This window comes from Roseibium sediminicola, assembly GCF_023156505.1.
GTDB lineage: Bacteria > Pseudomonadota > Alphaproteobacteria > Rhizobiales > Stappiaceae > Roseibium > Roseibium sediminicola.
Map to the genome: position 1 here is coordinate 172,250 of NZ_JALNMJ010000007.1, position 94,377 is coordinate 266,626.

Genomic DNA, 94,377 nt, shown 5'->3' on the forward strand with positions numbered 1-94,377 from the left:
ATCCAGGATGGCTATCCCGAGTTCACCATGCAGATGCTGATGGATCTGGGCTGGGACGGCGACCTGACCGCGGAAGAAAGGCAGTCGATCGAGGCCGTTGCCGGATCGGCGGACAAGGTGCCGACCGTCAACTGGAAGACCGACCTGTCGGGCGGCATCCAGCGCGTGGCGATTGCCCATGGCTGCGCCCCGTTCGGCAACGCCAAGGCCCGAGCCGTGGTCTGGACCTTCCCGGATCCGGTGCCGCTCCACCGCGAGCCGCTCTACACCAACCGGCGGGATCTCGTGGCGGATTATCCGACCTATGCGGACAAGTCGTTCTGGCGCGTTCCGACGCTCTACGAGTCGATCCAGAAGAACGACTTCTCCAAGGACTTCCCGATCATCCTCACCTCCGGCCGTCTGGTCGAATACGAGGGCGGCGGGGACGAAACCCGGTCGAACCCCTGGCTGGCCGAACTCCAGCAGAACATGTTCGTCGAAATCAATCCTCGGGATGCCAACAATCTCGGGGTGCGGGACGGCGCTCAGGTCTGGGTGGAAGGTCCGGAGGGCGGCAAGGTCAAGGTCATGGCGATGGTGACCGAACGGGTCGGCGAGGGCGTTGCCTTCATGCCGTTCCACTTCGGCGGCCATTACCAGGGCGAGGACCAGCGGTCCAAATACCCGAAAGGGGCCGACCCCTATGTGCTCGGGGAGAGCTCAAACACAGCGCAGACTTATGGCTATGACTCCGTCACGCAGATGCAGGAGACGAAAGCCACACTCTGCAAGATCTCGGCAGCGTAGGGAGGACGCGAAATGGCACTTGGACAAGCGAGGGCTAAGTTCCTTTGTGACGCTGAGCGTTGCATCGAGTGCAATGCCTGTGTCACGGCTTGCAAAAACGAGAATGAGGTGCCCTGGGGCATCAACCGCCGCCGGGTGGTGACCATCAATGATGGCAAACCCGGCGAACGGTCGATCTCGGTCGCCTGCATGCATTGCTCGGACGCCCCCTGTATGGCGGTGTGCCCGGTCGATTGTTTCTACCAGTCCGAAGAAGGCGTGGTGCTTCATTCGAAGGACCTTTGCATTGGCTGCGGCTACTGCTTCTACGCCTGTCCGTTCGGCGCACCGCAATTCCCGCAGGCGGGTAACTTCGGATCGCGCGGCAAGATGGACAAATGCACCTTCTGTGCAGGCGGACCGGAAGAGAACAACTCGACCGCGGAATTTGCCAAATACGGCCGCAACCGTATTGCCGAAGGCAAACTGCCGCTCTGCGCGGAAATGTGTTCCACAAAGGCCCTGCTGGCGGGCGATGGCGACGTCGTGTCGGCCATCTACCGCGAGCGCGTGGTCGCCCGCGGCTTCGGCTCGGGCGCCTGGGGCTGGGGCACCGCTTACGGCCAGAAAGGCGGTTGACGCTCGTCTTCTGTGATCGGCGGACGAGAGGAGGCCGGTCGAGGAGCAGGTCAACCTGAATATGTGCGTAGGCGGGGCGGCAGCAATGCCGCCCCGTGCGTCTCCGGTGACACAACAACATGAGGTTCCGGCCATGAAACGGGTGGCATTGGCTTTGGTGGTTCTGCTGGCATTCCTGACCCAGTCTCTGGCACAGGACCAGACGCCTGATAGATCCGCGACCGGCGGCGCCCAGACGCTGGAAGACATCATGAAGCGTCAGCGCGGCGAGGCGGTCGATTACGATTTCCGCCGGAACGCAACCGGTGATCCGGACTCGGCAGCGGCGATTTCATCCCAGCTCGGCACCCTTGGCGGTGTCTCCGATCCGGAACTCTGGAGGGCGTTGAGATACGGTTCCGCCGACATAACCGTCTCGTCCGGCGGAGAAGAAGCTACCGTGCTGATGCAGGATGGCGGTATGCGCTGGCTCGCCTGGCGCAAGGGTCCGCTCGCCACCTATGGCGCCTGGTTGCTCGGCGCCACGATCCTGTTGCTGGCCCTGTTTTACCTGCTGCGCGGGCGTATCCGCATCGACGGGGAAAAGACCGGCCGTACCATCACCCGTTTCAAGGCGATCGAACGCTTTGGTCACTGGTTGCTGGCCGGATCCTTCGTGCTGCTCGCACTGACAGGGCTGCTGACATTGTTCGGTCGGCTGGCAATTATTCCGCTGATCGGCAAGGACGCCTTCGCGCCGCTGGCGCTCGCCTCCAAGTGGATTCACAACAACGTCGCCTGGGCGTTCATGCTCGGTCTCGTCATGGTGTTTGTCATGTGGGTGGCGCACAACATCCCCAACAAGACCGATCTGAAATGGATCGCCGTTGGCGGTGGTCTTCTCAAGAAGGGCGTGCATCCGCCGGCGAAGAAGTTCAACTTCGGCCAGAAGATGATCTTCTGGGGTGTGATCGTGCTTGGGGTCTCCGTGTCGGCTTCCGGCCTGTCGCTGCTGTTCCCGTTCGAGATGCCGATGTTCGCGGCGACGTTCGAGAAACTGAACGCGCTCGGCATCCCGCAGCTTATCGGCCTTGGTACGCTGCCGACCGCGCTGGCGCCCCATGAGGAGATGCAATACGCCCAGCTGTGGCATGCCATTGTCGCCTTCGTGATGATGGCGATGATCCTGGCGCATATCTATATCGGCTCGATCGGCATGGAAGGCGCCTATGACGCCATGGGCTCCGGCGAGGTCGAACTGCAATGGGCCCGCGAACACCATGGCCTCTGGGTCAAGGAGGTCGAGGAAGCCGAGCGGCAGGCCGGGACAGATGCCAAAAATGCCTTGCCGGCGGAATAGGCCAGTCTCGGGATGAACGGTTTGCGTTGGTTGAAGAAACCGCTGGCGTTTCGCACGCGCAGTCTGTCATCCCCGCAAAAGTGGGGGTTCAGGAACCTTCATCGCCTGCCGAACGTGAAAACGCCTGCCCGGGAGTCCTTGGTCCCGGCTCGCGCTTCGCTTGGCCGGGATGACAGACGGTACGGTTTTCTGGCTGCCCTACTTGTCACCGCCACCCTGTCAACCTTCGCCAACGCCGCCGATTTTCAAACCCTGAAAGGCCACGGTGGCCCGGTGATGGACATCGATGTGTCTGCGGAGACCGGCCAGGTGGCGACCGCAAGTTTCGACAATTCGGTCGGACTTTGGACAGGCCGGACCCCGCAATGGCTTGAAGGCCATGCGGCCGCGGTCAAGGTGGTCGCATTTGTCGACGGCGGCCGGCTGGTCTCCGCGGGAGACGACAATGACCTGATCCTGTGGAACCGTGCGGACGCCTCGTCTACCCTGCTGGAAGGTCACACCGCCAAGGTGATGGGACTGGCCGTCTCGCCCGACAAGAGCCTGATTGCCAGCGCCAGCTGGGATACGCGGATCGGTCTCTGGCCGGTTGAGGGCGGCGCTCCGGACTATCTTCAAGGCCACACTGCGGGCGTCAACGCGGTCGCCTTCTCAAGCGACGGAAAGCGGCTCTATTCGGCCTCCGTCGACGGCTCGATCAAGCTCTGGGATCTGGAGACCCGCACGGAAAAACGCGTCATCGACCGCAACGGCTTCGGCATCAATGTGATTGCGCTTGGCGGCTCGGGGGAAGTGGAAAGCTGGATCGCCTACGGCACCCAGGACGGTACGACCCGTATCGTCGATATCGAGACCGGCGAGCGCCTGCGCGATTTTGCCTTCGAGCGCCGGCCGATCCTGGCGCTGACCCTCAACCCGGACGGCAGCAAGCTGGCGACCGGCGACGGCCATGGTTATATCACGGTCCTCAACACGGAGACCTGGGCGATCGAAACGGACTTCCGGGCCGCCCTAAAAGGGCCGATCTGGGCGCTGGCATTTTCCAGGGACGGCGAGGTTCTGCACGCCGGCGGCATCGAGAACATCGTCTATTCCTGGCCGCTCGCCGATCTGGCCAGTTATGACCCGATGGCGACCGAAACACCGCAGTTTCTGAAAAAGCCGGAAGAGATGAGCAATGGCGAGCGTCAGTTTTCGCGCAAATGTTCCATCTGCCATGCGGTGACCGCCGATGGCGGCCGCAAGGCCGGGCCGACGCTGTTTAAGATCTTCGGTCGCCGGGCCGGCACTCTGCCGGGTTATCCCTATTCGCAGACCTTGAGCGGGTCTGATATCATCTGGTCGGCGGAGACGATCGACCAGTTGTTCCTGGACGGCCCGGACCACTTCATTCCGGGGTCCAAAATGCCGATGCAGCGCATAGTGGACCTGCAGGACCGGGACGATTTGATCGACTATCTGAAAGCGGCAACGACCGGTGAAACGAGCGAAGGAGACACACAATGAAAGCGATGCTTCTGGCCTTTGCGGCCATCATCGTGATTTCGGTCGGCGCCAACCAGGCCCTGACCCATATGGGCTTCTCCAGCGCCGACCAGACGACCAGTCCCTCGGTGCGGCTGGGAGAGTGATGTCCGGAGACATAGCGGGACGTTTTGATCTTCCGAGAACGGCTTCACACGTCCATTTATCTCCGATTTCCTGGCTGGACCATCAAATGGAGTTTGTGGGAGAGTTGCACCGGACCAACCTTGGAGATTGCCGGATACATGTTTTCCCGATTGTTCTGTTCATTCGTTTTTGCATTCTTTTCTCTCGTACCTTCCGCCCATGCCGATGAACAAAAGGCCTGCATTATTGTTGAATCGACGAAGGGGTGGCAGAGCCTCACCGTTCCGGCCGGTTACCTTAATGACTATATCGACGTCGCGGGATACTGGACCATCGACGCGCAAGCCCTGCCGCTGACCAACGCTGACGGACATCTGGCAGCTGAAGACCTGCTGAAACCTCATGCCCACAACAAATACCATCAGAAATTCATCTTCGGTGCCCTTCTGGTGAATATCGGCAAGAGGATCGGCAATTTCCGGTTTTTAAGCTATGAAGTCGGCAAATGGAGCGAGGGCGATCGGAAGTTTCCAGGTGAAACGATCAGATTTCGCATCAATGACAGCGATAAGACCCTGTCGAACAACGATGGTCGCATAAGGGTTTGTCTTTTTGTCGACTAGGCTCTGCTCTTCAAACTTCTACTTTCCAGGTCTTTGTGTGGGTGGTCCTGATCGGCGCATCGCTTGTTCAGGCAGGTATCCTGCCGTGGCAGCGCAGTTTTAAATCAACAGTCTAGACAACAAAAAGTCCCTCTCCCGTGTGGCAGGAGAGGGACAGATTGAGCGGATATGGCGACACAGATGCCCTTGTTTCCGCTCGCTTGGAACGCTCAGGCCGATCAGCTGTTGCCCTTGTTGGCGTTCGGGAAGAACAGCTGCTGGCCGTCGACCTTGTAATCGGCGATCGCCTTCTGGCCGTCTTTCGACAGCAGCCAGTCGATGAACTCCTGGCCCATCTCCGCCTTCACATGCGGGTGTGCCTCCGGATTCACCAGGATGACGCCGTACTGGTTGAACATCTTGTCGTCGCCCTGAACGGCGATCTGATAGTCGCCCTTGTTGCCGAAGGCGATCCAGGTGGCGCGGTCGGTCATGATATAGGCGCCCATTCCGGTGCCGGTGTTCAGCGTCGCGCCCATGCCGGAACCGGTCTCGCGGTACCAGTCGCCGGACGCCCCCGACGGATCGACACCGGCGGCTTTCCAGAGACGCAGCTCGGCCTTGTGGGTGCCGCTGTCATCGCCGCGCGAGGCGAAAGGCGCCTTGGTCTCGGCAATTTTCTGCAGGGCTTCGACAGCATTGCCGGAGCCGGCAACGCCCGCAGGGTCGTCCGCGGGGCCGACGATGACGAAGTCGTTATACATCACGTCCGAGCGGGAGACGCCAAGGCCGTCGGCGACGAATTTTTCTTCCGACGGCTTGGAATGCACGAAAAGCACGTCGCCGTCGCCATTGGCGGCGTTCTTGATGGCCTGGCCGGTGCCGACAGCAACAACGCGGACCTCGATGCCGGTCTTGTCCTTGAAGATCGGCAGCAGAGAGTCAAACAGGCCGGAATTCTGTGTCGACGTGGTCGACTGGACGACGATGAACTTGTCCTCGGCGAAAGAAGACTGAGTGGCAAAAACGCCGGCAAAGACGATGGCGGCGAGCGCCAGAAATGCTCTTCTGATCAATGGGACCTCCCGGTAAAATCTTTAAGGGATCTGGTGTTGGGGCCGAGATAGATCCGGCCGTCCCGCCAGGCTCTGACGGGCTCACTCTTGGGTGAATTCAAGACGGTTTCGACAGACCCGATCTCGGCGACCGTGCCGTCCTGCAGGAAGACGAGATCCTGTCCCAGCCGTTTGGCCTGACCGGCGTCGTGGGTCACCAGGACGATGGTAACGCCACGCTCGTTTGCCTCCAGGACAAGCTGTTCGATCGCGGCCGTGGACGCCGGGTCCAGACTTGCGGTCGGCTCGTCGAGAAAGAGGAGCTCCGGTTCCAGGGCGAGCGCACGCACCAGGGAAAGGCGCTGCTGCTCGCCGCCTGACAGCACCCGTGCTGGACGTTTGGCCAGATGCTCAAGCCCGGCATCGGCGAGCGCCGCGCGGATTTTTTCCGCTCGCTCGCGGCCGCGCAGGCCACGCACGGACAAGGCGAATTTCAGATTGGCCATGACGGAACGCCGCAAGAGCACAGGCCGTTGGAACACCATCGCCTGCGCCCGGCAGGCTTCCGGGGTGAGCCGGCCGCCCTGCCACAGGACCGCGCCTGTCTCCGGCTGCAATAGTCCGTGCATCAGCCTGAGCAGAAGGCTCTTGCCGGCGCCGTTCGGACCCATGATCAGCGTGCGCGATCCACGCCTGATGTCGATATCGACATTGGCCAGAAGCCGATTTCCGCCCGCGGAAAAACTGACGTCGCGCACCAGAAGCATCGGTGTTTCGGAGTTTGCCGTCGCGGGGGTAGATGCCCCCGGTGCAGGGTTGAAAGCCATCTCACGCATAGGCGGACCTCACGGCGGAGGCGCGCAGGGCCATGACGGCGGCATTCACGGCCAGCGCGATCAACAGAAGGATGACGCCGAGTGCCAGGGCCAGCTGCAGATTGCCCTTGGAGGTTTCCAGCGCGATCGTGGTGGTCATCACCCGCGTGACGTGATTGATGTTGCCGCCGACAATAATGACCGCTCCGACCTCGGCCACCGCGCGGCCGAAGCCGGCAAGCGCCACGGTCAGGAGACTGTAGCGGGCATCCCAGAGCATCGCGGTAAGGCGGTCGATTGGGCCGACGCCCATGGATGCGAATTGCTCGGCATATTCCCGGTTGAGGTCCTCGATCACCTGGCGGGTGAGGGCGGCAACGATCGGTGTCACCAGCACCATCTGGGCGATGATCATGGCGGTCGGGGTGTAGAGCAGGCGCAGGACCCCGAGCGGGCCGGATGCCGACAGCATCAGATAGACCAGCAGGCCGACCACCACCGGCGGAAGGCCCATCAGGGCGTTGAGGATGACGGCGACAAGAGAGCGTCCGGGGAAATGGAACGTGGCGACGGCGGCACCGAGCGGCAGGCCGATCAGGCAGGCGAAGAGGACAGCGGTCAGCGTGACCTGCATGGACAGGCCAATGATTTCCAAAAGATCCGGATCCAGCGTCACCAGCAGGCCGAAAGCCCCGCCAAGAGCGCTCCAGAAACTGTCCATTTCCGTTGTTTCTCCCGCTTGCCCGGAAAAAATAACAAAAAACGCATAAGAATCCAAATGATGAACGACGTCCGCTGGTGCAAAAACGCCTCGCATCATTGGAAGCCGGCAATCTCTGGTTTAAAAGCGCGGCGGGGAGAGCCGCATATGACCATGATCACCGACGCTGAAGACTTCTTTTCAAAGGGATGCGGGCGCTGCGCGCGTTTCGCGACGCCGGACTGCTCCACCCGGCAATGGATCGAGGGGCTTGTCGCGCTGCGCGGCCTTTGCCGCGAAGCCGGACTGGCGGAGACGGTCAAGTGGGCCCATCCCTGCTACATGCAGGGCGACCGAAACATTGCACTGATCGCCGCCTTTCGCGGCGATTTCCGCCTCAGTTTCTTCAATGCGGCGCCGATGAAGGATCCGGAGGGCATTCTGGTCAAGCAGGGACCGAACACACGGCATCCAGGCGTGATCAAGTTCACGGAGAATGCCCAGGTCTTGGCCATGAAACCCGTCATCGCGGCTTATCTGGCGGAAGCCAAGGGTTATGCGTCGGCAGGCGTGCTGCCACCCAAGGAGGCGGTCGAACTGGACCTGCCGAAAGAACTGGTGGACGCGATGGATTCAGATCCGGAACTGGCGGAGGGGTTCCTTGCGCTGACGCCCGGGCGCCAGCGCAGCTACGTCCTCAATCTGAATTCAGCGAAAACGCCCACAACCCGGATCGCGCGCATCGGCAAGTTCCGGAACAAGATCCTTAGCGGCAAGGGCGCGAACGAACGCTGATCGATTTGAAAGTGCCAGAGCATCGTGCGTTTATGGGAAAGCACGATGCTCCGCGCCCCTCAAGCCGGCGCGCCGTGACCGTCGATCACTTTCTTCGCCACCCGGAAACATTCCAGCGCTTGCGGCACGCCGCAGTAAATACCGACCACATGGATGATGGCGCGGATTTCGTCCTTCGTGACACCGTTGTTGATCGCACCTTTGCAATGGATCTCCCACTCGGTCATCTTGCCGAGCGCACCGATCATGGCGAGGTTCATCATGGAGCGGGTCTTGGCGTCGATCACCTCGTCGCCCCAGCCGAAGCCCCAGCACCAGGCGGTCATGGCCTCTTGAAAAGGTTTGGTGAAGTCATCGGCGGCGGCGAGGTTTTTCTCGACATAGTCTGCGCCGAGCGTTGCCTTGCGCTGCGCGAGGCCCTTTTCGAATAGGTCCTGATCCATAGGCAATTCTCTCCTGGTCTGATTGCTGGTCACCGCGCCTTGCGGGCTCGCTTCGACCCTAGCCTGTTTTGGCGCTACGTCCGAAGATTGTTTTGATGAAAGCTTGACCAGGGATGACCGGACGGAAAAGACAACGGGTCCTAGGGTCTGTGGACAATTAGGATTTGGTCTTGGTTTGGATGCAAATGGCTCAATTTCCAGAAGCAAGGGCGCGGGAAGGGCCGGCCCTTTCAAGCCTTTGCGACGCCGAAATGAGCCATTTGAGCCAAATCCCCATTGCCAATATCTGGGGGGACGCTGTGGATTTCGGTTTCGCGTGCGTCGGAAAGACCTTGTGGTGGGCAACACCACTGCGGACTTTCCTCCTGCTCGAAGACCGAAATCCGACAAGCGCCAAGACCGAAACCTAATTGTCCACAGACCCTAGTCACCCGAATCTGAAGTTCGTCTTATTTCCCGGCACACACGGAACGAGCTTCAGATTCAAAAGGGTGACTAGCAAGCATATGTTTCTAGTGTGGTTTTCGAATTTGAAATTCGCTTCGATGGTCGCTGCAACAATGAGGCGAATTTCAAATTCACAACACTAGCGCGCAAATGCCATATATTAAGCTGGTGTCCTATGCCCGACAGTTCGGAGATCGACATGCGGTTCTCGAGCCGGCTTAGCGTAGGAGTTCTGGTTGCCTTGCTGACCCTGTCAGCCGGACGTGGGCCCGCGCTTGCAGACAGGCCGGATCTGCCTGCCGAGGTCGCCGCTGAAGACAAGATCGGGCTGGAGACCAAAATCGGTCAGATGATCCTGGTCGGTTTTCTGGGCAATGCGCCCGGCAGCGCAGGCTTCAAACGGGTCCGCGAACAGCTGCGGTCCGGTGAGGTCGGTGGTGTGCTCTATCTCGGGCGGAACCTGAAAAACCGGACCACGGTCTGCCGGATGAATGCCGCGTTGTCGTCGGTTGCCCCTACCGGTCTGCCGCCATTGATCGCGATCGATCAGGAAGGCGGAACTGTGCAGCGGCTGAAACGGCATCATGGGTTTCCGCAGACCGCTTCGGCGAAACACATGGCGCGGCGCAAGTCTCCCGCCGAAGCGGCCTTGGTTTACGGTGTGCTTGCAAGGGGGCTCGCCGATTGGGGCTTCACGCTCAATCTCGGTCCCGTTGCAGATGTCGATATCAATCCCCGCAATCCGATCATTGGCCGGCTCAACCGCTCCTTCTCGGGCGATCCGGGACGCGTGGCGGACTACGCCGCCGCCTTTGTCGATGCCCATCGGGATCAGGGGGTGCTAACGGCTCTGAAACATTTCCCGGGACACGGCTCCAGCCGCCGGGACAGTCACCGTGGTGCGGTCGACATCTCCAGAACCTGGTCCGAGAAAGAGCTGAAGCCGTTTCAGCGTTTGATCGACGAAGACCGGGCCGATCTGATCATGACGGCACATGTCATCAACCGCGCGCTTCAGGAAGATCGCACACGTGTGCCGGTGTCGCTGTCTCAACGGGCGCTGCGAGATGTGCTCAGGGGTGATCTCGGCTATTCCGGTGTCATCATCAGCGACGATCTGCAGATGAATGCCATCCGGCGCAGCTTCTCCCTTGAGCAGGCCGTTCTGCGCGCGGTCGCTGCCAGCACGGACATTCTTCTCTTCGCCAATGACAAGCGGCCGGATCCGGAGATCCCGGCGAAGGTCGCGAATATCCTCCTGAAGGCGGTGATGGAAAATCCGGCCCTTCGGGAGCAGATCGATGCGGCCTATGGCCGGATAAGGACACTCAAAGCCCGGCTGGCTGTGCAGGACCCGGAGCGCTGTTCCCTCTCGGCCGGTCAATAAAGCCAGCGTGGCAGGAAGGTGGCGATGATCGGGAACAGCCACAGGATCGCGACGGCCACAATCTGCAGGGCAATGAAGGGCACCACGCCGCGATAGATCTGGCCCGTTGTGATTTCCTTCGGGGCGGCGCCGCGCAGGTAGAACAGCGAGAAGCCGAAGGGCGGGGTCAGGAACGAGGTCTGCAGGTTGATGGCGATCAGCACCGTCAACCAGATCGGATCGATGCCCATCAGGATCAGCGGCGGGATCAGGACGGGCAGAAGGATCACCGAGATCTCGACGAAATCCAGGAAGAAGCCGAGCACGAAGACGAACAGCATCGCAAAGATCAGCGCGCCGGTCGGTCCGCCGGGCATTTCGTTCAGGATCGCGTGCACCCGGTCCTCACCGCCCAGGCCGACAAAGACCAGCGAAAAGAAACTCGCCATCAGGATGGTGGCGAAGATCATCGAGGTGACGGTCAGCGTCGACATCAGCGAGGCTTTCAAAAGCCCGTCTGAGAAGGCGGCTTTCAGGATGCGCAGCACGACGCCGAGCGCGAAGAGGGCTAGCCCGGCATAGATCGCGGCGAGCACATAGCCGCCCGCGGAAATGTCGGAGCGCTGCAGGCGCACCGGCAGCACGGAGGCCGCGACCGCCAGGATCAGAAGCGCTGCCGTGGCCAGCACGATCAGCCTTGTGGAGATGCCGAGACGGCGGCCGGCGAGCAGGATCGCGCCGACGGCGCCGACGGAGGCGGCTTCGTTGGGCGAAGCGATGCCACCGAGAATCGAGCCAAGCACGGCGATGATCAGGAGGATCGGCGGCACGATGGCGCCCGCGATTTCCGAACCGGAGGGTTGGTCGACATGTTCCTTCATCGCCGGGGCGTCATCCGGGAACAGACGGGCACGGACGAGGATATAGACGCAGTAGACCACGACCAGCAGCAGGCCCGGAACCATGGCGGCGGCAAAGGTCTGGCCGACGGAGATGGTCTCGATGGTGAACTTGCCCTGCGCATATTGCGCCTGCTGGAAGGCGTTGGACATGACGTCAGCAAGAATGATCAAAAGCGTCGAGGGCGGGATGATCTGGCCGAGCGTGCCGGCGGTGCAGACTATGCCGGAGGCAAGTTTCGGATCGTAGCCGTTGCGCAGCATGGTCGGCAGGGCAATCAGCCCCATGGCGACGACGGTCGCGCCGACAATGCCGGTCGAGGCGGCCAGCAGCGCGCCGACCAGGACGACGGAGACGCCAAGGCCGCCGTTCATCTTTCCGAAAAGACGTCCCATGGTTTCCAGGAGATCCTCGGCGATCCGGCTCTTTTCCAGAATGACGCCCATCAGCACGAACAGCGGGATCGCGGTCAGAACCGGGTTGGTCAGGACGCCGAAGAAACGCTGGCCCATGGCCCCCATGAGCTGGATGTTGAAGTCGCCGATCCACCAGCCGATGAGGGCGAAGGCGGTGGCGACACCGGCAATGGTGAAGGCGACGGGGTAACCGAGCAGGATGAAGGCGATCAGCGCGCCGAACATGATGAGGTCGAGCGGCAGGCTCATGCGTCAGCGCCTTTCAGTTTCTGAAGATCACGAATGAAGGCCGCCACGCCCTGGATCAGGAGCAGCACGCAATACGCGGGAATGAGACTTTTCAGGAGGAATGAGGCAGGAATGCCGCCGACGGAAATCGGCCCTTCCAGAATGGCCCAGCTGCCGCGCACCGCCGGCCAGGAGAACCAGATCAGCACGAGCAGCGCCGGGGTCAGCAGGAACAGGTGGCCGAACAGGTCGATCCAGGCCTGACTGCGCGCCGTTGCCTTGGCATAGAAGATGTCGACGCGGACATGGGCATTGACCAGGAACGTGTAGCCGGCGCCGAGCATGAAGATCGCCGCATGGAAATAGAGAACGCCCTCATCCAGGAAAATGAAGCTGTAGCCGAAGACATAGCGCAAGAGCACAATCACGAACTGCAACAGCAGCATGAGAAGCGCTGCCCAGCACAATGTGTTGCCTATTACCGAATTCACACGCTCCAGCGCGCCCGCCACTCTGTCCATTCGTGGATCCTGTTAGTTGCCCGGCGACTGCCGGGAGTGCCATCGTGGATTAAGACCGAAACACCTGCCACTTGTCATCCCGGACGGAGCGCAGCGCAGATCCGGGACCCAGTACGCCGCAGCATCTCGTGTCTTGCCGCCCAGTCCTTCCGTTCTTCGTCATTGCAGGGCTTGACCCTGCAATCCATGCCGTTCCCTCGAGACGTTCACCGGAGACGAGAGGAAACGGAATGGATCCCATGGTCAAGCCATGGGATGACGGAAAGCGGGGTGAGGAAATATGTCCCTTTGCCAAAACCCCGAGGAAGCTGCCAACACCCACAGCGTCATCCTGAGGAAGCGCGGAGCGCTGTCTCGAAGGATTGGCCGCTTGCTTAATCACAAGGTGCCGATCCTTCGAGACGGGCCTTGAGGCCCTCCTCAGGATGACGCCGTGGGTGGGCTGGCCCACCTTGTTCGGAGGAGAGAAGCCCTCCTCCGAAATTGAACACCTTAGTCGTAGGCGTAGTCCATGACGCGGGCGTTCATTTGGCCGTTGTCGGCATAGGGCATGTAGTCGCGCATCAGCTTGCGGTAGGCGAGGAAGCTTTCCGTGATGCGGACCACCAGTTCGTCGTCGCTGGCCCGAAGGTCCGCGATGACTTCGCCGGCGGCGTTGCCCATGGCGACGATGACGTCGTCCGGGAGTTTGCGCACCATCACGCCATGGTCGTTGACCAGCTGGGTCAGGGCCTGGGCGTGCTTGGTGTTGTACTCGGTGAGGACGTCGTTATAGAGGCTGGCGCAGGCACGCTGCACGGCTTCCTTCAGGTCGTCCGGCAGGTCGTTGTAAGCCTCGAGGTTGACGGCGCATTCTTCCGCGGAAGACGGCTCGCCGACACCCGGCCAGTAGTAGTTCTTGGCAATCTGGTAGTAGCCGAGCGCGCTGTCGGTCCACGGGCCGATGAACTCGCCGGCATCGAGTGCGCCGGACTGCAAGGCCTGGAACATGGCCGGGCCGCTCATGGCCTGGACGGCCATGCCGAGCTTGGAGCACATTTCAGAGGCAAGACCGGTCGAGCGGAACTTCAGGCCCTTCAGGTCGTCGACGCTGTTGATCTCGGTGCGGAACCAGCCGGCCCATTGCGGACCGGAGTTGCCGCACAGGAACGGCTTCAGGTTGAAGCGGGCATAGATCTCGTCATAAAGCGCCTGGCCACCGCCATGGATCAGCCAGCCGGCCTGTTCCGGCGCCGTCAGACCGAAGGGTTGGGAGCCGAACAAGAGGATGCCCTTGGACTTGGAACCCCAATAGGCAGGAACGGCGTGGTAGAGCTCGGCCGTGCCCTGGCCGACGGCATCGAAGACACCATTGCCCGGCACGATTTCACCGGCGGCGAAGAGCTTGACCTCGATGCGGCCGCCGGAGAGCGCGGTGATGCGGTCTGCCAGCATCTGGGCGGCAACGCCCGGGCCCGGCAGGTTCTTCGGCCAGGCGGTGACCATGCGCCACTGGCGCACGTCCTGGGCGATGGCAGGAGCTGCCAGCGTGGAGGCCGCGACGGCGGCGGTGCCGGTCGCGCCGGCTTTCAGGAAATCACGTCTTTTCATGGTATTACCCCTCAGTCACAGGTTATCGATCGGAACGTCCCGCCGTGCTTGATTATTTCCCCAAAATAGCCGGCAGGTTGAGCCCCTGTTCTTTCGCGCAGTCGAGCGCGATCTCGTAACCGGCATCGGCGTGACGCATCACGCCGGTGGCCGGATCGTTCCACAGCACGCGGCCGATACGCCGGTCGGCATCTTCGGTGCCATCGCAGCAGATGACCATACCCGAATGCTGCGAGAAGCCCATGCCGACACCGCCGCCATGGTGCAGCGACACCCAGGTCGCGCCGGAGGCGGTGTTGAGCAGGGCATTCAGAAGCGGCCAGTCGGAGACGGCGTCGGAGCCGTCCTGCATGGCCTCGGTCTCGCGGTTCGGCGAAGCGACGGAGCCTGAATCCAGGTGGTCGCGGCCGATTACGATCGGTGCTTTCAATTCGCCGTTGCGGACCATTTCGTTGAAGGCAAGGCCGAGGCGATGACGCTGACCGAGACCAACCCAGCAGATGCGCGCCGGCAGGCCCTGGAACGAAATGCGCTCGCGCGCCATGTCGAGCCAGTTGTGCAAGTGCTCGTCGTCCGGGATCAGTTCCTTCACCTTGGCGTCGGTCTTGTAGATGTCCTCCGGGTCGCCGGAGAGCGCGCACCAGCGGAACGGGCCGATGCCCCGGCAGAACAGCGGCCGGATATAGGCCGGCACGAAGCCCGGGAAGGCAAAGGCGTTTTCCAGGCCTTCTTCCATCGCCACCTGGCGGATGTTGTTGCCGTAGTCGAGGGTCGGCACACCCATGTTCCAGAAGTCGACCATGGCCGCGACATGCACTTTCATCGAGGCGCGGGCGGCTTTCTCGACCGCCTTCGGATCGGTTTCGGCCTTGGCGCGCCATTCGGCGACGGTCCAGCCCTGGGGCAAGTAGCCGTTGACCGGGTCATGGGCGGAGGTCTGGTCGGTGACGATGTCCGGCTTGACGCCGCGCTTGACCAGTTCGGAGAAGACGTCGGCGGCGTTGGCGATCAGCGCGACGGACTTGGCTTCGCCCGCATTGGTCCACTTTTCGATCAGCGCAAGGGCTTCATCGAGGGAGTGGGTCTTTTCGTCGACATAGCGCGTGCGCAGGCGGAAGTCGGCGCTCTTCTCGTCGCACTCGACGGCAAGGCAGCAGGCACCGGCCATGACGGCGGCAAGCGGCTGGGCGCCGCCCATGCCGCCGAGACCGCCGGTCAGGATCCAGCGTCCCTTGAGGTTGCCTTCGTAATGCTGGCGGCCGGCTTCCATGAAGGTCTCATAGGTGCCCTGCACGATGCCCTGCGTGCCGATATAGATCCATGAACCGGCAGTCATCTGGCCGTACATGGCCAGGCCCTTTTTATCGAGCTCGTGGAAATGGTCCCAGTTGGCCCAGTTCGGCACCAGGTTGGAATTGGCGATCAGAACCCGCGGTGCGTCCTTGTGGGTCTTGAAGACACCGACCGGCTTGCCGGACTGCACCAGAAGGGTCTCGTCTTCTTCCAGGCTCTTGAGGCTGGAGACGATGCGGTCGAAATCGTCCCAGGTGCGGGCCGCGCGGCCGATGCCGCCGTAGACCACCAGCTCATGCGGGTTCTCGGCGACATCCGGATGCAGGTTGTTCATCAGCATGCGCAGCGGCGCTTCGGTCAGCCAGGACTTGGTGTTGAGCTCTGTGCCGGTGGGCGGGAAGATGTCGCGGGCGTTGTGGCGCGGATTGGTCATGTGGGGCTCTCCCGGGTGTCTTGTTCGATTAGATAAGCTTGGGCGCCAGGGCTTCCAGCGCGCTCAGGATGTCTTGCAGATGCACACGCAGGCGCTCCGCCTTGGCCTCGTCATAGGCAAAGGGCGTGTCCTCGGTGGCCAGATGCGTCTTCTGGGCCAGCTCCATCTGGATGGCATGGAAGCCTTCCGATGGGCGGCCGTAGTGCCGGGTGGTCCAGCCGCCCTTGAAACGGCCATTCAGCACCGAGCTGTAGCCTTCGGCGGCGTTTGTGCGGCTGACGACGGCGGCCTCGATTTCGGGCGCGCAGGTGGTGCCGTTGTTGGTTCCGGTGTTGAAGTCGGGCAGGGGCCCTTCAAACAGGTATGGCACGACCGAGCGGATCGAGTGGCAGTCATAGAGGATGGCAACGCCATGCCTGGCCCGCACCCGGTCCAGCTCCGCTGCAAGCGCGGTGTGGTACGGGGCGTGCCAGGCAAGGCGCCGCGCTTCGATTTCGTCCGTCTCCGGTTCTTCGCCGGTGTGGTAGATGGGGCGTCCGTCGAAATCGGTGACCGGGCAAAGGGTTGTTGTGTTCTGGCCCGGGTAGAGCGAGACCCCTTCCGGGTCCCGGTTGGCGTCGATGACATAGCGGTGAAAGTTGGCTTTCACCATGCTCGCGCCGGGCAGGAGACCGGTATAGAGCCGGTCCACATGCCAGTCGGTGTCGGCCAGTTTCAGGCCGGTGTCGTTGAGCCTTGTGCGGATCGCCTCGGGCACGAAAGTGCCGGCATGGGGCACGCCGAGAACGACAGGGCCGTCACCCTTGAAAACCTCAACCGGCTGCATGGGTCTCTCCCAGCTCGATCATGTGCGCTGGCGATACGACCGAGGCGAGGGCGCGGGTGCGCACCAGCTCGGCGGCCTTGTCGAGATCCGGTGCCATGTAGCGGTCGGCGTCCAGGCTCGGCACGGTGTCCCGCAGCCGCGCCAGCACGGATTGCAGCGACGGGCTGGTGGTGAGCGGTGCCCGGTGCTCGATGCCCTCGGCGGCGCAGAGCAGTTCCACGCCGAGGATCTGGGAAAGGTTCGCGTTCATGCGGACAAGGCGCCGCGCGCCATGGGCGGCCATGGAGACATGGTCTTCCTGGTTGGCGCTGGTCGGGGTTGAGTCCGTCGAACACGGATTGGCGAGATGCTTGTTCTCGCTCATCAGGGCCGCCGTGGTGACTTCCGCGATCATCATGCCGGAATTCAGCCCCGGATCCTTGGCCAGGAACGGCGGCAGGTCGAAGGACAGGGTCGGGTCGACCATCAGCGCGACGCGGCGCTGGGCAATCGCGCCGAGTTCGGCAATCGCCAGCGCGATCTGGTCGGCGGCGAAGGCGACCGGCTCGGCGTGGAAATTGCCGCCGGACACGATCCGGCCGGCATCGATCAGCACCAAGGGATTGTCGGTCGCCGCATTGGCCTCGATCTCGAGCGTGCGGGCGGCCATGCGCAGAAGATCGACACAGGCACCGGCCACCTGCGGCTGGCAGCGTATGCAATAGGGGTCCTGGACGCGGGTGTCGCCCTCGCGGTGGCTTTCGCGGATTTCCGAGCCGTCCATGATCTGGCGCATGGCGCGGGCGACCTCGATCTGGCCGCGATGGCCGCGCAGCTCGTGGATCTCCGGCAGGAGCGGCGCGGTCGAGCCCATGATGGCGTCGGTGGACAGGCTTGCCGTGACCAGGGTCGCCTCCGCCAGGCGCCAGGCGTCGAAGAGGCCGGTCAGGGCACAGGCGGTCGAGAACTGGGTGCCGTTGATGAGGCCGAGGCCTTCCTTGGGCCCCAGCACCACCGGCTTGAGACCGGCCTTTGCCAGCGCTTCACCGCCGGGCATGCGCTCACCGCCGAATTCGGCTTCGCCTTCGCCGATCAGGACGGCGGTCATGTGGGCCAGCGGGGCAAGGTCGCCGGAGGCGCCGACGGAGCCCTGGGACGGGACCACCGGGGTGACGTTGTGCTGAAGACAATCCTCGATCAGCTTCAGCACGACCATACGCACGCCGGAAGCGCCGCGGCCGAGGGACAGAAGCTTCAGCACCATCATCAGCCGGGTGGTGGTGCGGTCGAGGGCCTCGCCGACCCCGCAGCAATGGGACAGGATCAGGTTGCGCTGGAGCGTCGCGGTGTCTTCCGCAGCGATCTTGACGCTGGCGAGCTTACCGAAACCGGTGTTGACGCCATAAACGGCTTCGCTTCCCCGTGCCGCCTCCGCGACCCGCTCGGAGGCCAGGTTGATGGCGGCTTCCGCGGTCCGGTCGATGGTGACGGGCAGTTCCGCCCGGTAGATGCGTTCCAGATCGGCCAGGGTGACAGAGCCCGGCGTCAGGGTCAGGGCGCTCATTCAGAGCCTCCAAAGATGCGTTTTTCGAGAGCGTTGAAACCGATCCGGTACGAAAGCTCCGCCGGATGGGAAATGTTCCAGATGGCGAGGTCCGCGCGTTTGCCGGCTTCCAGCGTGCCACGGTCCTCAAGACCGAGCGCCCTGGCGGCGAACCGTGTGACACCGGCAAGCGCTTCTTCCGGCGTCATCCGGAAGAGGGTGCAGCCCATGTTCATGGTGAGGAGCAGGGAGGCGAGCGGCGAGGAGCCCGGATTGCAGTCGGTCGCGAGCGCGATCGGCACCTTGTGTTGGCGCAGCAGCTCCATCGGCGGCATCTGGGTCTCGCGCAAGGTGTAGAACGCACCGGGCAGCAGCACGGCGACGGAACCGCTCTGGGCCATGGCGGCCACACCGGCTTCGTCGAGATATTCCAGGTGATCGGCCGACAGCGCGCCATAGGACGCGGCAAGGGCGGTGCCGCCGAGATTGGAGAGCTGCTCGGCATGCAGCTTTACCGGCAGGCCGAGTGCCTTCGCCTCGTCGAAAACCCGTTTGATCTGCTCCGGCAAAAAGGCAATGCCTTCGCAGAAACCGTCGACCGCATCGACCAGGCCTTCGCCATGGGCGGCCTCCAGCGTCGGCAGGCAGACCTCGTCGAGATAGGCGTCGGCCCGGTCCTTGTACTCGGCCGGAATGGCATGGGCGCCGAGGAAACTGGTCCTGACGGTGACCGGGCGTTCTTTGGCAATCCTTCGCGCCGTGCGCAGCATCCGGAGTTCAGCATCGGTGTCCAGGCCGTAGCCGGACTTGATCTCGAGAGCCGTGACACCTTCGGCGATCAGCGCGTCGACCCGGGTGAGGGCGGCGGTGAGCAGCTCTTCCTCGCTGGCAGCGCGGGTCGCCTTGACAGTGGAAACGATGCCGCCGCCGGCGCGGGCGACTTCCTCGTAGGTGGCGCCTTGAAGGCGCATCTCGAATTCACGGGCCCGGTCGCCGCCAAAAACCACATGGGTGTGGCAGTCGATGAGGCCGGGGGTGACAAGGCGACCGCCAAGGTCCTCGCGCGGCAGGTCCGCGGTGTCGGCAGGAAGATCAACTGCCTTGCCGACAAAGGAGATGTGTTCCTTGTCGATCACCAGTGCGCCGTCGTCGATCATGCCATAGGGCGCATCGCTCTCGGCAAGCGTCACCAGTCTGGCATTGGTGAGAAGGCGTTTGGTCACGGTCAACTCCGGCTTGATTAGATTGCGTTATAAGATAATATGCATGCACATATTAACGTGTCAACGGAGGAATAGCGGGCATGTCGACAGTTTCTGGCGCGACGGTTTTTGCGGAAAAGGCACTGCTGCCGGGTGGCTGGGCGGAAAATGTCGCGGTGGTCTTTGATGCCGACGGCCGGATCCTATCCGTTGAGCGTGATACGGCCGCGACAGGGCAGTCTGTCGGTATCCTGCTGCCGGCGCCGAGCAACCTGCACAGCCACGCCTTCCAGCGCGCCATGGCCGGCATGAGCGAGCGGCGCGGCAACGAGCCGCGCGACAGTTTCTGGACCTGGCGCCAGATCATGTTCCGGTTTCTGGATGCGCTGACGCCGGAAGATGTCGAGGCGATCGCCGCCTTCGTGCAGATGGAAATGCTGGAGGCGGGCTATGCCGCCGTCGGTGAATTCCATTATCTGCACCACCAGCCGGGCGGAGCGCCCTACGACAATCTGGCGGAGCTCTCCGAACGCATCATCGCAGCGGCGGCAGGCACCGGCATCGGCCTGACCCATCTGCCCGTTCATTACCAGTATGGCGGCTGCGACAAGCGCCCGCTGGCTGCGGGCCAGATCCGCTTCGGCAATGACACCGAGCGGTTCAGCAAGCTGCATGAACTGGCCGCAAAGGCGCTGAAGACCCTGCCGGAAGACGCCGTCATCGGTGTCGCGCCGCATTCCCTGCGCGCGGTCGATCACGACGGCCTCAAGAGCGCCGTCGCGCTTGCCGGCTCCAACCCGCTGCACATGCATCTCGCCGAGCAGATCCCGGAAGTGGACGAAGTTCTGGCGGCCTGGGGCCAGCGCCCGGTCGAGTGGCTTCTGTCCCATCACGACGTCGGCCGGAACTGGTGTCTGATCCACTGCACCCAGATGACCCCGGCCGAAACAGAGGGCCTGGCGAAAGCCAGCGCGGTTGCCGGTCTTTGCCCGATCACCGAATCCAGCCTTGGCGACGGCATTTTCGACGGCGTGAATTACCTGTCTCATGGCGGTCGCTTCGGCGTCGGCTCGGATTCCAACATCCGGATCGCGCTCTCCGAAGAACTCCGGACCCTGGAATATTCCCAGCGCCTGCGCGACACCTGCCGGGCCTCGGTGGCCACCAGAGAAAAGTCCACCGGCCGGGTGCTGTTTGACGGCACTGTAGCCGGCGGCGCCCAGGCCATCGGGCGCCGGTCCGGTGCCATCGAGGCAGGGTGCTACGCTGATCTGCTGGCACTCGACAGCAAGGCCATCGATCTGGAAGGCCGCGAAGGCGACGAAATTCTCGATGCCTGGATCTTCGCCGGCGACGACCGCATGGTCAAAGAGGTCTGGTCCGCCGGCCGCCATGTTGTTTCGGACGGAAACCATGTAAAAGGCGAGGCCATCCGCGCCAGATACAGAGCCACCATGGCCTCTTTGCGCGGCCGGCTTTGAATGATGACTTTGACGGGACCTACTGAGACTTGACGCTGACCGACACAAATTCCTGGACCGGCATTCGCGAGGAGCTGCTGCGGCGGATCCACGAGCGGGTCTGGCAGCCGGGCGAGCAGATCCCGCATGAAGCGGATCTCGCCGAGGAATTCGGCTGCGCCCGCACCACGGTCAACCGGGCCCTCAGGGATCTTGCGGAAAGCGGCCTGGTGGTGCGCAAGCGCCGGGCGGGCACGCGGGTCGCGCTCAACCCGCCGCAGCGGGCGACGCTCACCATCCCGATCATCCGCGAGGAAGTCGAGGCGCTCGGCCGCTCCTATTCCCACAGCCTGCTGGAGCGCGACCTGCGCCCGCTGCCGCCAATGCTGCACGGCGCCTTTCAGGTGAGCCTCGGTGAGGACGTGCTCTTTTTAAAGACGCTGCATTTCGCCGATGACCGTCCTTACGCTTTCGAGGAGCGCTACATCAATCTCGCCGCGGCGCCCACGGCCCGCGACATGACGTTCAACGACGTCACCGCCAACGAATGGCTGGTCCACAACGCGCCCTACAGCCACGGTGACATTTCCTTCTTCGCAGTCAATGCCGACAAGACGCTGTCGAAAAAACTCGATGCGGCCAAGGGCAGTGCCCTCTTCGCCATGGAACGCATCACCTGGGCCGGCGAGCTGCCGATCACCCATGTGCGCATGATCTTTGCGCCGGGCTACCGGATGCGGACGGAAATCTAGAGGGCGCGCGTTCGCGCGCCCTCCACCCCGTTTAAGACCAGGTCACGGCTTTGTTCAGCGAAAGGCCCGTTCCGCCGATTGGGGCCGCGCCGTATGGACCGCTTCGATCATGATGATTTCACGGTGCCAACAGAGGCTTGCCCGATCTGATGACTTTTGGGTCGTGGTTTCACCGCGAACAGGTGTTTCCGTCACATTGCTTCAAAATCAAAGGAGTGTGTGTTCGGGATAATCTTCCAATCCGTGCCGTCGGCCGCGTGCAGTATCGGGACATTGTCTCCTATTCGGCCAATTCCCAAGCTGCCGAGCCACCAGTTGTTGCTTCCCAGAGTATGTCCTTGACCAAGGAAGATGTCCTGTGTTGCGCCATTGGGATAGGAAAGCCGAAGCTGGAAGCAAAAATTCAACTCATCGGGCAGGTAAGCGTTGTGGGTGACTGCTATGGCGTGTTGCCAATCATTGTTGCACCAGCCTTTGAAGGTTTCAGCGACTTGTCCGCTGCCTTCGCGATCACAGATCAGGTTGACGTCGACTGTCTCATTTACATAATGGACATCTGGTTTGTCGCATGGCTGACCGGGTGTGCAATCTAGAGTTTTGTCGATGTATTCAACTTTTGTGAAAACATCCGGTCGATTGAAAATCAGTGTGCAATTGTTTTTGTCTGACATGTTTCACTCCCCCCATTTTTTAGTTGCCGAAACACGCTGCGCGCGAATCTAGTTGCAGTCAATCAATTTTCGCGGGAAGAGTTTTTTGATGATGTATCTCTATGTATTCTTGTTTCCATGATGGCGGTGAAGGCAGGGGAGGCTGTGTTAAAAATACATTTTTATTGAATGAAATTCTTGAAACTAAGGGATTTTCCAGGGTGGCGTCACCGTTTGATTGATGGCGTCTTTTGTGTGTCGCCAAAACCGCTTATTTGCTGGCGGCCGTTCCGCGGCAAGACTTTTGAAGTCGTTTTCCAATTCTGGAAAGATGGACTGGAGGGGGTAAAGTCACCGCATTTGAATGGCTGATTCCGTATGCCCCCAGCAGCCACGGCGACAGCTCCTTCTTCGCCGTCCATGCCGACAAGACCCCATCGGAAAACCGGATGCGGCCAAGGGCAACCCGCTCTCGGCCATTCAAGCTCGAGCTCGCGTCGATTCACGGAAGGTTACCCTCCAATCCCTGAAACGGGGAAGAGCTCTATTGTTGGATCAGTCCTGCCGCGTAAGCAATTGCACGCTGGTAGTTGCCGCTGTCGTTCCACGCCGACAGGACACGGAAATTGGCCGTGCCTTCGCCGAAGGGCCGTCCGGACTGCCAGCCGTTCCGGCGCAGCATGTTCGCGGCCGTTGCAAGCGCGTCGGCAGCATTGTTGGGGTCGGTGCGGCCGTCGCGATTGCCGTCCACGGCGTAGCGGCTCCAGTTGCCGGCCAGGAACTGCATGTGCCCCAGTTCACCCGATGGGCCGCCACGGCTGTTGCCTGTCAGAAGCCCCTGGTCGACCATTTGCAGGGCCGCGATCGCATCGTCTTCAAATCGCGGAGACCGGCGGCAATAGGACGCCAGGGTCACGGCGCCGCTGACGACAGGCGTTTTCCCCGTGTATCCGCCCCAGCCGGTCTCATAGCCCCAGATCGCCACCAGGACGGATCCCGGCACGCCGTAGCGCTTTTCGATAGACCGGAACAGCCTTGCGTTTTGGTTGAGCCGTTGCCTGGCTCCCGAGACAAACGAATTCACGCTTGAAAACCGGCTTTTCAGGAATTGTTCCGGACTGCGATAGCGCATGCTGGATTGCGAGGACGGGCTGGATTCAAACTTCCACGTGATTCCGGAGAGCTTGGCCTGCTGCAGCGCCTGCAGACCGCGCCGCCCGACACCGGCGTTTGCCGCCTGTTGCGCCAGTTGCTGCTTGTAGGCTTGAAACTGTCCCTTGCTGGTGATGCAGGAGGCTGCCAGGGCCGGTGTTGCCAGCAGCATCGCGGAGGCGATCACCATGGATCGCAAAATGGTCTGTCCTGGTGTCAAATCAATCTCCATCAATCCGGATGAGCCAAGGTCAAGCTGACAGGCTTTTGTACTTGATGTTCATATTTCCACTTATGGCAATTAGGATCTAGAGCGACGAAGGCCAGGTGCCCTGATATCCCCGAAGATCACTTTTTGCGGTCTGGCCTGAGGCTCAATAGTCTTCCGTTTGAGCGCGGTATCTGCCGGTTGATGGCGCTGAGACCGAAGCCTGGAGGGGCGATGGCTGGAGTTTTTCGGCTGCTGCGCCGCTGTCACAGCGCATCGGTGCCCGTGTCCATCAGAATGTAGACGCCCGCCGCAATCATCACAAAGGGCGTCAGTCGCTGTAGCTTACGCATCGCCTCCTCGCTGAAGCCGAGGCTGCGGGATAACAGGGAACCGGATGCCAACAGGATACAAACGGCCAGCAAGGCGCCGATCAGGACCAGGTGGTCGAAGGTCTCTCTGCTGTCGGCAAAGAACGCAGCAAGCAGAACCAGGGTGTCGGTGCTGAGAGCGACAAACACCACCGCCGCACCGAGCGGGTTTTCATTCGTTCCAGGCGAGCTGCCAGAGGTCTCGGAGAATTCGCGGCGTAGCTGATAAAGCCCGAGGACTATCGGTGCCAGTCCGAGCCATCCGACAAGATGCACAGGCAGTCCGGAGGCAAACGCACCGGTCGCAAAGGCGGCCACGATGACAGTCGCCTGGGCGATCAGAAAGCTTAGGCTTGTCTGTTTCCACTTGCCGGAGGCCGACAGGGCGACAAACACCATGAGGCCGTCAATGTTGGTCAGCACATACGCGAGTGTAACAGAGCCAGAGAGAGCGAGTTCAGCCACGATACCTGCGTTTTCCAGTCTTTCCAAGCGGTGAGGAACCGTCCGGGGTCTTCAGAAGGGCGCACGGTATTCGGATTCCGCTCCGCGTGAAAGAGGGGTGGATCGGCTGTTCCCGGGAGCGCGTTGACGAATGTCTGTCACCGCGCACAAAACCAAGCAACAATCAGCATTCATCAATCAGGACATGCCTTTGGCGCGAATTATGCGCTGGGGTCCGGATCTGGACATGCAGCTGCACTGCAGCCCGCCCGGATTGACGACCGAGAAGCTTTCCCAAACAAAAACGCCCTCTCCATCCGGAAAGGGCGTTTTGCGTTTCACGAGACCAGCGAGCCGATCAGTCGATGGTCGATCCCTCTTCGTCCCGCTTCATGTGTTTCATCCGCGCCTTCAGCACGCGGCCGAAGATGATCGGCAGGACGAAACCGATGATGGCGAGGGCCCAGAGGGTGAGGGAGAGCGGGCTGTCGACCAGGGTCCACCAGTTGCCGTTGTCGATGGTGATCGCCCGGCGCAGGTTGTTCTCCATGGAATTGCCGAGCAGTGTGCCGAGGATGATCGGCACCAGGGGAATGTCGAGCTTGCGCAGGATCCAGCCCATGACGCCGAAGCCGATCATGACAAGCAGGTCGAAGGACGAGCCTGAGATGCCATAGATGCCGACAAAGCTGACCATGGCGACAATCGGCATCAGGATGCGCGGCGGGATCAGCAGTACCCGGGTGAACAGGCCAATCATCGGGATGTTCATGGCCAGCAGCATGAAGTTGGCGATGAACAGCGCCGCGATCAGGCCCCAGACCACATCCGGCTGCTGGGTGAAGAGCAGCGGGCCCGGGGTGATGTTGAGGGCGAGCAGGACGGCGAGCAGCACGGCGGTGGTGCCGGAGCCGGGAACGCCGAGCGCCAGCATCGGCACCAGCGCGCCGCCGGCGGCGGCGTTGTTGCCGGCTTCCGGGGCGGCGACACCGCGCGGGTCGCCCGTGCCGAAGGTGCCATCCTTGTCGACCAGCTTCTTTTCCATCGTGTAGGAAATGAACGAGCCGAGCGAGGCGCCGGCGCCGGGCAGCACGCCCGCGATGAAGCCGAGGAAGCTGGTGCGCAGCATGGTCGGGGTGCAGTATTTGATCAGCGACCAGCTCGGCATCATCCTGCCGACGGAGACCTTGTGGCCGGCGGCGTCGGCATCGCCGTGGCGGTGCTCCAGGAACAGGAACACTTCCGACAGGGCGAACAGGCCGACAATGGCGACCAGGAAGTCGATGCCGTCATAAAGATGGACTTCGCCGAAGGTGAAGCGCGGCACACCGGTCTGGGTGTCGACGCCGACGGTGGCAAGGCCGATGCCGAGCGCGGCGGCAATTGCGGTCTTGGCCTGGTTGGTCGAGGCAACGCCGCCAAGGGTGGCGAAGGCGAGGGTGAAGAGAGCGAAATATTCGGCCGGGCCGAACAGCAGTGCGATCTTGACCAGCTGCGGCGCCAGCAGGATCAGGCCCCAGGTCGCCAGGAACGCGCCGACGAAGGAGGCGATGCCGGAGAGTGCGAGCGCTTCACCGGCCCGCCCGGCCTTGGCCATCGGATAGCCGTCGAGACAGGTCATCATCGCCGGTTCATCGCCGGGAATGTTCAAGAGGATCGACGATATGCGGCCGCCATACATGGCGCCGTAATAGACCGAGGTCAGAAGGATCAGCGCGGGCGTCGCGCCGAGGCCGAGCGTGAAGGCGAGCGGGATCAGGATGGCGACGCCGTTGGACGGGCCAAGGCCGGGCAGGGCGCCCATCATGGTGCCGAGGAAGCAGCCGAGCAGGGCCAGCAGCAGGTTCTGCCAGGTCAGCGCGATGACGAAGCCGTCAGCCAGGGAGCCGAGAGTTTCCATGGGATCTGCTCCTTAGAAGCCGAGGGGGCCCTTGGCCAGCGACAGGCCAAGAACGAGATGGAAGACGGCGTAGATGCCGGCGGAGGTCAGGCAGCCGGAAACGACCGAGGAGATCGGCCGCGTGCCGAGGCGCCAGGTGAGATAGGTGGCGGCGAGCGCGGTGGCGATCACGAAGCCGAGTTCGGGCAGGAAGATCGCGTAGAGGATCATCACCACGATGGCCGCGCCGACTTCCAGGAAGCGCATCAGGGAGGGCCATTCCGGCGCAGCGTCCGGCTTGGCGATGACGGCGATCGAAGCTAAGCCCAGAACGGCCGCGATGATCAGGGGAAAGGCTTTCGGTCCGACGGCGTCGGACAGGAAGCTTTCTTCGATGGTAAGAGCGGCCCAGGCATATCCGAGTGCAAGGAGTAGCCCGACCACGCCGAAGATGCGGTCGCTCATGGTTTCCTTCCCTTGGCGGCTCTTCCCCAACCGGTGGCCGCTATTGTTTGATTGTTGAACGGCGGCTTCACTGTGCCACCGGGGGCGCCGACAATCCAGACCGGAAACCCGGCCGGTGATCCCGGAGCGCGCAGGTAAAAGCGCTGATAAGGCATTTCGAGATTTCGAAACCCTCTCGTTCGTCATCCCGGACGGAGCATCGCGAAGATCCTGGATCTGTGAGCCGTGGTCTCGATGAAATTCGAAGACCTTGGGGCTCTCCGGTCCCGGCTCGCGCGATGCTTGGCCGGGATGACGCTATGGAGAGGGGACTGGTTCTCAATGTTCGGGGCGCGGTTGCCCGCGCCCCGTGGTCGAGGTCGTTCGGATCGGTTTTACTTGATGATGCCGATTTCCTTGGAGATGCCCTGGATCTGGTTGACCGAGTTGGCAACGAATTCCTGGAAGGCATCGCCCTGCAGATCGAGCGGCGCCAGGCCGTTGGCGGCCATGATGCCTTTCCACTCGTCGCTGGCATATAGCTCTGCGATCTTGGAGACCCAGGCGTTGTAGGCTTCGTCGGACATGCCGCCCGGAGCGTAGAATCCGCGCCAGTTGGCACCGATGGCGTCGACGCCCTGTTCCTTGGCGGTCGGGAAGTCGGCGAATTCACCCGGCAGGCGCTCCGGTGCCAGCACCGCGATCACCTTGATGTCGCCGCTGTCGACAAAACCCTTGGCTTCGGAAATGTCGCCGGTGAAGGCCTGAACGCTGTCGGCCAAGAGCTGGGTGACAGCTTCGCCGCCGCCGTCAAAGGCGATGTACTTGACCGAGCGCACATCGTCGATGCCATAGGCATTGGCCGCGATCAGAACCTTCAGGTGGTCCCAGCCACCCACGGCGGAACCGCCGGCAACGGACACCGACTTCGGATCGGTCTTGATCTTCTCAAGCAGCTCGGGGAGCGTGTTGATCGGGCTGTTGGCGGCAACGGCAATCACGCCGTAGTCGGCGCCGATGGAGGCGAGCCAGCGGACCTGGTCCATGGTGTTGCCCGGATAGGCGCCCTGGGCGAGACGGGTCGCGGTGGCCGAGGAAGCTGCCACGATCAGGTCGTTGGAATCGCCGCGCTTGTTGACCACTTCGGCAAAGGCCACGCCGCCGCCGCCGCCGGCGAGGTTGACGACCTGCATGGTTTTGTCGAGCAGCTTCAGGTCCTGCAGGGACTTGCCGACCTGGCGGCAGGTGAAGTCCCAGCCACCGCCCGGGTTGGCCGGTGCGATGCACTCGGGATTTTCCGGAGAGAAATCCTGGGCGGCAACGCCGAAGGCGGATGCGCCGAGAAAAGCGGCCGCCAGCAGAAGGCGGGTCGGTTTGAATGCCATGATGTGTTTCCTCCACATGAAGTCAGGCTTTGACTGAGCCCTTTTGATCCGTTGTTCCGCTCGTTTGCGGGTCCTCCCAACGGACGTGAGAAAAGCCTAGCGCCGTTCCCTGTCATTAACCTGTCACCATGCGGCAGCTGCGCTTGCCAGCAGCGGAACGCCGGTGCAATGCTCAGGCAAGGGAGGACAGAATCGGTGCGCTTGCTGCTGGTGGAAGACACGTTCGACGTGGCCGAGGCGATCATGATCCGGCTGGAACGCTCAGGGTTTGCCTGCGACCTGGCCAAGACCCTTGAAGAGGCCAGGGGCTGTGTCGACGTCCAGCGTTATGACGTCATCGTGCTCGACATCAACCTGCCGGACGGGCTCGGCACGGAGCTCCTGAAGGAAATGCGCGCGCGCGGCGACCGCACCCCGGTGCTTATGCTGACCGCGGAATTTTCCGTCGACGACCGGGTGTCGTCGCTGAATTCCGGCGCCGACGATTATCTGGTCAAGCCGTTCGACCACCGCGAGCTGGAAGCCCGGATCCGGGCGCTTTACCGGCGCGATCTCGGCGACAAGGCCGAGGAACTGAAGATCGGCAACCTGACCTTCAACGCTTCCGCCCGCTCGGTTCACCGGGAGGACAGCCCGATCAGCCTGACCCGCCGGGAATTCTCGCTGCTGCAGATCCTGATCCACAATCGCGGCAAGACGGTCAGCAAGGAGCGGCTGTTCGAGGGTGTGTTCAGTTTCCAGGACACCGATGTCGGCATGAACGCGCTGGAACTCTATATCGCCCGGCTGCGCAAGAAGCTGGCGGACTGTTCGGTCAAGATCGAGACCCAGAGGGGGCTTGGCTACAAGCTGACCGCCGATGACTGAGCTGATGCGCCGGTTGGCGACGCTGTCCTTAAGCGCGCGTGTTGCCGTCGGCATTGCCTTCCTCCTGATCTTCGGCGGCCTGATCGTCTCGATCGCGGCCTTCGCCTATGGCCGCGAGGCGGCGCGCAGCGCCTATGACCGGCTCTTGCTCGGGGCGGCAACCGACATTGCCTCGGCGATTTCCGTGCGGGACGGTCAGCCGGAAATCGAATTGCCTGTTTCGGCCTTCGAGCTGTTGGCACTCGCCCCGGACGACCGGATCGGCTACCGCATCATTGGCCCGGACGGCAGCACCCTGACCGGTTATGACGAGCTGGTTCTGCCGACAGGCCGCAACGCGCTGCGCGACGGCTTTTTCGACGGCAGCTTTTTCGGGGCGCCGGCCCGGTTCGCGGTTGTCTCGCGGCGCTTCGCGGAACGCACGCTCAACGGAACCATCCAGGTGGTGGTCGGCCAGACGATCGAAGCGCGCAATGCCATGGCCTATGACATCACCCGCAAGGCGCTTTACGTGCTGGCCGCCTCCGGACTGGCCATGGTGCTGCTGTCTGCTGTCGTCGTCCGTTCCGTGCTGAAGCCGCTGGAAACCATGGCGGGCGGCCTGTCGGCGCGCGATCCGCATGATTTGACACCGATGGATACGGCGGTGCCGCGCGAGACGGCGGTGATGGTCAATGCGCTCAACGGCTTCATGGCAAGGCTCGACCGGCAGATGAATTCCATGCGCCACCTGATTTCCGACACGGCGCATCAGCTGCGCACACCGGTGGCGGCGCTGCGCGCCCAGGCGGATCTCTTCACCGACGAGGCGGACATGGCCCGCAAGGAAAAGATCGTCGAGCGGCTGCAGACCCGCACCGCCAGTCTCGGCCGGCTGCTTGACCAGATGCTGGCCCAGGCGCTGGTGATCCATCGCGGCGACAGCGCCCGGCGCGAGGCGGTGGACCTGCGCGACATTGCGCTCGATGTCTTCGAGGAGGGCGACCATCAGGTGCTCAATCCGGAGTTCGATATCCAGCTGGAGATCGGCGATGCGCCCGTGATCGTGATGGCGGACGAACCGTCGCTCAAGGAGGCGCTGAAAAACCTGCTCAACAATGCCGTCAAATACGGCGCTTCGCCGGTGCGGATCGGGGCGTCGCGCGAGGGCAATCGTGCGGGGATCTGGGTCGAGGATGCCGGAACCGGCCCGGCGGACGCCGTCCTTGCCGAGCTCGGCGGGCGGTTCAACAAGGGTACCTTGTCGCGCCAGGCCAGTTCCGGCCTCGGTCTTGCCATTGCACATTCCGTTGCCGTTTCCTTCGGCGGCGAACTGGCGCTCGAAAAGACTGGAGACAACACCTTCCGGGCGTCGCTGATGTTTGCCGCCGCGCCGGAGTGGACGTCATGAGGGCACGCTTGCTGATCGCAGCCATTGCCGTCTTTGCCTGTCTCGGCCAGGTGCCGCCGGCGCATGCCCAGGAAATGGTGCGTGTGTTCGGCGCCGCGGCGCCCGCACAGGTGTTCGTGCTCAGGTCGACAACCGATATTTCGGTGTTCGGCCCGGTGGTCGAGGAATTCCTGTCGACCCGCCCGGGCCTGCAGGTGCGTTACGAGCAATGGGGCTCGAACGAGCTTTACCGGCTTAGCCGTCAGGATTGCCGGGAAGACCGCCAGGGCGCCGATGTGGTGATCAGCTCCGGCGTGCATCAGATGGTGAAGCTGGTCAACGAGGCCTGTGCCTGGTCCTATTCCTCGCGCCTGACCGCGCAATTGCCGGCGGCGCTCAGATGGCGGGACGAATTATGGGGGATCACCCGCGAACCGGCGGTGATGGTCTACAATCGCGACCTGGTGCCGGCGGAGGACATTCCACAGACCCGCTTCGACCTGCTCGACCTCTTGCGCCCCTCGGAGACGCCTTACGCGGGCCGGGTGGCGACCTATGACATCGAGCAGTCGGGTCTCGGTTATCTCTTCGCCTTCGCCGATGCCCAGGAAGCCTCGACCTTCGGCGCGCTGCAGGAATCGCTTGGCCGCTCCGGCGCGGTCTCGACCTGCTGTTCGGCCGACATCATTCAAAGTGTTGCCGAAGGCGACTACCTGATCGCCTACAACGTCCTCGGGTCCTATGCCCAGGGCTACCAACAGCGCGACGACCGCATCGGCATCGTTCTGCCCTCGGACTATACGCTGGTGTTGTCGCGGGCGTTGATGATCCCGAAGACGGCCGCCAACAAGGCCGCGGCGGAGCAGTTCCTGGACTATCTGCTGTCGCCTGAGGGCACGCTGGCGCTTCGGACCGCGCTTCTCATCAGCCCGCTCCTGGAAACCGACGAAGGCAATGAGGGCGAAGTTCTGAGCCCAACGGCGCTGCGTCCCATCAGTCTGTCGCCGGCGCTTATGGTTGCTCTCGACGCCCTGACCCGAGAAACCTTCCTCCGCCGCTGGCGCGCGACGTTTCCGGGGCCGTAGGGGCGGATCTTCTGAGACGCGCCACAAACAGAGGCGGCACCCCGGGCAAGCGAAGCGCCGACCCGGGCCCTACTGTTTCCAGAAAGCCGGAAGGGGGCAACGCTTTGCTTGCTCTTGAGCTGCGATGTTCCAGAACGCGTTTGATTTCCTGAACAACCCCCACCCCTAACCCCTCCCCACAAGGGGGAGGGGGATTCAGCCTGAGTACGTGGCGAGTTCAGTTTCCCGGTACCTTGATCTGGTCGCTTGAGGTAGCCGCGGATCGAAGCGCGTTTCCCTCCCCCTTGTGGGGAGGGATTAAGGGTGGGGGTGAACTGCGGAGCGGTAAACCTTTGTCACGGCTCCCCCTTTTCCGCCGCCCGTCGAAACGGGTGGCGGCTTTGATCAGAATTTTCTGGCGAAGCTCAGCTTGAAGCTGCGGCCGGCGCCTTCGTCGTTGCTGAGGTGGTGGCGGTAGGATTTGTCGAAGACGTTGTCGATGTTGAACCGCACCTCGCTGCCGGCAAGGTGGCCTTCCATCGGCGTCCACGCGGCATAGAGGTTGTGCAGCACATAGCCGGCGGTCCTGTTCTCGTCCGTGCCGACCCGGTCCTGGGCGGCGTAGAAGTCGCCCTTCCAGCCGAAATCAAGGTTCCAGGGGCGGTGGACATAACCGACCTTGAGGAAGGCGTTGTCGGCCGGGACAGCGTTCATGTAGCCGCCGGTATTGGCGTTCTCGCCGCGGATCAGCGAGGCGCCGAGCGAGCCGTAGACGCTGTCGGTCCAGTAGGAGGCCTCCAGCTCCAGACCTTCATAGCGGGCCTTCGGAATGATCTCGGTGACCACCGTGGTGCCGTTCCAGTAGCTGGCGTAATAATTGGTGATGTTGTTGCGGAAGGCCGTGCCTTTCAGGCGGAAGCTGTCTCCGCCGACAACAAGATCGTCGAAGGAAAAGGTGAGGCCAGCCTCGAAATTGTTCGACTGTTCCTTCTCGATCGCGTTGACCGTGTAGTTGGAAAAGACCTCGTCGAGCGAGGGCAGCCGTTCGGTATGGGCTACCGAGCCGAAGACGCCGAGCCAGTCGGTCATCTTGACCATGGCGGCGAATTTCGGCGAATAGCCGAACTTGGTCTTGTCCTCGTTGAGGTTGACCGTCGCGCCGGTGCCGTCGACATAGCTGCCCACATGCACATTGCTGTAGTCGATTCGCATGCCCGGGATCAGGGTGACCCGGTCGTTCCAGATCAGTTCTGCCTGGGTGTAGACGCCGGCGGTTTTGGTCTTGCCTTCCGGATGGGAGCCGGAACCGCTGCGCACGTAAGTCCCAAAGTCACGCGGGTTCTTGCGTTCCTGATACTGGCCGTCGAGACCGGTGGTGAGATAGGCCATCCAGCTGTCGCTAAACTGGAAGGTCGCCACGTTGTCGATCTTGCCCTGCCAGGTCTCGTAGGAATATTCCGAGCTGAGGCCGAAGGGATAGTAGCAGAAGGTGGGGCTGAAACAGATCTGGTCCTGGTTCTTCTGCTTCACGCGCGTGTCCGACCAGCTCACCTGGGCTTTGACATCTAAGAGATCATTGCCGGTAAAGGCGTTCTCATAGCCGAGAATGGCCGTCTGGTCGGTCACCGTCCGGTCGACATCACCGAAGCCGGTGCCCCAGGCGATCTGATCGTATGTCTGGTTGTCCTCGTCGCTTGACCAGTTCTGGTAGCTGGCGAAGACCGACTGGTCGTCATTCTCGCCGAAGGTGTAGCGCGCCTTGATCAGGCCGTTGATGGAGTTGAAATCCGTGTCGTCGATCTTGTCGCCGTGGCCATCTGTGAGATCCTGCGACTGGCGGTAGTTGAGCGCGCCGAGCAGTTCCAGGTTCTCGACCGGTTCGGCGGCAACAATAGCGCTGCCAAGCCAGCCATTACCGTTGGAATCCCAGGAGGTCTTCACCCGGCCGCCTAGTCTGTCTCCGGGATCGAGAAAGTCACTGGCGTCCTTGGTGGTGAAAGTCACGACACCGCCCATGGCGCCGGAGCCGAAGAGCGTGGAGGAGGCCGGACCGCGCAGCACCTCGACCTGCTTGTAGAGCTCCGGATCTGAGAAGAACGAGCCCATCCGGTATTGCTCGTAGAATTTGTTGACGCCGTCGACCTGGATGATGATCCGGGTCTCGTCGCCGGACAGTGCCTCGCCGATGCCGCGGATGTTGATGCTTTCGCCGAGGACCGAGTTCGAGCCGATCGGCGTGACGCCCGGCACCTCGCTGAAAATGTCGCCGATGGTGCGCGGCTGCTGCGCGTCGATGGCGTCCTGGCCGAGCACTGTGACCGCCTGCGGCGTGTCGATGGCGACCTTCGGAACGCCTGCACTGACCACGATCTGCTGCAGCATCGATGTCGCACCGTCCACCGGCAATGTCACGGCCGTTTCCGGCACCAGGTCCTGTGCGGCTGCCCCGCCGGTATGAACCAAACCCCAAAGAGCAACGCCGCCGAGCAGGCGGCTGTGAAAGGTCTTATTGAGCCCCATAAAATTCTCCAAGAGTGCGCGTTGCTCGCGTCCTTTTCGCTGCCTCTCAAACAGCGTTTTTAAACATGAGTCAATGACTCAGGTATTGCGGTCATAATGAAATATGAGTATATGAGTCAAGTATTGCTTCGCAGCCGCAGCGAAAAAGGAACACTTTAGAAGCGTTCCAAATTTCGCAAACCAATCAGTGAGTTACCGAGAAGGTTCCATGCGGACTTGCGAAAGACCAGACCATAGCCACCGAGGGCAAGAGCCATGAAACCCGATCAGATTGCCGCTGAAACCAGACCCGGCGCCGCCGATATTAGGACCGCGCGGGCGCAGAATCCGAAGATGCGCGAGCGGGATCTCGCCCGCGTTCTCGGCATCACCGAAGCCGAGCTGGTCGCCAGTTTCGTCGGGCACGGCGTCAAACGGATCGACCCGCGTTTCGACGATCTGTTTCCCGGCCTCAAGCAGGTCGGTGAGGTGATGGCGCTGACCCGCAACGAGAGTGCCGTTCACGAAAAGATCGGTCCGTTCGAGACATTCGTGAACGGCAAGCGGGCCGCCCTGATGCTGGGGGACCAGATCGACACGCGCATGTTCCCGGCCAACTGGGTGCATGGCTTCGCGGTTGAAAAGGTGGACGGCAAGGAAGTGCGCCGGTCGCTGCAGTTCTTCGATGCCCATGGCGATGCCGTGCAAAAGATCCACGCCCGCCCAGATACGAATCTGGTCGCCTGGGATCGGCTGGTGGAGACGCTGCTTCTGGACGACCAGACGCCAGAGCAGCTGCCGGAGGTGACAGCGGCCGAGCCGTTTTCCCGCAAGCTGCCCGCCGACGGCGTCGAGGCGCAACTGCGCGCGCGCTGGCAGGCGATGACCGACCCGCATCAGTTCCATGGACTTCTGAGAGATCTCGACCTTGACCGCGTGAGCGCCTTCGAGCTGGCGGGAGAGACCTGGGCCTGGCCGCTCGACCGGGGCTCGGTGCCGGCGCTCCTGCGGCTGGCCGCGTCCGAAGGCATTCCGATCATGTGTTTTGTCGGCAATCGCGGCTGCATCCAGATCCATTCCGGTGCCATCGCAACGGTCATGGACAAGGGGCCGTGGATCAATGTGATGGATCCGACCTTCCATCTGCATTTGCGCACCGATCACATCTACGAGGTCTGGGCGGTGCGCAAACCGGCGGATGTCGGTCATGTCACTTCCATCGAGGCCTATGACAGCGACGGCCAGCAGTTCATCCAGTTCTTCGGCGTGCGCGGCGAAGGCAACCTGGAGCGGGCCGACTGGCGCGGCCTTGCCGAGAACCTGCCGAAACTCGATCGGGCCGTTCAACTGGGAGCAGCGGAATGACGTTAGCTCTTCGCAACCGGCTCTGCAGCCTTGCCGCCGCGCTCACCCTGACCGCAGCGGCGCTGGTCACCCCGGCCAGGTCGATCCTCGCGGATCAGGCGGGCGGTCAGGACGCAAACCGGGTCGTGGCGATTGGCGGTTCGGTCACCGAAGTCGTCTTCGCGCTCGGTGAGCAGGGCCGGCTGATCGCGCGCGACACCACCAGTGTCTATCCGGCCGAGGCAAATGAATTGCCGGATGTCGGTTACATCCGTGCGCTCTCGCCGGAGGGCGTCCTGTCGGTCAATCCTGATCTGGTACTGATGCTGGAGGGCAGCGGACCACAGGAGACCGTGGAGGTTCTCAAGAAGTCCGGTGTCGCCATTGCCGATATTCCGCAAACCTTCACGGCGGAGGGCATTCTCGGCAAGGTACGCGCCGTCGGTGCGGCGCTCGGTGTCGAGGACAAGGCGGAGGACCTTGCCGGCAAGCTGGAAGCGGATCTGGCCGCCGCGCGGCAGGATGCCAGCGGCAAGGCTGCCGGTGTCCGGGTGCTGTTCATCCTGTCGACCAAGGGCGGGCGCATTCTGGCCTCCGGCCGGGAGACGGCGGCCGACGGCATCCTGAAACTCGCCGGTGCGGACAATGCCGTTGCCGACTTTGCCGGCTACAAGCAGCTGAGCGACGAGGCAATCCTGAGCGCGGCGCCGGATGTGGTGCTGATGATGGACCGCACCGGCGATCATGATGCCGGCGCAGGGGACCTGTTTTCCCATCCGGCCCTTGCCGAAACGCCGGCCGGCAAGCACCAGAGGCTGGTAAAGATGGGCGGCCAGTATCTGCTCGGTTTCGGTCCGCGCACGGCCGAAGCCATCCGGGAGCTCTCGGTGCAGCTTGCCGAGATCCGGAGCTGACGGGCGATGAGCGATACATCGCTTCCGGGCCGCCTTGCCTGGTCCGGTCTCAAGGACGCCGGCAACGGCAACCGGGAACCGCTTGCCCGGGCAGTGATCGCGGGTCTCATGGTGGTCACGCTGACCGTCATGCTGGCGAGCCTGGCGACCGGTCCGATTGCGGTTCCCGTCCTGGACCTTCTGCCGCATATGGCGGCCTATTTTCTGGGCGACCTCGACGGCGCGCCGGAGGGGATCTCCTTGCGCGACTGGATCGTCGTCATGGATATCCGGTTGCCACGGGTCGTGCTCGGGGCGCTGGTGGGCGCGGCGCTGGCTGTCTCGGGTGCGGTGATGCAGGGCCTGTTCCGAAACCCGCTTGCGGATCCTGGAATCGTCGGGGTCTCGGCGGGCGCCGGTCTCGGAGCGGCACTCTTCATCGTGCTCGGCAATGCCGTGCTTGCGCCGGTGATGGCTCTTCTTGGCATCTACGCGGTGCCGCTCGCCGCCTTTGGTGGCGGGCTGATCACCACGCTGCTGCTTTACCGGATCGGTACGCGCGGCGGCATCACCTCCGTTGCCACGCTGCTTCTGGCCGGCATTGCGCTGGGTGCTCTGACCGGTGCCATGACCGGTCTTCTGGTCTATGTCGCCGATGACCATCAGCTGCGCGATCTGCAGTTCTGGGGGCTGGGGTCGCTCGCAGGTTCCAACTGGGACAAGGTGCTTTCCGCTGCGCCGATCATCCTGGCGATGCTTGTCTGCGTGCCGTTCCTGGCGCGCGGGTTGAACGCGCTCACCCTTGGCGAGGCGGCGGCTTCCCATCTCGGCATAAGGGTGCAGCGGCTCAAGAACCTCAGCATCGTTCTGGTCGCCGGTGCCACGGGAGCTTCCGTTGCTGTCAGCGGCGGCATCGGTTTTGTCGGCATCGTGGTGCCGCATCTTCTGCGCCTCACCATGGGGCCGGATCACCGCTTTCTGCTTCCGGCCGCGGCCCTGTTGGGCGCCTCGATGCTGATTGCCGCCGATACCCTTGCCCGTACCATCGTTGCGCCCGCCGAAATGCCGATCGGCATCATCACCGCCTTCGCCGGAGCGCCGTTTTTCCTCTGGATCCTGCTGCGCAAGCGCGGCCTGACCGGCCTTTGAGAGGGTTGCCGTGTTTCATCAGAAAATGCCGGATGCCGTGCCGCTGACCCCGGATCTCGTCGTCGACGGCGTCAGCGTTTCCGCCGACAAGGTGCCGATTGTTCGCGACCTGTCTTTCAAGGCGACAGCCGGCGAGGTGCTCGCCATCATCGGGCCAAGCGGCTCGGGAAAAACCACCTTGATGCGGGCCATGACCGGCGAGATGGCCTATCGCGGCACCATCTCCCTTGGTGGTCCGGAAGTTCGCGGTCTGGCTCCGGAGGTTCTGGCTTGCGTGCGCGGGGTGTTGCCTCAGGCGAGCCAGATCTCCTTCCCGCTGAATGTTTCCGAAGTGGTCGGCCTCGGCCTGATCGACGGGCAGCGGGATCGGCAGGCACGGAAAAGGCGCATTGCCGAGGCGCTTGGCCGGGTGGGGCTCTCCGGTTTTGAGGGCCGGACCTATCAGGATCTCTCCGGCGGCGAGCAGCAAAGGGTGCAGCTCGCCAGGGTGCTGTGCCAGGTCTGGGAGCCGCTGGACCCGGTCGGCGCGCCGCGCTGGCTGTTCCTGGACGAACCGGTTTCCAGCCTCGACATCAAGCATCAATATCAGATCATGCGGCTGGCCCGGGACTACGCAATAAACGGCGGCGGTGTTGTCGCTGTCCTGCACGATCTCAACCTGACCGCCGCCTTCGCCGACCGGGTGCTGGTCATGCGCGACGGCGAAGGGCTCGCCTTCGGCCTGCGGGACGAAGTGATGCGGCCTGAACTGCTCTCGGTGACCTATGACTTTCCGCTGGAATGTCTTGCGGTGGCGGGGGCACGGCCGGTGATCGTACCGGCGGAGGACAAGGCCTGATAACGCCCGCGGCTATCATCTCCGCGAAAGCGGAGATCCGGGACTCTTCATCGTCACACCGTGCCACAAACCTTTGCCCGGGAGTCTTGGGTCCCGGCTCGCGCTGCGCTTGGCCGGAATGTCAACGGAGAGAGAAAGCGGTCCTTTGCGCCATCTTAAGGCGCGTGCCGCCGCCATCCCTTCCCAGGCTTCTTCTAAACATGACTGTCGGCTCATTTTTGCCATCTTTGCAACCAATTGTTTCACGATTCGGGTTGTGCACTTTTGGCGGTGGGCTGAAGGCGTGCTGTCCCGCTGCGGAATTGCTGTCTGTTTGATCCGTCCGCTCGTTGGGCGACGGGAACTTTTTTTGCAAAAACTCTTGGATATTTCCCATGACAAATCCGGAAATCGAAGGCTCTGCCCGGCATTGGATCAGCTTCCTGCTCGCGGTCTGCAACCGGCTGGACTTTCGTTTCAAGGGCGTTGAACCGGATCCGATCGGCGTCCTGGAAGGGGTGGTCAGCGGGGCGACGAGTTTCGAGGACCTCGAACGCCAGCGCGACGACTGGGCGCGAACGCTGAAACAGTCTCCTGACTATTTCAATCCGCTCGTCGTCGAGATCCTGCCGCTCAGGCTTGCGGCCCTGATGGCGGATATAAGGGCAAAACACATCAGGAACCGGCAGACCATCGCCACGGAAATGAAACATGTCGGCGAATGGATCGACTTTTCGTTCCTGACGCTGGGCTACGATCCGGCGCAATACAAGGATCTTTGGGCTACCTATTGGAGCGATTGGGAAATCGCAGGGCAGACTGAAGAGCGGGCGTAAGCACGGTATTTCAGCATTCTCTGTTGTCATCTCCGCGAAAGCGGAGACCCAGGAGCCTTCATTCTAACAGTGTGCCACAATCATTTGCCCGGGAGTCCTGGGTCCCGGATCTTCGCTGCGCTGCGTCCGGGATGACAAGTCGGAGAGCAGGTTTTCGGGCTCACCCCACCGTCCGGATCGCCGCGACCATCTCGTCTGAATCCCAGACCCGATCACCAACTGCCGCCAGCGCAACCGCGCCGTCGCGGTTCAGGATGTAAGTGACCGGCAGGCCGCGCAGGTACCAGGTCGAGGGCATGGACTTGTTGCTGTCCAGCAGGACGGTGAAGCCGTCGCTGTCGATCTCGTCTAGAAACCCCCTGACCTTGTCTTCCTGGTCGCCGACATTGACGGCGAGGACGGCATAGCCGTCCGGGCCGAGCACTCGGGCGAGCCGGGCAAGGCTCGGCATTTCCTTGCGGCAGGGCGGACACCAGGTCGCCCAGAAGGAGACGATCAGCACCTTGCCGGCATAGTCGCCGATCCGGTGTGTGGTGCCGGCGAGATCGGCAATGTCGAGTTTCGGATCGATCTCGAAGGCGGGTTCGAGCAGGCCGAGTTGGCGATAGTCGGTGTTCGCCGCAACGGCGGCCGACGACGCCAGCGCCAGCGCCGCGCCACCGGCCAGGAGATGTCGTCTGGAGAGGTCCGTCATGTCTTTGCTGCCACCAGGTTGGTCCTGTTCACCGCTGTCGGAAAACATCTGTTGCGGCAAAGGTAAGCCGTGCGCGGCGACCTGCAACAAACAAGTGTTTCACAATCGCGAGACAGGAGCTGACGGGTTGGCAAAAGCGCGGCAGTATGACGATGGCCCAAAAAGAGCCCCAAGCACTGGTGTCACCCCGGGCGAACACCGTGAGACCCGGGGCCTACTCGTTTGCAGAGCTTTTTGGGACGCTACTCCTCGCAAAGATGCATGTGCTTTGACAAGCGGCTCTGCGAGTGGGTCCCGGCTCGCGCTGCGCTTGGCCGGGATGACACGGAGTGTTCTACTTGCCCCTCCCTCCGCCTTGCGGGGAGGGAACAGGGTGAGCGGCGCAGCCGCTAATTTTACGCCTAATAAAACTGCCGTGCTTCCTGTCCGTGCAAGGAGAGAGCTCGACTCTTCCTCGGGGTCGCACCGCGCTTCAGGCAGAGGCGTGGTGGGTGGTCGCCGTGTCGTCGAAGGTGCCGTCGATGTAGCTTTTCAGCGTTTCGGCGACGCCGTCGGCGGAGATCCTGGCCACCGCGTGGCAGAACGCTTTCAGGAAGGTCTGGTTCGTGCCGAGGGCACCGAACAGATCCGGCATGACAAACGCGTCGGAAGCGCCTTCATAGACATCCCGCGCCCAGGCCTGCAGCAGGGCGGCGCTGCCGTCCTCGATGACATGGGTTTCGCCGGCCTCGTTGTGGCCGAGGCAGTACCGGCACCAGAGCGCGGTTTCCAGCGCCAGGCCCGTGATGGGAAGGCCCTGATCGAGCCGTTCCTGGATCGCGGGCAGGATGAATTTCGGCTGCCGGTTGGAGCCGTCCAGGCAGAGCCGCGGAATGGTGTCGCCGACGGCCGGGTTGGAGAAACGCTCGATCACAGTGTCGAGGTAGTCGGTGAAGCTGACGCCCGGGATCTCGGGAACGGTCGGCAGGATTTCCTGCGTCTCCAGCTTCTTGAGGAATGCCCGGATCAGCGGGTCGGCCATGGCGTCATGGACGAAATAATGGCCGAGCAAAGCGCCGGGATAGGCAATCGCTGCGTGGCCGCCATTCAGAATCCGAAGTTTCATCAGCTCGTAAGGCGCGACGTCCTTGACGAACTCGACCCCGACCTTTTCCAAAGCCGGGCGTCCCGTCGGAAAGTGGTCTTCCAGGACCCATTGGCGGAAGGGTTCGCAGACAACGGGAGCCGCGTCTTCCAGGCCAAATTTATCCTTGACCAGCTGGCGCTCGCGGTCGCCTGTCGCCGGTGTGATGCAATCGACCATCCCGTTCGGAAAGGCGACAGTCTCCGCGATCCAGGTGCCGGTTTCCGGCGACAGGGCGGCCGCGTAACCGGCCACAGCCTGTTTCGCCATGTGGCCGTTTTCCGGAAGATTGTCGCAGGACATCACGGTAAAAGGCGGCAAGCCCTTGTCGCGGCGGCGGAGCAGAGCGGCAACCAGGATCCCGAAAACGGTTTCGGGAGCCTCCGGATGGGCAAGGTCGGCCTGGATTTCCGGATGGGCGGCGTCGAAACCGCCGGTGTTCGGATCGACGAAATAGCCGCCCTCGGTAATCGTCAGGGAGACGATGCGAATGTCCGGTTCGCTCAGCCGGTCGATCAGGTCCGCGGTGTCGACATCGACGAAGTCGATCATCGCGCCGCAGACCTGCGCGCTGAGGCCATCGGGATCGAGTTCGACCACGGTGGTCAGCCAGTCCTGGGGCGCGAGCCGGTCGCGCATCGCCTTGTCGTAGGGTTTGAGGCCCGCGCCGACAATGGCCCAGTCGCGGCCCTCGCCGAGATCGAACAACTTGCTGAGATAGATTGCCTGATGGGCACGGTGAAAATTGCCGACACCGATATGCAGGATGCCGGCGGAGAGATCGGCGCGGGTATAGGCCGGCGCCTTGACGGTATCGGGAAGAGTAGCGAGCACAGTGTTGTTCAGTCTTTTTGTCATTGGTCAGCTCATCCAGTTGCCGCCATCGACGTTGTAGGTTTGCGCGACGATATAGTCGGCATCGGAACTTGCCAGGAAGACCGCCATGCCGGTGAGGTCGTCGGCGGTGCCCATGCGCCCGAAGGGCACGGCAGCACCGACAGCGGCCTTTTTCTCTCCCGGCTTCAGGCCTTCGTGCTTGGCAAAGAGCGCGTCGACCCCGTCCCAGTGTTCGCCGTCGACGACGCCGGGCGCGATGGCATTGACGTTGATGCCGTGTTTGATGAGATCGAGGCCAGCCGACTGGGTCAGGCTGATCACGGCCGCCTTGGTGGCGCAGTAGACGCCGACAAGGGCCTCGCCCCGACGGCCAGCCTGGCTGGCCATGTTGATGATCTTGCCGCCCTGGCCACGGCTGATCATGGATTTCGCGGCGGCCTGCATCACGAACAAGGTGCCGCCGACATTGATCTGGAACAGACGTTCGTAACTGGCGCGGGTGATCTCGACGATGGGGGCGAGATCGAACAGGGCGGCGTTGTTGATCAGGATGTCGAGGCCGCCTGCCTCCTGTTCGACGGCAGCGATCGCCGCGTCGATGGAGGCCTGGTCGGTGACGTCAAGCTGAACCGCATAGGCATTCGGGCCGATGTCGGCCGCGGCCGCCTCTGCGCCGGCCAGGTTGATGTCGCCGATGGCAACCCTGGCCCCTTCCGCCGCATAACGCGCGGCAAAGGCCTTGCCGATGCCCCGGGCAGCCCCGGTGATCAGCGCGGATTTTCCGGAAAGTCGCGTCATGCCATCCGCAGTCCCTGATTGTCGAACCGGTGGATCTTGTCCGGATCCGGGGTCAAGTGGACAGTGTCGCCGTGGCGGAAGCCGACCTCTCCGGAAGAGCGCACCGTGATCGGCTCGTCTACGCCGTCCATGTCGACATAGAGGAAGGTGTCGGAGCCCAGATGCTCGGAGACGCCAACCTTGCCGGCCCATTTGCCACCGTCCTGAGAGACCGTGAGATGTTCCGGACGGACGCCGATGGTGGCGGCGCCAAATTCGGCAGCGAAAGAGCCCATGAAGAAATTCATCTTGGGCGAGCCGATGAAGCCGGCAACAAACTTGTTGCGCGGCGTGTGGTACAGCTCGAGGGGCGAACCTACCTGCTCGATGACACCGGCCTGAAGCACAACGATCTTGTCGGCCATGGTCATGGCCTCGACCTGGTCGTGGGTGACATAGATCATGGTGGTCTTGAGCGTCTGGTGAAGTTCGGAGATTTCCAGGCGCATGTTGACACGCAGAGCGGCATCCAGGTTCGACAGCGGTTCGTCGAAGAGGAAAGCGGCCGGTTCGCGCACGATGGCGCGGCCGATGGCAACGCGCTGGCGCTGGCCGCCGGAAAGCTGTCCCGGGCGCCGGTCAAGATAATCCGTCAGGTTCAAGACCTTGGCGGCGGCTTCGACCTTTTCCTTCTGGGCGGCCTTGTCGAGACCGGCCATGCGCAGCGGGAAGGCGATGTTCTTGCGCACCGACATATGCGGGTAAAGCGCGTAGGACTGGAACACCATCGCCAGGCCACGTTTTGCCGGCGGCACTTCGGTGGCTTCCTTGCCGTCGATGGTGATCTTGCCGCTGGAGACATCCTCCAGGCCGGCGATCAGGCGCAGCAGCGTGGACTTGCCGCAACCGGACGGACCGACAAAGACAACGAACTCACCGTCCTCGATGCGCAGGTCCAGCGGCGGGATCACCTGAACGTCGCCGAAGCTTTTGGTGATCTGGTTGAGCGTAATCTGACCCATAATCAGTCTCCTATTTAACCGCGCCGAAGGTCAGGCCGCGCACAAGTTGTTTTTGGCTGAACCATCCGAGAATGAGGATGGGAGCAATCGCCATGGTCGAGGCAGCGCTCAGCTTTGCGAAGAAGAGCCCTTCAGGACTGGAATAGCTGGCAATAAATGCCGTTAGCGGTGCGGCTTTCGCTGCCGTCAGGTTCAGGGTCCAGAAGGCTTCGTTCCACGCGAGAATGAAGTTCAGCAACACTGTTGAGGCAATGCCGGGGATCGCCATGGGCGTCAGGATGTAGAGGATTTCCTCTTTGAGCGTCGCCCCGTCCATTCGTGCAGCCTCAAGGATTTCCCCCGGAATTTCCTTGAAATAGGTGTAGAGCATCCAGACGATGATCGGCAGATTGATCAGCATCAGCACAACGATCAATCCAATATGAGTGTCCAGCAGATTGAACTGCACGAAGAGCAGGGAAATCGGATAGAGCACACCGACGGCCGGCAGCATCTTGGTCGACAGCATCCAAAGCAAGATATCCTTGGTTCGTTTCGACGGGACGAACGCCATCGACCATGCTGCCGGGATCGCAACCAGGATGCCAAGCAGGGTCGAGCCACCGGCAAGGATGACCGAGTTCCAGAGGAAGCGCATGTAATCCGAGCGCTCCTGAACCACCGCGTAGTTCTCCAGCGTCCAGTCGAAGAAGAAGAACAGCGGTGGATCGTTGATTGCCTGGGCCTCGGTCTTGAAACTGGTGAGGATCGTCCAGAGGATCGGGAAGAAGATCAGCAATCCGATCGACCAGGCAGCAACAGTTGTGATGATCTTGCGACGGGTGGTTGTTGCGCGCGCCATGACAGTCTCCTATCGATCCAGGTTCTTGCCGACGATGCGCATCAGGAAGATCGCAACGATATTGGCGAGGATGATGGCGTAAACGCCACCGGCAGACCCGAGGCCAATGTTCTGGCTGTCGATGACGCGCTGGAAGATCAGGTAGGTCAGGGTCCGTGTTCCGAAAGCGCCTCCTGTCGTTACGAAGATTTCGGCGAAAATCGACAGAAGAAAGATGGTCTGAATGAGAATGACGATGGTGATTGCCCGGCTGAGATGCGGCAGGACGATAAATCCAAAACGCGCGACCGGGCTGGCGCCATCCATCTCGGCTGCTTCCAGCTGCTCACTGTCGAGCGACTGAACAGCGGTCAACAGGATGAGCGTAGCGAATGGTAACCACTGCCATGACACGATCAGAATGAGGGATTGGAGCGAGGCGTCGGACAACCACGATATCGGTTCGGCCCCAAAAAAACGCCACAGGTGTGCAAGGATCCCGTTGATTGGGTCCATGAACATGTTTTTCCAGACAAGCGCTGAGACCGTCGGCATGACGAAGAAGGGCGCGATCACAAGGATCCGGACAACGCCCTGACCCCAGAAGGGCTGATCGAGAAGCAGCGCCAGAAAAATGCCCAAGACAACGGTGATAAGCAGGACCCCGCCCACGATGATCAATGTCGTCTGGACGCTGGGCCAAAAAGAACTGGAACTGATAAATCGAACGTAGTTCTCGAAACCGACCCAATCGAGGCCGCGTTCCAAAGAGTCTCCACGCAAGGGCAGATACTTCTTGAAGGAGAAGTACAGCGTCAAGATCAGCGGGACGAGCATCCAACCCAGGAGCAACACCACAGCAGGTGTCATCATCAAGCGGGCTGCCGACCGCGAGTGTTGGGTAGCCATGGCACTTCTCCTCCCAGAGCGGGCTGAGCCCGCGTCAAATAAGTGCAAGGACGTGATTTGTTGTTGTTGAAAGGAGGCGGCCGTCAGCCGCCTCCAGTAGTGCGGTCTGGAAAGTCTTACCGGTAACCGGCAGCTTCCATAGCGTCGTTTGTCAAGGCCTGGGCCTTTTCGAGCGCCTCATCGATGCTCTGCTGACCGGCATAGACGGCCGAGAATTCCTGACTGACCTCCGTCGCAATGCCTGCGAACTCAGGAATAGCCACGAACTGGATACCGACATAGGGCACGGGCTTGACCGTGGGATCCGTCGGATCGGCCGCGTTGATGGAATCCAGCGTCATTTTCGCAAACGGAACCTTCTGGTATTCAGGGTTTTCGTAAAGCGAAGTACGAGCACCCGGGGGTACGTTTGCCCAGCCTTCCTTGGCTGCCACCAGCTCGATATATTCCTTGGACGTGGCCCATTCGATGAATGCCTTGGCGGCCTCTTCCTTCTGGGTGCCGGCCGGAATGGCCAAAGCCCAGGCCCACAGCCAGTTCGAACGCTTGTCGACGCCTTCGTTGTTCGGTGCGAGTGCAAAACCGACACTGTCTGCGACGGTCGAGTCGTCCGGGTTGGTCACAAAGGACGCCGCGACGGTGGCGTCGATCCACATGCCGCATTTGCCCTGCTGGAACAGCGAGAGGTTCTCGTTGAACCCGTTGGTCGCGTAACCCTCGGGGCCGTAGTCGTTCATCAGGCTGACGTAGAATTCGAGCGCTTCTTTCCACTCCGGCTGATCGAACTGGGCATTCCAGTCTTCGTCGAACCAGCGTGCGCCGAAGGAGTTGCCCGTCACGGTAATGAAGGCGCCGCCTTCACCCCAGCCGGGCTTGCCGCGTAGGCAGATCCCGTTGATGTCGTTCTCGGGGTCGTCCATCGCGGCAGCTGCCTCACGGATGAACTGCCATGTCGGGGCTTCCGGCATTTCGAGGCCGGCCTTTTCCATTAGGTCAGTCCGGTACATGACCATGGAGCTCTCGCCGTAGAACGGTGCGGCAAAGAGCGTTCCGTCATGGCTCAGGCCGCCGCGCATTGCCGGCAGGATATCGTTGACGTCGTACTCTTCGGACAGATCGTTAAGCGGCACGAGCCAGCCATTGGCGCCCCAGATCGGGGTTTCGTACATGCCGATGGTCATGATGTCGAACTGACCGCCCTTCGTGGTGATGTCTGTTGTCACCCGCTGACGCAGGACGTTTTCCTCCAGCGTGACCCATTCGACTTCATGGCCTGTTTTTGCTGTGAAATCGTCGGTGTAACCCTGCATGCGGATCATGTCGCCGTTGTTCACGGTCGCGATGGTGATCGTTTCCGCGAAGGCACCGGTGGTGGCGGTAATCAAGGTAAGTGCGGTGACCGCACGCAATGCGTTCTTCAATGACATCCTATGTCCTCCCTGGCTTGGATGTTGATCAAAGCCTGAGGTAAAAATTATCTGGCGTCAAGAAAAATTTATCGCGCGTAAAATTTTAGGCCGAGGCCCTTAGCACCAGCCGGGCGGCAAACAGCATTTCCCGGCGTTCGGGGAACGAGCCTCCGGCTTCGATCAGTTCCTGCAAGGTCTTGAAAGCATTGTCGGCGACGGAATCGTAATCATGGGCCGCGGTGGTCAGCGACGGGCAGGTGAACTTGGAAAAGGGGTGGTCGTCATGGGAGGCGACACGCAGGGCGCAGCCTTCGCCGCGGCCGACCCGGTGCCCCTTTTCGTAACAGGCCGACAAGAGGCCGATGGCCAGGCGGTCGTTGCTGCACAGGATCGTGTCGGTGGGGAAGCCGTGCACGTCCAGGATCCGCAGCGCACCGTTTCTGCCGATTTCCTCGAAGGCCCAGCCTTCGCCCTCGACCTTGATCACGTGAGGTTCGTGCCCGAGCTCCTCCATGGTTTTGAGATAGGCGGCCCGGCGCTTGTTGGCGTTCGGGTTGGCGGGCGTGCTCATCTCGAAGAAGCAGGGCGGTTCACCGGTTCGTGTGAGATAGTCGACCGTTTGCGAGACAAAACTGAAATTGTCTGATCCAACAAAGGCTTCGCCAACTCCCTCGATGTTACTGTCGAACAGGACCGTGGGAACATCCTTGCAGAATTTTTCGATTTCGGACCGGTCCGACGCCCGGCCAAGCGGGGCCATAAGCACGCCGGCCGGCTTCATGGAGCGCAGGCTGGAGAGAATGTCGTTTTCCAGCTTCTGTTCGCCATGGGCGCTGAACAGGGTCGGCCAGTATCCGGCCTCGAGACAGCGCCGCTCTATGGTCCGGGCGATCTCGGCGAAGAACGGATCCGACAGGTAGGGCACGACGATGCCGATATTCTTGGTCAGGCGCCGGTTCTGGTTGATCGCAAAGATATTCGGGCGGAAATCATATCGCTCCAGCGCCTGTTCGATGCGTTCCCTGGTGGATTGCCGCACGCTGTCCGGGTCATTGAAATATTTGGACACCGTCGGCCTGGAAATGCCGCTGACGGAGGCGAATTCCTCCATGTTCCTGATTTTTCGATCCGTCATCTGGCCGCCTTGCCGTTCTGCCGTGTAGGCTTCAGGAAGCTCTTCGCGTCTGGCAATTCGCCAAACGCAAAAAAGTTTCCGCGTGTAAAATTTTTTATTTACATTAGAAAGTTTGATGCGAGCCGGTCAAGCTTCGTCGTCAAAGGAAATGCCTGTTCACAGGCGTGCGGCAGAGCTGCCGCTTGTGACGGTCGAAAGGTGGGAGCGGTCAATCGCAGGTCTTCCCGACACAGGAGACTACAGAAGCCGCAAAACACTCACCGTCATCCTGAGGAGGACCGAACGGTCCGTCTCGAAGGATGGGCAGAAAACACAGAAGCAAGTGGCGGATCCTTCGAGACAGCGCTTGCGCGCTTCCTCAGGATGACGCTGTATTTGCTGGCGCCTTTGTTGAGCTGTCGGGTAGTCGCCTCAGCCAAACCAGCGTTTCAGCCAGCGGCGGAAACCGCTGGTGGCTTCGGTTGCTCGTCTGGTGGCATGGGCTCGGGCCTGCTCGGCATTGTCGCCGACGTCGTCCATGAAGCCGTCAATGCTGTCGACAACCGGATCGATGTTCCGTTTCTTGAAGGCGCTGACGGTTTTCAGAACCAGCATGCCGAGCGCGGCGAGCACCAGGACGAACAGGATGTTGAACCAGGGGATCAGCAGCGCGTCCGGGCCTTCGACGACATCGATGTCGATCGCGTTCGGGAAGATGGTGAAGAGCTCAATGCGCCAGCCGTAATGGGTGACGGCCACCCAGACGTCGCCCTCCTTTTTCACCAGATCCTGGGCCTGGGCGGTGATGTTGCTGCTGTCGAACTTGAAATAGGGCGGCCAGCCCCAGTCCGTGTCCTCGTTGCGGTAGACACGCGGTTTCCCGTTTGGCCAGACCGTGCTGATGAAGCGCACGTCCCGGGTCCAGTTGGGGTTGGTGCCCGCGTCCGGCGCCGCCCAGAAGAAGGCCGAGGACCCGATATCCATGCGCTTGACGTCGGTGCCGACAATGCGCACCACGTCGCGGCCCGGCAGCGTGTAGTGGAGGAAGGCGACGACCACGACGATCAGCGGGACACCGATGATCCATTTCAGATATTTCATCTTGCTCCGTCCCTGTCGTCAGCATCGCCGCTTGGCACCGGCCCCCAGGGGCCCCGGTTCCGGCCGAAGCCGTAGTCCGCCGCGTCGTCATCCTCGTCCATGCCCGGCTCCGGCCCGAACAGCTCCAGGCGGGTGCCGACCTTGTCGACCATGTATTCCTCGGCCAGGAAATCGGCGGCGTAGTTCTTCTTGGCGTCCGACCAGGTGGCATACTGGGTGTAGAACGCGTCCTTGTGGCAGATGAACAGCTGGCGGAAATCCAGTTGGGTCAGGTCCGCCAGGAGCATGTTGACCAGATGCTTGTCCCGGTGGTTGCGGGATCTGAGCAGATAGAAATAGGCCGGGTCGTCCAAGGCAGGCCAGCCTTGGCCGGTGCCTTGCGCCAGAGTCCGGACGGTCCGTTCCAGCGCATGATATTCGGCCGGCAGATCCTGATGGTATTTGCGCTTCAGCGCGCGCAGGTCGCGCCGGGAGACGTCGCTCAGATCCTCGTCATGATCGGCCGCCGCATCGATGACGATGAAATCGAGTTTCTGCCGCAGGATGTTTTCCGCCCTCGCGCCGCAGGCCTCAGTGATTGGTTCGACCAGGGCATTGCGGTCAAGGAATTCGGCAATCTCCTGACGGTCCTCCATGGTGAGCACCTGTTTCACCGGCAGGTCGACAACGATGTCGGTGTCTTTCGGCGCAATGCAGGCGCTCTCGCGCACATCGCGGAAGACATAGAGCCCACCATAGTGGGACGTATAGAAATTGCCCTGTTCATACGAGCGGTTGCGGATGGACAGCGGTGTGCGGATGACATCGCCGGCATGTTTCGACAGCTCGATCATATCGGCGATCAGCACATCGTCCCACCAGCCGTCCTGTTCCTTCATGAAGCGCTCGATCAGGTCGCCGAGATCCTCGCCGGCCTCGACATGCCCGCCAACCGTGTCCGCGTCGATCTCGATGGTGCGGATGTCGAACAGGTCCTGCGGCGAGGTCAGCGAATAGACCGAGTTGACCAGCTCGCCGACGATACAATCGCGGATCGACAGCGCAAAGAGCTGTTCCTCGTTGTCGTCGATGAAGCGGCGCAGGATCGACCGGGACGTGGAAAAGCGCGCGTTCAGAAGCGGCGCGGTCTTCTGATCGGTGGACAGCAGGATGAACTGGCGATTGCAGCCGCTCGGGTTGAGATAGTGAATATCGCCCAGCTCGTCGCCGATCTCCGGCGAGAAGCCGGAAATGTCGACGTGGAATTCCTGCAAGTCCGTGCGCTTGCCGATGAGGTGTTCCAGCGCGCGGTTGTAGCGGGCGACCATGGACGGCGAGGTCACCTCGAAGAGGTTGCCATACATCAGTCCATGTTTGACGAGACGCATCATGGGCGGCTGGCTTCCATGTAGCGGCGCTTGGCTTCTTCCATGCGCTGCATTTCACGCACCGCGTTCTCGATGGCGACCTCATCGGACTTGTCCGCGTAGCGGAATTCGCTGTCGGCGTAGCGGTTGATCTCCTGGATGACCATGTCGATGGTGATCGGCTGGGCCAGCTCCGCGATCATCGCCTTCTTGGTCTCGTAATCCTTGAACAGGAACAGGTCCGGGTTTTCCATCCAGTCGTCGGGCAGTTCGAAATCCATCGCCCTAACCTTGATGGCGTCGGTGATGTTCTTGATCGCCCTGCCGGTGAAGCGCTCGTCGGCCTCCTGAATGGCTTTCAGATAGGTGCCGAACTTGGCGATCGTGTCGAGATCGCCGATCTCGCCCTGGACCTTCTCGAACACTTTTGCCAGTGCGTCTTCCTGGGGTTTCGAATGCCGGTCATAGGAGGCGGCAACCGCCTTCTTGATCGCCTGGGCCTCGAAGAGGTCGTGCTCGCCGACCGGGATGGAGTGGTTGCGGCCCATCAGGAGGTGCAGGATGTCGATATAGTCCTCGCGGGTCTGCGGGCCGTCGACGAGGAAACGCGCGCCGGCGCGCTGGCGCAGGGCGTCGTCGACATTTTCCGGATAGTTGGAGAACATGCCGAAGGTGCAGTTGCCGCGCACGACCGTGTTGGCGCCGGCAAAGCTCTCCATCAGCACGGCCGTGATTTCCAGCTGCCCGGCGGAGGACTGGCGGTCGCCGCGCTTTCCGGCAAGCTGGTCGATGTCGTCGATGGTGCCGAAACCGATCGCGTTCGGATCGGTGACGTTGCGAATGAACGCCTTGGCGTTCTGGGCCGATTTGCCCTGATAACTGTCGATGCTCTCGGTGGAGAGGTTCTGGTAGCGGAAGGGATAGCCGGCGACCTGGCAATAGTCGTTGATCATGCCGGCCATCATCTGGATCAGCGTGGTCTTGCCGGTGCCCGGCTTGCCGTCGCCCATGAACGTGAAGATGAAACCGCCAAGTTCGGCGAAGGGGTTCAGCTTGCGGTCGAAATCATAGGCCATCAGCATCTTGGAGAGCTTCATGGCCTGGTATTTGGCGATGTGATTGCCGACGACTTCTTCCGGCTTCTTGAACGCCATGGTCAGCGTGGTCGAACGGGCATGGGCCGACGGGGTGAAGCCGGTGATCTCGAACTTGTCGGCCTCGACCCGGTAGCGCGCCTCGGAGAAGGGTGCCAGCTCGTTCATTCCCTCGGCGCGCAGGGTCACCTTTTCCATCAGCTGCTCGCAGAAGGAGGTGATCAGGCCGATCAGTCCGGCATCGGTATCGACACCGGCCGCGGCGATTTCCTGGTCCAGTTCCCAGAGCGCGCCATGCAGGGCCAGCTGATCGTTGTCGATCAGGATTTCCTCGACCTCTCCGCACTGGATCTCCGTTTCGCTGTCATCGGCCGAAAGTCCGGAAACCAGAAAGTCCATCATGTTGGCGAAGACATGCAGGGCGATCAGCGCGGAGGCATTGAGCAGCTTTTCAAAGCGCAGCTTCTGCGACGTGTCGAGCGTTCCGGCAAGGTTCGCCCGTTTCAGATCGGCAAGACCGGTCTGCTCGGCGAACTGGTCGGACGTCACCTGGGCAACGGACAGCGCCCGGCGCAGGGCGCGGAGCACGCTCGCCTGCAGTGGTGTCGTCAGCGCGTCGTCGTCGCTTTCCAGGATGCGGGCCGACAGCTGCACGCCTTCCGGGCGGGCGGTGGAGCGGGTCACCAGGCCCGGCGTGGTGGAGCGGAACCGGCGGCGCGAGCCAAGGCCGGGCGAGCGCTCGGTGGAGACGCGGTCCGGCTCTGACTTCCTGGCGATCCGCGGCGTGTGGTCGAAGCCCTGAAGCAGCGTTTCCGCCGCCTTGTATTTCTCGCGGATCTTGTCTTCTTTCAGTTCCATGAGGTCGTTGGAAAGGGTCACGCGCGAAACCTATTTGTAGCTGAGGATCTTGCCCGAGGGGCTGACGGCAAATTTGCGGATGTTGGCGAAGCCAGGCGGATTGCGTTCCTGCAGGACCTGGTATGGCCGCTGGGGCAGGATCAGCGAGCGCTGCTGATGGGTATGGCCGGGGACTTCGTAGGAGGTCGGGTTCTGTGCCGACAGCGGGTCGAGCTGATAGATCTGCCGTTCGACGGAGGAGAAGAACCCGGCCGATTCCTGCTCGGTGCCGGAGGCGATCAGGGTCTCGGTGGTCCAGGCCAGCGCCCAGTCTTCTCCCGGGTGGCCGTCGACCTCGGCGAGCACGTCGCGCAAGGGGCCGGATTGCTGAGTGAATGTGTGGCTGTACATCGGGCCTAAGAAAAACCGCCGCAGCCGCTTTGGATGCAGATCGTCGAAATCCCGGTCGAAGCCGCGGGCAATCGTGACCAGTTTCAGCGACGCGCCGGCCTGGGCCGTCAGGTGGCTCTGGATACGCGGCCAGCGGCGCTCGTCCTTGGCCAGCGGCCGCTTGCCGCTGTCTTCCAGATCCATGATATAGACCAGCGGAATGTTCTGCTGGCTGTCATAGACTGCCCAGTGCAGCCGGTATTTGCGGCGGCTTTCCGAGACATTGCCGGTCCAGGAGATCCGGGGATCGTTTCTGGCCCAGAACAGCCCGCCCTTGGCGAGCTCCTCGTAATATTGCCGCTGGGAGGCGGCGAATTGCAGGTTGGTCGGCGAGGATTGCTCCCTCAGGATGTGGTTGATCATCGCCAGTTTCAGGCCGCGCATGTCCGGCAGCGAGCGCAAGTGATTGTCCGCCTGCATGGCGTCGTTCGCCATCTGCAGGAGTTCCTGGTAGATCGGAAAGCCGCTGTCCTGACGGTCGATGCTGAGCAGCGACGGCATCATCTCGGAGACACGGCCGGCCAGCAGGTACTTGTAGGACAGCGCGGTGAACGTGCCCGACAGGGCGGCTAGATAGTCCTGCAGGATCGGGATCTCGCTCGCCAGCGCCGTGTTTTCATTGACGACGCTGTCGGCGACACCCTTCAGGTGATGGATGATCCGCTCGAACTTGGCGAAGTAGCGCCGTGTTTCATGCGCTTCTTCCAGGGTTCTGTGGTCCAGGGTCAGATCCAAGGCTTAACCTCCCGGGCCAAGCCGTCAGGCGCCGTAAGCGTTTTTGTCGTGCTTCTCGACGATCTTCTCGAACCGGCGGGCGAAGCGCTCGTCCGATTTCGCCTTTTCTTCCAGAACCTTGCGCGCGAACACCATGTGGTCTTCATGGGCTTCCATCATGTCGGCCATGCGCTGGTTGGTGGCGGAACCGATGGCCGCCATTGCGGACTGGGCTTCCTTGTCGGTGGCGACGCCGATCTCGTTGATCTTGTGGGCGACATCCTGCTGCTGTGCCGTTTTCAGCGATTTTACCAGGGCATCATAGAGCACGACCCGCTGCTTGGTGTCCGTCTGCAGCTTGTTGATCAGCACCATCTGGGTGGCGGCTTGGTTCTGCAGGCTGTCGACCCAGGTCTTGCCCTTCTCGATATAGCGTTCCAGCGTCTGGCTTTCGGCGAGCTTGACCTGCTCTTCCTGGGCGAGGCGGTTGTATTCGGAGTTCATCTCCGCCAGCTCGCTTTCCAGCTTGGTGCGGGCGGCGGCATCGGTCTCCATCGAGATCTTGTTTTCCAGCGCGATGATGTCCGGATCCATCGCGACCAGCTTCTGCTTGATCTCCTCCAGCGCGCCGACGGTCTGTTCCCGTTGGGCGAGCGTGCCGCTGAGGTTGGTTTCAACCCGCTTGGAATGCTCGTTCAGCGTATTGAGCTGTTCCTGCAGCAGCTGGCCGATGACGTTGGACTTGGAGATCAGGTCCTGCAGCTTGTCGTCGATGCTGGCGGTGCGCATGCGCTCCTGCCGGATGCTGTCGGAGCGCTGCTTGGAGAAGAAGCCGATGAAGGTCTCCCAGCCGGTCTTCGAGCGCATGGCGTCGAAGTCCTTGGAGAAATTCGCGGTGACATCGTCGAGGCCCATGATCAGTTCGGCGATGTTGGCGCCCATGAGCTCGGTATGAGCATGGACATCGTCCAGGGTCGCGTTCTCGATGTCGATCGAAATGTCCTGACCGGAATCGAGCTTGCTGCGCACGGTTTCGATCTTCGAGGTCATTTCGTTGATCTTCTGCTGCGCGGCAGCGACTTCCTTTTTCGACTTTTCGATCTGAGCGCTGAAATCCGCCATCGACCCCTCCTGAACGTCCAAAAATATTGCAGCTCTTATTTAGCAAGTCTTCTTGGAAATACAATTACAAGACGACACGCCGAACGGCGCTCGCCGCTGCCTGATCGAGCCTCGCGTCGCGGAAACAATCCCATGATAGCACGGTCTTCCACACCGGGGGCACGAGACAACGCCCGAGAAGGGGTGATCTTGATTGCGAATCGATGCCTAGTGGTGGAGAACGCTGGTAGGCGTCCGGCAAGCTTCTGATAACTCTTGGGAAAATTTTGTCTGGTGTTGGCGGTAACTGCAAAACTGATTGACGTATGTCAGATTGCCGCGCGACAGTGCCTGTTTCAGAGGGAGTGTGATGGCCAAGCCAACCGTCCATGATATCGCGCGCGAAGCCGGCGTCAGCCTGTCGACGGTCGACCGGGTGCTCAACGGCCGAGCGGATGTGCGGCCGAAAAACGCCGAGCGGGTGAAGGCGGCGGTCGAAAAACTCGGTTATGTCCGGGATACGAATGCGGCGAACCTGGCCAAGCAACGCCAGTATCGCTTTCTGTTCGTGTTGCCGGAGGGGCCCAATCATTTTGTCGAGACCATCGCCACGGCGGTGGAGGAAGCCTCCGGCGCCCAGGTGGCCGACCGGACCGACGTCGACGTGTTGCTCGTCGATGCCGCCGATCCCCATGCCATCGTCGAGGCTCTGAGTGCCCTCGACCTGTCCACACTTGATGGCGTGGCGATGATGGTGCCGGAGACGCCGCAGGTCCGCGATGCGATTGCCCATATCAAGAGCGCCGGCATCTATGTGGTGGCGCTGGTGTCGGACCTGCCGAACTCCAGATGTGACCATTTTGTCGGCGTGGACAATTTCTCGGCCGGCAAGATCGCCGGCGCGCTGTTGGGCAAGTTCCTGCGCAACGAGACGGGCAGCATCCTGGTCGCCACCAATTCCATGGTGGCGCGCGACAGCATCGAGCGGCGCTTCGGCCTCGACGAGGTGCTGTCGCGGGACTATCCGAGACTGACGGCGCTGCCGACAATTGAATTCTACGACGACCCGGAGCGCATTCACGAAACCCTGGATCATGCGCTGAAGGCCCATCCGGAACTCAAGGCCGTCTATTCCATGGGGTCGGGGAACGCGGCCATGCTGGACGCACTCAGGGAACATGGTGTTGCGGGCAAGCTTGTCGCCATCGCCCATGATCTGACGACGGTTACCCGTCAGGCATTGATCGATGGCGAACTCGACGCGGTGATTGCCCAGAATGTCGGTCATCTGGTGCGCAGCACGCTGCGGGTGCTGAGGGCGAAATGCGACGGCACCGACATCTATGAAGCTCAGGAAAAGATCCGCATCGAGATCATCATGCGTGAAAATCTCTACTGAAGCCTTCCTGACTTCTGGCGTGAATTCTCCTCCGTAAAATTCATTTCTCTCAATGGCTTGAGGCTCTGAAGACGCGGCTTCGTGCTTGTCTCGACGTCAAAAAGAAAGACGTATGTCAGTTTTTTGATTGACGTGACATACGTATGTCAATTACCGTGCCCTTGCACTTGGAGGAGTGCTGCCGCCCGGCAGGCGCCGGCGCGCGATCATTTCGGGAGGAGTTCACCCATGAAAACTGCGAACCTACTCGCGGCCACCGCCCTTGTGGCGGTCGGCGGACTGACTGCATCGAACGCGCAGGCGGAAGACCTGACGCTGTGCTGGGCGGCCTGGGATCCGGCCAACGCCCTTGTTGAATTGTCCAAGGAATTCGAGGCCGAATACGGCCACAACATGAATTTCGAATTCGTGCCCTGGCCGAATTTTGCCGACCGCATGCTCAACGAGCTGAATTCCGGCGGCAAGCTGTGCGACCTCCTGATCGGCGACAGCCAGTGGATCGGCGGCGGCGCGGAAAACGGCCATTATGTCAAGCTGAACGAGTTCTTCGACAAGGAAGGCATCAGCATGGACGATTTCGCCCCGGCGACCGTCTATGCCTATTCGACCTGGCCGAAGGGCACGCCGAACTATTACGCGCTGCCGGCCATGGGCGATGCCAACGGCTGGTTCTACCGCAAGGACTGGTTCGAAATGCCGGAGATCCAGGCGGCTTTCAAGGAAAAACACGGCCGCGACCTGGCGCCGCCCAAGACCCAGGCCGAACTTCTGGAAATCGCCCAGTTCTTCCAGGAGCGCGAGATCGACGGCCAGACCCGCTATGGCGCGGCGATCTTCACCGAGCGCGGCTCGGAAGGCATCACCATGGGCGCCACCAGCTCCATGTATCCGTTCGGATTCAAGTATGAAATGACGCCGGGCAAATACGACATGGAAGGCGCGGTGAACTCGCCGGAAGCCGTGGCCGGCCTCGAGTTCTACAAGGAACTCTACAAGACAGGCACGCCCCCGGGCTACACCGACAGCTACATGGAACAGTCGCTCGACGCGTTCAAATCCGGTCAGGTGGCGATGGCCATGAACTGGTTCGCCTTCTTCCCCGGCCTTTATGCCGATCCGGACACCGGCGGCGACAAGATCGGCTTCTTCGTCAATCCCGGCCAGAATGTCGAGGCCTCGACGCTCGGCGGGCAGGGGATTTCGGTCGTCGCCTATTCCGACAAGCAGGACGCCGCGCTTGAATATATCAAGTGGTTTGCCCAGCCCTCCGTTCAGAAGAAATGGTGGGATCTCGGCGGTTATTCCTGCCATGTCAGCGTGCTCAACGATCCGAGCTTCCCGGACAGCGCACCGTTTGCTTCCGACTTCCTGCTCGCCATGGACAACGTCAAGGACTTCTGGCAGGAGCCGGCCTATGCCGAACTGCTGCTGGCCATGCAGAAACGCCTGCATGACTACGTCGTGGCGGACCAGGGCACGGCTCAGGAAGCCCTCGACAAGCTGATCGAGGACTGGACGGAGACCTTCGAGGACGAAGGCAAGCTCTGAGCCCGACGCGCTCAGCCGGCGGTCCGGCGTTCCTGCCGGGCCGCCTGCAACTGAAAGGCCCTCCATCGACCGATCCGGCGGATGCGCTTCGCACGGCGCATCCCGCCATCCCGGCTCTCCGGGTCTTTCCGGCACCGTTTCCACAAAAGAGCATCTCATGGCCGTGACACCTATCGACCACGTAGCAAAAGCGACCCCGCCTTCGGTCGCGTCAAAAATCCGGGGGCTTTCCGATCGCACCATCGCCTGGCTGTTTGTCGCGCCGACAATCTTCCTGCTGCTCGCGGTCAACATCTTTCCGCTGATCTGGACGATCAACCTGAGCTTCACCAATTTCCGGGCCAACCGGCCGAACCGGGATGTCGACTATATCGGCCTGCGCAATTACGAGCGCATCCTGACCGACGGCGACATCTGGCTGACCATGCAGGCAACCGCGCATTTCCTGTTCTGGACCATCGTCCTGCAGGTGTTGATCGGCTTCACGCTGGCCTGGCTGATCAACCGGAAATTCAAGGGCAACGATCTCTGGACCACCCTGATCGTGCTGCCGATGATGCTGTCGCCGGCCGTGGTCGGCAATTTCTGGACCTTTCTCTACCAGCCCCAGATCGGCCTCTTCAATTACGGCATATCCTTCCTGACCGGTGTCGATCCGTCGTCGTTCCAGATGATCGGAGATGTCGCGCTGGCCCCCTGGTCGATCGTGATCGTGGACACCTGGATGTGGACGCCCTTCGTTATGCTGATCTGCCTGGCCGGGCTCCGCTCGATCCCGGATTACATCTACGAGGCGGCGGAAATCGACCGGGCCAGCAAGTGGCGCCAGTTCTGGACGATCACGATCCCGATGGTGCTGCCCTTCCTGATGCTGGCGGTGCTGTTCCGCGGCATTGAGAACTTCAAGATGTTCGACCTGGTGGTGCAGCTGACCGGCGGCGGCCCCGGCTCCGTAACGGAACTCACCTCGATCAACCTGAAACGCGAAGCTTTTGAAAAATGGCGCACGGGCTACGCCTCCGCCTACGCGATCATCCTGTTCGTGACCGTCTTCGGCCTCGCCTCGATCTATGTGAAGGCGCTCAACAAGGTGAAAGAGAGATGAGCAGTTATTCCATCACCGAACCGTCCTCCCGCCAGAAATGGGTCGCCGGCTCCCTGGTCATCTTCTACGCGGTCATCACCCTGCTGCCGCTGGTCTGGATCCTGACCACGGGCTTCAAGTCGCCGGTCGACGCGATTGCCTATCCGCCCAAGGTCATGTTCGAGCCCTCGCTCGAAGGCTACGTGAACCTCTTCACGACCCGGACACGGGTGTCCCAGGAGCAACTGGAGGCGTTGCCGCCGCCGGCGACCTGGTACGAGGAAATCGTGCGCAACCGCGATATGGTCATTGCCGGCCCGTCGCGCTACGGCGAGCGCTTCCTGAACTCCGTGATCATCGGCTTCGGCTCGACCTTCCTGTCCGTGTTCCTCGGAACGCTCGCCGCCTATGCCTTTTCCAGGTTCAAGGTGCCGCTCAAGGACGATCTGCTGTTCTTCATCCTGTCGACCAGGATGATGCCGCCGATCGCGGTCGCGATTCCGATCTTCCTGATGTTCCGCACGCTCGGCCTGTCGGACACCCATCTCGGCATGATCCTGCTCTATACGGCGGTGAACATCTCGCTGGCGGTGTGGCTTCTGAAGGGTTTCATCGACGAGATCCCGCGCGAATACGAGGAGGCGGCGCTGATCGACGGCTACACGCGCTTCCAGGCCTTCTACAAGGTGGTGCTGCCGCAGGCGGCCACCGGGATCGCCTCGACGGCCATCTTCTGCCTGATCTTCTCGTGGAACGAATATGCCTTCGCGGTCCTCCTGACCTCCGGCACGGCCCAGACCGCGCCGCCCTTCATCCCGACCATCATCGGCGTCGGCGGCCAGGATTGGCCGGCGGTGGCCGCGGGCGCGACCCTGTTCCTCGTGCCGGTCATGGTCTTCACCATTCTCCTGCGCAAGCATCTGCTGCGCGGCATCACCTTCGGAGCGGTTCGCAAATGATGAGCGACTTCGTCCATGGCATTGTCCACTTCCGCCGCGGCGCCTGGGAAATGCTGGCGTCCATCCTGATCGCCGTCGGCGTGATCATGCTGATGCAGCCGCTGGTTCTGTGGGCCTACACCTATTCCTTCATTGTCACGCTGACCGGTACGGTGATGTTCATCGTCGTCAGCCACTTCCCGGAGTGATCCAGATGGCTGAGATCGTGATCAGAAACCTCAGGAAGGAATTCGGCGATTTCACCGCCGTGCAGTCTTCCTCCTTCAAGATCGAGGACGGCGAGTTCTTCATGCTGCTGGGCCCGTCCGGCTGCGGCAAGACCACCACCTTGCGCATGATTGCCGGGCTGGAGCTGCCGACCGACGGCGAGATCTATATCGACGGCGAGGAGGTTGGCCGCCAGCCGGCGAGCAAGCGCGACATCGCCTTCGTCTTCCAGATGTTCGCCCTCTACCCGCACATGAATGTGCGCAAGAACATCTCCTATCCGCTGGTCAGCCAGGGCATGCCCAAGCACCAGGTCCAGGAGAAGGTGGCCGAGGTCGCGCAGATCCTCGGCATCACCAAGATCCTCGACCGGCCGGTCGGCGGGCTCTCCGGCGGCGACCGCCAGCGTGTCGCCCTCGGCCGGGCCATCGTGCGCGATCCCAAGGCCTTCATGATGGACGAGCCGCTCGGCGCGCTCGATGCGGAATTCCGCGAGCACATGGCCGAGGAACTGCGGGCGCTGCATGACCGCATGGGCGCGACCACGGTCTATGTCACCCATGACCAGCTCGAAGCCATGCAGATGGGCGACAAGATCGTCGTCATGAACCATGGCGTGATCGAGCAGTTCGGCACGCCGCAGGATATCTACGACAAGCCGGCGACCATGTTCGTTGCCGATTTCATCGGTTCGCCGTCGATGAACTTCCTGCGCTTCCACGGCCAGGTGCTTGCCGGCTCGACAAGCGTCTCCATCCATCATGACGAGATTTCGGTGCCGCGCCTGCAGGAACCCTTCGAGGGCGACATGGTGTTCGGCATTCGTCCGGAACATATCGCGCTGACCGACACGGGCACCTATCGCGGCGAGGTTCTGGCCGCCGAATATCTCGGCACGACGCAGATCGTCACGCTGAAGACCGCCAATGGCGAGCTGAAAGCGCGGATCCCCTCCGGCCAGCCGGTGCGTGTCGGCGAATATGTCGGCCTGGACTTCAACGGCGCCACCGTCACCCTGTTCGACAACCAGTCGGGCCGGGCATTGAAGTCGGAACTGAACGAGGGAGTGCTCGCCCATGTCTGAGGTCAAGCTCGGCGGTCTCTCCAAGACCTTCGATGACACGGTGGCGGTCGACGACGTCACCATGACCATTCCGAACGGCGCCTTTGTTACGTTGCTCGGCCCCACCGGCGCCGGCAAGACGACAATCCTGCGGCTCATCGCGGGACTGGAGCGGCCGGACCAGGGTGATGTGACCATCGGCGGGCGTTCGGTCGTCAACGACACGCCGGCGCAGCGCAATGTTGCCATGGTATTCCAGCAATATTCGCTCTATCCGCACCTGACCGTGCGCGACAACCTGGCGTTCCCGCTGCGCTCGCCGCTTCTGAAAACGCCGGAAGAGGAGATCGACCGCAAGGTGCTGGAGGTCGCGGAAGTGTTGCGCATCTCGCACAAGCTGGGCAACAAGGCGACCAACCTCTCCGGCGGCGAGATGCAGCGTGTGTCCATCGGCCGGGCGCTGCTGCGCGACCCGTCCATCTACCTGATGGACGAGCCGCTGTCCTCGCTCGATGCCAAGCTCCGCTCCGATCTCCGCATCGAACTGAAACGGATCCAGGAGAATCTGGGAGCGACGCTGCTTTACGTGACCCACGACCAGATCGAGGCGATGACCATGGCAACCCATGTGGGCGTGCTCGACAATGGCCGGCTGGTGCAGTTCGGCACGCCGCGGGAGATCTACGAGAACCCGGTCAACCTCTATGTTGCAGGCCGGCTCGGCCAGCCGCGCATCAACGTCTTGCCGGCGGACCTGTTCGCCGGTGCCCCGACGGGAGCCAAATCGATCGGGCTCCGGCCGGAACATATCGCACAAGGGGAGGGCAAGGCCTCCCGCGTCAAGCGGGTGGAGCATCTGGGCGACCAGACCCGCCTGCACCTGTCGCTGGACGGGCATGACATCGTCACCCTGTCCGAGCACCACACGACCATCGAACCCGGCGACACCGTCGCCATCCAGCCGCGCAATCCGCTGTTCTTCGATGCCAGCGGCGCCCGAATTGCCTGAGGAGACGAGACATGAAGCAGTTCATCAACACCAGGGAAACACTCGTCACCGAAGCGATCGACGGCATGCTCCGGACCGCCGGCGGGCGGTTGGCCCGGCTTGACGGCTACCCGCATATCAAGGTCGTGGTGAGGACCGACTGGGACAAGTCCAAGGTCGCGCTGGTCTCCGGCGGCGGTTCCGGCCACGAGCCGAGCCATGCCGGCTTCGTCGGCCAGGGCATGCTGACGGCGGCCGTCTGCGGCGAGGTCTTTGCCTCACCCTCCGTCGATGCGGTGCTGGCCGGTATCCTGGCGGTCACCGGCAAGGCGGGCTGTCTGCTGATCGTCAAGAACTATACCGGCGACCGGCTCAATTTCGGACTGGCGGCGGAACGGGCGCGGGCCTTTGGGTTGAAGGTGAGCATGGTGATCGTCGATGATGACGTTGCCCTGCCGGACCTGCCGCAGGCGCGCGGGGTTGCCGGTACGCTGTTCGTGCACAAGATCGCCGGCGCGCTGGCCGATCAGGGGGCGGATCTCGACACGATCACGGCGGCTGCGCAAAAGGCCATCGGCGGCGCGATCTCCATCGGCATGTCGCTCGACACCTGCACCATCCCCGGATCGCCGAAAGAAGACCGGATCGCCAGAGGCAAGGCGGAGCTCGGGCTCGGCATTCACGGCGAAGCCGGCATCGAGCAGGTCGAATATTCCAATGCAAAGACAGCGATGGCCATGGTGGTCGACCGGCTGGCGCCGAACCTGAAACCCGGACCGCATGTGGCGATCCTCAACAATCTCGGCAGCACGACACCGCTGGAGATGAATGTGCTGCTTGAGGAATTGACCGCGTCGCGCATCGGCAGCCAGATCCGCTGGGTGATCGGCCCGGCCGCGATGATGACCTCGCTCGACATGCACGGCTTTTCCGTGTCGCTGCTGCCGGTGGACAAGGCGGAAGAGGCCTTGCTGCAGGCACCTGTCGGTCCCTGGGCCTGGCCGGGCTGCCTGTCGCTCGGTCCGGTGTCCGTGCGGCCGTTGCCGGATGGGCTCAGCCCGATCCAGCCGTTGCCGTCGAAAAATCCGGAGACTCGGGCCTTCATCGAACGCTGCTGCAACATTCTGATCGCGGCGGAAGACGACCTCAACGCGCTGGATCTGAAATCCGGCGACGGCGACACCGGCAGCACGCTGGCGACCGCCGCCCGGGCACTGATCCAGGCGCTGGACCGGCTGCCGCTGGCAGACCTGACCCAGCTCTACCGTGCCATTGGCCTGGAACTCAGCCAGACCATGGGCGGGTCGTCCGGGGTGCTGCTGGCGATCTTCTTCGCGGCGGCGGGCGATGCCTCGTCAAGCGGCCGCGGCGCCATCGGCGCGCTCCATGCCGGGCTCGACCGGGTGATGCAGGTCGGCGGCGCCAAGCCGGGCGACCGCACCATGATCGACGCCCTGATGCCGGCTCTGAACGCGCTCGAAAACGGCATCGAGGCCGCCGCCGCCGAGGCCCGTCAGGGCGCGGATGCGACTGCCCGGATCACCCGTGCCCGCGCGGGCCGGGCGTCCTATGTCTCGGAATCGAGCCTTTCCGGTCACAACGATCCGGGCGCGGAAGCCGTTGCCCGCCTGTTCGAGCAACTGACAGAAACGCCGGCCCTTTCCTCCCAATCCGCGTAAGGCCGGACACCTCCCGGCAGGCCAGATCGCGTGGCCTGCCGGTTTTTACCTTCCTCTCGAAAACCGCTTGCGACGCAGCCGTTGCGTCGGGCGAGACGTGTCTGATGGCAATGTGCTCAGATACGTCAACGCCATTTCTTTCCGTTTTTGGAAAGTAAACAACCTGATTTCTCATTTTACTTCCTGTTTCGGTTCATTCAGTGTCCAGCCTGTCAGGAGCGTGCAAATGCATTCCCAGGTATCGTTGCCTGTGACGCCTTGCAGGAGGATGGCTCGTTGAACAATCTCGGCATGGGAAATGCCTTTTGCAGGGACAGTTCGGATCGCAAGAAACGGATGGTCCCTTCAGGTCAGAGCCTTGATGCATTTGAAGACGAAAAGGATTTCGAGGCGACGGCGCAGTGCCGGTTTGATCGCCTGTCCGCTGCCGAAAGCCTTGCCTCAAGATCCGTTTCATCACAAGATCGCCAAAAATCGCGGGATTTTGTGATGTGTTTGCGGTTGGGCAAAATGAAATACTTTTCCTGCGGACTTGGGCATGCAAAGTTGAACGCGTCAGCTTGCCGGATTGGCCGGCAAATAGAGCTTGAAAAAGATTATAAGGTATAACTATTATATTTCATCACCTGACCGGATGGAGGAGTTCGGCCGGGTTTTGGAGTTGATCGAACAGGGAGGAAACCATGATCAACTTGAACAGGAAGATTGCCAGGCTCGCCGCTGCGGCCGCCGTTTCGGCGATTGCACTGGCCGGTACGGCCTCGTCCAGCTTCGCGCAGGAAGTCACCTTGCGCATGCACCAGTTCCTGCCGGCCCAGGCCAATGTCCCGAAAAACATCCTGGATCCGTGGGCGGACAAGATCGAAGCCGAGTCCGGTGGGCGCATCAAGATTGAGCGCTACCCGTCCATGCAGCTTGGCGGCAAACCGCCTGAGCTGATCGAACAGGTGGTCGACGGCGTCGTGGATATCGTCTGGACCGTCGCCGGCTACACGCCGGGCCGTTTCCCGCGCGCCGAAGTCTTCGAGCTGCCTTTCACCATGAGCGACGCGGAAACCATGTCGCGTGCGTACTGGAAGCTGGCCGAAGAAGAAATGATGGATCAGGACTTCGCCAGCTTCAAACCGCTCGCCCTGTGGGTTCACGGCCCCGGCGTGATCCACTCCAGCAAGCCGATCACCACCCTGGACGATCTCAACGGTGTCAAGCTGCGTGCTCCGACCCGCGTGACCAACAAGCTGTTCTCCAATCTCGGAGCAACTCCGATCGGCATGCCGGTTCCGGCCATTCCGGAAGCCCTGTCCAAGGGCGTGGTCGATGCCACCATCATCCCCTGGGAAGTGGTTGGTGCGCTCAAGGTGAACGAACTGGTCAAGAACCACACCGAGTTTCCGGGCGACGCGCTCTACACGACTTCCTTCATTTTTGCGATGAACAAGGACAAGTATGACAGCCTGCCCGATGACCTGAAGGCCGTGATCGATGCGAATTCCGGTGAGGAGTTCTCCGCGTTCGCCGGCAAGCAGATGCAGTCCGACGATGCCGGTCCGCGGGCCAAGGCCGTCGAGATGGGCAACAACATCATCACGCTGACGCCGGAGCAGGTGGAAGAGTGGAAGGCGGGTGCGCAAGGCACCATCGATGAGTGGTATGCCGAAATGGATGCCAAGGGCATCGACGGCAAGGCTCTGCAGGCGCGTGCCGCAGAGCTGATGGCCAACTGATCCATCCGATAGACCAGCTTCTCCCGGGATATGATTTCCGGGGGAAGCGCTCCGACTGGACCTAAGACAATGCTGCTCACTCTGGTGGAGCGTCTTGCGCGCTTCATGGCAATCCTTGGCGGGCTGGTGCTCACAGCGCTGATTGCGCTGACCTGCATCAGCGTGCTCGGCCGCGGCCTCAATACCCTGGGCCACTCCGACCTGATGAAATCGCTCTCCGAAAGCATCGGCAACGCTCTGATCGCGACCGGTGTCGGCCCGGTCTCCGGTGACTTTGAACTGGTCGAGGCCGGCATAAGCTTCACGGTGTTCGCCTTCCTGCCGATCTGCCAGCTGCGCCGCGGCCATGCGACGGTCGATATCTTCGCGACCGGGTTTCCGCGCTGGTTGAACCGCTTCCTTGAAACCTTCTGGGAAGTGCTGCTGAGCGCTTTGATCCTGCTGATCACCTGGCGGCTGTTCGTCGGCATGGAAGACAAGATGCGCTACAACGAAACCACTTTCCTGCTGCAATTCCCGATCTGGTGGGCCTTTGCGCTCAGCTTCGGCGCGGCGCTGATCGCCTCTGTCGTTGCAGTCTATTGCGCAGCTGCCCGGGTTCTCGAACTCATCACGGGCAAACGCTACACGCCGGAACCCGAGGGGGGCGTCCATTGAGCCTGCTTGAACTCGGATATTATTCCTTTCCCGTTCTGCTGATCCTGATCTTCCTGCGTGCGCCGATTGGGCTTGCCATGATGATCTGCGGTATCGGCGGCCTGTGGCTGGCCACCGGTAGCCCAAACATCTTTCTCTCCAAGCTGAAGAGCGAGACCTACTCGACCTTCTCGAGCTATTCGCTGACCATCATTCCGATGTTCTTGCTGATGGGCCAGTTCGCGACCCATTCGGGCATGTCTTCCTCCCTGTTCAAGGCGGCCGAAAGCTGGCTCGGCCACCGCAAGGGCGGTGTCGCCATGGCCGCTGTCGGCGCCTGTGCCGGGTTCGGCGCGATCTGCGGCTCATCGTTGGCGACCGCCGCCACCATGAGCCGGGTCGCTCTGCCGGAACTGCGCCGCTACGGCTATTCCGGCGGCTTCTCGACCGCAACGCTGGCGGCCGGCGGCACGCTCGGCATTCTCATTCCGCCGTCCGTGATCCTGGTGATCTACGCCATCCTGACGGAACAGAACATCGCCAAGCTGTTCCTGGCCGCCTTCATCCCGGGCATCCTGGCGGCGATCGGCTACATGATCACCATCTCGATCTATGTCCGGCTCAACCCGGCGGCGGCCGGCACGCGCGAGGCGGTGCCCTACGCGGAGCGGATGCGGGCGCTGGTCGATGTCTGGCCGGTGCTGCTGGTGTTCGGCCTGGTGGTCGGCGGCATCTATCTCGGCTGGTTCACCCCGACCGAGGGCGCTGCGGTCGGCGCGGCCGGCACGGGTATCGTGGCGCTGGTCTCCGGCAACCTCACCTGGAAGATGTTCCTCGACAGCATGATCCAGACGGCAATGAGCACGGCGATGATCTTCTTCATCATCCTGGGCGCAGGCTTCTACAACAGCTTCCTGGCTCTCAGCCAGTTGCCGCAGGAGCTCTCGGGCTGGGTTGTCAGCCAGGGCTTCAGCCCGTGGACGGTGCTCACCCTGATCCTGCTGTTTTATCTGGCCTTCGGTTGCCTGATGGACAGCCTGTCGATGATCCTGCTGACCATCCCGATCTTCTTCCCGGTGATCAGTGTGCTGGAATTCGGCATGAGCCCGGAACATGTCGCGATCTGGTTCGGCATCATCGTGCTGATCGTGGTCGAGGTCGGGCTGATCACACCGCCTGTGGGCATGAACCTCTTCATCATCAATGCGATGGACCGGTCGACGCCGATGAAGGAGACCTACAAGGCGGTGCTCTGGTTCGTCACCTCGGACATCGTCCGGGTCATTCTTCTGGTGCTGTTCCCCTCCATCACCCTGTTCCTTCTGGGCGGCTAGGCCGCCCGGAGGAATGGCGAGGGTTTCGGTGTATCAAAATAGATATGGATCATAACAATGATAGGTCAGACTGAATTGGAGGCGAAGCGATGCAATTGAGCCAGACCACCGCGCTGGTGACCGGCGCGGGCAGTGGCCTCGGCGCTGCGACGGCCCGGCATTTCGCCGCCCAGGGCGCCAGGGTCGTCCTGCTTGACTATGACATCGACAAGGCCGGCAAGGTTGCCGAAGAGATTGGCGCGAAAGCCGTCCAGGCCGATGTCAGCGACGAGGCCGCCGTCGGCCGGGCGCTGGACGAAGCCGCCGGATATCTGGGGGGCGCGCCGCGGGTGGTCGTCAATTGCGCCGGCGTCGGCTTTGCCGCGCGCATCGTCGGCCGGGAGGGCAAGCTGTCCTTCGACACGTTTGAAAAGACGCTCAAGGTCAATCTCTTCGGCACGTTCAACGTCATGAGCCATGCGGCCAGGCGCCTGCTCGAGGAAGAGCCGCTGGAGAATGGCGAGCGCGGCGTGATCATCAACACGGCGTCGGTCGCCTTCGAGGACGGCCAGCTCGGACAGGCGGCCTATTCGGCCTCCAAGGGCGGCATCGCCGCCATGTGCCTGCCGGCCGCGCGCGAGTTCGCCCAGCACGGTGTCCGTGTCATGGCGATCGCACCGGGCCTGTTCCGCACCCCGATGATGGAAGGACTGCCGGAAGAGATCTCGGCCAAGATCGCCGCCAATATTCCGTTTCCGCCGCGCCTCGGCGAGCCGGACGAATTCGCGCTGCTCGCCGAACACATCGTCACCAACCCGTTCCTCAACGGGACCACCATCCGCCTGGACGGCGCCGTGCGCCTGCCGCCACGCTGAGGATAGATGAATGTCAGACCCGATCCTGAAAATCGACATCGAAGACAGCGTTGCCACGCTGACGATGAACCGCCCGGATAAGCGCAATGCCATGTGCGACGCGCTGCTGGAGGCGATTGACGGCTTTTTCTCAAAGCCGCCGGAAGGCGTGAAGGCGGTGGTGCTGACCGGAACGGCGGGCCATTTCTGCTCCGGGCTCGACCTCAGCGAGCATGTTGCCCGCGACGCGGAAGGCACCATGCGCCATTCCCGCGGCTGGCACGAAGTGATGGACCGGATCCAGTTCGGTGGGCTGCCGGTGGTCTCGGCGATGTTCGGCGCGGTGATCGGCGGCGGGCTGGAACTGGCCTCGGCCACCCACGCAAGGGTCGCAGAACCGAGCGCCTTTTTCCAGCTGCCGGAAGGCCGGCGCGGGATCTTCGTTGGCGGCGGGGCGTCCGTCCGGGTCGGTCGCATACTCGGCGCGGACCGGATGACGGAAATGATGCTGACGGGGCGCAAATACAGCGCGGAGGAAGGCCTTGCGCTTGGCCTGACCCATTATGTGGTCGGCGAAGGTGAGGCGCTGGCCAAGGCCCAGGAGCTGGCGCGCAAGATTGCCTCCAACGCACCGCTCTCCAACTACATCATGATCCAGGCGCTTGCGCGGATCGGCGACATGTCCAAGGCCGACGGTCTCTTTACCGAAAGCCTGTGCGCGGCGATCACCCAGACCAGTCCGGATGCGCTGGAAGGCCTTGCCGCCTTCCTGGAAAAGCGTAACCCAACCTTCCGGTGATGCCATGAAGAAACCCTTGTCCGAGCCCGATCTTCCCATGGAAGCTGCAAGTGTCAGTGACGGCACCCTGCGCTCGCTGCACGGCTATCAGATCAAGCGCGCCTTCAACGTCATCCAGTCGGACCTCAACCGGACCCTGAAGCCGTTCAAGCTCCGCATGATCACCTACACGGCATTGATCCTGATCGTCGACAATCCGGGCCTGCGCCAGTCGCAGCTGGCGGAAGCCATGGATATCGAGCGGCCCAATCTGGTCGTGATCATCGACGAGCTGGAACGGCGCGACCTGATCCTGCGGGACCGGTTGCCGAGCGACCGCAGGGCCTATGCGCTGAAGGCGACGCTGGCCGGGCGACGGCTTTGCGAGAAGGCCGTGGCCGCTGTTCAGGCTCATGAAGAGCGCCTGCTTAAGGGCATCAACCCGGATGCGCTCAGGACCGCAATGAAAGTGATGCAGCTGATTGAAGCCAACCGGCATCGGGAGACCTGAGATGGCCTTGGGAGGAGCAGTCATGAAACGCACAGCGGACTTTCAGACCCATTCCGTCGACCTGGAAAAGCGTGCCGACGGATCGATGCTGATGAGATCGACCCATGCGCTGACCCCGACGGTCGAGCGGACCGGCGACTGGCTGCACCAGTGGGCGGAAACCGCGCCGGACCGGATTTTCCTGGCAGAACGCAGCGGTGCCGGCTGGCGCGAGGAAAGTTATGCCGATGTGCTCGGCAAGGTGCGCGCCGTCGGTGCTGCGCTGCTGGCGCGGGGGCTGGATGCCTCGACCCCGATCCTGGTGATGTCCGGCAACGGCGTCGATCACGGCATCCTCGCCCTTGCCGCGCAATATGTCGGCGTGCCGATCGTGCCGGTCGCGGAGCAATATGCCCTGGTGCATGGCGCCCACGGACGTCTGCGCGAAGTGATCGGCCTTGTCCGGCCGAAGATGGCCTACGTGGTCGACGCGGAGCAGTTCGGCGAAGCGCTTGCACTGGAGGCGCTGGAGGGCGTCGAGATCGTCGCCAGCCGACCCGGAGGCAGAAACGTCACCGCCTTCGACGACCTTCTGAAGGGCGACGGCGGCATCGATGCCGACGAGGCCTTTGCTGGGGTGACGCCCGATACCGTCGGCAAGATCCTGATGACCTCCGGGTCCACCTCAAGCCCCAAGGGCGTGCTGACCACGCATCGGATGATGTGCGTCAACCAGGCCCAGCTCGCAGATGGGCTGCCTTTCCTGAGAAAACGCCCGCCGGTGCTTGTCGACTGGCTGCCCTGGAACCATGTCTTCGGCGGCTCGCACAATTTCAACATGATGCTGGCAAATGGCGGCAGCCTCTATATCGACGACGGCAAGCCGGTGAAGGGCCTGTTCGAGCGCACTGTCGAAAACCTCGGCCTGAAAACCGGGACGCTCTGTTTCAATGTTCCGCTCGGTTTCGGCATGCTCTTGAAGGCGCTGAAGGAAGACGACGGACTGCGCCGCCGGTTCTTTGAAGATCTCGACCTGGTCTTCTACGCGGGCGCGTCGTTGCCGCAGGATGTCTGGTCCGGCTTCGAGCAGATGGCACTGGAGGTCAAGGGCGAGATCCCGCTGATGACCTCGTCCTGGGGCCTCACCGAAACCGCGCCCGCGGCCATGATGCAGCAGGAACCGGCGCCGCGCTCCGGCATTGTCGGCGTGCCGGTCAACGGCGTCACCGTGAAACTGATTCCGGACGAGGACATGCGCTGCGAAGTGCGCGTCAAGGGACCGAGCGTGATGCCCGGCTATTTCAACGATCCGGAGAAGACTGAAGCCGCCTTTGACGACGAGGGCTTCTTCATCACCGGCGACGCCATGGTGTTCCTGGACAAGGACGATCCCAACAAGGGCATGCGTTTCGATGGCCGGATTTCCGAGGATTTCAAGCTGCAATCGGGCACCTGGGTGCGCGCGGCGCAGCTGAAACTCGACATGCTCTCCCGCCTTGCACCGCTCGTGTCCGATCTGGTGGTGACCGGCGCGGACCGGAACCAGATCGGCGTGATGATCTTCCCGAACGTGGCCGAGCTGACCCGCGAAGGTTTCGAGCTGACCGAGGCGGACGGTGCCTATGCCTGCAAGCTGCTGCAGGGCGAGATCCACCGGCGCCTGTCCGAACGCGCCCGCGAGATCAGCGGCAGTTCCACGCTTGTCTCGCGTGCCATCGTGCTCGCCGAGCCGCCGTCCATGCCCGAAGGCGAGATGACGGCCAAAGGCAATCTGAATATCCGCAAGGTTCTGGCGCGCCGGGCGGCGCTGCTGGAGCGGCTTTACACCGACGATGACCCGGCTGTGGTCACACTCTGATTGAGGAGCGCTTGAAATGGTCGACATCACCAAGGTTCGCGCCATCGACATTCACACCCATGCGGAAGAGCCCTGCGGCTGTCATTCGGACGACGGCTATGACGAATTGCAGGCGACCATGGCGAAATATTTCCGCGCGCCCTGGACCCATCCGCCGACCGTGCCTGAGACGGCGCAGCATTACCGGGAACAGAACATCGCCGCGGTGATCTTCCCGGTCGATGCGGAGCGGGAAACCGGCTACCGGCGTTACAAGAACGAGGAGGTCGCCGAGCTCGCCGCCGAGAATGACGACGTGCTCATTCCCTTTGCCTCGATCGATCCGCACAAGGGCAAGCTGGGTGCGCGTGAGGCCCGGCGACTTATGAAGGAGTTCGGTATCAAGGGCTTCAAGTTCCACCCGACCATGCAGGGTTTCTATCCCAATGACCGCATGGCCTACGAGCTTTATGAGGCGATCGCGGAGGAGGGGGGTATTGCGCTCTTCCATACCGGCCAGACAGGCGTCGGCAGCGGCATGCGCGGCGGCAACGGCATGCGGCTCAAATACTCCAACCCGATGTATATGGACGATGTTGCGGTCGACTTCCCGGACATGAAGATCATCCTGGCGCACCCCTCCTTCCCCTGGCAGGAGGAGGCGCTGGCCGTCGCCCAGCACAAGCCGAATGTCTATATCGACCTCTCCGGCTGGTCGCCGAAATACTTCCCCGAGATTCTGGTCAAATACTGCAATTCGATCCTGAAGAAGAAGGTGCTGTTCGGTTCCGACTGGCCGATGATCACGCCGGAACGCTGGCTCTCCGATTTCGAGCAGATCGCCATCAAGGACGAGCTGCGCCCCGACATCATCAAGGGCAATGCCGCAAGGCTGCTGGGGCTGTCATGATTATTCCCGCGCTCAGCCATTTTTGCGATCTGGAGGTCGAGCTCGGCCCGGTCCGCGAGATGGGCGCGGGCCGGAACGGTGCCCGGCGAATCATTCCGATTGTCGGCGGCATGGTGTCAGGCAAGGTCTCGGGCACCATCCTGAACCTCGGCGCCGACTGGCAGACAACGCTTGCCGACGGTTCTTCCGATATCGACACGCGCTATGCCTTCGAAACCGATGACGGCGCGGTGATCGAGATCGTCAACAAGGGCGTGCGGCACGGCCCGCCGGAGGTTCTGAACGCGCTTGCGCGCGGCGAGGAGGTCGATCCGGCGCTCTATTATTTCCGCACGAGCGCACGGCTGGAGACCGGCGACCAGCGCTATGCCTGGGTCAACCGCACGATCTTTGTCGGCACCGGCCGGCGGCTCGCTTCCGCCGTCCAGGTGTCGCTTTTTGCCGTCAAGTGAGGATGGTTTGAGATGTTCCATCAGTCCCTTGCCAACGGCTTGTCCCACACCCACAGCGTCATCCTGAGGAGGACCGCAAGGTCCGTCTCGAAGGATCTGCAACGCATTCGGGCGCAAGCGGCCGATCCTTCGAGACGGGCTGTCGCCCTCCTCAGGATGACGTTGTTGGGGGCTGAGGGGCTGCTTACCTTCGGTTGGAAACCAGGCGCACGCGAGGACCGCGCATGAAACCCTTTTCCGCTCCTCTGGACGACATCCTGTTCTCGCTGGAACATGTGGCCGGCGCGCCCGTCCTGCCGCATTGGGACAGGGACCTTGCCGCCGAGATCGGCGCGCATTTCGCCGCCTTTGCCGAAGGCCAGCTGGCGCCGCTGAACGAGCCTGGCGACAGGCAGGGGGGCCGGCTGGAGAACGGCCGGGTGCGGATGCCGGACGGGTTCAAGGACGCCTATGCCGCCTATGCCGAACAGGGCTGGTCAGGGCTGACGGTGCCGGAAGCCCATGGCGGGCAGGGGCTCGACGCCACCGTTCTGGGCATCACCTCGGAGATCTTTTCCGGTGCGAACCACAGCCTGCAGATGGTGACGGGTCTGGTGCCCGGTGCCGTCAGCACGTTGATGGATTTTGGCACCGAAGACCAGCAGGCCCGCTACCTGCCGGACTTTGCCTCCGGCGCCGCGCTGGCGACCATGTGCCTGAGCGAACCCGAAGCCGGATCCGACCTGTCGCGGATCCGCTGCCGGGCAACGCCGTCGGGCGACAAATGGTTGGTCAACGGCGAGAAGATCTTCATCTCAGGTGGCGACCAGGACATGAGCGAGACGATCCATCACCTGGTGCTGGCACGCACCTCCGATGACGGGCTCAAGGGCCTGTCCCTGTTCCTGTGTCCGGGCACGTTGAACGACGGCAGCCGCAATACTGTCTCGGTCACCCGGATCGAGGAGAAAATGGGCCTGCATGCGTCGCCGACCTGCCAGCTCCGGTTCGATAATGCTGAGGCCGAACTGGTCGGGGAGGAGGGCGCCGGGCTCAAGGCCATGTTCACGATCATGAACCATGCCCGTGTCGATGTCGCTCTGCAGGGCGTGGCCCATGCCGCCCGGGCCGCCGACATTGCCCGCAGCTACGCGGCGGAGCGCGTCCAGGGACGGGGCGCGGACGGGGCGCCGGTGACACTCGATCACCATGCCGATGTCCGGCGCATGCTCGACGAGATCGACATGCTGGCGCTCGGCGGGCGGGCTCTTGCCCATCTGACACTGGTAATGATCGAGGTTGGTGAAGCCCCCGAGTTTGCGGAGTTCCTGAAGCCGGTCGCCAAGGTCTATTGCACCGAAGCGGGCATGCGCGCGACCGAGCTCGGCATGCAGGTGCTTGGCGGCTATGGCTATTTGAAGGAATACTTTTTGGAACAGGCCTACCGTGACGCCCGCATCGCAGCGATCTACGAGGGCGCCAACGGCATTCACGAGCGCACTCTGGTGACACGACTGCTGCCGGCTGACGCCGGCCGGGCCTTTGAGGCCTTTCTTCAGGCCGAATGCGGCGCACGCGGCCCGAGCCATCCCCGGCTCCTGAAGCTGATGCAGTCCTGGCAGGCGGCGCGGGACCAGGTGCTGGCCAGTGCCGATCCGTCGGAACTCGCCCATGACTTCATGGCGCTCACCTGCGGCACGCTGCTGCCTTTCCTTTGGGCGCGCATGACGGACGCCGCCGAACACCATCCGGACCCGGCAAGGATCCGGCGGCTGGCGAACAAGGCACTGGCGCCAAGGGGATTTTTGTCGACGACGTGAGGGGATGGGAACGGCTCTCAAGGCCCTGAGTACACTTCCGCCACGTCGCTCGGCGGGAATGGGGATGCATGTTTGCGGTCTTCTGTCCCACATCGTCATCCCATGGCTTGACCATGGGATCCATGCCGTTGCGTCTCCAGCTTGCAAGGTCTCGTTGAATGGTCAGGTCACGGCATGGATTGCCGGATCAAGTCCGGCAATGACGAACGAAGTGAGAGAGTGACGGGAATGGCTAGCCGGCAAATTGGAGGCAAGTTCGCCACATAGTCGGTGTCACCCCGGGCGCGCAACGCGAGACCCGGGGCCCACTCATTTCCAGAGCGAGTGAAGGTTTCATTGAGCCTCATGCCACGCACCAGGTCTTCAGCAAGCTGACTCGCGAGTAGGCCCCGGATCTCCGCTGCGCTGCGTCCGGGATGACAACTGTGGGGTGGCACGTTCCAGGAGGAGCGAAACGGGAGATTTGAGTTGCCCTTCCCAATCTTCCCATCCTGACGCATGGTGGCCCCAAAGAAACAAAAGGCTTTCCTTCATGCATCCGCTCAATCTCGAACAGTTGAAGGCGTTTCTCGCCGTGGTGCGCCATGGCGGCGTCAACAAGGCGGCGCATATCCTGAACCTGACCCAGCCGGCGGTGACCACACGGCTGAAACGGCTGGAGGAATCGCTCGGTACCGAGCTGTTCGAGCGCTCGCCCGGCCGCCTCAAGCTGACCAAGCGTGGTGAGTTGCTGCAGACTTTCGCCGAACAGTTCGAGCGCCTGTCCGACAAGGTCGAGGAGACGGTGGTCGCGCCGGAGGGCATCGACCGGCATTTGCGCATCGGTGCCTCGGAGACCATCGCGCAATGCTGGTTGCCGGACCTGGTGGCCGCGCTTCGGGCCGACTATCCCAACCTGATCGTGGAGATCAATGTCGACATCTCGGTGAACCTGCGCGCCGGGCTGATCGACCGGGAGATCGATCTGGCGCTGCTGCTTGGGCCGATTTCGGAATATTCGGTCGACAATGTCGAGCTGCCCGGATTTGACCTTGCCTGGTATGTCCAGGCCGGAAGCGAGGCGGAGGACGGGGCGCTGCTGCTGCGGGAAAAGCCTGTGATCACCTATGCCCGCCACACGCGGCCCTACCGGGAACTGAAGACCCTGTTGCAGGAGCGGGTGGCGACGGATGTGCAGCTGTTTCCCTCTTCCTCCCTGTCCGCCTGTTTCCGGCTGGTGGAAGCGGGGCTCGGCGTCGCGGCGCTGCCCAGAGCGCTCGCCCGGCCTTATGTGGAGGGCGGCCGCATCGAGGCATTCGATCCCGGTTTTGTGCCGGATGCCCTGAGGTTTTCGGCGAGTTATCTCGGCGATCCGCGCAGCCATGTGGTGGCCGCCGCGGCGCAAAAGGCGCTCGAGGTGGCGGAGGTCTATTCAGGCTATAAAGATCCTTTATAGAAACACCCAAAAAACTTCGATTTGAGATTATGGGCGCTCTGCGGGACCCTTTCCTGACTGGAGGAAAATCCTGTGTTGCAGAGCTACGAAACCCTAAGACAAACAGGCATTGCCACTGTCCGCGCACAGATCCGCTCGGGCGGCTATGCCTCGCACACGGCCGGTCTCGGCAGGAACCTGCTGCAGGCGAACCTGGCCATCATTCCGCAAGAATTCGCGTTGGATTTCATGCGCTTCTGCCAGCGCAACCCGAAACCGTGCCCCTTGATTGGAGCGTCGGATACCGGCAATCCGATCCTGTTTACCCTCGGCCAGGATATCGACATCCGCACGGACGTGCCAGCCTACAACATCTATCGCAACGGACAACTGGTGCAATCGGTGACGGAGATAGGGGATCTCTGGACCGACGATCTGGTCGCCTTCGCGCTCGGCTGTTCCTTCACCTTCGAACACGCCCTGATCGAGGCCGGCTTCGAGCTTTGGCACATCGCCAACAACGTCACCGTGCCGATGTACCGCTCCAGCCTGGAGACAGTTCCGGCCGGACCGTTCCGCGGGCCGACGGTTGTCTCCATGCGCATGATCCCGGAAGAGCGGGTCGAGGAAGCCGTCGCGATTTCGGCGCGGTTTCCACTGGCACACGGCTCGCCCGTCCATGTGGGCGATCCGGCGGCCATCGGTATTTCGGATCTCTCGGCACCTGACTGGGGAGACAGCGTGCCTCAACCGGCGGGTCATACGCCGGTTTTCTGGGCCTGCGGGGTTACCCCCCAGGCCGTCATCCAGCAAGCGGCGCTGCCGCTGCTGATCACGCACAAGCCGGGGCACATGCTGATCACCGATGTGCCCGATACGGCGGAAATTCCAATCATAACAAACAAGAACATGCCAAGATAAACCTTCACGGAGTGGAACCTATGAAAAAGATCCTGCTTTCCCTATTGGCCTCTGCGGCCCTGTCCTCGCCGGCGCTTGCCGAAGAGCTGTCTGTTGTCGGCAGCTGGTCCAGCCTGCCGCTGCACAAGGAGTTCGAGGCGCCGTTCTGGCAGACGAAGCTTCCGGAAGCTTCCGGCGGCACCATCGAGACGACGGTGACCACCCACAACCAGATGAATCTGGGTGTCGGCGAGGTTTTCCGCCTGCTTGGCCAGGGTGTCTTCGATGTCGGCATGACGGTCGGCGACTATGCAGTTGCCGACGCACCGGAACTGGAAGGGCTCGACGTGCCGCTGGTGGCCATGTCCGCGGACAAGGCCAAGGCAGCTGTTGAAGCGGCGCGGCCGATGGTCGAGGAGATCTTCGAAAAGCGCTTCAATTCCAAGGTTCTGGCGATTGCGCCCTATCCGCCGCAGGTGGTGTTCTGCAACGCCGAAGTCGGGTCTCTGGACGATCTGAAAGGCCTCAAGGTGCGCGCGTCCGGCCGCATGACGGCGAAATTCCTGGAAGCGCTTGGCGCCGAAGGCATCACGGTTTCCTTCTCCGAAGTGCCGGGCGCTTTGCAGAAAGGCGTTGTCGACTGCGCGGTGACGGGGGCCGGCTCCGGATACAGCGCCGGCTGGTGGGAAGTTTCCACCCATCTGCTGCCGATCCCGCTCGGCGGCTGGGACCCGGTGGTGACCGCCATCAATCTCGACAAGTGGAATACGCTGAGCGACGACACCAAAGCCCTGATCGAAAAGGAAATCGCCAGCCAGTTCGAGGCACCTGCCTGGGCGGTCGCCGAGGGCGCGCTCGCCAATGACATTGCCTGCCTGACCGGCAAGGGCGATTGCACCTCCGGCGACAGCCGCAACATGGTGCTGGTCGAAGCCAGCGACGGCGACATCGAGCGCGCCCGCGAGATCCTGCAGACGGTGGTGCTGCCGGAATGGGCAGAACGGGCCGGCGGCGACTGGGCCGCGCGCTGGAACGACAGTGTCGGCGCTGTTGTCGGCGTCACCATCAAGACCAACTGACGGACGGGAGAGGTCAAGGTGGCGGAGACGCTTCTATCAATCCTGTCCCGGATCAACCGGGCCGTCGCGATTGCCGTCGGCTTGTTGTTCCTGACCTGTGCAGGACTTGTTCTCATTGATATAGGTCTCCGCCAGCTTGGCGCGTCCCTTGGCGGCACGGACGAGATTTCCGGTTATGTGATGGCGATCGGCACAGCCTGGGGCATGGCCTTCGGGCTGACGGAACTTTCCCATATCCGGATCGATTTCTTGAGGCGCTCAGTGGGGCTGCCCATGGGCCGTGCCGTCCTGGACCTGTTGTCTATGTTCACGCTGGCCAGCACTATCTCTGTGGTCGCCTTGAAGTGCTGGCCGGTGGTTGCAACCACCTTGCGCAATTCCTCCCACGCCAACACGCCGCTGGAAACGCCGCTGGCGCTTGTCCAGCTGCCCTGGTTCGCCGGCTGGGTCTGGTTCGCGGTCACCGCGTGGCTGACCCTGATCGCCGCGCTCCTGTTGGTCTTTCAGGGGCAGTTCGAGAAATCCGAACAGGCCATCGGCGCCTTTCCCGAAGAGGAGACTGTCTGATGCTGTCCTTCGTCTCCATCGGCCTGCTCGGGCTTTTGACCCTGTCCATCCCGGTCGGTATCGTCCTGTTTCTGTTGGGCTTCGGTATCGACCAGTTTTTCAGTGCCTTTCCGCTGACACGGGGCCTCGGCTCCATGGTCTGGTCGACGTCTGAAAACTCGGCGCTGATAGCGATCCCGTTCTTTGTCATGCTGGGCGAGATCCTGGTGCGCACCGGCATTGCCGCCCGGACCTATTCCGCGCTGGACCGCTGGGTCTCCTGGCTGCCGGGCGGGCTGGTCCACGCCAATGTCGCCACCGCCACCATGTTCTCGGCAACCTCCGGCTCGTCGGTGGCGACCGCCGCCACGGTGGCCACAGTCGCCATGCCCCAGGCCGACCGGCTCGGCTACGATCCGAAGCTGTTCTCCGGGGCGATTGCCGCCGGCGGCACGCTCGGCATCATGATCCCGCCGTCGATCAACCTGATCGTCTACGGCTTCCTGACCCAGAGCTCGATCCCGCAGCTGTTCCTGGCTGGGCTCCTGCCCGGAGTGCTGCTGGCGCTTGGTTTTATTCTCGTGACGGCGCTGGTCTGCATGGTCCAGCCGAAGCTCGGCGGTGCGCGGCGCACGTTTCCGGTCATGGAGATGCTGCGCGGCCTGGCGGACCTCCTGCCGATCATCCTCTTGTTCTCGGCCATCATCGGGTCGATCTACAAGGGATGGGCGACCCCGACCGAAGCAGCATCGGTGGGGGTCGCCGGAGCGATCGCCATCGCGGCACTGTTTGGCGGGCTGAGCACACGCATGATCGGCGAAGCCATCATCGGAACGGTCAAGGTCACCTCGATGATCATGCTGGTGGTGATCGGCGCGTCCTTCCTGAACTTCACCCTGTCGGCGGCTGGCCTGTCGCAGGAGCTGCGCAGCTTCCTGGAAGGGCTCGGCGTCGGTCCGCTCGAAACGCTTCTGGTGATTGTCGGCATGTATATCGTGCTCGGCTTTTTCATCGAGACACTGTCCTTGATGGTGATCACCATTCCGATCGTGGTGCCGATCGTCACCAGCCTCGGCTACGATCCGATCTGGTTCGGCATCCTGATGATCGTTCTGATCGAGATGGCGCTGATCACACCGCCGGTCGGGCTCAACCTGTTCGTGGTCCAGGGCGCGCGCAAGGGCGGTTCGATCACGGATGTCATGCTGGGTGCGACACCCTATGTGCTGGCCATGCTGGCCATGGTCGTCGCCCTGATCGCCGCCCCGGAAATCGCGCTCTATCTGCCAGCGGCAATGCGGTGAGGGATAGCTCCTAAATTCCCAGCTTATCCCGCAGCCGGTAGACCAGCACCGAGGGGGCCAGGAACCAGGGGGTGCCGGTGTAGAGCGGACGGGTCGGGAAGGGGATACGCTCGAAGGCGGAGAGGGCCTTTTCCTGGCCCGCCGCCTTCTGGCCGATGCGCATGCCGAGATAGCTCGCCATGCCGACGCCCGAGCCGCAATAGCCGCCGGCGAAAAAGAGGCCTTTGTCCTCACCGGCATGCATCAGCGTGTCGAAGGTGTATCCGACAAAGCCCATCCAGCCATGGCTGATCTTCACACTGGCCAGTTCCGGAAAAAGGGCCGTCATGTCCCGGTGGAGTTTCAGCGCGCTGTTACGCGGATCGGTTTCGCTCAAGGACACCCGGCCGCCGAAGAGCATCCGTTTCCGGTCTGGCGACAGGCGGTAATAATAAACCAGCTTGCGGGTGTCGGAGAGCACCCGGTCGGTCGGGAACAGACGGTCGACAACCTCGGTTGGGAGCTCTTCCGTGGCGATGACATAGGAACCGATCGGGATGATCCGGCGCTGGTGCCAGGGCGACAGCGGGCCGGAATAGCCGTTGGTGGCGAGGATCACCTTGCCCGCCTTGACAGTGCCCTCGCTGGTCAGCACCTGAAAGCCGGTGCCAAGCCGTTCGATCGATAGCACCCTGCATGTGCCTTTCACCAAGGCGCCAGCCGCCAGCGCCTTTCTCAGGAGCGAGGGGTGGTAGCTCGAGACATCGATGCTGCAGTGATGCGGAAAGACGATGCCGCCGTGATAGGCGTCCGTGCCGAGCTCCCGGGCCATTTCCGCCTTCGGAACCATGAAGGTGTCGGTGGTCCAGACCGGATGGCCAGCGGTGCAATCCTGTTCCAGCTTCTTGTAGAGATGCGGCTTGTGGGCGCCGTGAAAGCGGCCGACCTCCTTAAGACCCATCTCGATGCCGTCCTCCTGCGAGAAGGCATGCATGTAGTCGAGCGAGGCCTGGGCTTCCTGGCAAAGCTGGGTTGCCAGCTCCCGGCCGTAGCGCCTGGCGAGCGCGGCAAAGGACGGTTTGAGACTGGTCGACAGCTGGCCGCCATTTCTGAGGCTGCAGCCCCAGCCCGGATGCTCGGCGTCGAGCACCAGGGTACCGAGACCTTGCGGGGCCGTCTGCAGGGCGGCGTTGAGACCGGTATAGCCCGCGCCGATGATCAGGACATCGATCTCGGATGGCAGCGCCGTATTGGGCAGGGGCACGGCCGGGGCGGTGTCCTGCCAATAGGGCGTTGTCTTGAACCCGTCCGCGAACAGCGTCTCAGCCATCTTCAATCCTATGCCGCTCTCGTGTCTTCAAGGATCAGGTCCGCGCCCTTTTCACCGACCATGATCGCCGGGGCGTTGGTGTTGCCGGAGGTGACCGCCGGGAAGATCGAGGCATCGACCACCCGCAACCCGTCGACACCGTAGACCTTCAGCCGGGCGTCGACCACGTTCTCGGTGCTGTCGGGACCCATGCGGCAGGTGCTGACCGGATGGAACACGGTGGAGCAGCGGTTGCGCACGTCCTCCAGCATCTCCTCGTCGGACTGGATGGCGGGACCGGGTGTGATTTCCTGATCGATCACCGATTGCATCGACGGGCTGGCCGCGATTTTGCGCATCAGCCGGCAGCCTTCGACCATCTCGCTGAGATCCCGGTTGGTGCTGAGCGAATTCGGATGGATTTCCGGAGTGTCGAACGGGTCCGCCGAGCGCAGACCGATATGACCGCGGCTGGTCGGGCGGGTCGGCTGGAAGCCGAGCAGGAAGCCCGGGAACGGGTCCGGATTCATCAGCGGGCGTTTGCCCTTCGGCGCCTTTGTGTAGCTGACGGGCGAAAAATAGAGCTGCATGTTTGGCCGCTCGGTGTCCGGATTGCTTTTCACGAACCCGCCGGCCTGGTTGACGCTGAGCGACAGCGGACCGCTGCGGGTCAGCACATATCGAATGCCCTGCGCCAGCTTGCCCCACCAGGGGTAAAGCTGCTGGTTCAGCGTCGGCACTTTCGAGCGGTAGAGGTAGTCGAGGCCGAGATGGTCCTGCAGATTCCGGCCGACGGCGGGTGCGTGCACAGAGGGTGTGATGCCCTTGGCTTTCAGCGTCTCGCTGTCGCCGATGCCTGACAGCATCAGGATCTGCGGCGAGTTTACGGCCCCCGCACTCAGGATGACCTCGCGGCGGGCGCGGACGGTTTTCTCCGCACCGCCTTGCCGATAGACGACGCCGGTGGCGCGGCCGTTCTCCATGATCAGCCGGGTGGTGTGGGCGTGGGTCTCGACGCTGACATTGCGGCGTTTCCTGGCGCGGGAGAGATAGGCGCGGGCGGTGGACATGCGGAAGCCGCCCTTGGCCGTGATCTGGTAGAGCCCGACACCTTCCTGGGTCTTGCCATTGAAATCGGGGTTGCGCTCGAAACCGGCCTCTTCGCAGGCGTCGAGGAAATTGGCGCAGAGCGGATGCACGCTGTGCTCCATGCCGGAGACGTGGAGCGGACCATCGCCGCCGCGATAGGCGTCGGCGCCGCCCTCATGGCATTCCGAGCGCTTGAAATAGGGCAGGACATCGTCCCAGCCCCAGCCGGGATTGCCCATCGCCTTCCAGTCTTCGAAATCCGCGTGCTGGCCGCGGATATAGACCATGGCGTTGATCGAGCTGGAGCCACCGAGCACCTTGCCGCGCGGCCAATAGCCGGAGCGGCCATTGAGACCGGGATCGGCCTCCGTGTGGTACATCCAGTTGATGGATTTGTTGTAGAAGGCCTTGCCGTAGCCGATCGGCATCCAGATCCAGAAATTCAGATCCGAGCCGCCGGCCTCCAGCAGGCAGATGCTGTATTTGCCGTCTTCCGACAGGCGGTCGGCGAGGACGGCACCGGCCGAGCCGGCACCGACGATGACAAAGTCGAACTCCGCCATGAAAACTCCTATTGAGCGGACTTGTCACGCTGGATGAGGATGGAGAGCAGCGCCAGCAGGCCGGAGCCGACCATCAGCACGAAGGAGACCGCGTTCAGCACAGGGGTCGAGCCGACCTTGGCCATGCGGTCATACATGGTGATGGTCAGCGGCGCTTCCGAACCGACGAGAAACAGCGTGGTGTTGAAGTTCTCGAAGGAGACCAGAAAGGCGACGATGCCGGCGGCGATCATGGCCGGGCGCAGGAAGGGCAGCGTGATCGTGCGCAGCACCCGGGCGCGGCTGGCGCCGAGGTTGAAGGCCGCTTCCTCCATGGTCTCGTCGAATTTCTTCAGCCGCGCGGTGATCACGAGCGAGGTGATGGTGGCGATGAAGGAGAACTGGCCGAGGACGACCAGAAGGATGCCGGGACGCAGGAACTCCAGTTCCAGATCGATCGTGTCTTCCAGGTAATTGGCCGTGTCGCTGGCCAGCACCAGAATCGAGATGCCGAGGATCACGCCGGGGATCACCAGAGGCACGACCATCATGATGTAGAAGAAGTTCTTGCCCGGAAACTCGCCGCGCACGAACAGAAACGCATTGGTGGTGCCGACGAACACCGACAGGGCCGCCACGAAGATGGCGATGACAAAAGAATAGTAGAGCCCCTGCAACAAGCGCCGGTCGTGGAACATGCCGAGCTTGGGCTCGGTGTCGGAAAAGAACCAGTCCAGGGTGAAGCCCTGCCAGGGCAGCGCCGGGAACAGGCTGTCATTGAAGGCAAAGGCGCCTGCCGAAATCAGCGGTGCCGCCAGGAAGATGAAGAAGGCGACCACATAGAGCCGGTATCCGAGCAGGAACGGGGAGGTTTTCTTTTGCGCAAGCATTGTGACCTCCTCAGCTCTTGGCAACGGTGTTGGCAAGCGTCTGTCCGGACAGCTTCAGGCCGAGCCAGATGACGATCGAGGTGAAGAGTAGCAACAGCATGCCAAAGGCGGCACCGCCCTCCCAGTTGAAGCGGGTGATGAACTGGTTGTAGATCTGCTCGGTGAACCAGCTCGAATTCTTGCCGCCGAGCAGGATCGGTGTCAGGTAGGAGCCGGCCGACAGCATGAAGGTGACGATGCAGCCGGCGACGATGCCCGGCATGGCATAGGGAATGATGATCCGGCGCAGCACGGTGAAGCCGTTGCCGCCGAGATTGTAACCCGCCTCGATCATGGAATTGTCCATGCCGTCGAGGGTGGAGACCAGCGGTACGATCATGAACAGGATCACGGTGTAGACAAGGCCGACAATGACGGCGGCGTCATTGTAGAGAAACTCCACCGGCTGGCCGATCAACCCGGTCCAGAGCAGGAAGTTGGAGATCACCCCGGTTTCGCGCAGGAGCAGGATCCAGCCGAAGGAGCGGATCAGGTCCGAGACCCAGAGCGGGATCAGGCAGAGCAGGAACAGCCCGCCACGCGCCCGAGGTCCCGCGATCTTGGCGATGTAATAGGCAATCGGAAAACCGATCAGCAGCGCCAGGGCCGTCACCAGCAGGGACATCGAACCCGTGCGCAGGAGCGTGTTCCAGTAGATCGGCTCGTGGAGAAAGTCGAGGTAGTTGGCGAAGCTGTATTCATAGACGCGCGGGGCGACCTTTTCCTTCAGCGACAGCACCACCATGCCGATATGGGGCAGGATGATCAGCAGCAGGATCCAGAGCGCGAAAGGGGCGAACAAGAGGATCAGCGTCAGCCGTTTGATGTCCTTGTTCTGCATCACGCGCTCTCCTGGCGGGCAAAACACATGGCCTGTTTCGACGACCAGACCAGCGAGACGTCCTCGCCGGGTTTCAGGTCGTTGTCGCCGGTCAGCGTAACATCGGATTCGATCAGTTCGCCGCTGCCGGTGCGCACCAGCACCCGGCTGTTGGCACCGTTGAAGAGCAGGCTGTCGATGACGCCGTCCATGCGGTTGTCGCCGTCGGCGGCGATTGCCGCGGCTTCAGCCGTGCGTACGGTCCGGATGAATTCGGGCCGCACGAAAATGTCGACCTTGGCGCCGTCGCGGATGGTCTGGCCGGCCCCGGCTGAAAAGCTCATCGGCAGGCCCTGCTCGGTTTCCACCTTGCCGCCGGTGCCGTCGCTGGCCTTGACGGTGCCGGACCAGCGGTTGCTGTCGCCGACAAAGCCGGCAACGAAGGCGGTGTTCGGCCGGTGGTACAGTTCCTGGGGCGTGCCGATCTGCTCGAACTCGCCCTGATTCATGATGGCGACATTGTCGGACATCACCAGCGCTTCGGACTGGTCGTGGGTGATGTAGATGAAGGTGGTGTTGAACTGGTGCTGCAGCAGCTTCAGCTCGATCTTCATCGCCTCGCGCAGCTTCAGATCGAGCGCGCCGAGCGGTTCGTCGAGCAACAGGACGTCCGGGTCGAGCACCATGCAGCGGGCAATGGCGATGCGCTGTTTCTGGCCGCCGGAAAGCTGGTGGATCTCGCGTTCGGCGACATCGGGCAGGGCGATGCGTTCCAAAACGTCATGCACCTTGCGCCTGATGTGGTCCTTGCCGAAGCCGGCACATCTGAGGCCATAGGCGATGTTCTCGTAGACATTCATCATCGGGAACAGCGCCAGGTGCTGGAACACCATCTTGACGTTGCGCCGGTTGGGCGGCACGCCGAGCACCGACTTGCCCTTGATTTTGATGTCGCCGCCCGATGGTTCCTCGAAGCCGGCGATCATGCGCATCAACGTGGTCTTGCCGCAGCCGGACGGCCCGAGAATGGAAAAGAAAGAGCCGCTCGGAATGTCGAAGGAAACGCCCTTCACGGCCCGCACGGAGCCGAAATTCTTGGCAATGTCGAGACACTCAAGGTCGTAGGTCGGATTGTCTTGTTTCATGAATGCGCCAGCTGGAAGGATAGGAGTGGGACAGCCGTTCACTGCGGCGTCCTCGTTTCAGGGCTCGGAGACCCATTTGAAGAAGAGGCTGTCAGAGCGTTCCGCACCTGACAGCCTCGGTGTCGTCAGACGTCGGCGGGCTTAGCCGCCGGTGGCTGCCTTGATCTTCTCAAGGGTCTTGCCTTCCATGTCCTCGACGCCCGGAGGAATGTTGGCAAAGAACTTGAGATTGTCGATGTCGGCATCGGTGAAGGCGGCGTTGACGGCGGCCTTCTTGTCTTCCGGAAGCAGATCCTTGCCGCCCTTGACGGCCGCGATGGCGCCGGTGCTGGCGGACATCAGCGTGACGTTTTCCGGACGCAGCACGAAGTTGATCCACTTGTAGGCGGCGTCATCGGCCTTGCCCTTGGCCGGCAGAGCGAAGGTGTCGATCCAGGCAAGCGCGCCTTCCTTCGGCGGCACGAAGACGATGTTCGGGTTCTGGTCGAACAGCTTGTAAGCGGTCGAATCCCAGGTTTCCGAACCGACGATTTCGCCGGACAGCATCATGGCGGAGAGATCGTCGCCGCCCTGCCAATAGGCCTTGATGTTGCCTTTGCACTCGATCAGCTTGTCGGCGACCTTGTCCAGGATGCCCTGGTATTTCTCAAGATCGGAATAGGCCGCGAACGGGTCTTCGCCCATCGAATAGGCCGTGCCGAGCAGGATCGTGCGCTTCAGGCGCATCGAGGTCTTGCCCTTGTAGGCAGGATCGCAGAGATCAGCCCAGCTCTTGAGGTCCGGTGCCTTGGTCTTGTCGGCCATCAGGCCGGACGTGCCCCACTGGTGCGGCACGGCATAGACTTCGCCGTCGATGGTGGTGTTGGCCTTGACGCCGTCGAGCAGCTTGCCTTCCATCACGCCGGTGTCGATCTTGCTGAGATCCATCGGCTTATAGATGTCATATTCCAGCTGAGCGGCGTAGATGCGGTCATGGCTCGGCTGCGCGAGGTCGAAGCCGGCGCCGCCGGTCGCGCGCAGCTTGGCAATCATTTCCTCGTTGTTGGAGAAGGTGACTTCGACTTCGATGTCCGGGTATTCTTCTTCAAATTTCTGGACCAGTTCATCGGGCGCATAGGAGCCCCAGGTCAAAAGGCGCAGGGTTTCCGCCTGGGCGGAGCCTGCGCCGGCAAGCATGGTTGCGGCCAAAAGGCCAGTAAGTGTTGTCTTTAAATGCATGACGTCCTCCTGAATTCACGCAGCATCGCAAAAAGCCTAGGATTGAATTGGCCTGCCAAATATATCCATTGCAGATAATTTAGCAGTCCAATTGCCCGCAGGGCATTGTTAGGCGGTGCAGCATCCCAGAAGGATTTTCTTCAGGACCTGCACGCCCTTGCGGATCTCTTCCGGCGCGCAACTGCCGAAACCGAGCACGATGCCGCGCTGCGGAATGTCCTTGAGCGCATAACGCGACAGCGGCACGGTCGTGATGCCATGCTCGGCGGCCCTGGCAACCAGCTTGCCTTCATCCAGTCTGGAAGACAACAGGCCGACCGCGTGAAAGCCGCTGCTGGTCGGCTGGACGTCGATGTCGCCCGCCAGGCTCTGGGCCTCTTCCAGGAGGATGTCGTGCCGGCTCTTGTAAAGCTGGCGCATGGTGCGGATGTGGGTGGCGAACATGCCCTCGTCCATGAATTCTGCGACAATCGCCTGGGTAACGGTGGGCACGCCGCTCAGCCAGGTGAGGCAGACCTTCTCGAAACTGTCGACAAGGCCTTCCGGCACCAGGACAAAGCCGAGCCGGAGCGCCGGGAAGAGCGACTTGGAAAACGTGCCGACGTAAATCACCCGGCCATGGGTGTCGATGCTTTTCAGGGTCGGTGGCGGCTGGTCTCCGTAATAGAATTCTCCGTCATAATCGTCCTCGACGATCATGGCGTCGGCCTCGTTGGCGGCTTTCAGAAGCGCCAGCCGGCGCGGCAGGCTCATGACATGACCAAGCGGTTGCTGATGAGACGGCGTGACAAAGGCAAGCCGGAAATGCGGCGCCTTGGCGAGGCCGTCCTCGACGCTGAGGCCCTCCAGATCGACATCGACCGGAACCGGCTGGGCGCCAATGGCAATGAAGGCGTTGCGGGCGCCGATGGCACCTGGGTTTTCGAACCAGATCGGCTCGCCCGGATTGACCAGCATGCCGCCGACCACCGAGAAGGCTCGCTGGGCGCCGTTGGTGATGAAGACCTGTTCCGGATCGCATTTGATGCCGCGCGAGGCATTCATCTGGCGGGCGATTGCACGGCGGAGCGGCATGTAGCCGAAGGGTTCGCCGTAACCGGCAATGTGGTCACGGTCCTTGCGCCAGTGCCGGGCGGAGAGCTTGGCCCATTGTGCCATCGGAAAGGCGTCGAGCGCGGGCAGGGCGGTGACAAAGGCCTGGGACTTGTGCGGCAGGCGCGAGCGCGTCGTGAAATCCGGAATGGCGTGACGGGTGGCGTGGGAAAGGCGCGGCACCACCGCGACCGTGTCGCTGACCTCCCTGGACGGCTTTGGTGCCAGGCGGGCATTCAGCGCTTCGCTGACGAAAGTGCCGGCACCGACCCGCGCTTCCAGCAGGCCTTCGGAGATCAGCCGGTCGATGGCGTCGATGACCGTGGTGCGCGAGACGCCGATTTCCAGTGCCAGGGTACGGGTCGCCGGCAACCGGTCGCCCGGCGTCAGGGCGCCGGTCAGAAGCAGGTCGCGCAGGGCCATATAGAGCTGGATCGATATTTTCTTGTCGGCGTTCTTGTCGATCTTGATCGACGACAGCACCGCGCCGGCATGCCGTTTCATGGCGCTTCACCACAAGCGCAAGCCAGCGTGGTCAGCAAACGCAAGAGCCCGGCCCGCTGAGTGTCGAAAAGCAGTCCATCGGCAGCGTTACGCCGCTTGACCGATTTACGGCATCGCACTTCGCGGCGCGCCTCGCCGAGTGAACTGCTTTTCGACATCAAATGATCCTAGATTGAGTGGGCATGCTTTAGCTCTCCCAATTGGTATGAGACTTTGCCCAAAACGGACCTTAATTCAAGTCCAATTCCGGGTAGGTTCGGCAAAGAGCCAATCACAAACCCGCCGGGAAGGGCCGGAAAAACGGCCTGCAAAAGACATGAAAATCCAATCCATAGAGACATTTACCAATGAATTTGTCTGCTTCGTCCGGGTGACGTCGGACAGTGGCGCGACCGGGTGGGGGCAGGTGGCGCCCTATTATGCGGACATCACCGCCGAGGTGGTGCACCGGCAGGTCGCGCCTTACGCGCTGGGCGAGGATGCCTTTGCAATCGAACACCTGATGGACATCATTCCGGACCGGGAGCACAAGTTCCCGGGCTCCTATTTGCGCCGGGCGATGGGTGGGCTGGACACGGCGCTCTATGACCTGCGCGGCAAGGCCGAAGGCAAGCCGGTCTGCGAATTGCTCGGCGGTACGCCGGGCAAGGTGCGCGCCTATGGCTCTTCCATGAAGCGGGACATCACGCCGAAGGACGAGGCCGACCGGCTGAAGCGTCAGCAGGACCGGTTCGGTTTCGACGCGTTCAAGTTCCGCATCGGCGCTGAATGCGGCCGCGACCAGGACGAATGGCCGGGTCGCACGGAAGAGATCGTGCCGACCATGCGCAAGGCCTTCAACGACGCCACCGCGCTGCTGGTCGACGCCAATTCCTGCTATTCGCCGAAAAAGGCCATCGAGGTCGGCCGGTTCCTGCAGGACAACGGCATTTCCCACTACGAGGAGCCGTGCCCCTACTGGCATTACGACCAGACAAAGCAAGTGACCGATGCGCTGGAGATCGACGTCACCGGCGGCGAGCAGGACTGTTCGCTGGTCGACTGGAAGCGCATGATCGACGAGCGGGTCGTCGACGTGATCCAGCCGGATGTCTGTTATCTGGGCGGCATGGTGCGCACCATGAAAGTGGCGCGGATGGCCCACGAGGCGGGCCTGCCCTGCACCCCGCATGCGGCCAACCTGTCGCTGGTGACCCTGTTCACCATGCATCTGCTCCGGGCGATCCCGAATGCGGGCAAATACCTGGAATTCTCCATCGAGGAAGAAGACTACTACCCCTGGCAGTACGACCTTTATGTCAAGTCGCCCTATGCCATCACCGACGGCCACGTGCTGGTGACCGACGCGCCGGGCTGGGGTGTCGAGATCAATCCGGAATGGCTGGCGAAATCCACCTACAAGATCAGTTCCTGGGAGCGCTGAGCATGCTAACTGCCAACGAACTTCTGGAAGAATACGCCGAGACCGGTACGCTTGCGGCACTGCCGCTCGGTCATTTCATCGACGGCGCCTTCACCCGGCCCGCGCACAACCGGACCCTGGAGAGTTTCGATCCGGGACGTGGCGAGGCCTTTGCCCGCTTCACGGCCGGAACGGCGGAGGATGTCGACCAGGCAGTGCGATCTGCGCAAAAGGCCTTCGAAACCGTGTGGCGGGACATGGCGCCGGTCGAACGGGCGCGGATCCTGCAGAAAGCCTCCCAGCTGATCCTGGAGAACCTCGACCTCCTCGCCGTCACCGAGACCCTCGACAGCGGCAAACCGCTGCAGGAGGCAATGGGCGATGTGCGTGGTGCCGCACGGACGTTCGAGTATTACGCCGGTGCCTGCGACAAGCTGCAGGGCGACAGCTTCCCGCTTGGGCCGAATTATATCGGCTATGCCATTCATGAGCCCGTTGGCGTGACCGCGCATATCATTCCGTGGAATTTCCCGATTTCGACGGCCGCGCGCGGTTTTGCTCCCGCACTGGCAGCCGGCTGCACTGTGGTCGCCAAGCCGGCGGAACAGACACCGTTCACGGCGCTGCTTCTGGCGAAGATCCTGAGCGAGGCCGGTCTGCCGGACGGTGTCTGCAATGTCGTCACAGGTACCGGCGCGGAAACAGGTGCGCCGCTGACGTCCCATCCGCAAGTCGACCACATCACCTTCACCGGCTCGGTCCAGACGGGCCGGACGGTGATGAAGGCGGCGGCCGAGGACATCACCCGCGTGGTGCTGGAGCTCGGCGGCAAGTCGCCGGTGGTGGTGCTGGCGGATTGCGACAAGGAACAGGCACTCGATGGGGTCATCGGCGCGATCTACGAGAATGCCGGCCAGATCTGCTCGGCAGGCTCGCGCCTGGTGATCGAGAAGAGCATTCACGAAGAGTTCCTTGCCGAACTGGTCGTGCGGGTCAAAGCCTTGAGGCTCGGGCATGGCCTGAAACAGCCGGATGTCGGGCCAGTCAATTCCGCAGAGCACCTTGCCAAGATCGCCGGCTTTGTCGACCGGGCGAAGGCACGTGGCGCGAAGGTCGCAGTTGGCGGATCGATCACGCAGGATCCGGCAACGGGCAAGGGCTGGTTCTTCGAGCCGACCATCGTTGACGCTGTCGCCGCCGATGACGAGCTGGCACAGGAGGAGATCTTCGGGCCTGTGCTGACGGTGCAGGTCGCAGAGGATGCGGATCATGCGCTGGAACTCGCCAATGACTGCCAGTATGGCCTCGTTGCCGGCATCTACACATCGGATTTCGCCAAAGCCCATCGGCTGGCGCGCAAGATCGATGCGGGGCAGATCTACATCAACGAATATTTCGCAGGCGGCATCGAGGTGCCCTTCGGCGGCAACAAGAAGTCCGGCTTTGGCCGGGAAAAGGGGCTGGAAGGTCTGAAGAGCTACTGCAAGACCAAGAGCATCGCGGCCCGCATCGGCTGATCTTGAACCAAAGTTACCTCCCTAAGGCCGGTTCGCTTTGTCGAACCGGCTTCTTTTTTGCTGGCTAAGGAACTTCCGGAGCAGCATCCGGGACAGAACCCGATGGGCAATCAGACGGGAAACCGGTGCCGTTCGAAAAAGTCCCAGAGTTTCCGGTTGACGGTCTGGGTCTTGAGGATCGTGTCCTTGACCAGCCCGATTTCGCGCGTGTTTATCGGACTGGTCTTGCCGTATTCGATGCGTCCTTTCAGGTCGCTGATACGCATGAGGACCGTCGACGCGTTGCGCCCCTCATTGTCGAACGAATAGATGCAATGATTGTATTTGTTCTTGAGTTTCAGTGCCTTTTGCATGGCGCTCGTCAGGCTGAGGATTTCGTCCTTCAGATCCGGTCGATCGGCTTTCAGTTTTGCCAGACGTTCGACGAGGTCCAGCCTGGCACGTGATGTGTTGAGCGTCAGGAAAATCACTGTGGCGACCTCCTTGGTCACCCCGGCAAGCCCCGCGATCATGTGGATCAGGAGGCTCTCTGTATTGGTCCAGGTGTAATTCAGACGCCCGACAAGGTTCAGAAAGGTCTCGAATTCGGTGGTCTTGGCGGACGTTTCCGGCGCGCTCATTTCCTAGGTCTCCCGGTTCGAATGGCCCTGATCCGCCTGCAGGAAGATCGCCGCCGCCTCCGTCCGGTTGGAAACGCCGAGCTTCGAAATGATATGGTGAATGTGAAGCTTGATCGTGTGCTCGGAAAGGGACAGCTTCTCGGCGATGTTCTTGTTCTGGAAGCCGTCGGAAATCAGGTGAAGGACCTCCGTTTCCCGCTTGGTCAGCGTTTTGAAGCGTGTTGCCTGCCGCCGGACGCCGGGCCTCCTGACCGATCTCAGGGACGAGCGCGCCGGTGTGGGTTCCTGCCCCATGTACTTGATGGCGTCCGCCGGGAGGTAATGGCCGCCATTCAGCAGAAGCCGAACCGCGCCAAGCCAGATGTCAATGCGAAGGTTCATTGGCAGAACGCTTTTGATCAGGTCTTCCTGGAAGTATTCCCGGATGATATTCGGAAAGGCGACTTCATCGTTGATCAACATGCACAGGTTTGCCTCGGGGAAGGAGCGGCGCAAACAGGCGATGGCTTCCTTCCGCTCGGCGCTGAAATCTTCGTCGATCAGGAAGAGACGTTTGGCATATTCGGCTCGCGGATCGCGCTCAAAGAGGTCCTTTTTTTCCGTTATGCGAACGAACCGGCTCTCGTCGATTTCGCGTTCAATGCACCCTTCCAGCTCCGGCGGGAACTTTTCGGCTGCTCCAATATAAAAAATAGACCCTGTTCGTCTTACATCATCGGTACTCATTACCAATACCTCTATAAGTCATCTGAATAAAAAATCGGATGGATCCCATCCAGGTGCCCAAAAAGCGGACTTAAAAAATTTGGCGAATAAATATTTTCTAGATTTGTTCGTTGATTTCGAGAACCTGGCCGGCAGCGAAATATTTCCACTGTGCATTGTGTCGAAAGCGGCCTGCAAATGCTTGCCCGTCAATGGACAGGTGTCGGCACTCGTTCCCAAAAAATAATATTATCAATATGATGCACTGCATCCCCCTGCAATTTTCGTGCGTTTCCCCTCTGAATGTATACACCAGCCTTACCCGAGGTTACATTAATAATTAGATATAGTTGTATCAAGGGTTGTAGTGTAAGCGCTTCTGAAACAATGTCTTTTTTGCTATCGTTTGATTTACTTATAGGGTGCGGATTCACACAATTTAGATGGTTAATATTTAGTAAAGATTTCCGGCTTACTTGTTCTCATTTGTTTTGAGATAGTCGATTTCGGCAAGTGTTATTGAATGAGTAAGTTCTCAAGTGATTTGAGGATGCTCTTTCCAGATATTTCTTGTCTTTTGAAGGTGAGTTCGAGTGCGTTTTGTGTGCTCGGCGCAGAAGTTCTTTTGCCATCTTCAATTTGAACGGGAGCGGCGAAGCTCCGCCGGAAGCCGACGGCTCAATGCAAATCGATAGAAGACGATCTGCCGAGCTGTCCGAACAAAGGACAGACCCATGTTTGGAAGTTATTGGAACAAGACCGATATCGACGTCGATATCGAAGCGACTTCGACCAAGACGGTCACAACCGACGTCAATGACACCTATCTTGACGAAGACGTGTTCGACATCGATCTCAGCGATTGCGCGGATATCGACCAGCTGCTTGTCACCAAGGGCGCGATCGATTTCGATCCGGGCAACGACATCTCCATCGAGAACGCCTTGAACAAGGCGCTTGGCGGCCAGGGCAACGACGCAGGTGTTGCTCTCAACAACGCCAACCAGCTTTCGGATGTCGACTATGCCAACGACACCTATGTGAAGAACGACGCGCCGTTCACCCAGAATGCCTACGCCAATGGCGGCAACGCCTTTGCAGATGACGGCTTTGCGAATGGTGGCAATGTCAGCACATGGGCAGGCGATGACGCGACCGTTTCCGGTTCCGCCTCTGCCGCTGCCAACGCTGCGAACGACACCGACGCCTTCATCAACTCGCTGGTGCAGGGTGCCAATGTCGCAGCCAATTTCGTCGACACGACCGTGGTCGGCGGCGGCATGTTGACCGACACCGTCGGCGAAGACGACGCCTAAGCCGATCTCCCGGATCACCCGCGACCGCTCAAGCGGCCCGCCAAAAACCATCCGGAGCGAACAAACACGGGCAACCCTCCCAATGACACGTCCCAAGGGACAGTCGAGAGCGTGTTGCTTCATTTAAAGGATTAAGATCATGAGACGTTATCCGCACCACTATTCCGACTTCGAACTGGATCTCGATGTCACCCTTGAAGACAGCTACAGCCGCGATCAGGACTGGGTTTTCAAGGACATGGACGACGACGTAGTTGACCTGGACATTGGTGACCATGTCGAAGTGGACCAGCTGCTGGTCTCCGTGAACGGCGACATTGACTACAACCCGGGCGACGATGTGTCGGTCGAGGACATCCTGAACAACTCGCTGAATGGCGCCGGCAACGACACCGGTGTCGTGATGAACAACAGCAACCAGGTGTCCGACGACGACACGGCGGAAAACACCTCCGCTACCAACCACGCGGTTTATAACCAGACCGCGCGCGCAGACGGCGGTGAAGCCGGCTCTGACGACGGCATCTCGTCCGGCGGCCTGGAGGCCGAAGGTTCCGCGAGCGCAAGTTCCAGTGCCTGGGCCAGCCACTATGGCAGCTGGTACGGCCATGGCGGCCATGCCGGCATCTCCACCGACTTTGAAGGCAACTTGGACCTGGAAGACCTAGCCCGCATTTCTCACAGGGTTGTCGCTTGATGGGTTTCCGTCGGGCAGTTTTCTGATTGTGTCGGGTTACCGGTTTCAGGCCGAGCGGTGCCGCCGCCGCGTTTTGCGGCGGTCGGTT

Annotated in this window: 87 protein-coding genes (1 of these 87 running past the window's edge); 46 read left to right on the top strand and 41 right to left on the bottom strand. The window is 61.9% G+C overall.

Annotation, left to right across the window (positions count from 1 at the left end; translation table 11 throughout):
- The 6 genes from M0H32_RS12305 to M0H32_RS12325 all read left to right on the top strand — a co-directional run.
- On the top strand, positions 1 to 789 hold the 3' portion of the coding sequence (locus M0H32_RS12305; protein WP_248154334.1) for a formate dehydrogenase subunit alpha. 2,115 nt of this gene lie to the left of the window's left edge; only the last 789 of its 2,904 coding nucleotides appear in the window; the start codon falls outside the window, past its left edge; the stop codon is at positions 787 to 789.
- 12 nt (positions 790 to 801) lie between these two features.
- On the top strand, positions 802 to 1,407 hold the full coding sequence (gene fdh3B / locus M0H32_RS12310; protein ID WP_248154336.1) for a formate dehydrogenase FDH3 subunit beta: 606 nt from the start codon (positions 802 to 804) through the stop codon (positions 1,405 to 1,407).
- A gap of 133 nt (positions 1,408 to 1,540) precedes the next feature.
- Positions 1,541 to 2,746 carry a formate dehydrogenase subunit gamma gene (locus M0H32_RS12315; protein WP_248154338.1) on the top strand — a complete coding sequence of 402 codons (1,206 nt, stop codon included), beginning with the start codon at positions 1,541 to 1,543 and terminating at the stop codon, positions 2,744 to 2,746.
- A gap of 138 nt (positions 2,747 to 2,884) precedes the next feature.
- Positions 2,885 to 4,252 carry a c-type cytochrome gene (locus M0H32_RS12320; protein WP_248154340.1) on the top strand — a complete coding sequence of 456 codons (1,368 nt, stop codon included), beginning with the start codon at positions 2,885 to 2,887 and terminating at the stop codon, positions 4,250 to 4,252.
- Positions 4,249 to 4,377 carry a hypothetical protein gene (locus tag M0H32_RS29475; RefSeq protein ID WP_282449336.1) on the top strand — a complete coding sequence of 43 codons (129 nt, stop codon included), beginning with the start codon at positions 4,249 to 4,251 and terminating at the stop codon, positions 4,375 to 4,377. Before M0H32_RS12320 ends, M0H32_RS29475 begins: the two co-directional genes overlap by 4 nt.
- Before the next feature lie 138 nt (positions 4,378 to 4,515).
- Positions 4,516 to 4,980 carry a hypothetical protein gene (locus M0H32_RS12325; RefSeq protein ID WP_248154342.1) on the top strand — a complete coding sequence of 155 codons (465 nt, stop codon included), beginning with the start codon at positions 4,516 to 4,518 and terminating at the stop codon, positions 4,978 to 4,980.
- Between the two features lie 218 nt (positions 4,981 to 5,198).
- On the opposite strand, the gene M0H32_RS12330 is transcribed toward M0H32_RS12325, so the two are convergent.
- From M0H32_RS12330 to M0H32_RS12340, 3 genes are read right to left on the bottom strand one after another with little or no spacing between them, the layout of a single operon-like run.
- Positions 5,199 to 6,035 (bottom strand): ABC transporter substrate-binding protein, encoded by an 837-nt coding sequence (locus M0H32_RS12330; RefSeq protein WP_282449337.1) that lies wholly within the window; start codon positions 6,033 to 6,035, stop codon positions 5,199 to 5,201.
- Positions 6,032 to 6,850, bottom strand: a complete 819-nt coding sequence (locus tag M0H32_RS12335; protein WP_248154344.1) for an ATP-binding cassette domain-containing protein — start codon at positions 6,848 to 6,850, stop codon at positions 6,032 to 6,034. The genes M0H32_RS12330 and M0H32_RS12335 overlap by 4 nt, the downstream gene beginning before the upstream one ends.
- Positions 6,843 to 7,550, bottom strand: coding sequence for an ABC transporter permease (locus tag M0H32_RS12340; protein ID WP_248154345.1), 708 nt, complete (start codon positions 7,548 to 7,550; stop codon positions 6,843 to 6,845). Before M0H32_RS12340 ends, M0H32_RS12335 begins: the two co-directional genes overlap by 8 nt.
- 147 nt (positions 7,551 to 7,697) lie before the next feature.
- Between M0H32_RS12340 and M0H32_RS12345 the strand changes: the two genes are divergently transcribed.
- On the top strand, positions 7,698 to 8,324 hold the full coding sequence (locus tag M0H32_RS12345; RefSeq protein WP_345779330.1) for a YdeI/OmpD-associated family protein: 627 nt from the start codon (positions 7,698 to 7,700) through the stop codon (positions 8,322 to 8,324).
- Positions 8,325 to 8,383: 59 nt separating this feature from the next.
- Here the strand turns inward: M0H32_RS12345 and M0H32_RS12350 are convergent, their stop codons facing one another.
- Positions 8,384 to 8,767: a carboxymuconolactone decarboxylase family protein gene (locus M0H32_RS12350; protein ID WP_248154347.1), complete on the bottom strand. Its 384-nt coding sequence runs from the start codon at positions 8,765 to 8,767 to the stop codon at positions 8,384 to 8,386.
- A gap of 622 nt (positions 8,768 to 9,389) precedes the next feature.
- On the opposite strand from M0H32_RS12350, the gene M0H32_RS12355 reads away from it, so the two are divergent.
- On the top strand, positions 9,390 to 10,601 hold the full coding sequence (locus tag M0H32_RS12355) for a glycoside hydrolase family 3 protein (RefSeq protein WP_248154349.1): 1,212 nt from the start codon (positions 9,390 to 9,392) through the stop codon (positions 10,599 to 10,601).
- Here the strand turns inward: M0H32_RS12355 and M0H32_RS12360 are convergent.
- The 7 genes from M0H32_RS12360 to hutI all read right to left on the bottom strand — a co-directional run bounded on the left by M0H32_RS12360 (position 10,595) and on the right by hutI (position 19,538).
- On the bottom strand, positions 10,595 to 12,145 hold the full coding sequence (locus tag M0H32_RS12360) for a TRAP transporter large permease (RefSeq protein ID WP_248154351.1): 1,551 nt from the start codon (positions 12,143 to 12,145) through the stop codon (positions 10,595 to 10,597). The two genes, M0H32_RS12355 and M0H32_RS12360, sit on opposite strands and share 7 nt — an antisense overlap.
- Positions 12,142 to 12,645 carry a TRAP transporter small permease subunit gene (locus M0H32_RS12365; RefSeq protein WP_248154353.1) on the bottom strand — a complete coding sequence of 168 codons (504 nt, stop codon included), beginning with the start codon at positions 12,643 to 12,645 and terminating at the stop codon, positions 12,142 to 12,144. The genes M0H32_RS12360 and M0H32_RS12365 overlap by 4 nt, the downstream gene beginning before the upstream one ends.
- A gap of 492 nt (positions 12,646 to 13,137) precedes the next feature.
- Entirely contained in the window at positions 13,138 to 14,235 is a 1,098-nt protein-coding gene (locus M0H32_RS12370) for a TRAP transporter substrate-binding protein (RefSeq protein ID WP_248154355.1), read from the bottom strand.
- Positions 14,236 to 14,287: 52 nt separating this feature from the next.
- The gene (gene hutU / locus M0H32_RS12375) at positions 14,288 to 15,961 is read right to left on the bottom strand and encodes a urocanate hydratase (protein WP_248154357.1); all 1,674 of its coding nucleotides are present in this window, start codon (positions 15,959 to 15,961) and stop codon (positions 14,288 to 14,290) included.
- Between the two features lie 28 nt (positions 15,962 to 15,989).
- The gene (gene hutG, locus M0H32_RS12380; protein WP_248154359.1) at positions 15,990 to 16,787 is read right to left on the bottom strand and encodes an N-formylglutamate deformylase; all 798 of its coding nucleotides are present in this window, start codon (positions 16,785 to 16,787) and stop codon (positions 15,990 to 15,992) included.
- Positions 16,774 to 18,330: a histidine ammonia-lyase gene (gene hutH / locus M0H32_RS12385; protein WP_248154361.1), complete on the bottom strand. Its 1,557-nt coding sequence runs from the start codon at positions 18,328 to 18,330 to the stop codon at positions 16,774 to 16,776. The genes hutG and hutH overlap by 14 nt, the downstream gene beginning before the upstream one ends.
- On the bottom strand, positions 18,327 to 19,538 hold the full coding sequence (gene hutI, locus M0H32_RS12390; RefSeq protein ID WP_282449338.1) for an imidazolonepropionase: 1,212 nt from the start codon (positions 19,536 to 19,538) through the stop codon (positions 18,327 to 18,329). The genes hutH and hutI overlap by 4 nt, the downstream gene beginning before the upstream one ends.
- Before the next feature lie 74 nt (positions 19,539 to 19,612).
- On the opposite strand from hutI, the gene M0H32_RS12395 reads away from it, so the two are divergent.
- Together M0H32_RS12395 and hutC are read left to right on the top strand one after the other, a co-directional pair.
- Positions 19,613 to 20,992 (top strand): formimidoylglutamate deiminase, encoded by a 1,380-nt coding sequence (locus tag M0H32_RS12395; protein WP_248154365.1) that lies wholly within the window; start codon positions 19,613 to 19,615, stop codon positions 20,990 to 20,992.
- 29 nt (positions 20,993 to 21,021) lie between these two features.
- The gene (gene hutC / locus M0H32_RS12400) at positions 21,022 to 21,723 is read left to right on the top strand and encodes a histidine utilization transcriptional repressor HutC (RefSeq protein ID WP_248154367.1); all 702 of its coding nucleotides are present in this window, start codon (positions 21,022 to 21,024) and stop codon (positions 21,721 to 21,723) included.
- A 191-nt stretch (positions 21,724 to 21,914) separates the two neighbouring features.
- Here hutC and M0H32_RS12405 read toward each other — a convergent pair whose 3' ends face one another.
- From M0H32_RS12405 to M0H32_RS12430, 6 genes are all read right to left on the bottom strand, one after another.
- Positions 21,915 to 22,394: a hypothetical protein gene (locus tag M0H32_RS12405; protein ID WP_248154369.1), complete on the bottom strand. Its 480-nt coding sequence runs from the start codon at positions 22,392 to 22,394 to the stop codon at positions 21,915 to 21,917.
- Between the two features lie 523 nt (positions 22,395 to 22,917).
- Positions 22,918 to 23,745 carry a lytic murein transglycosylase gene (locus M0H32_RS12410; protein ID WP_248154371.1) on the bottom strand — a complete coding sequence of 276 codons (828 nt, stop codon included), beginning with the start codon at positions 23,743 to 23,745 and terminating at the stop codon, positions 22,918 to 22,920.
- Between the two features lie 254 nt (positions 23,746 to 23,999).
- Positions 24,000 to 24,569, bottom strand: a complete 570-nt coding sequence (locus tag M0H32_RS12415) for a hypothetical protein (RefSeq protein ID WP_248154373.1) — start codon at positions 24,567 to 24,569, stop codon at positions 24,000 to 24,002.
- 337 nt (positions 24,570 to 24,906) lie between these two features.
- Positions 24,907 to 26,448, bottom strand: coding sequence for a tripartite tricarboxylate transporter permease (locus M0H32_RS12420; protein ID WP_248154375.1), 1,542 nt, complete (start codon positions 26,446 to 26,448; stop codon positions 24,907 to 24,909).
- 12 nt (positions 26,449 to 26,460) lie between these two features.
- Entirely contained in the window at positions 26,461 to 26,892 is a 432-nt protein-coding gene (locus tag M0H32_RS12425; RefSeq protein WP_248154377.1) for a tripartite tricarboxylate transporter TctB family protein, read from the bottom strand.
- 374 nt (positions 26,893 to 27,266) lie between these two features.
- Entirely contained in the window at positions 27,267 to 28,256 is a 990-nt protein-coding gene (locus M0H32_RS12430; RefSeq protein ID WP_248154379.1) for a Bug family tripartite tricarboxylate transporter substrate binding protein, read from the bottom strand.
- A 195-nt stretch (positions 28,257 to 28,451) separates the two neighbouring features.
- Here M0H32_RS12430 and M0H32_RS12435 point away from each other — a divergent pair, with 195 nt between their 5' ends.
- From M0H32_RS12435 to M0H32_RS12445, 3 genes are read left to right on the top strand one after another with little or no spacing between them, the layout of a single operon-like run.
- On the top strand, positions 28,452 to 29,123 hold the full coding sequence (locus M0H32_RS12435; protein ID WP_248154381.1) for a response regulator: 672 nt from the start codon (positions 28,452 to 28,454) through the stop codon (positions 29,121 to 29,123).
- On the top strand, positions 29,116 to 30,513 hold the full coding sequence (locus tag M0H32_RS12440; protein ID WP_248154383.1) for a sensor histidine kinase N-terminal domain-containing protein: 1,398 nt from the start codon (positions 29,116 to 29,118) through the stop codon (positions 30,511 to 30,513). Before M0H32_RS12435 ends, M0H32_RS12440 begins: the two co-directional genes overlap by 8 nt.
- Entirely contained in the window at positions 30,510 to 31,577 is a 1,068-nt protein-coding gene (locus M0H32_RS12445) for an ABC transporter substrate-binding protein (RefSeq protein WP_248154385.1), read from the top strand. The genes M0H32_RS12440 and M0H32_RS12445 overlap by 4 nt, the downstream gene beginning before the upstream one ends.
- A gap of 384 nt (positions 31,578 to 31,961) precedes the next feature.
- On the opposite strand, the gene M0H32_RS12450 is transcribed toward M0H32_RS12445, so the two are convergent.
- Positions 31,962 to 34,076 carry a TonB-dependent receptor domain-containing protein gene (locus tag M0H32_RS12450; RefSeq protein WP_248154387.1) on the bottom strand — a complete coding sequence of 705 codons (2,115 nt, stop codon included), beginning with the start codon at positions 34,074 to 34,076 and terminating at the stop codon, positions 31,962 to 31,964.
- 270 nt (positions 34,077 to 34,346) lie between these two features.
- Between M0H32_RS12450 and M0H32_RS12455 the strand changes: the two genes are divergently transcribed.
- Genes M0H32_RS12455 through M0H32_RS12470 form a run of 4 tightly spaced genes read left to right on the top strand, consistent with a single transcriptional unit; the run spans position 34,347 to position 38,279 of the window.
- On the top strand, positions 34,347 to 35,420 hold the full coding sequence (locus tag M0H32_RS12455) for a hemin-degrading factor (protein ID WP_425607314.1): 1,074 nt from the start codon (positions 34,347 to 34,349) through the stop codon (positions 35,418 to 35,420).
- Positions 35,417 to 36,313, top strand: a complete 897-nt coding sequence (locus tag M0H32_RS12460) for a heme/hemin ABC transporter substrate-binding protein (RefSeq protein ID WP_248154391.1) — start codon at positions 35,417 to 35,419, stop codon at positions 36,311 to 36,313. Before M0H32_RS12455 ends, M0H32_RS12460 begins: the two co-directional genes overlap by 4 nt.
- 6 nt (positions 36,314 to 36,319) lie before the next feature.
- Entirely contained in the window at positions 36,320 to 37,441 is a 1,122-nt protein-coding gene (locus M0H32_RS12465) for a FecCD family ABC transporter permease (protein WP_248154393.1), read from the top strand.
- 10 nt (positions 37,442 to 37,451) lie between these two features.
- A complete protein-coding gene (locus M0H32_RS12470; protein WP_248154396.1) occupies positions 37,452 to 38,279 on the top strand; it encodes a heme ABC transporter ATP-binding protein in 828 nt (275 codons plus the stop codon).
- A 121-nt stretch (positions 38,280 to 38,400) separates the two neighbouring features.
- Here M0H32_RS12470 and M0H32_RS12475 read toward each other — a convergent pair whose 3' ends face one another.
- A complete protein-coding gene (locus tag M0H32_RS12475; protein WP_248154398.1) occupies positions 38,401 to 38,655 on the bottom strand; it encodes a hypothetical protein in 255 nt (84 codons plus the stop codon).
- Here M0H32_RS12475 and M0H32_RS12480 point away from each other — a divergent pair.
- Positions 38,654 to 39,094 carry a hypothetical protein gene (locus M0H32_RS12480; protein ID WP_248154400.1) on the top strand — a complete coding sequence of 147 codons (441 nt, stop codon included), beginning with the start codon at positions 38,654 to 38,656 and terminating at the stop codon, positions 39,092 to 39,094. The two genes, M0H32_RS12475 and M0H32_RS12480, sit on opposite strands and share 2 nt — an antisense overlap.
- 160 nt (positions 39,095 to 39,254) lie before the next feature.
- Here M0H32_RS12480 and M0H32_RS12485 read toward each other — a convergent pair whose 3' ends face one another.
- The 13 genes from M0H32_RS12485 to M0H32_RS12545 all read right to left on the bottom strand — a co-directional run bounded on the left by M0H32_RS12485 (position 39,255) and on the right by M0H32_RS12545 (position 54,463).
- A complete protein-coding gene (locus M0H32_RS12485) occupies positions 39,255 to 39,788 on the bottom strand; it encodes a TlpA family protein disulfide reductase (RefSeq protein ID WP_248154402.1) in 534 nt (177 codons plus the stop codon).
- A gap of 472 nt (positions 39,789 to 40,260) precedes the next feature.
- Positions 40,261 to 41,769, bottom strand: coding sequence for a mannitol dehydrogenase family protein (locus M0H32_RS12490; protein ID WP_248154404.1), 1,509 nt, complete (start codon positions 41,767 to 41,769; stop codon positions 40,261 to 40,263).
- A 3-nt stretch (positions 41,770 to 41,772) separates the two neighbouring features.
- On the bottom strand, positions 41,773 to 42,546 hold the full coding sequence (locus tag M0H32_RS12495) for an L-iditol 2-dehydrogenase (protein WP_248154406.1): 774 nt from the start codon (positions 42,544 to 42,546) through the stop codon (positions 41,773 to 41,775).
- Positions 42,543 to 43,547, bottom strand: a complete 1,005-nt coding sequence (locus M0H32_RS12500; RefSeq protein WP_248154408.1) for an ABC transporter ATP-binding protein — start codon at positions 43,545 to 43,547, stop codon at positions 42,543 to 42,545. Before M0H32_RS12500 ends, M0H32_RS12495 begins: the two co-directional genes overlap by 4 nt.
- 10 nt (positions 43,548 to 43,557) lie before the next feature.
- Positions 43,558 to 44,388: a carbohydrate ABC transporter permease gene (locus M0H32_RS12505; RefSeq protein WP_248154410.1), complete on the bottom strand. Its 831-nt coding sequence runs from the start codon at positions 44,386 to 44,388 to the stop codon at positions 43,558 to 43,560.
- Between the two features lie 9 nt (positions 44,389 to 44,397).
- Positions 44,398 to 45,276: a carbohydrate ABC transporter permease gene (locus M0H32_RS12510; protein ID WP_248154506.1), complete on the bottom strand. Its 879-nt coding sequence runs from the start codon at positions 45,274 to 45,276 to the stop codon at positions 44,398 to 44,400.
- Between the two features lie 116 nt (positions 45,277 to 45,392).
- Positions 45,393 to 46,703, bottom strand: a complete 1,311-nt coding sequence (locus M0H32_RS12515; RefSeq protein ID WP_248154412.1) for an ABC transporter substrate-binding protein — start codon at positions 46,701 to 46,703, stop codon at positions 45,393 to 45,395.
- 85 nt (positions 46,704 to 46,788) lie between these two features.
- A complete protein-coding gene (locus M0H32_RS12520) occupies positions 46,789 to 47,820 on the bottom strand; it encodes a LacI family DNA-binding transcriptional regulator (RefSeq protein WP_248154414.1) in 1,032 nt (343 codons plus the stop codon).
- 411 nt (positions 47,821 to 48,231) lie between these two features.
- Positions 48,232 to 48,900, bottom strand: a complete 669-nt coding sequence (locus M0H32_RS12525) for a DUF1523 family protein (RefSeq protein ID WP_248154416.1) — start codon at positions 48,898 to 48,900, stop codon at positions 48,232 to 48,234.
- Positions 48,897 to 50,270 (bottom strand): DUF6638 family protein, encoded by a 1,374-nt coding sequence (locus M0H32_RS12530; protein WP_248154418.1) that lies wholly within the window; start codon positions 50,268 to 50,270, stop codon positions 48,897 to 48,899. The genes M0H32_RS12525 and M0H32_RS12530 overlap by 4 nt, the downstream gene beginning before the upstream one ends.
- Positions 50,267 to 52,219 carry an ATP-binding protein gene (locus tag M0H32_RS12535; protein WP_248154420.1) on the bottom strand — a complete coding sequence of 651 codons (1,953 nt, stop codon included), beginning with the start codon at positions 52,217 to 52,219 and terminating at the stop codon, positions 50,267 to 50,269. The genes M0H32_RS12530 and M0H32_RS12535 overlap by 4 nt, the downstream gene beginning before the upstream one ends.
- Before the next feature lie 9 nt (positions 52,220 to 52,228).
- Positions 52,229 to 53,362: a hypothetical protein gene (locus tag M0H32_RS12540; protein WP_248154422.1), complete on the bottom strand. Its 1,134-nt coding sequence runs from the start codon at positions 53,360 to 53,362 to the stop codon at positions 52,229 to 52,231.
- Between the two features lie 24 nt (positions 53,363 to 53,386).
- Positions 53,387 to 54,463, bottom strand: coding sequence for a coiled-coil domain-containing protein (locus tag M0H32_RS12545; RefSeq protein ID WP_248154424.1), 1,077 nt, complete (start codon positions 54,461 to 54,463; stop codon positions 53,387 to 53,389).
- A 349-nt stretch (positions 54,464 to 54,812) separates the two neighbouring features.
- Here M0H32_RS12545 and M0H32_RS12550 point away from each other — a divergent pair, with 349 nt between their 5' ends.
- The 24 genes from M0H32_RS12550 (at position 54,813) to M0H32_RS12665 (ending at position 79,405) form a co-directional block, all read left to right on the top strand.
- Positions 54,813 to 55,841 (top strand): LacI family DNA-binding transcriptional regulator, encoded by a 1,029-nt coding sequence (locus M0H32_RS12550; RefSeq protein ID WP_248154426.1) that lies wholly within the window; start codon positions 54,813 to 54,815, stop codon positions 55,839 to 55,841.
- Between the two features lie 228 nt (positions 55,842 to 56,069).
- A complete protein-coding gene (locus M0H32_RS12555; RefSeq protein WP_248154428.1) occupies positions 56,070 to 57,389 on the top strand; it encodes an ABC transporter substrate-binding protein in 1,320 nt (439 codons plus the stop codon).
- Positions 57,390 to 57,546: 157 nt separating this feature from the next.
- Positions 57,547 to 58,494 (top strand): carbohydrate ABC transporter permease, encoded by a 948-nt coding sequence (locus M0H32_RS12560; protein WP_248154430.1) that lies wholly within the window; start codon positions 57,547 to 57,549, stop codon positions 58,492 to 58,494.
- Positions 58,491 to 59,432 carry a carbohydrate ABC transporter permease gene (locus M0H32_RS12565; protein WP_248154432.1) on the top strand — a complete coding sequence of 314 codons (942 nt, stop codon included), beginning with the start codon at positions 58,491 to 58,493 and terminating at the stop codon, positions 59,430 to 59,432. The genes M0H32_RS12560 and M0H32_RS12565 overlap by 4 nt, the downstream gene beginning before the upstream one ends.
- On the top strand, positions 59,432 to 59,620 hold the full coding sequence (locus M0H32_RS12570; RefSeq protein WP_248154508.1) for a hypothetical protein: 189 nt from the start codon (positions 59,432 to 59,434) through the stop codon (positions 59,618 to 59,620). Before M0H32_RS12565 ends, M0H32_RS12570 begins: the two co-directional genes overlap by 1 nt.
- A gap of 5 nt (positions 59,621 to 59,625) precedes the next feature.
- On the top strand, positions 59,626 to 60,723 hold the full coding sequence (locus M0H32_RS12575; RefSeq protein ID WP_248154434.1) for an ABC transporter ATP-binding protein: 1,098 nt from the start codon (positions 59,626 to 59,628) through the stop codon (positions 60,721 to 60,723).
- On the top strand, positions 60,716 to 61,711 hold the full coding sequence (locus tag M0H32_RS12580; protein ID WP_248154436.1) for an ABC transporter ATP-binding protein: 996 nt from the start codon (positions 60,716 to 60,718) through the stop codon (positions 61,709 to 61,711). The genes M0H32_RS12575 and M0H32_RS12580 overlap by 8 nt, the downstream gene beginning before the upstream one ends.
- Positions 61,712 to 61,722: 11 nt before the next feature.
- Positions 61,723 to 63,369, top strand: coding sequence for a dihydroxyacetone kinase subunit DhaK (locus M0H32_RS12585; protein WP_248154438.1), 1,647 nt, complete (start codon positions 61,723 to 61,725; stop codon positions 63,367 to 63,369).
- Positions 63,370 to 63,645: 276 nt separating this feature from the next.
- The gene (locus M0H32_RS12590) at positions 63,646 to 63,978 is read left to right on the top strand and encodes a hypothetical protein (RefSeq protein WP_248154440.1); all 333 of its coding nucleotides are present in this window, start codon (positions 63,646 to 63,648) and stop codon (positions 63,976 to 63,978) included.
- Between the two features lie 74 nt (positions 63,979 to 64,052).
- The gene (locus M0H32_RS12595; RefSeq protein WP_248154442.1) at positions 64,053 to 65,093 is read left to right on the top strand and encodes a TRAP transporter substrate-binding protein; all 1,041 of its coding nucleotides are present in this window, start codon (positions 64,053 to 64,055) and stop codon (positions 65,091 to 65,093) included.
- Between the two features lie 69 nt (positions 65,094 to 65,162).
- Positions 65,163 to 65,750 (top strand): TRAP transporter small permease, encoded by a 588-nt coding sequence (locus M0H32_RS12600; RefSeq protein ID WP_248154444.1) that lies wholly within the window; start codon positions 65,163 to 65,165, stop codon positions 65,748 to 65,750.
- Positions 65,747 to 67,063, top strand: coding sequence for a TRAP transporter large permease (locus M0H32_RS12605; RefSeq protein ID WP_248154446.1), 1,317 nt, complete (start codon positions 65,747 to 65,749; stop codon positions 67,061 to 67,063). The genes M0H32_RS12600 and M0H32_RS12605 overlap by 4 nt, the downstream gene beginning before the upstream one ends.
- Positions 67,064 to 67,152: 89 nt before the next feature.
- Positions 67,153 to 67,917, top strand: a complete 765-nt coding sequence (locus M0H32_RS12610; protein WP_248154448.1) for an SDR family NAD(P)-dependent oxidoreductase — start codon at positions 67,153 to 67,155, stop codon at positions 67,915 to 67,917.
- A 10-nt stretch (positions 67,918 to 67,927) separates the two neighbouring features.
- Entirely contained in the window at positions 67,928 to 68,695 is a 768-nt protein-coding gene (locus tag M0H32_RS12615; protein WP_248154451.1) for a crotonase/enoyl-CoA hydratase family protein, read from the top strand.
- Positions 68,696 to 68,699: 4 nt separating this feature from the next.
- Entirely contained in the window at positions 68,700 to 69,185 is a 486-nt protein-coding gene (locus M0H32_RS12620) for a MarR family winged helix-turn-helix transcriptional regulator (RefSeq protein WP_248154453.1), read from the top strand.
- Positions 69,186 to 69,207: 22 nt separating this feature from the next.
- Positions 69,208 to 71,022 carry a feruloyl-CoA synthase gene (locus M0H32_RS12625; RefSeq protein ID WP_248154455.1) on the top strand — a complete coding sequence of 605 codons (1,815 nt, stop codon included), beginning with the start codon at positions 69,208 to 69,210 and terminating at the stop codon, positions 71,020 to 71,022.
- A 16-nt stretch (positions 71,023 to 71,038) separates the two neighbouring features.
- Positions 71,039 to 71,911 (top strand): amidohydrolase family protein, encoded by an 873-nt coding sequence (locus M0H32_RS12630; protein ID WP_248154457.1) that lies wholly within the window; start codon positions 71,039 to 71,041, stop codon positions 71,909 to 71,911.
- Entirely contained in the window at positions 71,908 to 72,363 is a 456-nt protein-coding gene (locus tag M0H32_RS12635; RefSeq protein ID WP_248154459.1) for a DUF3237 domain-containing protein, read from the top strand. The genes M0H32_RS12630 and M0H32_RS12635 overlap by 4 nt, the downstream gene beginning before the upstream one ends.
- Positions 72,364 to 72,587: 224 nt before the next feature.
- Entirely contained in the window at positions 72,588 to 74,162 is a 1,575-nt protein-coding gene (locus M0H32_RS12640) for an acyl-CoA dehydrogenase family protein (protein ID WP_248154461.1), read from the top strand.
- Between the two features lie 532 nt (positions 74,163 to 74,694).
- The gene (locus M0H32_RS12645; protein WP_248154463.1) at positions 74,695 to 75,597 is read left to right on the top strand and encodes a LysR family transcriptional regulator; all 903 of its coding nucleotides are present in this window, start codon (positions 74,695 to 74,697) and stop codon (positions 75,595 to 75,597) included.
- Positions 75,598 to 75,669: 72 nt separating this feature from the next.
- Entirely contained in the window at positions 75,670 to 76,497 is an 828-nt protein-coding gene (locus M0H32_RS12650) for a putative hydro-lyase (protein ID WP_248154465.1), read from the top strand.
- A gap of 20 nt (positions 76,498 to 76,517) precedes the next feature.
- The gene (locus tag M0H32_RS12655; RefSeq protein WP_248154467.1) at positions 76,518 to 77,555 is read left to right on the top strand and encodes a TRAP transporter substrate-binding protein; all 1,038 of its coding nucleotides are present in this window, start codon (positions 76,518 to 76,520) and stop codon (positions 77,553 to 77,555) included.
- An 18-nt stretch (positions 77,556 to 77,573) separates the two neighbouring features.
- Complete coding sequence (locus M0H32_RS12660; RefSeq protein WP_248154469.1) at positions 77,574 to 78,122, top strand: TRAP transporter small permease subunit; 549 nt, start codon at positions 77,574 to 77,576, stop codon at positions 78,120 to 78,122.
- Positions 78,122 to 79,405, top strand: a complete 1,284-nt coding sequence (locus tag M0H32_RS12665; RefSeq protein WP_248154471.1) for a TRAP transporter large permease — start codon at positions 78,122 to 78,124, stop codon at positions 79,403 to 79,405. The genes M0H32_RS12660 and M0H32_RS12665 overlap by 1 nt, the downstream gene beginning before the upstream one ends.
- Before the next feature lie 10 nt (positions 79,406 to 79,415).
- Here M0H32_RS12665 and M0H32_RS12670 read toward each other — a convergent pair whose 3' ends face one another.
- The 7 genes from M0H32_RS12670 to pdxR form a co-directional block, all read right to left on the bottom strand.
- Positions 79,416 to 80,714, bottom strand: coding sequence for an NAD(P)/FAD-dependent oxidoreductase (locus M0H32_RS12670; protein WP_248154473.1), 1,299 nt, complete (start codon positions 80,712 to 80,714; stop codon positions 79,416 to 79,418).
- 8 nt (positions 80,715 to 80,722) lie between these two features.
- Positions 80,723 to 82,345 carry a GMC family oxidoreductase gene (locus M0H32_RS12675; protein WP_248154475.1) on the bottom strand — a complete coding sequence of 541 codons (1,623 nt, stop codon included), beginning with the start codon at positions 82,343 to 82,345 and terminating at the stop codon, positions 80,723 to 80,725.
- 8 nt (positions 82,346 to 82,353) lie between these two features.
- Positions 82,354 to 83,214 carry an ABC transporter permease gene (locus M0H32_RS12680; protein ID WP_248154477.1) on the bottom strand — a complete coding sequence of 287 codons (861 nt, stop codon included), beginning with the start codon at positions 83,212 to 83,214 and terminating at the stop codon, positions 82,354 to 82,356.
- A gap of 10 nt (positions 83,215 to 83,224) precedes the next feature.
- On the bottom strand, positions 83,225 to 84,094 hold the full coding sequence (locus tag M0H32_RS12685; protein ID WP_248154479.1) for an ABC transporter permease: 870 nt from the start codon (positions 84,092 to 84,094) through the stop codon (positions 83,225 to 83,227).
- Complete coding sequence (locus M0H32_RS12690) at positions 84,094 to 85,218, bottom strand: ABC transporter ATP-binding protein (RefSeq protein WP_248154481.1); 1,125 nt, start codon at positions 85,216 to 85,218, stop codon at positions 84,094 to 84,096. Before M0H32_RS12690 ends, M0H32_RS12685 begins: the two co-directional genes overlap by 1 nt.
- Positions 85,219 to 85,359: 141 nt before the next feature.
- A complete protein-coding gene (locus tag M0H32_RS12695; RefSeq protein ID WP_248154483.1) occupies positions 85,360 to 86,436 on the bottom strand; it encodes an extracellular solute-binding protein in 1,077 nt (358 codons plus the stop codon).
- 108 nt (positions 86,437 to 86,544) lie between these two features.
- Positions 86,545 to 88,032, bottom strand: a complete 1,488-nt coding sequence (gene pdxR, locus M0H32_RS12700; protein WP_248154485.1) for a MocR-like pyridoxine biosynthesis transcription factor PdxR — start codon at positions 88,030 to 88,032, stop codon at positions 86,545 to 86,547.
- A gap of 316 nt (positions 88,033 to 88,348) precedes the next feature.
- Here pdxR and M0H32_RS12705 point away from each other — a divergent pair, with 316 nt between their 5' ends.
- Together M0H32_RS12705 and M0H32_RS12710 are read left to right on the top strand one after the other, a co-directional pair.
- Complete coding sequence (locus M0H32_RS12705; protein ID WP_248154487.1) at positions 88,349 to 89,455, top strand: mandelate racemase/muconate lactonizing enzyme family protein; 1,107 nt, start codon at positions 88,349 to 88,351, stop codon at positions 89,453 to 89,455.
- Between the two features lie 2 nt (positions 89,456 to 89,457).
- Entirely contained in the window at positions 89,458 to 90,951 is a 1,494-nt protein-coding gene (locus M0H32_RS12710; RefSeq protein WP_248154489.1) for an aldehyde dehydrogenase family protein, read from the top strand.
- Positions 90,952 to 91,061: 110 nt separating this feature from the next.
- Here M0H32_RS12710 and M0H32_RS12715 read toward each other — a convergent pair whose 3' ends face one another.
- Both M0H32_RS12715 and M0H32_RS12720 read right to left on the bottom strand, forming a co-directional pair.
- Positions 91,062 to 91,571, bottom strand: coding sequence for a hypothetical protein (locus tag M0H32_RS12715; RefSeq protein ID WP_248154491.1), 510 nt, complete (start codon positions 91,569 to 91,571; stop codon positions 91,062 to 91,064).
- Between the two features lie 3 nt (positions 91,572 to 91,574).
- Complete coding sequence (locus M0H32_RS12720) at positions 91,575 to 92,297, bottom strand: helix-turn-helix transcriptional regulator (protein WP_248154493.1); 723 nt, start codon at positions 92,295 to 92,297, stop codon at positions 91,575 to 91,577.
- 713 nt (positions 92,298 to 93,010) lie between these two features.
- On the opposite strand from M0H32_RS12720, the gene M0H32_RS12725 reads away from it, so the two are divergent.
- Positions 93,011 to 93,592: a hypothetical protein gene (locus M0H32_RS12725; RefSeq protein WP_248154495.1), complete on the top strand. Its 582-nt coding sequence runs from the start codon at positions 93,011 to 93,013 to the stop codon at positions 93,590 to 93,592.
- A 139-nt stretch (positions 93,593 to 93,731) separates the two neighbouring features.
- A complete protein-coding gene (locus tag M0H32_RS12730; protein WP_248154497.1) occupies positions 93,732 to 94,289 on the top strand; it encodes a hypothetical protein in 558 nt (185 codons plus the stop codon).
- Positions 94,290 to 94,377 lie beyond the last annotated feature (88 nt).

Coding starts and splice junctions, on each gene's coding strand:
- M0H32_RS12595 (WP_248154442.1), top strand. CDS start 64,053: ATGATCAACTTGAACAGGAAGATTGCCAGGCTCGCCGCTGCGGCCGCC.
- M0H32_RS12600 (WP_248154444.1), top strand. CDS start 65,163: ATGCTGCTCACTCTGGTGGAGCGTCTTGCGCGCTTCATGGCAATCCTT.
- M0H32_RS12525 (WP_248154416.1), bottom strand. CDS start 48,900: ATGAAATATCTGAAATGGATCATCGGTGTCCCGCTGATCGTCGTGGTC.
- M0H32_RS29475 (WP_282449336.1), top strand. CDS start 4,249: ATGAAAGCGATGCTTCTGGCCTTTGCGGCCATCATCGTGATTTCGGTC.
- M0H32_RS12710 (WP_248154489.1), top strand. CDS start 89,458: ATGCTAACTGCCAACGAACTTCTGGAAGAATACGCCGAGACCGGTACG.
- M0H32_RS12695 (WP_248154483.1), bottom strand. CDS start 86,436: ATGCATTTAAAGACAACACTTACTGGCCTTTTGGCCGCAACCATGCTT.
- M0H32_RS12670 (WP_248154473.1), bottom strand. CDS start 80,714: ATGGCTGAGACGCTGTTCGCGGACGGGTTCAAGACAACGCCCTATTGG.
- M0H32_RS12465 (WP_248154393.1), top strand. CDS start 36,320: ATGAGCGATACATCGCTTCCGGGCCGCCTTGCCTGGTCCGGTCTCAAG.
- hutG (WP_248154359.1), bottom strand. CDS start 16,787: ATGCAGCCGGTTGAGGTTTTCAAGGGTGACGGCCCTGTCGTTCTCGGC.
- M0H32_RS12395 (WP_248154365.1), top strand. CDS start 19,613: ATGTCGACAGTTTCTGGCGCGACGGTTTTTGCGGAAAAGGCACTGCTG.
- M0H32_RS12450 (WP_248154387.1), bottom strand. CDS start 34,076: ATGGGGCTCAATAAGACCTTTCACAGCCGCCTGCTCGGCGGCGTTGCT.
- M0H32_RS12445 (WP_248154385.1), top strand. CDS start 30,510: ATGAGGGCACGCTTGCTGATCGCAGCCATTGCCGTCTTTGCCTGTCTC.
- M0H32_RS12630 (WP_248154457.1), top strand. CDS start 71,039: ATGGTCGACATCACCAAGGTTCGCGCCATCGACATTCACACCCATGCG.
- M0H32_RS12325 (WP_248154342.1), top strand. CDS start 4,516: ATGTTTTCCCGATTGTTCTGTTCATTCGTTTTTGCATTCTTTTCTCTC.
- M0H32_RS12550 (WP_248154426.1), top strand. CDS start 54,813: ATGGCCAAGCCAACCGTCCATGATATCGCGCGCGAAGCCGGCGTCAGC.
- M0H32_RS12625 (WP_248154455.1), top strand. CDS start 69,208: ATGAAACGCACAGCGGACTTTCAGACCCATTCCGTCGACCTGGAAAAG.
- M0H32_RS12730 (WP_248154497.1), top strand. CDS start 93,732: ATGAGACGTTATCCGCACCACTATTCCGACTTCGAACTGGATCTCGAT.
- M0H32_RS12640 (WP_248154461.1), top strand. CDS start 72,588: ATGAAACCCTTTTCCGCTCCTCTGGACGACATCCTGTTCTCGCTGGAA.
- M0H32_RS12680 (WP_248154477.1), bottom strand. CDS start 83,214: ATGCTTGCGCAAAAGAAAACCTCCCCGTTCCTGCTCGGATACCGGCTC.
- hutH (WP_248154361.1), bottom strand. CDS start 18,330: ATGAGCGCCCTGACCCTGACGCCGGGCTCTGTCACCCTGGCCGATCTG.
- M0H32_RS12475 (WP_248154398.1), bottom strand. CDS start 38,655: ATGGGAAATATCCAAGAGTTTTTGCAAAAAAAGTTCCCGTCGCCCAAC.
- M0H32_RS12425 (WP_248154377.1), bottom strand. CDS start 26,892: ATGAGCGACCGCATCTTCGGCGTGGTCGGGCTACTCCTTGCACTCGGA.
- M0H32_RS12690 (WP_248154481.1), bottom strand. CDS start 85,218: ATGAAACAAGACAATCCGACCTACGACCTTGAGTGTCTCGACATTGCC.
- M0H32_RS12560 (WP_248154430.1), top strand. CDS start 57,547: ATGGCCGTGACACCTATCGACCACGTAGCAAAAGCGACCCCGCCTTCG.
- M0H32_RS12565 (WP_248154432.1), top strand. CDS start 58,491: ATGAGCAGTTATTCCATCACCGAACCGTCCTCCCGCCAGAAATGGGTC.
- M0H32_RS12495 (WP_248154406.1), bottom strand. CDS start 42,546: ATGACGCGACTTTCCGGAAAATCCGCGCTGATCACCGGGGCTGCCCGG.
- M0H32_RS12555 (WP_248154428.1), top strand. CDS start 56,070: ATGAAAACTGCGAACCTACTCGCGGCCACCGCCCTTGTGGCGGTCGGC.
- M0H32_RS12335 (WP_248154344.1), bottom strand. CDS start 6,850: ATGCGTGAGATGGCTTTCAACCCTGCACCGGGGGCATCTACCCCCGCG.
- M0H32_RS12675 (WP_248154475.1), bottom strand. CDS start 82,345: ATGGCGGAGTTCGACTTTGTCATCGTCGGTGCCGGCTCGGCCGGTGCC.
- M0H32_RS12520 (WP_248154414.1), bottom strand. CDS start 47,820: ATGACGGATCGAAAAATCAGGAACATGGAGGAATTCGCCTCCGTCAGC.
- M0H32_RS12635 (WP_248154459.1), top strand. CDS start 71,908: ATGATTATTCCCGCGCTCAGCCATTTTTGCGATCTGGAGGTCGAGCTC.
- M0H32_RS12515 (WP_248154412.1), bottom strand. CDS start 46,703: ATGTCATTGAAGAACGCATTGCGTGCGGTCACCGCACTTACCTTGATT.
- M0H32_RS12315 (WP_248154338.1), top strand. CDS start 1,541: ATGAAACGGGTGGCATTGGCTTTGGTGGTTCTGCTGGCATTCCTGACC.
- M0H32_RS12570 (WP_248154508.1), top strand. CDS start 59,432: ATGAGCGACTTCGTCCATGGCATTGTCCACTTCCGCCGCGGCGCCTGG.
- M0H32_RS12530 (WP_248154418.1), bottom strand. CDS start 50,270: ATGATGCGTCTCGTCAAACATGGACTGATGTATGGCAACCTCTTCGAG.
- M0H32_RS12460 (WP_248154391.1), top strand. CDS start 35,417: ATGACGTTAGCTCTTCGCAACCGGCTCTGCAGCCTTGCCGCCGCGCTC.
- M0H32_RS12510 (WP_248154506.1), bottom strand. CDS start 45,276: ATGGCTACCCAACACTCGCGGTCGGCAGCCCGCTTGATGATGACACCT.
- M0H32_RS12720 (WP_248154493.1), bottom strand. CDS start 92,297: ATGAGTACCGATGATGTAAGACGAACAGGGTCTATTTTTTATATTGGA.
- M0H32_RS12485 (WP_248154402.1), bottom strand. CDS start 39,788: ATGACGGACCTCTCCAGACGACATCTCCTGGCCGGTGGCGCGGCGCTG.
- fdh3B (WP_248154336.1), top strand. CDS start 802: ATGGCACTTGGACAAGCGAGGGCTAAGTTCCTTTGTGACGCTGAGCGT.
- M0H32_RS12355 (WP_248154349.1), top strand. CDS start 9,390: ATGCCCGACAGTTCGGAGATCGACATGCGGTTCTCGAGCCGGCTTAGC.
- M0H32_RS12350 (WP_248154347.1), bottom strand. CDS start 8,767: ATGGATCAGGACCTATTCGAAAAGGGCCTCGCGCAGCGCAAGGCAACG.
- M0H32_RS12365 (WP_248154353.1), bottom strand. CDS start 12,645: ATGGACAGAGTGGCGGGCGCGCTGGAGCGTGTGAATTCGGTAATAGGC.
- M0H32_RS12580 (WP_248154436.1), top strand. CDS start 60,716: ATGTCTGAGGTCAAGCTCGGCGGTCTCTCCAAGACCTTCGATGACACG.
- hutU (WP_248154357.1), bottom strand. CDS start 15,961: ATGACCAATCCGCGCCACAACGCCCGCGACATCTTCCCGCCCACCGGC.
- M0H32_RS12370 (WP_248154355.1), bottom strand. CDS start 14,235: ATGAAAAGACGTGATTTCCTGAAAGCCGGCGCGACCGGCACCGCCGCC.
- M0H32_RS12665 (WP_248154471.1), top strand. CDS start 78,122: ATGCTGTCCTTCGTCTCCATCGGCCTGCTCGGGCTTTTGACCCTGTCC.
- M0H32_RS12725 (WP_248154495.1), top strand. CDS start 93,011: ATGTTTGGAAGTTATTGGAACAAGACCGATATCGACGTCGATATCGAA.
- M0H32_RS12490 (WP_248154404.1), bottom strand. CDS start 41,769: ATGACAAAAAGACTGAACAACACTGTGCTCGCTACTCTTCCCGATACC.
- M0H32_RS12645 (WP_248154463.1), top strand. CDS start 74,695: ATGCATCCGCTCAATCTCGAACAGTTGAAGGCGTTTCTCGCCGTGGTG.
- M0H32_RS12705 (WP_248154487.1), top strand. CDS start 88,349: ATGAAAATCCAATCCATAGAGACATTTACCAATGAATTTGTCTGCTTC.
- M0H32_RS12620 (WP_248154453.1), top strand. CDS start 68,700: ATGAAGAAACCCTTGTCCGAGCCCGATCTTCCCATGGAAGCTGCAAGT.
- M0H32_RS12575 (WP_248154434.1), top strand. CDS start 59,626: ATGGCTGAGATCGTGATCAGAAACCTCAGGAAGGAATTCGGCGATTTC.
- pdxR (WP_248154485.1), bottom strand. CDS start 88,032: ATGAAACGGCATGCCGGCGCGGTGCTGTCGTCGATCAAGATCGACAAG.
- M0H32_RS12440 (WP_248154383.1), top strand. CDS start 29,116: ATGACTGAGCTGATGCGCCGGTTGGCGACGCTGTCCTTAAGCGCGCGT.
- M0H32_RS12420 (WP_248154375.1), bottom strand. CDS start 26,448: ATGGAAACTCTCGGCTCCCTGGCTGACGGCTTCGTCATCGCGCTGACC.
- M0H32_RS12500 (WP_248154408.1), bottom strand. CDS start 43,547: ATGGGTCAGATTACGCTCAACCAGATCACCAAAAGCTTCGGCGACGTT.
- M0H32_RS12340 (WP_248154345.1), bottom strand. CDS start 7,550: ATGGACAGTTTCTGGAGCGCTCTTGGCGGGGCTTTCGGCCTGCTGGTG.
- M0H32_RS12655 (WP_248154467.1), top strand. CDS start 76,518: ATGAAAAAGATCCTGCTTTCCCTATTGGCCTCTGCGGCCCTGTCCTCG.
- M0H32_RS12715 (WP_248154491.1), bottom strand. CDS start 91,571: ATGAGCGCGCCGGAAACGTCCGCCAAGACCACCGAATTCGAGACCTTT.
- M0H32_RS12430 (WP_248154379.1), bottom strand. CDS start 28,256: ATGGCATTCAAACCGACCCGCCTTCTGCTGGCGGCCGCTTTTCTCGGC.
- M0H32_RS12545 (WP_248154424.1), bottom strand. CDS start 54,463: ATGGCGGATTTCAGCGCTCAGATCGAAAAGTCGAAAAAGGAAGTCGCT.
- M0H32_RS12405 (WP_248154369.1), bottom strand. CDS start 22,394: ATGTCAGACAAAAACAATTGCACACTGATTTTCAATCGACCGGATGTT.
- M0H32_RS12345 (WP_345779330.1), top strand. CDS start 7,698: ATGACCATGATCACCGACGCTGAAGACTTCTTTTCAAAGGGATGCGGG.
- M0H32_RS12360 (WP_248154351.1), bottom strand. CDS start 12,145: ATGAGCCTGCCGCTCGACCTCATCATGTTCGGCGCGCTGATCGCCTTC.
- M0H32_RS12585 (WP_248154438.1), top strand. CDS start 61,723: ATGAAGCAGTTCATCAACACCAGGGAAACACTCGTCACCGAAGCGATC.
- M0H32_RS12480 (WP_248154400.1), top strand. CDS start 38,654: ATGACAAATCCGGAAATCGAAGGCTCTGCCCGGCATTGGATCAGCTTC.
- M0H32_RS12505 (WP_248154410.1), bottom strand. CDS start 44,388: ATGGCGCGCGCAACAACCACCCGTCGCAAGATCATCACAACTGTTGCT.
- M0H32_RS12610 (WP_248154448.1), top strand. CDS start 67,153: ATGCAATTGAGCCAGACCACCGCGCTGGTGACCGGCGCGGGCAGTGGC.
- M0H32_RS12685 (WP_248154479.1), bottom strand. CDS start 84,094: ATGCAGAACAAGGACATCAAACGGCTGACGCTGATCCTCTTGTTCGCC.
- M0H32_RS12615 (WP_248154451.1), top strand. CDS start 67,928: ATGTCAGACCCGATCCTGAAAATCGACATCGAAGACAGCGTTGCCACG.